This window comes from Pseudooceanicola sp. DL12, assembly GCF_056270665.1.
Genome location: NZ_CM149884.1, coordinates 422501 through 537843, shown reverse-complemented (window position 1 = coordinate 537843; position 115343 = coordinate 422501). Strand labels below are relative to the sequence as shown.

Annotated in this window: 90 protein-coding genes, 1 tRNA gene, 2 rRNA genes and 1 pseudogene (2 of these 94 running past the window's edge); 28 read left to right on the top strand and 66 right to left on the bottom strand. The window is 65.2% G+C overall.

The features are described from left to right. From AC0WR5_RS02500 to AC0WR5_RS02460, 9 genes are all read right to left on the bottom strand, one after another. On the bottom strand, nucleotides 1-3625 hold the 5' portion of the coding sequence (locus AC0WR5_RS02500; protein WP_475866625.1) for an amino acid adenylation domain-containing protein. It extends 320 nt beyond the left edge of the window; only the first 3625 of its 3945 coding nucleotides appear in the window; it begins with the start codon at nucleotides 3623-3625; the stop codon falls past the left edge of the window. Continuing rightward, entirely contained in the window at nucleotides 3625-3873 is a 249-nt protein-coding gene (locus AC0WR5_RS02495; protein ID WP_475866623.1) for a phosphopantetheine-binding protein, read from the bottom strand. The genes AC0WR5_RS02500 and AC0WR5_RS02495 overlap by 1 nt, the downstream gene beginning before the upstream one ends. Continuing rightward, a complete protein-coding gene (locus AC0WR5_RS02490) occupies nucleotides 3870-5540 on the bottom strand; it encodes a (2,3-dihydroxybenzoyl)adenylate synthase (protein WP_475866621.1) in 1671 nt (556 codons plus the stop codon). The genes AC0WR5_RS02495 and AC0WR5_RS02490 overlap by 4 nt, the downstream gene beginning before the upstream one ends. Before the next feature lie 55 nt (nucleotides 5541-5595). Continuing rightward, nucleotides 5596-7002, bottom strand: a complete 1407-nt coding sequence (locus AC0WR5_RS02485; protein ID WP_475866619.1) for a YncE family protein — start codon at nucleotides 7000-7002, stop codon at nucleotides 5596-5598. Between the two features lie 216 nt (nucleotides 7003-7218). Continuing rightward, a complete protein-coding gene (locus AC0WR5_RS02480) occupies nucleotides 7219-8193 on the bottom strand; it encodes an alpha/beta hydrolase (protein WP_475866617.1) in 975 nt (324 codons plus the stop codon). Beyond that, nucleotides 8190-9167 carry a TRAP transporter substrate-binding protein gene (locus AC0WR5_RS02475; RefSeq protein ID WP_475866616.1) on the bottom strand — a complete coding sequence of 326 codons (978 nt, stop codon included), beginning with the start codon at nucleotides 9165-9167 and terminating at the stop codon, nucleotides 8190-8192. The genes AC0WR5_RS02480 and AC0WR5_RS02475 overlap by 4 nt, the downstream gene beginning before the upstream one ends. Nucleotides 9168-9192: 25 nt before the next feature. Next, entirely contained in the window at nucleotides 9193-10473 is a 1281-nt protein-coding gene (locus tag AC0WR5_RS02470) for a TRAP transporter large permease (RefSeq protein WP_475866614.1), read from the bottom strand. Beyond that, the gene (locus AC0WR5_RS02465) at nucleotides 10470-11033 is read right to left on the bottom strand and encodes a TRAP transporter small permease (protein WP_475866612.1); all 564 of its coding nucleotides are present in this window, start codon (nucleotides 11031-11033) and stop codon (nucleotides 10470-10472) included. Before AC0WR5_RS02465 ends, AC0WR5_RS02470 begins: the two co-directional genes overlap by 4 nt. Nucleotides 11034-11205: 172 nt before the next feature. After that, nucleotides 11206-11754 carry a VOC family protein gene (locus tag AC0WR5_RS02460; protein ID WP_475866610.1) on the bottom strand — a complete coding sequence of 183 codons (549 nt, stop codon included), beginning with the start codon at nucleotides 11752-11754 and terminating at the stop codon, nucleotides 11206-11208. Between the two features lie 116 nt (nucleotides 11755-11870). Between AC0WR5_RS02460 and AC0WR5_RS02455 the strand changes: the two genes are divergently transcribed. Next, nucleotides 11871-12500 carry a TetR/AcrR family transcriptional regulator gene (locus AC0WR5_RS02455; RefSeq protein ID WP_475866608.1) on the top strand — a complete coding sequence of 210 codons (630 nt, stop codon included), beginning with the start codon at nucleotides 11871-11873 and terminating at the stop codon, nucleotides 12498-12500. Between the two features lie 60 nt (nucleotides 12501-12560). On the opposite strand, the gene AC0WR5_RS02450 is transcribed toward AC0WR5_RS02455, so the two are convergent. The 4 genes from AC0WR5_RS02450 to AC0WR5_RS02435 form a co-directional block, all read right to left on the bottom strand. After that, nucleotides 12561-13493, bottom strand: coding sequence for a putative B6 ABC transporter permease subunit 1 (locus tag AC0WR5_RS02450; protein ID WP_475866606.1), 933 nt, complete (start codon nucleotides 13491-13493; stop codon nucleotides 12561-12563). Nucleotide 13494: 1 nt separating this feature from the next. Beyond that, a complete protein-coding gene (locus AC0WR5_RS02445) occupies nucleotides 13495-14580 on the bottom strand; it encodes a putative B6 ABC transporter permease subunit 2 (RefSeq protein ID WP_475866604.1) in 1086 nt (361 codons plus the stop codon). Continuing rightward, a complete protein-coding gene (locus AC0WR5_RS02440) occupies nucleotides 14577-16160 on the bottom strand; it encodes a putative B6 ABC transporter ATP-binding protein (protein ID WP_475866602.1) in 1584 nt (527 codons plus the stop codon). The genes AC0WR5_RS02445 and AC0WR5_RS02440 overlap by 4 nt, the downstream gene beginning before the upstream one ends. A 76-nt stretch (nucleotides 16161-16236) precedes the next feature. Continuing rightward, nucleotides 16237-17271 carry a putative B6 ABC transporter substrate-binding protein gene (locus tag AC0WR5_RS02435; protein WP_475866600.1) on the bottom strand — a complete coding sequence of 345 codons (1035 nt, stop codon included), beginning with the start codon at nucleotides 17269-17271 and terminating at the stop codon, nucleotides 16237-16239. A gap of 112 nt (nucleotides 17272-17383) precedes the next feature. On the opposite strand from AC0WR5_RS02435, the gene AC0WR5_RS02430 reads away from it, so the two are divergent. The 8 genes from AC0WR5_RS02430 to AC0WR5_RS02395 all read left to right on the top strand — a co-directional run bounded on the left by AC0WR5_RS02430 (nucleotide 17384) and on the right by AC0WR5_RS02395 (nucleotide 25855). Beyond that, nucleotides 17384-17857, top strand: a complete 474-nt coding sequence (locus tag AC0WR5_RS02430) for a hypothetical protein (protein WP_475866598.1) — start codon at nucleotides 17384-17386, stop codon at nucleotides 17855-17857. 579 nt (nucleotides 17858-18436) lie between these two features. Beyond that, on the top strand, nucleotides 18437-19930 hold the full coding sequence (locus tag AC0WR5_RS02425; protein ID WP_475866596.1) for a 4-hydroxyphenylacetate 3-hydroxylase N-terminal domain-containing protein: 1494 nt from the start codon (nucleotides 18437-18439) through the stop codon (nucleotides 19928-19930). Nucleotides 19931-20013: 83 nt separating this feature from the next. Beyond that, nucleotides 20014-20415, top strand: a complete 402-nt coding sequence (locus AC0WR5_RS02420) for an ester cyclase (protein ID WP_475866595.1) — start codon at nucleotides 20014-20016, stop codon at nucleotides 20413-20415. Between the two features lie 4 nt (nucleotides 20416-20419). Further along, the gene (locus AC0WR5_RS02415; protein WP_475866593.1) at nucleotides 20420-21871 is read left to right on the top strand and encodes an amidase; all 1452 of its coding nucleotides are present in this window, start codon (nucleotides 20420-20422) and stop codon (nucleotides 21869-21871) included. Continuing rightward, nucleotides 21868-23166 carry an amidase gene (locus AC0WR5_RS02410; RefSeq protein WP_475866591.1) on the top strand — a complete coding sequence of 433 codons (1299 nt, stop codon included), beginning with the start codon at nucleotides 21868-21870 and terminating at the stop codon, nucleotides 23164-23166. The genes AC0WR5_RS02415 and AC0WR5_RS02410 overlap by 4 nt, the downstream gene beginning before the upstream one ends. Then, nucleotides 23163-24269, top strand: coding sequence for an AbrB family transcriptional regulator (locus AC0WR5_RS02405; RefSeq protein ID WP_475866590.1), 1107 nt, complete (start codon nucleotides 23163-23165; stop codon nucleotides 24267-24269). Before AC0WR5_RS02410 ends, AC0WR5_RS02405 begins: the two co-directional genes overlap by 4 nt. Before the next feature lie 2 nt (nucleotides 24270-24271). Then, nucleotides 24272-24790: a flavin reductase family protein gene (locus AC0WR5_RS02400; RefSeq protein WP_475866588.1), complete on the top strand. Its 519-nt coding sequence runs from the start codon at nucleotides 24272-24274 to the stop codon at nucleotides 24788-24790. A gap of 30 nt (nucleotides 24791-24820) precedes the next feature. After that, nucleotides 24821-25855, top strand: a complete 1035-nt coding sequence (locus AC0WR5_RS02395; RefSeq protein ID WP_475866586.1) for a 2,5-dihydroxypyridine 5,6-dioxygenase NicX family protein — start codon at nucleotides 24821-24823, stop codon at nucleotides 25853-25855. 85 nt (nucleotides 25856-25940) lie between these two features. On the opposite strand, the gene ppaT is transcribed toward AC0WR5_RS02395, so the two are convergent. Continuing rightward, nucleotides 25941-27125 carry a pyridoxamine--pyruvate transaminase gene (ppaT, locus tag AC0WR5_RS02390; RefSeq protein ID WP_475866584.1) on the bottom strand — a complete coding sequence of 395 codons (1185 nt, stop codon included), beginning with the start codon at nucleotides 27123-27125 and terminating at the stop codon, nucleotides 25941-25943. 376 nt (nucleotides 27126-27501) lie between these two features. On the opposite strand from ppaT, the gene AC0WR5_RS02385 reads away from it, so the two are divergent. Together AC0WR5_RS02385 and AC0WR5_RS02380 are read left to right on the top strand one after the other, a co-directional pair. Continuing rightward, on the top strand, nucleotides 27502-28236 hold the full coding sequence (locus AC0WR5_RS02385) for a FadR/GntR family transcriptional regulator (protein WP_475866583.1): 735 nt from the start codon (nucleotides 27502-27504) through the stop codon (nucleotides 28234-28236). 9 nt (nucleotides 28237-28245) lie between these two features. Further along, a complete protein-coding gene (locus AC0WR5_RS02380) occupies nucleotides 28246-29790 on the top strand; it encodes a GMC family oxidoreductase (protein WP_475866581.1) in 1545 nt (514 codons plus the stop codon). On the opposite strand, the gene AC0WR5_RS02375 is transcribed toward AC0WR5_RS02380, so the two are convergent. From AC0WR5_RS02375 to AC0WR5_RS02365, 3 genes are all read right to left on the bottom strand, one after another. After that, nucleotides 29787-30932: a lytic murein transglycosylase gene (locus tag AC0WR5_RS02375; RefSeq protein ID WP_475866579.1), complete on the bottom strand. Its 1146-nt coding sequence runs from the start codon at nucleotides 30930-30932 to the stop codon at nucleotides 29787-29789. The two genes, AC0WR5_RS02380 and AC0WR5_RS02375, sit on opposite strands and share 4 nt — an antisense overlap. A gap of 98 nt (nucleotides 30933-31030) precedes the next feature. Then, nucleotides 31031-34462, bottom strand: a complete 3432-nt coding sequence (locus AC0WR5_RS02370; RefSeq protein WP_475866578.1) for an AAA family ATPase — start codon at nucleotides 34460-34462, stop codon at nucleotides 31031-31033. Next, complete coding sequence (locus AC0WR5_RS02365; RefSeq protein WP_475866576.1) at nucleotides 34462-35697, bottom strand: metallophosphoesterase family protein; 1236 nt, start codon at nucleotides 35695-35697, stop codon at nucleotides 34462-34464. The genes AC0WR5_RS02370 and AC0WR5_RS02365 overlap by 1 nt, the downstream gene beginning before the upstream one ends. Nucleotides 35698-35887: 190 nt before the next feature. Here AC0WR5_RS02365 and AC0WR5_RS02360 point away from each other — a divergent pair, with 190 nt between their 5' ends. From AC0WR5_RS02360 to AC0WR5_RS02335, 6 genes are all read left to right on the top strand, one after another. Beyond that, entirely contained in the window at nucleotides 35888-36790 is a 903-nt protein-coding gene (locus AC0WR5_RS02360; protein WP_475866574.1) for a LysR family transcriptional regulator, read from the top strand. Between the two features lie 134 nt (nucleotides 36791-36924). Beyond that, nucleotides 36925-37941, top strand: a complete 1017-nt coding sequence (locus tag AC0WR5_RS02355) for a cupin domain-containing protein (RefSeq protein ID WP_475866573.1) — start codon at nucleotides 36925-36927, stop codon at nucleotides 37939-37941. After that, complete coding sequence (locus tag AC0WR5_RS02350) at nucleotides 37938-38909, top strand: alpha/beta fold hydrolase (RefSeq protein ID WP_475866571.1); 972 nt, start codon at nucleotides 37938-37940, stop codon at nucleotides 38907-38909. The genes AC0WR5_RS02355 and AC0WR5_RS02350 overlap by 4 nt, the downstream gene beginning before the upstream one ends. A 352-nt stretch (nucleotides 38910-39261) precedes the next feature. Next, nucleotides 39262-40551 carry a flavin-containing monooxygenase gene (locus tag AC0WR5_RS02345; RefSeq protein WP_475866569.1) on the top strand — a complete coding sequence of 430 codons (1290 nt, stop codon included), beginning with the start codon at nucleotides 39262-39264 and terminating at the stop codon, nucleotides 40549-40551. 69 nt (nucleotides 40552-40620) lie between these two features. Beyond that, nucleotides 40621-41034 (top strand): RidA family protein, encoded by a 414-nt coding sequence (locus tag AC0WR5_RS02340; RefSeq protein WP_475866567.1) that lies wholly within the window; start codon nucleotides 40621-40623, stop codon nucleotides 41032-41034. 4 nt (nucleotides 41035-41038) lie between these two features. Continuing rightward, nucleotides 41039-41713 (top strand): DUF1028 domain-containing protein, encoded by a 675-nt coding sequence (locus tag AC0WR5_RS02335; RefSeq protein ID WP_475866565.1) that lies wholly within the window; start codon nucleotides 41039-41041, stop codon nucleotides 41711-41713. Between the two features lie 63 nt (nucleotides 41714-41776). Here AC0WR5_RS02335 and AC0WR5_RS02330 read toward each other — a convergent pair whose 3' ends face one another. The 7 genes from AC0WR5_RS02330 to AC0WR5_RS02300 all read right to left on the bottom strand — a co-directional run bounded on the left by AC0WR5_RS02330 (nucleotide 41777) and on the right by AC0WR5_RS02300 (nucleotide 51498). Next, nucleotides 41777-42706 (bottom strand): nucleoside hydrolase, encoded by a 930-nt coding sequence (locus AC0WR5_RS02330; RefSeq protein WP_475866564.1) that lies wholly within the window; start codon nucleotides 42704-42706, stop codon nucleotides 41777-41779. After that, complete coding sequence (locus tag AC0WR5_RS02325) at nucleotides 42703-43779, bottom strand: ABC transporter ATP-binding protein (RefSeq protein WP_475866562.1); 1077 nt, start codon at nucleotides 43777-43779, stop codon at nucleotides 42703-42705. The genes AC0WR5_RS02330 and AC0WR5_RS02325 overlap by 4 nt, the downstream gene beginning before the upstream one ends. Nucleotides 43780-43841: 62 nt before the next feature. Then, nucleotides 43842-45605, bottom strand: coding sequence for an ABC transporter permease subunit (locus AC0WR5_RS02320; protein WP_475866560.1), 1764 nt, complete (start codon nucleotides 45603-45605; stop codon nucleotides 43842-43844). Nucleotides 45606-45717: 112 nt separating this feature from the next. Beyond that, nucleotides 45718-46800, bottom strand: a complete 1083-nt coding sequence (locus tag AC0WR5_RS02315; RefSeq protein WP_475866558.1) for an ABC transporter substrate-binding protein — start codon at nucleotides 46798-46800, stop codon at nucleotides 45718-45720. 116 nt (nucleotides 46801-46916) lie between these two features. Then, nucleotides 46917-48074: an acetylornithine deacetylase gene (argE, locus tag AC0WR5_RS02310; RefSeq protein ID WP_475866557.1), complete on the bottom strand. Its 1158-nt coding sequence runs from the start codon at nucleotides 48072-48074 to the stop codon at nucleotides 46917-46919. Then, nucleotides 48071-50410 (bottom strand): glycoside hydrolase family 3 C-terminal domain-containing protein, encoded by a 2340-nt coding sequence (locus AC0WR5_RS02305; RefSeq protein ID WP_475866556.1) that lies wholly within the window; start codon nucleotides 50408-50410, stop codon nucleotides 48071-48073. Before AC0WR5_RS02305 ends, argE begins: the two co-directional genes overlap by 4 nt. Before the next feature lie 140 nt (nucleotides 50411-50550). Continuing rightward, nucleotides 50551-51498, bottom strand: a complete 948-nt coding sequence (locus tag AC0WR5_RS02300) for a LysR family transcriptional regulator (RefSeq protein ID WP_475866554.1) — start codon at nucleotides 51496-51498, stop codon at nucleotides 50551-50553. A gap of 291 nt (nucleotides 51499-51789) precedes the next feature. Between AC0WR5_RS02300 and AC0WR5_RS02295 the strand changes: the two are divergent. Then, a pseudogene (locus AC0WR5_RS02295) lies at nucleotides 51790-52686 on the top strand (LysR family transcriptional regulator). 67 nt (nucleotides 52687-52753) lie between these two features. Here the strand turns inward: AC0WR5_RS02295 and AC0WR5_RS02290 are convergent. The 6 genes from AC0WR5_RS02290 to AC0WR5_RS02265 all read right to left on the bottom strand — a co-directional run bounded on the left by AC0WR5_RS02290 (nucleotide 52754) and on the right by AC0WR5_RS02265 (nucleotide 59964). Further along, on the bottom strand, nucleotides 52754-54193 hold the full coding sequence (locus AC0WR5_RS02290) for a c-type cytochrome (RefSeq protein WP_475866552.1): 1440 nt from the start codon (nucleotides 54191-54193) through the stop codon (nucleotides 52754-52756). A gap of 1 nt (nucleotide 54194) precedes the next feature. Beyond that, nucleotides 54195-55784 (bottom strand): GMC family oxidoreductase, encoded by a 1590-nt coding sequence (locus tag AC0WR5_RS02285; protein ID WP_475866551.1) that lies wholly within the window; start codon nucleotides 55782-55784, stop codon nucleotides 54195-54197. A 53-nt stretch (nucleotides 55785-55837) separates the two neighbouring features. Continuing rightward, a complete protein-coding gene (locus AC0WR5_RS02280) occupies nucleotides 55838-56359 on the bottom strand; it encodes a sugar dehydrogenase complex small subunit (protein WP_475868868.1) in 522 nt (173 codons plus the stop codon). A 272-nt stretch (nucleotides 56360-56631) separates the two neighbouring features. Beyond that, a complete protein-coding gene (locus AC0WR5_RS02275) occupies nucleotides 56632-57615 on the bottom strand; it encodes a LacI family DNA-binding transcriptional regulator (RefSeq protein WP_475866549.1) in 984 nt (327 codons plus the stop codon). Between the two features lie 209 nt (nucleotides 57616-57824). Further along, nucleotides 57825-59006, bottom strand: a complete 1182-nt coding sequence (locus AC0WR5_RS02270; protein ID WP_475866547.1) for an iron-containing alcohol dehydrogenase — start codon at nucleotides 59004-59006, stop codon at nucleotides 57825-57827. A 316-nt stretch (nucleotides 59007-59322) separates the two neighbouring features. Then, on the bottom strand, nucleotides 59323-59964 hold the full coding sequence (locus tag AC0WR5_RS02265; RefSeq protein WP_475866545.1) for a LysE family translocator: 642 nt from the start codon (nucleotides 59962-59964) through the stop codon (nucleotides 59323-59325). Between the two features lie 129 nt (nucleotides 59965-60093). On the opposite strand from AC0WR5_RS02265, the gene AC0WR5_RS02260 reads away from it, so the two are divergent. After that, entirely contained in the window at nucleotides 60094-61086 is a 993-nt protein-coding gene (locus tag AC0WR5_RS02260) for a DMT family transporter (protein WP_475866543.1), read from the top strand. On the opposite strand, the gene AC0WR5_RS02255 is transcribed toward AC0WR5_RS02260, so the two are convergent. The 6 genes from AC0WR5_RS02255 to AC0WR5_RS02230 all read right to left on the bottom strand — a co-directional run bounded on the left by AC0WR5_RS02255 (nucleotide 60995) and on the right by AC0WR5_RS02230 (nucleotide 69175). Then, complete coding sequence (locus AC0WR5_RS02255; protein ID WP_475866542.1) at nucleotides 60995-63976, bottom strand: hypothetical protein; 2982 nt, start codon at nucleotides 63974-63976, stop codon at nucleotides 60995-60997. The genes AC0WR5_RS02260 and AC0WR5_RS02255 overlap by 92 nt on opposite strands. A 161-nt stretch (nucleotides 63977-64137) precedes the next feature. Then, complete coding sequence (locus AC0WR5_RS02250) at nucleotides 64138-65103, bottom strand: MYG1 family protein (RefSeq protein WP_475866541.1); 966 nt, start codon at nucleotides 65101-65103, stop codon at nucleotides 64138-64140. 100 nt (nucleotides 65104-65203) lie between these two features. Beyond that, entirely contained in the window at nucleotides 65204-66046 is an 843-nt protein-coding gene (locus AC0WR5_RS02245) for a glycoside hydrolase family 25 protein (protein ID WP_475866539.1), read from the bottom strand. 217 nt (nucleotides 66047-66263) lie between these two features. Beyond that, on the bottom strand, nucleotides 66264-66842 hold the full coding sequence (locus AC0WR5_RS02240) for a DUF1190 domain-containing protein (RefSeq protein WP_475866537.1): 579 nt from the start codon (nucleotides 66840-66842) through the stop codon (nucleotides 66264-66266). 12 nt (nucleotides 66843-66854) lie between these two features. After that, nucleotides 66855-68018, bottom strand: coding sequence for a glutathionylspermidine synthase family protein (locus AC0WR5_RS02235; RefSeq protein WP_475866535.1), 1164 nt, complete (start codon nucleotides 68016-68018; stop codon nucleotides 66855-66857). Nucleotides 68019-68170: 152 nt separating this feature from the next. Then, nucleotides 68171-69175, bottom strand: a complete 1005-nt coding sequence (locus tag AC0WR5_RS02230) for a 1-aminocyclopropane-1-carboxylate deaminase/D-cysteine desulfhydrase (RefSeq protein ID WP_475866534.1) — start codon at nucleotides 69173-69175, stop codon at nucleotides 68171-68173. Nucleotides 69176-69359: 184 nt separating this feature from the next. Here AC0WR5_RS02230 and AC0WR5_RS02225 point away from each other — a divergent pair, with 184 nt between their 5' ends. From AC0WR5_RS02225 to AC0WR5_RS02215, 3 genes are read left to right on the top strand one after another with little or no spacing between them, the layout of a single operon-like run. Next, the gene (locus AC0WR5_RS02225) at nucleotides 69360-71204 is read left to right on the top strand and encodes an ABC transporter ATP-binding protein (RefSeq protein WP_475866532.1); all 1845 of its coding nucleotides are present in this window, start codon (nucleotides 69360-69362) and stop codon (nucleotides 71202-71204) included. 11 nt (nucleotides 71205-71215) lie between these two features. Next, a complete protein-coding gene (locus tag AC0WR5_RS02220; protein ID WP_475866530.1) occupies nucleotides 71216-71917 on the top strand; it encodes an SDR family NAD(P)-dependent oxidoreductase in 702 nt (233 codons plus the stop codon). A gap of 1 nt (nucleotide 71918) precedes the next feature. Beyond that, nucleotides 71919-73292 carry an NAD(P)/FAD-dependent oxidoreductase gene (locus AC0WR5_RS02215; RefSeq protein ID WP_475866528.1) on the top strand — a complete coding sequence of 458 codons (1374 nt, stop codon included), beginning with the start codon at nucleotides 71919-71921 and terminating at the stop codon, nucleotides 73290-73292. 13 nt (nucleotides 73293-73305) lie between these two features. Here AC0WR5_RS02215 and AC0WR5_RS02210 read toward each other — a convergent pair whose 3' ends face one another. The 6 genes from AC0WR5_RS02210 to AC0WR5_RS02185 are packed head-to-tail and all read right to left on the bottom strand — an operon-like array spanning nucleotide 73306 to nucleotide 79706. Continuing rightward, nucleotides 73306-74127 (bottom strand): sulfurtransferase, encoded by an 822-nt coding sequence (locus tag AC0WR5_RS02210; RefSeq protein WP_475866526.1) that lies wholly within the window; start codon nucleotides 74125-74127, stop codon nucleotides 73306-73308. 17 nt (nucleotides 74128-74144) lie between these two features. Next, nucleotides 74145-75113, bottom strand: a complete 969-nt coding sequence (locus tag AC0WR5_RS02205; protein WP_475866524.1) for a hypothetical protein — start codon at nucleotides 75111-75113, stop codon at nucleotides 74145-74147. Beyond that, nucleotides 75110-76447: a M20 family metallopeptidase gene (locus AC0WR5_RS02200; protein WP_475866522.1), complete on the bottom strand. Its 1338-nt coding sequence runs from the start codon at nucleotides 76445-76447 to the stop codon at nucleotides 75110-75112. The genes AC0WR5_RS02205 and AC0WR5_RS02200 overlap by 4 nt, the downstream gene beginning before the upstream one ends. A 10-nt stretch (nucleotides 76448-76457) precedes the next feature. Further along, the gene (locus tag AC0WR5_RS02195; protein ID WP_475866520.1) at nucleotides 76458-77378 is read right to left on the bottom strand and encodes an ABC transporter permease; all 921 of its coding nucleotides are present in this window, start codon (nucleotides 77376-77378) and stop codon (nucleotides 76458-76460) included. 2 nt (nucleotides 77379-77380) lie between these two features. Next, the gene (locus tag AC0WR5_RS02190; RefSeq protein WP_475866519.1) at nucleotides 77381-78214 is read right to left on the bottom strand and encodes an ABC transporter permease; all 834 of its coding nucleotides are present in this window, start codon (nucleotides 78212-78214) and stop codon (nucleotides 77381-77383) included. Between the two features lie 4 nt (nucleotides 78215-78218). Next, nucleotides 78219-79706: an ABC transporter substrate-binding protein gene (locus AC0WR5_RS02185; protein ID WP_475866517.1), complete on the bottom strand. Its 1488-nt coding sequence runs from the start codon at nucleotides 79704-79706 to the stop codon at nucleotides 78219-78221. A gap of 158 nt (nucleotides 79707-79864) precedes the next feature. Here AC0WR5_RS02185 and AC0WR5_RS02180 point away from each other — a divergent pair, with 158 nt between their 5' ends. Then, nucleotides 79865-80551 carry a GntR family transcriptional regulator gene (locus AC0WR5_RS02180; RefSeq protein WP_475868866.1) on the top strand — a complete coding sequence of 229 codons (687 nt, stop codon included), beginning with the start codon at nucleotides 79865-79867 and terminating at the stop codon, nucleotides 80549-80551. Here the strand turns inward: AC0WR5_RS02180 and AC0WR5_RS02175 are convergent. The 3 genes from AC0WR5_RS02175 to AC0WR5_RS02165 are packed head-to-tail and all read right to left on the bottom strand — an operon-like array spanning nucleotide 80548 to nucleotide 85002. After that, nucleotides 80548-81330: an IclR family transcriptional regulator gene (locus AC0WR5_RS02175; protein WP_475866516.1), complete on the bottom strand. Its 783-nt coding sequence runs from the start codon at nucleotides 81328-81330 to the stop codon at nucleotides 80548-80550. The genes AC0WR5_RS02180 and AC0WR5_RS02175 overlap by 4 nt on opposite strands. Nucleotides 81331-81343: 13 nt before the next feature. Then, nucleotides 81344-82951 (bottom strand): hydantoinase B/oxoprolinase family protein, encoded by a 1608-nt coding sequence (locus AC0WR5_RS02170; protein ID WP_475866514.1) that lies wholly within the window; start codon nucleotides 82949-82951, stop codon nucleotides 81344-81346. Further along, complete coding sequence (locus tag AC0WR5_RS02165) at nucleotides 82951-85002, bottom strand: hydantoinase/oxoprolinase family protein (RefSeq protein ID WP_475866512.1); 2052 nt, start codon at nucleotides 85000-85002, stop codon at nucleotides 82951-82953. The genes AC0WR5_RS02170 and AC0WR5_RS02165 overlap by 1 nt, the downstream gene beginning before the upstream one ends. Before the next feature lie 245 nt (nucleotides 85003-85247). On the opposite strand from AC0WR5_RS02165, the gene AC0WR5_RS02160 reads away from it, so the two are divergent. Beyond that, nucleotides 85248-87308 (top strand): ATP-dependent helicase, encoded by a 2061-nt coding sequence (locus AC0WR5_RS02160; protein WP_475866510.1) that lies wholly within the window; start codon nucleotides 85248-85250, stop codon nucleotides 87306-87308. Here AC0WR5_RS02160 and AC0WR5_RS02155 read toward each other — a convergent pair. After that, nucleotides 87305-88210 (bottom strand): LysR family transcriptional regulator, encoded by a 906-nt coding sequence (locus AC0WR5_RS02155; RefSeq protein ID WP_475866508.1) that lies wholly within the window; start codon nucleotides 88208-88210, stop codon nucleotides 87305-87307. The two genes, AC0WR5_RS02160 and AC0WR5_RS02155, sit on opposite strands and share 4 nt — an antisense overlap. A gap of 116 nt (nucleotides 88211-88326) precedes the next feature. Between AC0WR5_RS02155 and AC0WR5_RS02150 the strand changes: the two genes are divergently transcribed. Continuing rightward, nucleotides 88327-89946 carry a GMC family oxidoreductase gene (locus AC0WR5_RS02150; protein WP_475868864.1) on the top strand — a complete coding sequence of 540 codons (1620 nt, stop codon included), beginning with the start codon at nucleotides 88327-88329 and terminating at the stop codon, nucleotides 89944-89946. 89 nt (nucleotides 89947-90035) lie between these two features. Here the strand turns inward: AC0WR5_RS02150 and dctP are convergent, their stop codons facing one another. The 3 genes from dctP to AC0WR5_RS02135 are packed head-to-tail and all read right to left on the bottom strand — an operon-like array spanning nucleotide 90036 to nucleotide 93011. Next, nucleotides 90036-91133, bottom strand: coding sequence for a TRAP transporter substrate-binding protein DctP (gene dctP / locus AC0WR5_RS02145; protein WP_475866507.1), 1098 nt, complete (start codon nucleotides 91131-91133; stop codon nucleotides 90036-90038). Nucleotides 91134-91174: 41 nt separating this feature from the next. Continuing rightward, nucleotides 91175-92506: a TRAP transporter large permease gene (locus tag AC0WR5_RS02140; RefSeq protein ID WP_475866506.1), complete on the bottom strand. Its 1332-nt coding sequence runs from the start codon at nucleotides 92504-92506 to the stop codon at nucleotides 91175-91177. Next, nucleotides 92496-93011, bottom strand: a complete 516-nt coding sequence (locus AC0WR5_RS02135) for a TRAP transporter small permease subunit (protein ID WP_475866504.1) — start codon at nucleotides 93009-93011, stop codon at nucleotides 92496-92498. The genes AC0WR5_RS02140 and AC0WR5_RS02135 overlap by 11 nt, the downstream gene beginning before the upstream one ends. Nucleotides 93012-93660: 649 nt before the next feature. Between AC0WR5_RS02135 and AC0WR5_RS02130 the strand changes: the two genes are divergently transcribed. Then, nucleotides 93661-94056: a hypothetical protein gene (locus AC0WR5_RS02130; protein WP_475866502.1), complete on the top strand. Its 396-nt coding sequence runs from the start codon at nucleotides 93661-93663 to the stop codon at nucleotides 94054-94056. Between the two features lie 145 nt (nucleotides 94057-94201). Then, nucleotides 94202-94822, top strand: coding sequence for a phosphoribosyltransferase family protein (locus tag AC0WR5_RS02125; protein WP_475866500.1), 621 nt, complete (start codon nucleotides 94202-94204; stop codon nucleotides 94820-94822). 3 nt (nucleotides 94823-94825) lie between these two features. On the opposite strand, the gene mprF is transcribed toward AC0WR5_RS02125, so the two are convergent. From mprF to AC0WR5_RS02060, 13 genes are all read right to left on the bottom strand, one after another. Further along, on the bottom strand, nucleotides 94826-97450 hold the full coding sequence (mprF, locus tag AC0WR5_RS02120; protein WP_475866498.1) for a bifunctional lysylphosphatidylglycerol flippase/synthetase MprF: 2625 nt from the start codon (nucleotides 97448-97450) through the stop codon (nucleotides 94826-94828). A gap of 80 nt (nucleotides 97451-97530) precedes the next feature. Then, on the bottom strand, nucleotides 97531-98223 hold the full coding sequence (locus AC0WR5_RS02115) for a cytochrome b/b6 domain-containing protein (protein ID WP_475866496.1): 693 nt from the start codon (nucleotides 98221-98223) through the stop codon (nucleotides 97531-97533). A 91-nt stretch (nucleotides 98224-98314) separates the two neighbouring features. Next, the gene (locus AC0WR5_RS02110) at nucleotides 98315-99682 is read right to left on the bottom strand and encodes a sensor histidine kinase (protein WP_475866495.1); all 1368 of its coding nucleotides are present in this window, start codon (nucleotides 99680-99682) and stop codon (nucleotides 98315-98317) included. Further along, on the bottom strand, nucleotides 99679-100350 hold the full coding sequence (locus tag AC0WR5_RS02105; RefSeq protein WP_475866493.1) for a winged helix-turn-helix domain-containing protein: 672 nt from the start codon (nucleotides 100348-100350) through the stop codon (nucleotides 99679-99681). Before AC0WR5_RS02105 ends, AC0WR5_RS02110 begins: the two co-directional genes overlap by 4 nt. Before the next feature lie 94 nt (nucleotides 100351-100444). After that, nucleotides 100445-100789, bottom strand: a complete 345-nt coding sequence (locus AC0WR5_RS02100) for a PepSY domain-containing protein (RefSeq protein ID WP_475866491.1) — start codon at nucleotides 100787-100789, stop codon at nucleotides 100445-100447. A gap of 129 nt (nucleotides 100790-100918) precedes the next feature. Further along, on the bottom strand, nucleotides 100919-101782 hold the full coding sequence (locus AC0WR5_RS02095; RefSeq protein WP_475866489.1) for an AraC family transcriptional regulator: 864 nt from the start codon (nucleotides 101780-101782) through the stop codon (nucleotides 100919-100921). 92 nt (nucleotides 101783-101874) lie between these two features. Further along, entirely contained in the window at nucleotides 101875-103311 is a 1437-nt protein-coding gene (locus AC0WR5_RS02090) for an amidase (protein ID WP_475866487.1), read from the bottom strand. 1 nt (nucleotide 103312) lies between these two features. Beyond that, a complete protein-coding gene (locus AC0WR5_RS02085; protein ID WP_475866485.1) occupies nucleotides 103313-103945 on the bottom strand; it encodes an FMN-binding negative transcriptional regulator in 633 nt (210 codons plus the stop codon). After that, complete coding sequence (locus AC0WR5_RS02080; RefSeq protein WP_475866483.1) at nucleotides 103945-104922, bottom strand: alpha/beta hydrolase; 978 nt, start codon at nucleotides 104920-104922, stop codon at nucleotides 103945-103947. Before AC0WR5_RS02080 ends, AC0WR5_RS02085 begins: the two co-directional genes overlap by 1 nt. A gap of 24 nt (nucleotides 104923-104946) precedes the next feature. Continuing rightward, nucleotides 104947-106575: an ABC transporter ATP-binding protein gene (locus tag AC0WR5_RS02075; RefSeq protein WP_475866482.1), complete on the bottom strand. Its 1629-nt coding sequence runs from the start codon at nucleotides 106573-106575 to the stop codon at nucleotides 104947-104949. Further along, entirely contained in the window at nucleotides 106572-107402 is an 831-nt protein-coding gene (locus tag AC0WR5_RS02070) for an ABC transporter permease (protein ID WP_475866480.1), read from the bottom strand. The genes AC0WR5_RS02075 and AC0WR5_RS02070 overlap by 4 nt, the downstream gene beginning before the upstream one ends. A gap of 7 nt (nucleotides 107403-107409) precedes the next feature. Further along, nucleotides 107410-108387: an ABC transporter permease gene (locus AC0WR5_RS02065; protein WP_475866478.1), complete on the bottom strand. Its 978-nt coding sequence runs from the start codon at nucleotides 108385-108387 to the stop codon at nucleotides 107410-107412. After that, nucleotides 108387-109988 carry an ABC transporter substrate-binding protein gene (locus tag AC0WR5_RS02060; RefSeq protein WP_475866477.1) on the bottom strand — a complete coding sequence of 534 codons (1602 nt, stop codon included), beginning with the start codon at nucleotides 109986-109988 and terminating at the stop codon, nucleotides 108387-108389. The genes AC0WR5_RS02065 and AC0WR5_RS02060 overlap by 1 nt, the downstream gene beginning before the upstream one ends. A 320-nt stretch (nucleotides 109989-110308) precedes the next feature. On the opposite strand from AC0WR5_RS02060, the gene AC0WR5_RS02055 reads away from it, so the two are divergent. Then, nucleotides 110309-111232 carry a 2-hydroxyacid dehydrogenase gene (locus tag AC0WR5_RS02055; RefSeq protein WP_475866475.1) on the top strand — a complete coding sequence of 308 codons (924 nt, stop codon included), beginning with the start codon at nucleotides 110309-110311 and terminating at the stop codon, nucleotides 111230-111232. Between the two features lie 69 nt (nucleotides 111233-111301). Here the strand turns inward: AC0WR5_RS02055 and AC0WR5_RS02050 are convergent. From AC0WR5_RS02050 to AC0WR5_RS02035, 4 genes are all read right to left on the bottom strand, one after another. Then, nucleotides 111302-111378, bottom strand: a tRNA-Met gene (locus AC0WR5_RS02050). 215 nt (nucleotides 111379-111593) lie between these two features. Next, the gene (locus tag AC0WR5_RS02045; protein WP_475866473.1) at nucleotides 111594-112478 is read right to left on the bottom strand and encodes a glycosyltransferase family 2 protein; all 885 of its coding nucleotides are present in this window, start codon (nucleotides 112476-112478) and stop codon (nucleotides 111594-111596) included. Between the two features lie 148 nt (nucleotides 112479-112626). Next, nucleotides 112627-112741: ribosomal RNA gene (rrf, locus tag AC0WR5_RS02040) — 5S ribosomal RNA — on the bottom strand. A gap of 111 nt (nucleotides 112742-112852) precedes the next feature. Next, nucleotides 112853-115343: ribosomal RNA gene (locus AC0WR5_RS02035) — 23S ribosomal RNA — on the bottom strand; it runs 337 nt beyond the window's last position.

The window sequence follows — 115343 nt, the reverse complement described above, 5'->3', positions numbered from 1 at the left end:
GATGGCCCAAGGGATGACCAGCCTGGCGCAGGAAGGCGAGGATCTCGGCACGGCTGACCAACTCGGGATGGGCATCGGGATCATGCCCGGCAATGGCCAGCAGGGCGCGGATGGCCTCGGTCTCGTCGGGTTCCGGCTCGTCGCGCCAGCATTGCGAGGGATAGGCATCGAGCAGCACCAGCTTGCCCACCTCGCGGCCACGGGCCTCGGCCTCGGCGGCGACGGCATGGGCGATGATGCCGCCCAGCGACCAGCCCAGCAGCTGCAGCGGCCCCTCCGGAGCCATGGCCTCGATCCGGTCGCAGTAGTCGCGGGCCAGGGCCGCCAGGTCGTCGGGCAGCGGCGCCGCGGGATCGAGAAGCGGCGATTGCACCCCGATGACCTGCCAGTCGGGCAGCGCCCGCGCCAGCGCCCGGTAGCACCAGGAGATGCCGCCCGCCGGGTGGACGGCAAAGAGCAGCGGCCCGCTCCCCTCCGGCGAGAGGCGCACCATCGGCCCCAGGCCGTCGTCGTGGCAGGCCTCGGCGTCGATGCGGCGGGCAAGATCCTGCAGCACCGGCGCCTCGAAAAGCGTGCCGAGCCCCGGGTCGCGGCCGATCTCCTCCTCGATCGCCAGGGTCAGGCGCACGGCCATCAGGCTGTCGCCGCCGGCGGCGAAGAAATCGGTATCGGGGGCGGCGGGCGTGCCCAGCAGCTCGGAGAAGAGCCGTCCCAGCATCTGCTCGGTGCCGGGCTGCAGGCGGCGCGCGGGGGCGCCCGCATGCAGCGCGGGCGCCGGCAGCGCCTTGCGGTCGAGCTTGCCGCTGGGGTTCAGCGGGAAGGCCTCGAGCGGGACAATGGCGGCGGGCATCATCATCGCCGGCAGCCGGTGCGCAACGGCACCCCGGATCTGCTCGGGCGTGGCCCCTTCCCGCGGCACCACGTAGGCCACGAGGCGCGCCTGCCCCGAGGGATCGGGCGGCGCCAGCACGGCGACCTGCCGGATCAGCCCGGAGGCCTCGAAGGCGGCCTCGACCTCGCCCAGCTCGATCCGCACGCCGCGGATCTTGACCTGGTGATCGGCGCGGCCGGAATAGGTGATCGTGCCATCGGGGGCTGCCACGGCCAGATCGCCGGTGTCGTACATCCGCGCGCCGGGGTGGAAGGGATCGGGCGGGAAGCGCTCTGCCGTCAGCTCGGGCTGGCCCAGGTAGCCCCGCGCGAGCTGACGCCCGGCGAGGAAGAGCCGCCCGTTGACGCCGTCGGGCACCGGGCGGCCGCGCGGATCGAGCAGGTAGCAGCGGGTGTTCCAGACCGGCAGGCCGATGGGAACCGAGGCCCCCGGCTCCTGCCCGGTAGCCTCCTGGAAGGTGACGTCCACCGCGGCCTCGGTCGGCCCGTAGAGATTGTGCAGCCGGCCGGTGATCCGGTCATGGAACTGCCGGGCCAGTGCCGTGGGCAGGGCCTCGCCGCTGGCAAAGACCTTTGGAATCTCAAGACCTTCGGAGGCGGGCGCAGCCAGAAAGAGCGCCAGCATCGAGGGCACGAAATGCAGCGTGGTGATGGCGTGCTCGCGGATCAGCGCCGCCAGCGCGGAAGGGTCGCGATGCGCCTCGGGCGGGGCGACGACAAGCGTGGCGCCCGAGAGGAACGGCAGGAAGAATTCCCAGACCGAGACATCGAAGGTGGCCGGCGTCTTCTGCAGGATGCGGTCGCCGGGGCCGAAGCCGTAGGCCTCCTGCATCCAGAGCAGGCGGTTCACGATGGCGCGGTGTTCGATGACCACGCCCTTGGGTCGGCCGGTGGAGCCGGAGGTGAAGAGGACATAGGCGGGATCATCGGGCGCGGGCGCCTGCGGCTCGGCCTCGGGGCCGGTCGCCCATTGCGCGGGCGCCAGCACGGGCACTGCCCCGGCGGCCTCGAAATCCTCACGGGCCAGGATCAGCTTCGGCGCGGCGCGCTCGAGCATGTCGGCACGGCGGTCGGAATGATCATCCGGGTCGAGCGGCACATAGGCGGCGCCGGCGCGGATGACCGCCTGCAGCGCCACGATCAGCTCGGTCGAGCGGGGCAGCGCCACGGCGACCACGTCGCCCGGCCCGATCCCCCGCCCGGCCAGGCGGCGGGCAAGGCCCGCGCTGCGGGTATCGAGATCGGCATAGCTGAGGCGCTCGTCGCCGAAGACCAGCGCCTCGGCCTCGGGCGTCGCGGCGATCTGCGCGCGGGTCAGATCGACCAGCGTGGTTTCGGGCACCGGGTGATCGGTGGCGTTGCGGGTACTGACATGGGCCGTCAGTTCCGCTGGCGTGAGCGTGGGCACATCGGCGAGGCGTTCCGCCGACAGCGCCGCGGCAAGAAACGCCGCCAGCCGCGCCGCATGGCCCCGGGTGGTGTCCGCGTCATAGAGGTTGGTGTTGCTGTCGGCCTGCACCAGCAGCCCCTTCTGCCCGTCGCCGCGGAAACAGAAGGTGAGATCGTCGACGGAGCCGGCGCCGAGGATCTGAAGCTCGGTCGAGAGCCCCTCCATGGCGGGCGTGGCGTCGAAGGGCAGCACGTTGACCAGCGGCCCGTGCAGCCGGCGCCCGGCCCCGATGCGGCCCATCTCGCGGCGCAGTTCCTCGCCGCGATAGCGGCCGTTGCGGCGGATCTGCGCCATGCGGGCGGCCGCGCCCGCCAGCCAGTCGTCGAGCGGCGCATCCTCGTCCACGGACAGGCGCAGCGGCAGCACGTTGACCAGGGTGCAGGGCACCCGGGCGGCCTTTGTCCCCATGCGGTTCATCAGCGGCAGGCCCAACACGGTTTCGCCCTGGTCCTCTCCCTCGATCAGCTGAGGCGTGCACCGGGCGACATAGGCCCCGGTCAGCGCGGTCAGCACGTCGGGCCAGGCAATGCGCAGCCGGGCAGAGAGATCATGCAGCCGCGTCCGCGCGGCCGGATCCAGCGGCACCTCGGCACGGTGGAACCAATGGGCCGAAACCGCCTCGCCCTGGGCCAGCCCCTCGACCGGGCCGAGGCCGGAGAGTTCCTCGCGCCAGAAGGCCAGCTCCTTTTCCGGTTTCGGACCGGAGAGGAATTTCTGCTCGGCCTCGATGGCCTGGGCATAGGGCGGGAAGCCGGGGCCCGGCGCGCGGCCGGTTACGGCGGCATTGTAGAGCTCGGCAATGCGGTTGGTGATCAGCACCATGGCATAGCCGTCGGCGGCCAGGTGGTGGATCCGTTCGGAGAGGATGTGACGGTCCGCGGCCAGTTTCCACAGGGTGAAACCGGCGATCGGCCCCGCCCGCAGGTCGGCGGGCTGCCGTGCTTCGGCCAGGATGGCGGCGCGGGCCGCGGCCTCGGGATCGGACGCATCGGAAAGGTCGCGCAGCTCCAGCGCGGGGGCACCGCCCGGCTCCATCCATTGCACCGGGCCGCAGTCTGTCTCGGCAAAGCGGAGCGAGAGGCATTCGGCCTCGGCGCCCACGTGATCGACGGCCCGGGCCAGGGCCGCCACGTCGAGCGGCCCCACCATGGTCAGGGCCTGGCCGGTCATGAAGACCGGGCTGCCCATGTCGCGCCGCTGGGCGTACCAGATGCCCTGCTGGGCTTCGCAGAGGGCCAGGGCCCCTGCCGGGCCTCCCTCGGGGCGGGGCCGAACCGTCAGCATCAGGCGCCCTGCGCCTCTTTGGCGATGGCCCACCAGTCTTCCAGCGTCTCCGCCTCCATGAAGCGCGAGAAATCGAGACCCTCGATCACCTCGCCCCATTTCATCAGCAGGTTCATCACCTGGATGGAATCGAGGCCCAGGTCGACAAGGCTCTCTTGCGGTTCGACCTCTGCCACCGGGATGCCGATCGCCTCGGCGATATCGGCACGCATCTGGTCATGGGACAGGGCAAGTGCTTCCTGGGTCATGTGTTTTCCGTTTCGCTCTTCGGTTGGTCGGTGTCCGCCGCCGCCTCGGCGGCCTCTGCAGCCAGCACGTCTTCGCGCAGCTGGGCACGCAGGTGACGGCGCGAGATCTTGCCCACGGCGGTGATGCCGAAGCCTTCGACAAAGCGGATCTCGTCGGGGATCTTGAAGGCGGCGATCTGTCGGGCGCGCATGAACTTGCGGATGTCGACGGCGCGGGGGCTCTCGCCCTCCTTCGGCTTGATGAAGGCACAGATGCGTTCGCCGAGATGCGCATCGGGGATCGAGACCACCACGGCATCGAAGACCGCGGGATGGGCCAGCAGGTGATCCTCGACCTCCTCGGCGCTGATCTTCTCGCCGGCGCGGTTGATGTGGTCGCCTGCCCGGCCCTGCACGGTCAGGTAGCCGTCGGAGCGGCGGATCGCGATGTCGCCGGGGCGGTAGAAGCCACCCTCGAAGCTGCGGGCATTGGCCGCCGGTTCGTCGTGGTAATTGTTGATCGTGTAGGGCCCGCGCACGAGGATATGGCCCGGAGTGCCATCGGGCACCGGATTTCCCGCATCATCGAGCAGCAGCACCTCGTCATCGGGGCTGATCGGGCGGCCCTGGGTGGTGACGATGGTTTCCTCGTCATCATCGAGGCGGGTATAGTTCACCAGCCCCTCGGCCATGCCGAAGACCTGCTGCAGGGTGCAGCCCAGCACCGGCTTCACCCGGCGCGCGCTCTCGGGCAGGAACTTGGCCCCGCCCACCTGCAGCACCTCGAGGCTCGGCAGCTCGGGCTTTGTCCGCTCGGCCGCGTCCAGCCAGAGCAGCGCCAGCGGCGGCACGAGGGCGGTGATGGTCACCCCCTCCTTCGCGATCAGCGGGAAGGCCGCGTCGGGCACCGGCGACTGGCCCAGAACCACGGTCGAACCGGCATAGAAGGCGCCATAGGTGCCCGGGCTCGACATGGTGAAATTATGGCCCACGGGCAGCACGGCGAGAAAGACGCTCTCGGGCGTCAGGCCGCAGATCCGGGCGCTCTCGCGCAGGGTATAGATATAGTCGTCGTGGGTGCGGGGGATCAGCTTGGACAGGCCGGTGGACCCGCCGGAGATCTGCAGGAAGGCCACCGACTGCGGATCGGGATCGGCTGGCAGCGTCGAAGGATCGCCGTCGACATCGGCCATCGCGAGGAAGGGGCCCGGCTCGCCCGCCACGATCACCCGTTCGAGGCCCGGCAAGACGCCCTGAAGCTCCTGCGCCAGCTCGCGATAGTCGAAGCGCTCCAGCCGGTCGGGAATGATCAGCGTGCCGGCCTCGGAGCGGGTCAGCAGGTGCTCGATCTCGGTGCGGCGATGGGCCGGCAGCGCATAGACCGGGATCATGCCGGCAGCAAAGAGGCCGAAGGCGGCAATGAAGAACTCGGGCGTGTTGCCCAGCTGGATCAGGGCGCGGTCGCCCGGCTTCAGACCCAGCGCCAGCAGGCCGGCGCCAAAGCGGCGGGCGCGTTCGTTCAGCTCGGCATAGGTGATGCGGGTGTCGCCATGCACCAGCGCGGTGCGGTCGCCGAAGCGCTCGGCGCGTTCGCGCATCAGGGCGGGAAAGGTCTCTCCCCTCCAGTAGCCGCGTTCCTTGTAGCGGGCGGCCAGGTCCTCGGGCCAGGTCTGGGAAAGCTCTTTCATGGGGTGCCCTCTTGAATTGGGTCCGGCCGCGACCCGCGCCGCGGCCGGAGGTGTTTCACTTGGCCGGAACCACGTGGGTCAGACGATCACCGGTGGCATCGTCGGGGCCCATGGACTTGTTGACGACATAGACGCCGCCCTGCCCGTCCGCGATCAGGTGGTTCGGGAAGGACCCGATGGCAAGGTTCGCCACCACGTTGCCCTCGGGGTCGGTCACCACCAGGGTGCCCGAGGCGCGGACGGCGGTATAGGCCAGGCCGCTTTCCGGATCGACGGCGATGTTCAGCGGGTTGGCCCCCACCGGCACCGATTTCAGCAGCGCGCCGCTCTCGGCATCCAGGATCGACAGGCTGTCGCTGCCCTGGCCGGCCGTGTAGATCAGGTTGCGCGCCGGATCATAGGCCACGCCGATGGTGTTCGCGGAGCCCGGCACCGGGTAGACGGCGACCTGTTCGTCGGTGGTGGTATCGACCACGGCCACCTCGTCGCTCGTCAGGCTGGCCACGACCAGGCGGTTGTCCTCGGGATCGGCCGACATGCTGGCGGTGCCGAACTCGGCCCGACGCTTGCCCGACTGAAGCTCGATCACGCCGGTCTGCTTCAGGTCGTCGGCATCGAAGACGTAGATCTCGGGGGTGAAGGTCGAGCTGACATAGGCCTTGCCGTTGACCAGCGTCACGTCGCGCGGATGGCTGACGGTATCCACCGGGAACTGCTTGATCAGGCTGAGGTCATCGGTGCTGTAGACGGCCACGGTGTTCTGCCGGGTGTTGGTGACCCAGACCTGCCCGCGGCCCTCGTCGACGCCCACGCCGTAGACGGCAAAGACGCCACCGTCACGGTCGCCGACATCGGGCGCCTCCTGCGGCGTGACCGAGGCCAGCACCTCCAGAGTCTCCGGGTCGACCTTCATCAGGGTGCTCTCGGAGACCGGCGGGCGCCCCACGGCGGAGGTGACGAAGAGCGCGCCCATCTTCGGAGCCTCGGCCACCTGGTAGAGGCCCGAGGCAAGGTGGTTGGCCTTCAGCGTGAAGTTCTCGGTGCCGATCTCTCCCAGCTCGGGCGAGACCTTGACGTCGATCAGGCTCACGGCGGGGGGATCCTGGAATTCCGCCACGACGGGATAGGTGCCGGTGGCGGCATTCGCGGGAATCTGCACGGTTGCCGAGAAATCGCCCTTGTCGTCGGCGACGAAAGGCTGCCCGCCGTTCAGCGCGGTGCCGGCCTGGCGCAGCATCACCTTCTGTCCCGGCAGCATCCCGCTGCCCGCGATGGTGACGGTGCCGCCGGGCACGATCGGCGCCCGGTCCGGCCCGCTGGCCATGACCCGGCCGTTGAAGCTGCCCAGTTCGGTAAAGGGCGCGGTCTGCGCCTGTGCCGCACCCGCGAGCGCCAATGCCCCCACAAGCGCGGTCGCCATCATCCATCCGTGCCGGCTGACCCGTCCCTCGGAAATCCTCATCCACTCCGCCTTTCGCTGCTTCGGGGCGCGCGGCCCCGTCTGTTCATGAGCCTTGTCCGCTGCAGCGTGGCTGTGGCTGGTCGTCCGGGGGCCGGACGGGCGGGGCCAAGGCATACCCCGCCTGCGCTGAACCGGGCGCCGAAAGTGGCGGGCGGTTCGTCCTTACCGAGAGGCTTAATAATCCTGATAAGGACAGTCAACTATTTGAGAGCCCCCTCAGCGATCACGTTCGGATGAGATCTCGGACAGGGTCTTTTGCAACGAGCGCCCAAAGGTCTCGCCATGGGAAAGACCATCGAAAACCGTTATATTTCCGGTATTTCCGGCCGCTTTCAGGGCGGCCTCCAGCTCAGGCAGGGCCTCGGGGGGCATCGCGGCGCGGCCGGGCGACGGTGGGCGGTCGGCGGGTTTCCCCGCTCCATCTGGCGCCCCCTGATCGCCGGGCCGCGGCCCCGGCCCACCGCCGCGACGGTGCTCGTTGCTGCCCCGCTCGATATCCAGCACGGCCGCCGGCCGCGCGCCCCCGGCCAGCGCCGCCATCAGGCCATAGAAGTACCGCCCCTCGTCCCACCAGAGCGAGGGGCTGGCGGCCACGAAATGGCTGAAGGGCTGATCGCCCTGCTCCATCGCGGCCTGCAGCACGAAGAGCCCGCCGTAGGAATGCCCCCAGAGCCAGCGCCGCGCCGGATCGATGGGCGCCAGGGCCTCGGCCCGGGGCAGGATCTGCGTCACCACCCGCTGATAGAAGGGCGCGAAACCGCCCGCGGGCCGGCCGCGGCCATCCTGCTGCGCCGCGTCGGCGAGCGGCGGCGTGTAATCGCGCGAGCGTTCGGCGCCGGCAAAGCGCTGGTCGCTGTCATAGCCGATGGCCACGATCACCGGGCGCTCGCCCGGCAGCGCCGCGAGCACCTGCTCGGTCAGCCGCTCCACCACGGCCTTGCCGTCGAGCGCATAGAGCACCGGGAACCCGGAGGCGGGTGCCGGCCCCTTCGGCACCAGTACGGTGACCAGATAGGGCGTGGGGATGTCGCCCTCTGGCGCCGGCAGGGTGAACTGCTGCGCGTCGTAGATGTCGGATCCACTGTCGAGGATCCCCCGGTGCAGCGGTGCGCCCGAGGGCTGGGCGAATGCGCCCCCTGCGCCCAGCGCGATCAGGGCCGCGGTGCCGGCCAGCAGCGCGCGCCGCCTCATTGGCCCTGGTGCGCGGCGGAATCCGCTGCGGCCTCTTCCTCGAGCTGCGCCAGCATCGGCGCCTTTTCGCGCCAGTCGCTGTACCATTGCTCGATCGCCGGCCCGAACCAGTCGCGGCCCACGGTCACCACCGGCACGTCGGTGCCCTGCAGCTCGTCGAGATACTTCGCGTCGATCTCGCCGTAGAGGCCGACCATCTCGTCCACCTTCTCGGAGAAGACCCGCTCGACCACGGCGCGGTCCTCCTCGCTCATGCCCTGCCACTTGCGGCCCGAGGCCACGGCGGCCATGGGGAACATCATGTGGTTGGAATTGATGATCACGCCCGCGTTGCGCCAGTAGCCCGAGTTCCAGGTGCCCTCGTGGTCGATCTGCATGCCGTCGATCTGACCGTTGGCAAAGGCATCGTAGAGCGCCGGCAAGGGCATCGGCGTGGGCGCCGCCCCGAGATCCGACCAGAAGTCCATCGAGGAGGCCATGGGCACGGTGCGGATCTTCTGCCCCTTCAGCGCCGCGGCATCGGTCGCGTCATCGGCCAGCACGATCTGGCGGAAGCCGGCCATGCCCCAGGCCAGGCCCTTCAGCCCGAACTGGCTCATCCCGTCCAGCAGCTCATGCGCGGTCTTGCCGTTCAGCAGTCGCTGCGCCTGGGCGTGATCGCGGGCCAGGTAGGGCGCCTGGAAGATGCCGTAATCGGGGTTGCGGTTGGCAAACTCGCCCGCCGTCAGCATGGCGAAATCAATGGCGCCGGTCTGCAGTTGCTGCAGCATCTGCGCCTCGTTGCCGAGCTGGCCCGAGGGAAAGACCAGGATGTTCACCCGGCCGTCGGTCTCGTCCTTGATCTCTGCCGCCATCTCCTGGGCGGTCTTGGTCCACTGGTGCGGCGGCGGCGTGATCAGGCCCAGCCGGTAATCGGCGGCCTGGGCCGCGGTTCCGATCATCAGCGCGGCCAGCGCTAGGGCGATACGTTTCATGGATCTCACTCCCTGTCGTAGGAAATCATTGCGATAGATGGCCCAGCCAGGTGGTCAGCCCGGGCCAGAGGCAGAGCGCCGCCAGCACCAGCGCCACGCCGCCCAGGTAGGGCAGCAGCAGCCGGGCCAGGCGCTCGGCCGGCACGTCGTTCAGCATCGAGGCGGTAAAGAGGCCCGAGCCCACGGGCGGCGTCAGCAACCCCGCGGCCAGGTTGAGGCAGGCGATCAGGCCGAATTGCAGAGGGTCGATGCCGTAGTGGTCGGTCGCCACCGGCAGCAGAACCGGCACCACCAGGATCAGCGCCGGCAGCGGATCGGTGACCATGCCCATCAGCAGCAGCAGCAGGTTCAGCATCAGCAGGAAGACCAGCGGGTTGTCGGTGACCCCGGCCATCCAGGCCGCCACGGTGGCGGGCAGGTTCTCCCAGGCGGCGACCCAGGCATAGAGGCCCGCCGCGGCGATCAGGAAGAGGATCGAGGCGCTGGAAATCGCCGTGCTCTTCAGGGCCGGCCAGAGATCTGCCAGCGAGAGCTCCCGGTACACCCAGCGGCCGATGATCACCACCGCCAGCGCGGCCACCACGCCCGCCTCGGTCGGGGTGGCGATGCCGCCCAGGATCGCCGCGATCATCGCCGCGGGCACGGCCAGGGCCGGCAGGGCCTCGGCCAGGGTGCGGGCGGGTGAACTTACGTGCACGTCACTTACCTTCCCCGTGGGGAAGTCGTGCCGCCGTGCCAGCCCCCAGGTGATGCCCATGAAGACGAGGAGCAGGATCAGCCCCGGCAGCAGGCCCGCCATGAAGAGGTCTCCGATCGGCAGCTGGGCGATGACGCCGAAGACGATCAGCATCATCGAGGGCGGCACCACAGGCGCCAGCAGGCCGCCCGCCGCGGTGATCGCGGCGGCCATGTCGCGGCGATACCCGGCGCGCTCCATTTCCGGCACCGCGAGGCGCGACATAAGGGTGATCTGCGCCACGGTCGAGCCGAGCACCGCCGCCATCATCGCATTGGCCAGCAGGTTGACCTGGGCCAGCCCGCCGCGCACGCCGCCCACGGCCAGGGCCGCGAGGGCGATCAGCCGGCGGCCGGCGCCCGAGGCATTCATCACCTCGCCCAGGAAGATGAAGACCGGCAGCGCCAGAAGGCCATAGCTCTCGACGCCGCCGAAGAGTTGCTGCGGCGCCGAAAGCAGCAGCACGAAATTGCCCGAGAGCAGGATCTGAAGCACGGCGGCAAAGGCCATGGCAAAGGCGATGGGCAGGCCCAGCACGATCATCACGGCAAAGCAGAGCAGGCTGATCATGGGGCGCCTCCCCCGCGGAGAAGCTGCACCAGTCGCGCAAGGATGTGGAAGAGGCAGCCGGCGCAGAAGGGGATCAGCACCAGCCAGGCCCAGAACTTGGGAACGCCGAGCGTCACCGTCGGCTCCTGGTAGATGAAGTTGAAGGTGGCCTGCGACAGCGCCTGTGCCGAGCCGTAGCGGATCAGACCGACCGGATCGAACCAGGCCCAGAGCATCACGGCAAACCCGGCCAGCCCCGCCAGCAGGATGAGCTGAACCGCGACCTGCACCATCTGCGCGCCTCGGGCGGGAAGCCTGGTGACCAACAGGTCGACCGCGATGTGACGCCGCCGGGCCAGCGCCGCCGAGGCCCCGAAGAAGCCCGCGCAGCACATCATCAGTACTGCAAGCTCGTCCGACCAGAGCAGCGGATGCCCGAGGGTGCGGAACGCCGCGCCTGCCAGCAGCAGGACGAACACCCCGCCCAGCAGCACCGCGGCAAGACCGGTCTCGTAGCGGGCCAGGGCATCATCCGCGCGTGTCAAAGGGCCGGGGGCCTGCGCCAAGGAGGGCTGTGCCATGCGTCTGTCCGAATTCCTGTCGCAATTCACCGCGGCAGGGGAGAATGCGCGCGGTCACCGTATCGGGATCAATGGCCCGCGCCGGTGTGCGGCGGACCATAGTGATGCGGCCTGCCTTTGCAAGGAGATTTCCGACTAAAATAGTCAAGCACTTGTGAGGGGCGGATTTCCGCTAGGATTTGCGCCCCGGCAGCGGGCGCATCGCCTCGGCCATCGACCCGCCCTGCCCTCCGGATTGATCGCCGGTCGCCTGCTTCCAGGCCTGGCTGAAGCGCCGATAGGCCCCAAGGGAGGGAATGCGCGGAATATGCGCCAGCTCCCAGTGGAACCCGTTCAGCGGATCATCGAAGAACACGGCGTAATAGCCCGGCGCATAGAGCGGGTACTCTGCCGGTGCCTCGGTGACGGTCAGCCCTTCCGGCAGCAGGAAGTCGTCGTGGAACCTGTCGATTTCCCGCCTGTTGCGGGCCCAGAGAGCGATGTGGTGCAGGCCCACCGGCCGGGCATCGTGATCCATCGCCGCGCCCGATTTCGCCGGCTGGATACCGATGTAGGAATGCGGCACCGGAAAGCGCGCCATGTAGTAGGTGGAGTGATAGCCGATATCCATCGTCCAGAAGCTCTTGTAGCCGAGCCAGCCGAACATCCGGTCATAGAAGGCCACGGAACGGTCGTAGTCCAGCACCGAAAATTCCACGTGATTGATCCCGCGCCAGCGCATTCTTCCCCTCCTGTCCGTTGATACGCCCCCGGAGTGGCAGAAATCAGACCAGCGGTCTATAGAAAATTTAGACCACTGGTTTACAGGCGGCGAGCCGCAGGATAATGGCTGTTGTCATGCGCAAGACAGACGAGACACCCCGCGACCGCCTGATGGCCCTGCCCCCCGAGCGGCAGGCGGTGCTGCTGGACCCGGCAGAGACGGAATTCGCCGACAAGGGCTTTCAGGGGGCCTCGCTGAACGCGATCCTGGCGGCCGCCGGTATGAGCAAGGGACAGGCCTATTACTATATTTCGGACAAGGCCGAGCTCTATCGCGCCGTGATCGAACGCGCGTTGGAGCGTCTGATGACCCGCGCGGCGCCAGAGGCCTTTGCCCCGCGGGATGCAGAGACCTTCTGGGCCCAGATCGAGGCGATCTTTGCCCGGGTCAGCCAGGTGCTGTCTCAGGATGCGCGACTGGCCGACCTTGCCCGGCGGATACACGACGGGCCCGCCGAGAGCGCCGCGCTTGCGGCCCCGCTCGGCGCCATGCGACAGCGTATGGATCAGGCGATTTCCCTTGGGCAGGCGCTTGGCGCGATCCGGACCGACATCCCCCGACCACTGCTCTCCGACATGCTCTTTGCCGCGGCGCGGGCCCTCGACCAGTGGTTTGCGTCGCATTGGACCGAGCTCTCGCCGGAGGAGGCCCTGCGGCTGAACCGCGACGGGCTCGGAATGCTGCGGCGCATGGTGGCGCCCTAGGTGCCAAATGCCAAAGGCCCCCGCCGGTGGCGGAGGCCCCTTTCTTGCCCATGGTGCGTGTCAGCGTTCGCCGCGCACGTAGGCCGCGCCCAGCGCCGAGGGCAGCTTTGCGTTCCGGCCCGCGATCAGCAGAACCATCATCACCACCGCATAGGGCAGCATCTGCACCACATCCGTTGGAATATCGACACCCGCAACCTGCAGCGCCGTGGCCGCCGACAGGCAGGCCCCGAAGAGCAGCGCCCCGAGCAGCACCCAGAGCGGACGCCCGCGCGCCAGCATCGCCAGGACGATGCCGATGAAGCCGTTGCCATGGGTCATGAAGGGCACGAAGACCCCCGCCGCGACGATCGACATGAAGGCCCCGCCGAGGCCGACGAGCGCGCCGCAGCCCAGCACCGCCAGGGTGCGGATGGCCAGAACGCTTTCGCCCGCGGTATCGAGCGCCGCCGGCTTGTCGCCCGCCGCCTGGATCGCCAGCCCGAGATGGGTGCGGCGATAGAGCCAGACGAAGAAGGGCACCAGCAGGATGGCGAGATAGACCACCGGCTCGCGATCAAAGAGCGCCGGGCCGAGGATCGGGATGTCTGCCAGGCCGGGAATACGCCAGGTAGGCACCTGCGGCAGGCGCGGATAGAGGCGGCTGAACTGGACATAGTGCAGCAGCGCCGTGGCGCCCTCTGCCCCCAGCGTCAGCGCGATCCCGATGACGATCTGATTCAGGCCGAGCCGCACGCAGAAGATCACCATGAGCGCCGCCACGGCCATGCCGCCGAGCACGCCACCCAGGAATCCGAGGCCGATGCTCTCGCTGGCCCAGGCGGCCCAGAATCCGGCATAGGCCCCGGTCAGCATCATCCCCTCGATGCCCACGTTCAGCACGCCGGCCTTTTCGGAGAGCTGTTCGCCGAGGCCGGCCAGCAGCAGCGGGATGCCCGCCGATATGGCGCCGACGAAGAGGGCGATCAGGAAGGTATCGGTAAAGAGCGACATGTCAGGCTCCTGCCCTTTGGCGCCGGCGGGCGCTCAGGTATTCGGTCAGCCCCAGCACGATCAGCAGGATCGCCACCGTGACGAGGGTGAAGTAGTTCGGCACCCCCATGCGCCGGGCCGCGCTCTCGGAGCCGATCGACATGATCGAGAAGAGCGCCACGAAGGCGATGGAGGCAAAGCCGTTGAACCGCGCCAGGAAGACCAGCGGCACGATGGAAAGCGAATAGGCCGGGTTCCAGTCTGCCCGTACGTTGCCGTATTGGCCAAGGATCGCCACCCCGCCCGAGAGGCCGCCGAGACCGGCCGACAGGGCAAAGACCGCGACCGTGAGGGCGGGCACAGCAAGGCCAGCGTGCACGGCGGCGCCGGGGTTGGCCCCCACCACGCGCAGGCGCAGCCCGAAGGCGGTGCGTGTCATCACGAAATGCACGATCAGGATGGCGGCCAGGCCGATGATCAGCCCGCTCGAGATCGTGGTGTTGCCCAGCGTCGGCAGGCGGTCCTCCACGGGCAGGGTGCGGGTCTGGGGCACGGTTGTGTTCGGGTCGAAGTAGACCAGCTTGACCAGCACGCTGGCAAAGGAGATGCCGAGGAAGTTCATCATCAGCGTGGTGATGATCTCGTTCACCCCCTGGTAGGCGCGCAGCACCGCCGGGATCAGCCCCCAGACCGCCCCGAAGACGAAGGAGACACCGAGCCCCGCGACCAGGGCCAGGACCACGGGCATGTGCGGCACCATCAGCGGCGTCCAGGCGGCGGCAAAGACCGCGCCCATCAGGAACTGCGCGTCGCCGCCCAGGTTCCAGATACCGGCCCGAAAGGCCACGATCAGGCTGGCCGCGATCAGCAGGAGCGGCCCCATGCGCGTCAGCGTGGCCTGCACGCCGGTGGGCGAAAGCAACCCGCGCCCGAAGACATAGCCGTAATAGTCGAAGGGATTGACCTTCATCATCAGCAGGATGAGGCCCGAGAGCACCAGCGCGATGATGACCGGCCCGACGCTCATCAGCACGACGGTCGCCAGCTCCTTCAGGCGGCCTCCGCTGTCGTCCCCGGGGCCGAGGTCTGCCATGGATCCAGCACTCATTTGCTCACTCCGCTCATCAGTTCCCCGATCCGCGTCCGCGCATCGGCATCATTCGCCACGATTCCCGCCACGCGGCCCTGGTCCATCACCACCACGCGGTGGCTCAGCTCCAGGATCTCGTCCAGCTCGGTCGAGATCAGCAGCACCGCGGCACCGCCCTCTGCCGTCTCGCGGATCCGCGCCCGGGTGGCCGAGATATTGGCAAGGTCGAGGCCATAGGTCGGCTTGTTGAAGATCACCGCCCGGGCGTTGCCGGTCAGTTCCCGCGCCAGAAGCACCTTCTGGATGTTGCCGCCGGAGAGCTTGCCGGTGGGCGTCTCGATCGAGGGGGTGCGGATGTCGAATTCGCGCACCTTGGTGCGCGCGTTCTCGGCGATGGCCGCGGGCCGTTCAAGACCGCCCGACCAGTAGGGCGCCTCGCCGATCTGCTTCAGCAACAGGTTGATGGAGACGGGAAAGGCCCCCACGGTGCCCTCGCCCAACCGGTCGTCGCTGACATAACGCAGCCCGCGTGCGCGGCGCTGGCCGATGCTGAGCCCGTCGATGAACTGACCATCGAGGCGGATCCGCCCGTCGCTGAGCGGCGCCTGGCCCGCCAGCGCCTCGGCAAGCTGTTTCTGGCCGTTGCCGTCGATGCCGGCGATGCCAAGGATCTCTCCGGGCCAGACCTTGAAGTCGATGTTCTCCAGCGGCACGTGCGCCTCGGCGGCATAGAGCGCCTGCACTTCGAGCACCGGGGCGGCGGCCTTGTCCACCGTGGAGGGATCAGGGCGCGCCACCTCGGCCTTGGTCATGTCGGAGGTGCCGAACATAAGGCGCACCACCTCGGCCGTGGCCTCCTGCGGCGCCATGGCGCTGAGGGCCTCGGGGGCGATGCCGCCCACCTTCTTGCCCAGCCGCAGCACCGAGATCCGGTCACCATAGGCCACGGCCTCGTTCAGCTTGTGGGTGATGAAGACGACTGCAACGCCGGAGGCCGCAAGGCGCTGCATCAGCTCGCCCAGACGCGCGGCATCGCGGGGCGTCAGCATTGCGGTCGCCTCGTCGAGGATCAGGAAGCGCGCGCCGCGCATCAGGGCGCGGACGATCTCGGCCTGCTGGCGTTCGCCCAGCGACAGGTCGCTGGTCACCGCCATCGGGTGGATCTTCACGCCGATGCGTTCGGCCACCTCGGCCATCTCGGCGGCGGTACCTTCGCGGTCGGGGCGCCGGAACCAGCCGCGCCCCAGGGTGGCATTTTCGACCAGCGTCAGGCTGGGCACCAGCATCGAGTGCTGGAACACGGTGCTGATCCCGATCTCGAGCGCCTCGGCGGGCGAACCCACGGGGCGGGGCGCCCCGTCGATCAGGATGCGGCCGTCATCGGGCTGTTGCAGCCCGGAAAGCATGGAAACCAGCGTCGATTTGCCGGCACCGTTTTCGCCCAGCAGCACGTGCACCTCGCCGGCATGGAATTCCATGTCGATGGAATCATTGGCGATGATCCCGGGGTAGCGCTTGGTCACACCCTCCAGCCGCACGAGCGGCGTGCCGCTCCGGGCCGGCTGCGCGGCGGTGGGAAATTGCTGTCCGTCCGGCATGTCGGACCTCCGGAAGTATTGGGAAATGCGGGCCCCGGCAGGGCCCGCATGTCTGTCGTCGGAAACCTCTGCAGCCTCAGCCGCCGGTCACCAGGTCGTGCACGGATTGCGCATCGAACTTGGGCTCGACGACGATATCGCCGGCGATGATCTGATCCTTGACCGCCATCACTTCATCCCAGACGTCGTCGGGGATCTGCGGAGTCTTCAGCAGGGCGACGGAGCCGTCCTCCAGCTTGATGCCGTAGTTGTGGGTGCCGAACTTGTCCGCCTTGATGTCCTCGATCATCTCTTCATAGACCGGGGCCAGGTTCCAGAGCACCGAGCTGAGCAGGTAACCCTTGTCGATGGGGCTCTTGTCGCCGATCACGTCGATGAAGAGCACCTTGCCGCCATCGGCGGCCGGGGTGGTTTCCACCGCCTGCAGCATACCGAAGGACGAGCCGTTGCCCTGGCCAAAGATGATGTCGGCGCCCGAGGCGATGAGCGACTCGGTTACGCGCTTGCCGCCGGCGGCGTCGGAATAGGCAGCCGGGCCGATCACCGCGTAACGCACGGTGATATCGGGATTGGTGGCATGAACGCCCTCGGCAAAGCCGGCGGATTGCGAGTTCCAGCTGGGCGGCTCGCCCGAGGTGACGATGCCGACGGTGCCCGAACGGGTCATCTTGGCGGCCAGCACACCGGCCAGGTAGGCGCCCTCGTGCCCGGAGGAGGTATAGTCGGCCACGGCGCCTTCCTTCAGCGAATCCGGGCTGTCGGTGATGGCCACCTTCACGCCGGTCTCGGCGCCGATTTCCGGGGCCGCGGTGTTATAGCCGCTGGCATGGGCGATGATCAGGCCGGGGTTTTCCTCCGACAGTTCGCGCAGTGTCGGGCGCACGTCGCCATAGCCGAGGTTCTCGGCCACGATCACGTCGACACCCTCGGCCTCGCCGGCCGCCTTGGCGCCGTCGATGCCCTGCTGGTTCCAGCCGAAGTCGGTGCCCGCTTCCGGCGTCAGGATGGCGATGGCCGAGATGTCCTCGGCCACGGCCGGCAGGCCCAGCGCGACGGAAAGTGCCGCGGCAGAGACCATTCGGGTCAGTTTTCCATTCCAGGTTTTTTTCATCTTTGTCTCCCTGTGTTGACATTCAGCTCGTTTGGTTTTCGTTTCTCGAGCTTGCGGCCCCCGCCCAACCGGCGATGCCCGCATTTCTTTCCGCATTCAGACGAGGCTTGCCGTGTCCGCACTCCCCATCCGTTCCGCCCTGGCCCTTTGCGCCGCCCTTGCCCTTGCCACCCCGGCCCTGTCGCAGGAGGCCCATGCACCGGCACCGAAACGTGGCACCGAGGGGCTGGTCGAGCTGCCCTTCGAGGTCGAGAACACCGGCACGGTGCCGCTGACCTGCGAGGTGAAGCTGGCGCATTGGTATTCCTTCGAGATCGGCACGGCCGCCTTCGGCGTCACGCTTTCCTCGACGTTCTGGTCCAACCCCGAAACCGGAGAGGTCTTCCTGCTGAACCCCGTGCAGGACCAGATGCCGGTCGAACGGGTCTGGTGCGGGGCCGAAGGGCACAGCTGGGACACCCGTTTCGAGATGCCGCTGAAACGCCTGGCGGGCACCGACGAGATGCCGATGCAATACCGCTGCGATACCGAACCGGCAGATTCGGTGCCGGACGCGGTCGAGAAGACGGCCTGCACGGCCTTCTGACCCCCCGCGATCCGCCCCTCGAAACGCCCCGCAACCCCGGCCCATTCGGTCGGGGTTTTGCTTTGGGATGGCAGGGGGCAGGGCCGCATGGTCTTCTCCGTTCGCACCTCTCCCGCGCACGGACGGCAGCCTCCTGCCGCCCGCGTTGTCCGCGGGGTGTCCTTTGTGATTTGCAATGGTCGAGGGGGCTTCAACCAATCGCTGCGAGTCAAACCATATCCAGCCCAAATGGTCCGTCAACACATCTCAACCGTTTAAATGGTTGAACATGCACTTCTTGCGCACAAAACCGGAAAACGCCCTGACTTTGTGCGATCACCCGTCCAAATTGCGTTTTATCTACACTTTTTCCGCAATTAAGGAATGTTGAGCACCCGTCACATCTGTGCAGCGCGCAAATTTCAGGCCTTGAGAAACAGAATCCAACCACAACCATTCTTTTTGGTTGCAATAATACGGTCGGCAACCATAGCCTCGACTCGTACCAGGTTGCGCCCCGCTTGCGGGCTGCATACCGAGAAGAAGAGCGCGCGGAGCCGCGCCTTCGCTCCACCGACAGGGAAGTTTCAGGAGACCCCAATGACTGTGCAAGAAACCACGCCGGACGCCGTGAAACCGGCACATCGCCTGAAGACAGGCGCCGAGTTCAAGGCCTCTCTCGACGATGGTCGCCAGATCTGGATCGGCGGCAAGAAGCTCGACAAGGTCACCGACGAGCCGGCCCTTGCCGCAGGTGTCGAGCTGATCGCCGAGATGTTCGACGACCAGTTCAAGCCCGAGTTCGCCGAGGCCACCACATATACCGATCCCGCCAGCGGAGAGGTGGTCAGCCGCGCCTGGCAGCTGCCCAAGACCCCGCAGGAACTCTCTGATCGCCGCAAGATGATCGAGTACACCAGCCTGAAGACCGCCGGCACCTTCGGCCGTCCGCCGGACCTGTCGCCTGCCATCGTGGCGGGCCTGATGGCCTACCAGGATGTCTTCAAGGAAAAGAAATCCATGATCGACGGCTGCGATCCGGATTTCGCCGAAAACATCGAAGCCTACATGGATTTCGGCCGCAACAACAACCTGACCGCCTCCGAGAGCCTTGCCGGCCCGCAGACCGACCGCTCGAACCCCAAGGCCGCCGAAATGGCCTTTCTCCGGGTGACCAAGGCGGAGAAGGACGGCATCTACGTCTCCGGCGCCAAGACTGTGGGCTCGATCGCCGCCCAGGCCAACGACATCTTCTTCACCAACCTCGGCGGCCTAACCACCACCCCGCCCGAGGCCTGCGTCTGGGGTGCCGTGCCGATCAACGCCAACGGCATCAAGATGATCTCGCGCGAGATGGTCAGCCAGCCGGGCAGTGACAAGTTCGACCACCCGGTGTCGTCCATGGGCGAAGAGGCCGACCAGTTCATCATCTTCGACAACGTCTTTGTCCCCAAGGAAAAGATCTTCAACCTCGGCGACCCGGACGGCATGTCCTGGTATGGCCGCGTCACGGTGTTTGCCCACTGGCACGTCCTGACCCGCATGGCCGTCAAGGCCGAGCTTTTCGTCGGCGCCGGCCACATGGTGCTGGACGTCCTGGGCACAGGCAAGATCCCCGCCGTGCAGCAGATGTTGGGCGAGCTGATCCAGTATGCCCAGACCCTGCGCGCCTTCGTCGTCGCGGCCGAGGCCAAGGCGACGACGCTGCCCTCGGGCGTGATGACCCCGGATGTGTCCATGCTGACGGCCGGGCGCCTCTACTCGATCGAGGAATACCCCCGCATCATCCACACCCTGCAGGAAATGTGCGGCCAGGGCCTTGTCATGCGCTTCGGCAAGGATGCCTTCGAGAACCCCGACATCGGCCATTACCTGAACGACCTGCTGCCGGGCCATGGCGTTTCCGCCATGCAGAAGGAACTGCTGATGAACTTCATCTGGGACATGACCAGCGGCTCGCTCGCCGGCCGCGTGGCCCTCTTCGAGAACGTCAACTCCTCGCCCGCGCCGCGCCTGCGCGCCCGTCTCTTCGACGAGGTCAAGCGCGAGGCCTTCGTCGATCAGGTCAAGACCATCGCCGGAATGGACTGGTAACCAGGTCCTTTGCCCGTGCCGCCCCGCCGGCGGCACGGGCCCACCCTGCCTTTCAATACCCGACGCCCGGACATTTTCCCGACATGCTGGATCACCCGCTCCTGGAGGCGTTCTACGCCGCCTACAATGGTCACGACGCCACCGCCGCCGCGGCCCTCTATCACGCCGATGGCTGGCACGAGGAAATTGCGATGAGCAGCCGCCGCGACGGCACCGAAGACCTGGCCAGCGGCCTGGCCGGGCTGTTCCGGATGCTGCCCGACGTGACCTTTGAAACCGGGCGCACGATCCGGTCCGCCGACTGGCTTGCCGTCGATTACCGCATGACGGGTACCTTCACGCCGCGCGGGAGAGAGGGCGAGCCCCCTGCCCCCGCGCGCCACATCGCGCTCGACGGGTTGCACCTGTTCAAGATCCGCGGAGACCGGATCGAAGGCACGCGCGACTACTGGGACAAGGGCGCGTTTCTCGCCCAGATCGGCTGACATCATGATTACAGAATACGATACGCTGGACGCCACGGGCCTTGCCGACCTTGTACGCCGCAGGGAGGTGACGCCGGCCGAGGTCTTCGAGACCGCCATGGACCGCATCACCCGGCACGAGCCCGCGCTCAATACAATCGTGCATCGTCATTTCGACCTGGCCGAGGCGGACATCGAACGCGGCCTGCCCGAGGGCCCCTTTACCGGCGTGCCCTTTCTGATCAAGAACACCGGCATCGCCGTGGCCGGCATGGAGCTTGCCACCGGCTGCCGGCTGTTCAAGGGCGTGACCGATACGGCAGACAGCACCATTGCAGCCCGGTACCGTCGCGCCGGGCTGGTCATGCTGGGCAAGTCCAACACCCCCGAATTCGCGCTGAGCTTCGCCACCGAGCCGCGCGAATACGGCCCGACACGCAACCCCTGGAACCTCGAGCACGGCCCGGGTGGCTCTTCGGGCGGCTCTGCCGCTGCCGTGGCCGCGGGCCTCGTGCCCTTTGCGAATTCCTCCGACGGCGCCGGTTCCACCCGCCTGCCCGCCAGCCACACCGGCCTTTTCGGCTTCAAGCCAAGCCGCATGCGCAATCCCCTCGGCCCTGTGGTGGCCGAGGGGATTGCCGGCATGTCCACGCCCCATGCCCTGACACGTTCCGTGAGGGACAGCGCCGCGTTGCTCGACGTGACCTCCGGTGCAGATCTGGGCGATCCGTGGGCGGCACCCGCGCAGACCGAGAGCTTCCTCGCCTCGGTCGCGCGTGATCCCGCACCGCTGCGCATCGGCATGACGCTGAATTCCCCCCTGGGCACGAAGGTCGATCCGGAGATCCGCGCCCGCTGTGTCGAAGCCGCGCGCCTGGTGGAAAGCCTCGGCCATCACGTCGAGGAGATCGACAATGCCGGCTACGACGCCCATGCACTCAAGACCGCGTGGCGGGTAATTCCCGGCGTCAACGTCGCAACCGCCGTGCGCGCCCGTGGCGCCGCCCTTGGCCTGACCGATCCGGCGGCCGAACTGGAGCCGGTCAACGAGGCCTGGATCCGCGAGGGTATGGGCCTGACCGGAATGGACTATCTGGCCTCGGTCAACCAGCTGCACCGCACGTCCCGCGACATGGGCCGGTTCTTTGCCCGCTACGATATCTTGCTAACCCCCGGCAGTGGCGAACTGCCGCCCCGGATCGGCGAGATGTCGAGTGCGAGTGGCAATAGCCCGACCGATCTCGATGCCTTTTATGACCGGTTCTGGAGCCATAGCCCCTTTACCTGCGTGTTCAATTCCTCCGGATGCCCTGCGATGAACCTGCCCTTCGGGCTGTCTGAAGGCGGATTGCCCATCGGGGTGCATTTCGGCGCCGGCTTCGGGCAGGACAACCTGCTGTTCTCGCTTGCCGGCCAGATCGAACGCGCAGCCCCCTGGGCGCATCGCCGCCCCAGCCTGACAGAGATCGCCGCATGACCAAAGACATCCTCTCCCTCGACGCCTGCACACTGACCGCAGAGGTCCGCGCCGGCGCCCTGAGCCATCGCGCCGTGACCGAGGCCTATCTCGAGCGCATCGCCGAGAAGGAGCCAACGGTCGGTGCCTATGTGTTTCACGATCCCGCCATGGTCCGTGCGGCTGCCGATGCCCGCGACGCGGCAGGCGACACCGGGCCGTTGGCAGGGCTGCCCGTCGGCATCAAGGATGTCATCGACACCTGCGACATGCCCACCGGATACGGCTCTGCCGCATATGGCGCGGCACAACCCGTCTGGGACGCCCCCTGCGTGACGCAAACCAAGCTTGCGGGCGGCATGATCATGGGCAAGACGGTCTCGACCGAATTCGCCATGGCCAGCCCCGGCAAGACCCGCAACCCCTGGAACCCGGCACATACCCCCGGCGGCTCCTCCTCCGGCTCCTGCGCCGCAGTGGCCGCCGGCATGGCCCTGATGGGCTTCGGCACCCAGACCGCCGGCTCCATCATCCGACCCGCGTCCTTTTGCGGTGTGGTCGGCTACAAGCCGAGTTTCGGGCTGCTCGAACCTGCCGAGGTGAAGGTGCTGGCGCATTCGCTGGACACGCTTGGCCTGATCACCCGGACCGTTGGCGATGCCGCCCTTATTGCCTCGGTACTGGGCGGCCGCCCGAACCTGGCACTGAACGGCCAACCCGACGCCGCGCCACGGATCGGCTTCTTCCGGACGCCGCCCTTTGATGCGGCAGATGCAACGACCGAAGCCGCGCTTGAGCACGCCATCGCGCGGCTGACCGCGGCCGGTGCCCGCATTACCGAGATCACCCCGCCGGAGGACTTCATCAGCACCCATGCGCTTCATGCCGCAGTCATGGGCTGGGAGGTCTCTCGCGCGCTGTCGCACGAAAGGCTGATCCTGGGCAACAGGCTGACACCGGTCACGCAGGACTTCCTTGCCGAAAAGGCAAAGGTCACCGTCGAGGAATACGACGCCGCCCTGCGTGCCCTGCCCGGAATACGCCGCGCCCTCGCCGCGGCGATGGAGGATGTCGACGTCCTGCTGGCTCCAGCCGCCCCCGGCACCGCACCTGAGGGGCTGGCCAGCACCGGCTCGCCCGAGTTCAACACGCCCTGGACCCTGCTGCACATGCCGGCGCTCTCGGTGCCGGCGATCATGACAGGCGGCCTGCCCGTGGGCGTGCAGGTCATCGGTCGCGTCGGACAGGATGCCGAGACGCTTGCCGCGGCAGCCTGGATCGAGGCACAGCTGGACGCTCCGAAAGGCCTTGCATGACCGCCGCGCCGCGCCTTGACCTGACCCGCACCGAAGGCGTGCGGGGCGCCCTGCAATGGGCGGCGATGCTGGGCACGGCGGCGGCCCTGGCACTGGTTCTCACCGTCATCCATTTTCCGGCAGCCCCGCTGCTGGGCGCCATGATCGCCGGGATCGCCTTTGGCGCCGGCGGCAGCCCGCTGCGCGTGCCGCGCCCGATCTACATACTCGCCCAGGGCTGTGCCGGGGTCTTCATCGCCACGGCCATGACCCCTGCCATCCTCGTCGACATGATCCGGGACTGGCCGCTTCTGCTGCTGATGACGGTCCTGACCCTGGCCGCGGCCTTTGCCATCGGATGGGCGATGAACAGACGAACCGGCATCGACCGTGACGTGGCGATCTATGGCAGCCTGCCCGGCATGTCCGGCGCCATGGTGGTCATCGCCACCGAGCGTGGCGCAGATGCCCGGGTTGTGGCGCTGATGCAATACGTCCGCCTTGCCGGCGTGATCGTCTCCGTCTCGATACTGGCCAGCCTGCTGCCCTCGACCCCGGGACAGGAGGTCATCATGCGCGAGGTCACGCCCTTCTCCTCTGTCGTGGCCCTCGCCATCGCGGCGAGCTCACTTCTGGCGGCCCGCCTGAGGATGGTGCCCGCCGCCGGCATGCTCATCCCGATGATCATCGGCGCGGTGATCGAGGCCGGCGGCTTCATGCACCTGGCGATGCCCGCTACGATCCTCTTCGTCACCTTCGGCGTTATCGGCCTCGAGGTTGGTCTGAAGTTCACCCGCGACGTGCTGGGCAAGGTGATGCGACTGGTGCCGGCAGTTCTGCTCTCGACCATGGCCCTGATCGGCATCAGCGCCATCTTCGGCGTGATGCTTTCGACCGCGACCGACCTCGACCTCAAGACCGCGTTGCTGGCCACCGCACCGGGCAGCATCGAGACCGTTGCCCTCGTGGCGATTTCCACCAATGCCAACGTGGCCGCCGTACTGGCCTTCCAGACGGTGCGGATGTTCACCGTCGTCCTCTTCGGCCCCCTGATCGTCGACCGCCTTGGCCGGCTGCCGATCTGGAACGGCGCGGCCTCCTCCCCCTTGTCCTCCAGGAGATGAGCATGACCATGCCCATGATCTTTCCCCGACCGGAAACCGTAGACGGCCTGAAGACGGCGATGCGCCATTTCGCCTCTGGCGTCACCGTGATCACCGCAGGCCGGGGCAGCGCGCGACGCGGGCTGACGGCAACGGCGTTTTCCTCGGTCACGATGGAACCGCCGACCGTGCTGGTTTGCGTCAACCGCAACGGCGAGAGCCACGCCGCGATCGAGGACGCTGGCCACTTCTGCGTCAATATCCTCTGCGACGCCTCGCAGGACGTCGCGGCGAGCTTTGCCGGGATGACGGGACGGACCGGCGCGGACCAGTTCGAAAGCTTTGAATGGATCGAAACGCGCGTCGGCGCGCCGGCCTATGCTTTCGCCCTCGCCCATATCGCCTGCACCCTCGAAGAGTCCGTGGTCGCAGGCAGCCATTCGATCTTCATCGGCCGGGTCGAGGAGGTCGCCGTCGATCCCGACCGCAGGCCGCTGCTGCATTACAACCGGGGCTTTCACCAGCTGGGCGCCCGAAAGTGACCGATTTCCCTGAAAAGGAGCAAGAGAACCATGGCCATCAGTGACGCGGACTTCATCCTCGCGTGGAAGGACGTGCTGGAACAATGCCAGGTCAAGGCCGGCGACCAGGTCGCCATCCTGACCTCGGATGACAGCAATCCCCAGATCGTCAACTGCGCCCGCATCGCCACGGGCCTGATCGGGGGCGTGCTGACCGTCATCTCGATGCCGCCGATCAACGGCGAGAAGGCCCTGTCGCGCGACAAGTCTGGCTATGTCGGCAAGACGCCCCTGGCCTTCAACACCGTCGCGATGAAGGCGCTGGAAGGCGCCGACATGATCATCGACACCATGCAGCTGCTGTTTTCGCCCGAGCAGGAGGAAATCCTGAAGAAGGGTGCCAAGATGCTGCTGGCCGTCGAGCCGCCGGAAACGATGATGCGCATGATGCCGACGCAGGACTTCAAGGCCCGGGTCCATGCCGCGAATGCCTTCATGGAACCTGCCCGCGAGATGACCGTCACCTCGGCGGCCGGAACCGATTTCCGCTGCGCCCTGGGGCAGTACCCGGTGCTGATGCAATACGGCCTGGCCGACGAACCCGGCCGCTGGGACCACTGGCCGAGCTGCATGATTGCCCGCTGGCCCGATGAAGGCAGCTGCGAGGGCACCATCGTCATCGACGAGGGCGACATCCTTTTGCCCTTCAAGCGCTACGCCACCGAGAAGGTCACGCTGACCATCGAGAAGGGCTGGGTGAAAAAGGTCGAAGGCGGCGTGACGGCGGAGTACATCCGCGCTTTCATGGACAGTTTCGATGATCCCGACGCCTATGCCATGGCGCATGTGGGCTGGGGCCTCGATCCGCGCGCGCACTGGACCACGATGGGCCTCTATGACCGCGAGGCCGCGCTCTTCATGGATGCGCGCTGTTTCGAGGGGAACTTCCTGTTCTCGACCGGCCCGAACACCGAGGCCGGCGGCAGCCGCGACACGCCCTGCCACCTGGACATCCCGCTGCGCGGCTGCTCGCTGTCGCTGGATGGCATGCCGATGACCCGGGACGGAAAGATCGTGCATGAGTGAAGGTGGCACGGCCTCCGGAGAGAAAAGGGGCGGCCCCGTCGGGCCGCCCGTTCCTGTCCGGGGCGCCTTGCGCAAGGGGGGCTGTTCAGCCCTGGATCACCCTGTTCGCGGCCGTCACGCCGGCGCCGATGTCGAAGGTCCTGCCCGTCAAGCTGCTCATCGCCCCGCCCAGGGCCGTCAGCGCAAGAACCGTATAGAGCGGATAGGCCGTGGGCCCCATGTGCCCGATGCGTACCAGCTTGTTGAATGTCTCGGACTTGCCCGAGGAAATCACGACCCCGTAGTCCTGTTTCATGCGATCACGCAGCAGGGTCTCATCGACCCCTTCCGGCAGTTTGACGGCCGTGCAGGTAGGCGAGGCAAAGCGCTCTTGCGCGGCCCAGAGCTCCAGTCCCATGGCAAGCACACCCGCCCGCATGGCCTCTGCCGTTTTCGCATGACGCGCCCAGACGGCCTCGGGCGTTTCGGAAAGGTATCGGTCGAGCCCGGCATCCAGGGCATTTATCTCGGCCACAGAGGGCGTGAAGGGGAAGGGCTCGCCGGCCTTCCAGGCATTCTTCCAATCGAGGATCGACAGGATCGACGCGCGGGGCGCGGCAGAATTTGCCTCCATTTTCGCCCAGGCACGGTCGGACACGGCGAGGATCGACAGCGCCGGCGGACACCCCAGGCACTTGTTCGGCCCGGTGACCAGAAGATCGGCCCCGATTGCCTCGATATCGATACCGATACCCGCCCAGGACGACACCGCATCCACGACGAAGAGCGCGCCATGCGCCCGGACCACCGCGCCGATCTCTGCGATGGGATTGATCGTGCCCGAGGGCGTATCGTGATGGCACACGGCCACGACCGCGGTTTCAGGATGATCCGCCAGGAAGCTGCGCACGGTCTCGGGATCGATTACGCTGTCGTAATCCACGCGGATCTCGTGGAAGCTGCCCGCGCGGGGTTTCAGCCATTCCCCGTATCCGGCGCCGTAGACGCCGGACGCAAGGTTCAGGACCGTATCGCTGGGCGCCACAACAGAATGCGCTGCCGCCTCGAGCCCGAGCACCGGCTCTCCCTGCAGGATCACCGGCACGGTGGAGATGCGCAGGGCCTTCTGCAACTTGCCGACAACGGCCTCGTAGTGCGCCTGGAAGGCGGGGTCGTAGTCGTAGAGCACCGGCTTGCCGATCGCCGAGAGCACCTCGGGATAGCAGTTCACCGGTCCGGTGGTCAGCGTGAAAAGGGCGGGAGCCTCGACGGCGGCGATGCTGTCTTTCATCTGTCTAGTCCTGTTGGATCTGATCGTGGTTCGGCCCGGTGCCAGTGGGGGCCCTGCGGGGCATATCCCTGTGCACGCGAAGGCGAGCACGCCCCGAGCATTGACCAAAGCCAACCACAGCCCAACCGGTGTCGCAACCAATATGTCACCAATTTTGACTTTTTGGTTGCATCAAAATGTCATATCTCTCAGACTCAACTGAAACTTGAGGCAGAAGGCCCGGGACGTCGCAACCGAAGCCCCGGACCATGCATGAGCGGAAGCCCCGGGCATCGACCGCAAACCGACCGGATGATCCGCCGGCGCGGGCCCGCCATGCAAGAGCCGACCGAAGCGCGGGCGGCGGACTGCCAGCGCAGGGAGAGACGAGGTAGGAATGAGTGATCAAGAGCATGCACCGGATGCCGGGACGGGTTCCGCAGCAGAGCAAGCCACGGGACGCGGACACGACAACAAGCTGGATGCCGTTCTGACGCATCTGCGGCAGCTGCTGTCGGAAAGCCCGCAGATCCCGCCGGAGCGCACGCTCTCGGAACAGCTCGACGTGTCACGTCACACGCTGCGCAAGGCATTGAAGGTCCTGCGCAGCTCGGGCGAACTGGAGCCTGCCAAGAGCGGCAGGCGCGCCTCGAGCGACAAGGCGTCGCCCAGCGCGCGGCTTGTGCAGTCGACCAATCCGCTGGAAGTCATGGAAATGCGCCTGATGATCGAGCCCTCGCTGGCCCGCCTCGCCGCCCTGCGCGCCTCTCCGGACGAGATTGCGCGCATCCTGCAGACCTCCAGCTCTCCGGCGGGCATGTCGCCCAGCCAGGCCGACCAGGAATTTCACCGGGCCGTGGCTGCGGGGTCCAGGAACTCGCTCGCCTCCGAGCTGCACATCCTGCTGCACCGCGTTCAGAACGACGCCCGCCTGCGGTTCACGGACAGTGACAGCGACAGCAATACGACCGGCGAACGCGTGCGAGAACGCGACTCCGAACACAGCAAGATCGCCGAGGCGATTGCCGAGCGAAATCCCGACCGCGCCGAACAGGCAATGTACGACCACCTCGAACGGACCCAGCGCAAGCTGACCGGGCGGTTGGGCTCCAGATCCACAGACGCAGCATGAAGAAGTGACATGACCGATATTCTGATCCTCGGCGCCGGCTCTGCCGGATGCATCCTCGCCGCCCGCCTTTCGCAGGACCCGACCTGCAACGTGACCATGGTAGAGGCCGGCACCACGCCGACGGACCCGGATATCGCAAAGCCCGCCATGTGGCCCTTCATCCAGGGCCGCGACTACGACTGGGACTTCGTGACCGAACCCCAGCCCGGCACCGCGGGACGCAGGCATCACTGGGCCCGCGGCAAGGCGCTCGGCGGATCGAGCAACCTGCATGCCATGGCCCACGTGCGCGGCCATCCGCAAGATTACGATGAATGGGCTCGGCTGACCGGCTCTACCCGATGGTCCTATGAAGGGCTGCTGCCCTTCTTTCGCATGACAGAGGCCTGCTCCACCGGTGCAGACGACCTGCACGGCGGCAGTGGCCCGATGCCCGTTCTGCTGCCCGACGCGCAGAGCCATCCGCTGGTCAAGGATTACATCCGCGGCTGGACCGAGCTCCGCATGCCGCGCCTGCGCGACCACAATGGCCGCGAGGTTATTGGCACGGCGCCGAACTCGCTGATGATCCGTGGCGGCAAGCGCGTCAGCGTGGCCGATGCCTGGCTGACCCACGAGGTGCTGTCACGGCCCAACCTTACGCTTTGTGACAATACGGTGGTGCACCGCCTTGTCGTCGAAGGCACCCGGATCGCCGGGGCCGAGGTGACGCGCAACGGACAGGACCAGAAAATGCTGGCTGACCGGGTGATCCTGTCGCTCGGCGCGATCGGCAGCCCGCTGCTGCTGATGCGGTCCGGTTTCGGCGATCCTGAAATCCTGAAGGCCGCCGGCGTGGAATGCCGCCTGTCGCGCCCCGAAATGGGCCGCAACCTGCACGACCACCTGCTGGGCGCCGGCAATGTCTACCGCTCTTCGCGCCCGGTGGCGCCGTCGCAGCTGCAACTGTCGGAATCGTTGAGTTACCAGGCTGCGGACCCGACCCAAACCACGGGCAAGCCGGACATCGTCGTGGGCTGCGTGGTGGGTCCCAGTGCGGCGGAGGGGCTGAACACCCCCGAGCCGGGCGAGGCCTTCACCTTCCTCTTCGGCGTGACCCACCCCACCAGCCGCGGCGCACTGCACATCACCGGCCCCGGGATCTCGGACCGGCCGGTGATCGATCCGAAATACCTGCAGACCGACCATGACCGCCGGATGTTCCGCGTCGCGCTCGAGCGCGCGCGCGCCATCGGCCGCAGCGACGCTCTGTCCGGCTGGATCGCCGAGGAGGTCCTGCCGGGCCCAGATGTTTCCAGCGAGGCCGACATGGACGATTTCATCGCCCGCTGCGTGATCACGCACCATCATCCCGTGGCCACCTGCCGCATGGGGGCCGACGAGGGCGCGATCACGGACGCCGACCTCAAGATGAACGGTGTCGACAACCTCTGGATCGTCGACAGCTCGGTCATCCCGGCTATCACCTGCGGCCCTGTGCACGCGGCCGTCATGGCGATCGCCGAAAGCTTCGCCGATGGCTTTGGCGGCGCCGAGGCCGCCACTGCAGCCTAGAGGCTGCGCAACAGCGCGAGCGACGGCTGCCCGCTGGGCGTCTGTCCATTCGCTGCCTGATACGCACGGATCGCCTCTTCGGTCTTCCTGCCGATCACGCCATCCGCACCGCCCGTGTCATAGCCACGGGCGGTAAGGCGCTTTTGAAGGGCGATCCGGTCATCCTTGGTCATCCCGTTGGCATCCGGGGGAAAATTGCCCTTGAGCGGCCCGGCGCCGGCGATACGGTCCGCCAGGTGCCCGACGCCGATCGCGTAAAGATCCGAATTGTTGTAGCGCTTGATGGCACGGAAATTGCCGGTAACCGCGAATTGCGGCCCCCAGGCCTGGGGCTGGATGATGGTACCGGAGGGAGCGCCATTGCCCACCTCTCCGCCCCATTTCACACCACGGGTCCAGCCGCTTCGGGACAGGTAGGCCGCGGTCGAGGCAAGTGCATCCGTCGGGTCTGACGACCAGATGTCGCGACGGCCGTCCCCGGTATAGTCGACGGCGAAGGCCAGGTAGGACGTCGGAATGAACTGGGTGTGTCCCATGGCACCAGCCCAGCTGCCCGTCATTCCGCCCGGCGTAACGTCGCCGCTCTGAAGGATCTTCAACGCCGCCACGAGCTGCTTCTCGAAGAAGCTGCCACGCCGGCCGTCATATGCCAGCGTGGAGGTGGCAGAGACCACGGGCACCTCGCCCCGTCGTTCACCGAAGAAGCTCTCCAATCCCCAGATCGCCGCAATGATCTCGGCATCGACGCCGTAGTGGTTCTCGAGGTCCCGCAGCGTCCCACGGTGGCGGGCAAAGGCGGCCCGCCCCTTCGAGACACGCTCGTCGGAGGCCGCGATGGACAGGTAATCTTCCAGGGTGCGCGAGCTTTCCGGCTGGTTGCGGTCGCGAGTCACCACGCCGGGCAGATACCCGGAAGAGCGGAAGGCTGCGTTCAGCGTGGATTGCGAAATACCCTGACCTGCCGCGCGGTCGCGGAAGGACAGCACCCAGGCATCGTAGCGGGGATTCGCTACCGGTTTCAGGTCATTCGGCAGCCCCGAGCTGCCAGCCGGACGCCCCGGCGTCGTGGCTGCACCGCTGCAGGCTCCGAGCCAGAGCGCACCCGCGCCCAATGTAAAGATTCGTCGGTTGATCACTGCCATTCTGCTGCCTCCCCGTTTTCGGTTTGCCACCCAGAGTAATGCAACTTCGTGACAGCGCAATGCGCCTCTCGGGCCGGCGGCGGCCCCCTGCCGTACGCTCAGCTTATTTCATGCACCGTCGGGGGCACGTCACAGACCCGTTGTGCGATTTCAACGACGTGCCGATGGTGGGTGAGATAGATCGCCTGCCCGGTGCGGCCGATCTGCTCCATCACACGGCAGGCCGCCGAGGTACGCTCCTCGTCAAAAGTCTCGAAGATATCATCGCAGAAGAAGGGCAGCCGCGTTCCTTGCGTCACCAGCTGTTCATGTGCGGCGGCCCGCAGCGCCAGATAGAGCTGGAACCGCGTGCCCTTCGACATTTCCGAGGCCCGCTTTGCCGCGCCGGAGGCATCCAGCGCCAGCAACACTTCGCCCTCCCCCTCTGGCTGGCTGGTCAGCCCAGTATAGGCGCCCTGCGTCAGCATGGTGAAACTGCGTTCGGTCGCCTGCATCATGTCGCTGCGGTGACTGTCGCGATACCGACGGATTGCAGCCTCGGCCAGTTTCAGGCCAAGAGAGAGTTCGAGATGCTCGAGGGCTGCCTCGCGCATTTCCAGCTCAAGCGTTGTTTTCTTTTGCGACAACAGCGCAATATCTGCATCCCCGGTCACCTGGCTCAGGGCCTGAGCGGCAGAGACCCGTGCCTCGGTGGCACGGGTCAGATCCCCCTCCGCCCGTTCGACCTCCTCCGACAAAGTCTGAGCCTCGGCAGTGAGCGTGGCCGGATCCGCACCGTCGAGGAGGCTTCGCGCAGCAGCAAGATCACTCACCGCCAGGTCCGCCAGCACGCTACGCACCAGATCGGCACGGCTCGACCGTGCGGCGATCACAGCCTGCGCCCTGCGCGAGCGCTGCCGCAGCGCCTCTATACCCTGCCCGCCATCATCTGCACTTCCCGGCAAGAGGTTGGCCATGACGCGGACCTCGGACGCTATCTCCTTCAGGCGATTGCCCACCGACTGCTGCCGAGCCTGCATGTCTGCAAGGCCCCGTCTGATCTCCTCGGACCGCAGGCGCGCCGCGTCGGCCTTGCGCGCCAGAGATTGAAGTGCGGCAAAGACATCTGCCGGATTACCTGAAACCTCGCCCCCATGCGCGCGTGCAAGCTCGTTAACCAGCCTGCCAAATTGCGCCTGATCCGCCTCCATGGCGGTGACGCGCCGTGCCGCTTCGGCCCAGTGACCATGTTGCTCGCGCAGGTCGCGCAAGGGGGCTAGCGACGCCAGCAGCGTGGCCGGAGCAACATCTGGCAAGAACTCCGCAACGAGGGCTCTCCACCCCTCTCGCAAGGACGTTTCGGCCTGCCGGAGCTGATCGAGCCGCGCCTGCCGGCGCTTCTGTTCCTGTTCCAGGGCCTCCCTGGCCCGGCGTGCATTCTCCTTTTGCAGGGCAGCCTGCTGCTCCTGTTCCGCAAACTCGCGCGCGCGCTTGAGCGCGGCATCGAACTGGGAGAATTGCAGGTCCATGACCGGGGCAAGCTCTGCCAGCAGGGCATCTGCCTGCAAGAGCGTGAGGCGGTTCTGCTCCCGCACGCGGGTCAGTTCCCGTTCGCGTTGCTGTGCGGTCTCGGCCAGTACGAGCCAGTCGCACCACGCCTTGGGCGGAAACGGCACCGGAAGACCAAGGAAGGCGGCATGCCCGTCGACCGTCGCGCGGCACTCGGCAAGGGCCTTCCCGAGGTCTTCGACCTCCCGCTCGGCAACCTTCAGACGCGCCTCGGCCTCGGCGCGGGCCAGCTCGACCTGCCGCAGGCGTCCCAGCTCTGCAGCCTGAGCGAGCCGCGTATCTGAAACGCGGTCATGCCGATGCATTGCCTCGCCAAAACGGACGGCAGTGCTCTCGGAAAGCTGCTCGAGATGATCCCGCCACAGGGCATCGCGACTTGCCTTCAGCTCGGCCGCTTCACTGTCCGGCACGATGCCGCTTGCCTCGGCAAGCGTTTCGGCCTCAGCCCTGCGTACCGCAAGCTCCTCTCGATGTTTCGCGAGCAGACGTTCATTTTCCGAAAGCCGGAGAGCGAGGTTCTCGTGCTCTGCGTTCAGAGCCCGTGCCTGATCCGTGGTTTGCGGGCACACCGGCAAGGTCGCGAACTGTCGGGTGCCGCGCGCCAACGCCTCGAGTGCCACAGCGAAATCGCTTTCCGCATGCTCGATCGACTGTCTGGCGCGGGCATGCGCCGGGGCAAGACGATCGACGTCGTGACGTGCAAGGACTGTCGCCACCGAAGAGCCGGCAGGAGCCGCGCAGGTCTCGTCCGAGCCGCGTTCCTGCAGCCTCCCATCAAGCTCGGAAAGATCCTGCTGCGATGCGCGGACATCTCCTTCGGCCCGCCGTAGCATTTCGCGGGCCTCCTCCAGTTGTGACAACTGTGCCGGCGAGAGAACCAGCGTTGCAACATCCTTCGACGAAGACACTCCGAGGTCATCCGCCGCACGGCGCATGAGTGTGGAAGCCTCAGCCATGCGTCCGCGCCGCCGGTCGAGGTCCAGGCCCGCGGTGACGTTGCGGCTGTGCAGGTCTTCCAGGGCCGCTAGGTGCTCCGCCAGATCGAGATGGGACTGCGCCGGGGTGATGGCCTTCAGCAGCTCTTCCTGCTCGGCGATCTTGGCGGACAGGCTCTCTTGCCGGTCGCGCAGTGTCGTTTCCTCGGCAAGCAGCGGCACCAGTGTTTCCGGGTCGAAATCCAGGCGGTCCGGAAAGGAGTCAAAAGGAGCGATTTCAGCATCAAGAGTTTCGATCTCGGTCAGAACTGGCAAAGCCCTTTGTCGGGCACCGATAATGGCCATGCGCGTCCGCAGTTCCGTCAGGGCACTCCGGGCTTCCGCTTCCCGCTCTCGGGCATCATTTAAGGACTTGCGCAGGCTGCGCCAGGCACTCGCAGAGACGTCAAGCTCGCGAATTTCGCGATCGACCTGCGCCAGGTCACGCTTCAGCTCGGCCATGCGTGTTTTGCTTGCACGTTTCCGCCAGAGCGCATCGGCCTCTGACCGGGCGACGTCCAGCACACTGGTCAGATCGGTAACACCCGCGGCGGCAGAAAACAGCAACCGGCCCAGATCGCCGCCGGCGTGGGCAATTTCCTCGCCTCCGCGTTCGATTGTGTCATCGTCGAGGCAAAGCAAATTGCGATAATCTTCCTCCGACAGTCCGGCAAGATGACCGGCAAGAGCGGCCTCCGGCACAGCCATGCCCGCATCATCGACCAGTGAGCCATTGCGCGTAGGAAGGCGGGTCAGCCGGCGCGAGGTATCATCGAATTCGAGCAGCCCCGAGACACGCAGATTGCTGCGCTGGTGCTTGAAGGCATAGGGCTCCTGATGGCGGAACCCATAGAAGAGGCGAAGCACCGCCTCCATCGTTGTCGTCTTGCCCGCTTCGTTCCGTCCGTAGACGATGTGAAAATCCGGTGTGGTACCTGCAACCCCGAAATCGAAATGGCGGTCGGTGAAACGGCCGAAACGATGAAGATCAAGTTCGCGGAGACGCATCAGTTTTTCGCCCCTTTCATCCGCGCCAGCATGCGTTCAGCACCGGCTTCGGCAAGCGCCTCGGCGAGCATCCGAGCCTGCCCTTCATACGGCATGAGTTCGGCGCGAAGGCCTGGTGGAAGGTCGGCCAGAACCGCTTCCATATCGGCCATGGCCTCTGCTTCGTAACCAGGCTCATGGCGAATTTTCTGCATGATCTCCGCCAATTCCTCGACAGCACCAGAGCCCTGTTCGCTCTCCTTCGGGGCAGCGAGATCAAGAACCAGCTTGTCGAGCCACAGGTTGCCCATTTCTCGCGCGATGGTCGCAATCTGTTCAGACCAGAGGGCACGATCTCTCAGGATCTGCCAATGGCGCGCGGGCGTGCCGATCAAGGTCAGGCGCAGCACGCCGACGGGCGCCTGCAACCCGTCGGACAGGTCGCGGAAATGCTCACGGACCGCGCGCCGGATCGCGTCATCCGTTTCGAGCGGAGTTACGTCGAGTGTCGCGACCGAGAACTCCACCGAGGCCGTTGGCACTTCCTGCACCGAGATCGTCCCCTCCGACAGCATGAGGAGCGAGGCCGATTTGGCCCCCGCCTCGCCGATATCGCGCCCCTGTGGCATACCGGGCATGACGATCCATGGCGCATCGGAATGCACCTGCCGCCGGTGAATGTGACCCAGAGCCCAATAGTCAAAGCCCATCTCTGCAAGCTGGGCCACGGAGCACGGCGCATAGACGTCGTGCCCCGCCGCGCCTGCGAGCGAGGTATGCAACATCGCGATGTTGGTCGCACCGGGTTCCGGCGCGGAAAACCGGGGCAGAAGGCTCTCGCTGGCGTGACGGCCCGAGAAACTGACACCATGGATCCAGACACCGTCCCGAAGCTGGACCTTGCCACCGCGACCGTCAAAGACATGGACGTTGGACGGCATCTCGACCTGACCGGAGACCGGGTTTTCGGCATCATGGTTTCCGCGAATGTAAAACACGCGGATCCCCTCCAAGTTCAGGCGATCCAGCTCTGCAGTCAGATAGGCGCCCGTCCGGGCGCTGCGCTCGGCACCGTCGAACAGATCCCCTGCGATCAGCACCGCGGCAACCTCTTCCTCCAGCGCGACATCCACGATCCGCCGGAGCGCCGCACGGGTCGCAACCTCGACGACCGCATGCAGGTCCGGATCGCGTGCCGCAAGGGACCGAAGCGGAGAATCGAGGTGTACATCAGCCGTATGCAGGATCTTGATCACGCGCGTTCCCGTTCGATTTGCCCTGCCTTGTTCTGCACGCTTTGCGGGGGGAAAGGCAAATTTTCCGGACGTCGCCAAGGCAACCTTCGCATTTCGCGCCTCTCCTGCGGACGCTCGCCGCATTGCACCGCCCCAGCACAGGGTGCAGCATGGGGCGATCCGTCTCCCAGCCGTCTCTCCGGAGCCTCCAATGCGCTTTCGCCGTCTCGATCTGAACCTCCTTGTCGCGCTCGAGGCCCTGCTCGACGAGAGCAGTGTTACGGGCGCTGCACGGCGCCTCAACCTCAGCCAGGCGGCCACCAGCAATGCCCTGGCCCGACTTCGCGAGCATTTCCAGGATGATCTTCTGGTGCGCGTCGGCCGCCAAATGGTGCGCACCGATCGCGGGCGCCTCCTGCATGGCGAAGTGAGCGACATCCTGCGCCGGATCGACGCGCGCCTGCTGACCCGGGACGAATTTGACCCTTCGGCCCAGGATCGGCGGATCACCATCATGGCAGCGGAGGCCATGTCGCTCGGCTTTCTGGCAGAGGTCGGTCGGAAGGTTGCCGAACTGGCACCCAAGCTTGAGCTGGCCATACGCCCTCTCGGCAGCAATCCCCAGGCACAGCTCGACCGGGCGGAGATCGACCTTCTGGCAATTCCGCTGCAATACGCAAGCAGGGAACATCCGAAGGCGACGCTCAGCACCGAACCCTTTGTCGTGATCTGCTGGAAAGAGGCCGCCATCGCCCGTTCCCCGATGGATGCTGACACCTATATTGCGGCTGATCATGTCCTTCTCGAACTCGGGCCGGACCGCAAGACACCTGTCGACCGCATCCTGATCGAACAGGTGCATGGGCCCCTCAGCGGCAGCATCACCGTCTCAGGGCATTCCGCCGTTCCCTGGCATATCCTGGGCACCGAGCGCCTCGGCACCCTGCCGCGACAGACGGCGCTTCAGTTTTCAGAGGTTCTGCCACTGAAAGTACGCCCGCTGCCCTTCGACATCCCGGAAAACCAGCTAGTGCTGCAATGGGGGCGACATGCGGATGGCGATGCAGGAATTCGTTGGCTCCGTGACCTTGTCCTCGGCCTGAGCCCCTCATGAATGCCGAAGCCAACTTGGATCAAACATTCACCAAACTGATTGACATGTCCGGGAACAATCAATTTCCGCATCTTCAGCATCTGGACGATAGTGCTCCCTGAAACGGCCATTCGGCCAAGACTGGAAGAGAAAATATGCGTTTCAATGAATTGCCAGGTGCACCTGCCCCCTACGGTATCCGCGCCGCGATGGGCCCTCGCCACCTGCTGGGCGGCATGGTCGTGTCCACGTACGCCACCGGGGCGGAAACCAGCGGAAACTTTGGCCTGTCCATGCTCACGGGCGGCCGCGACGCCGGGCTGCCGATGATCCGGCATGCGGACAGCCACATGGCCCTGCAGGTTCTGGAAGGTGAGGTCGAACTGTACATGGAAGGCGCCTGCTGGCGGATGACCGGGGGCGACTATGCCTCCGTGCCGCCCGGAACGCCTTACGGTCTGAGGATGACGCGCCTGCGCAACCGGGCGATGTTCTTTCACACCGGCGCCGAGGCCTGCGCACTCGCCCCGACCCTTGGCACCCCTTACGAAGGCTACGTGCAGCCCGAGCAGGATCCCGGCACATGGACGGACCTGATGGCTTTGACAGTCGATGGATGCGACACCGAGGTTCTGGGCGCCCTTCCAGAGGATGCAGAGGTGCGTGCTCCTCTGCAAGACATGCCCGAGGCACCCGTTCCTTATGTGCTCGAGGCCGGATGCGGCACGCATCTGGTGGTCGCCGATCAGCTTTTCACCTTCTCGGGTGCAAACGCACAGACGGACAACCGCTTCCTCACCCTGCTGACAGAGGGACCGGAGGGACCGATGATTCCGCCGCACAAGCACCTCAAGCACGACGAGACCTTCTTTTGCGGTGCCGGGCGCATTCGCATGAAGGCCGGAGACGAAACCCTCGAACTCGGACCGGGCGATTTCCTTTTCGTACCCCGGGGCACGCCGCATGCCTTCCAGTTTCTGGAACCCTACACCAAGATCATCGGCTGGCTCGTACCCGGCGTCTTCGAGGAGTTCTTCTATACCCTCGGTGATCCAACCGACATGACGGTCTATCCGCAGAACCCACCGGCGTTCCGCTTTGACCGCGTTCTGGCCAAGCTCGACCAGCTCGACATCGTGCCGCTCGGCAAGCCCGGCGAGGCCGGGGCATGAGTTCAGCGGAGACAGCGGAACTGCCGGTCGTGCGCCCCGGCGTGCGCCTCATGGCTGATCAGGTCTTCTCGAAGGTCGGAGGGCGGGACCGCCTGGCAGATGTCTACCTGCCCGCTGGCCCCGGCCCTCACCCGGCCGTCATCTTCCTGCACGGGGGCGGCTGGCGCTTCGGAGACCGGCGCCTGGCACCCGACCTGTCGCGGCATTTCGCGGAGAGTGGCTATGTCATGGTTTCGATCGACTATCGCCTCAGCAGCGAAGCGATCTTTCCCGCACCTGTCATCGACACCCTGACGGCCGTCCGGTGGCTGCGCAGCCATGCCCCTGACTATGGCGTGGACCCGGAGCGCATTGCCCTGATGGGATCTTCCGCCGGCGGGCACCTGGCGAGCCTCGCCAGCCTTGCACCCGATGAATTCCTGTCCGACGAATGGCCAGATGTGTCCTCGGCCGTTGCTGCGGTGATCGACGGCTATGGGCCGATCAACTTTGCCCGGATCGACGAGCAACGAGATCCTGACGCCCTGCCGGGCACGGACCCCGAGTCCGCCCATTTGCCGCCGCCGCGCCCCTTGACAGATCCCGAAGCCCTTGAATGCCTCTTTATCGGCGGCACCGTCGACAGCGTTCCGGAGGTCGTTGCAAGGGCCGATCCCAGCACCCGGGCCCGCGCTGATGCACCACCCTTCCTGATCCTGCATGGCGATTTCGACTCGGCGATCCCCTTTGCGCAAAGCAGCCTCCTGTTCGACGCGCTGAACACCGCCGGCGCCCGGGCCGAATTGATCTGCATTGCCGGCCTTGGCCACGGTTTTCTCAACCGGACCGACATGGACGATGCTGGGCCCCGCAAGATGACCTGCTGGATCAGTCAGGCAGATACCCCTAACACCTCCGCCCCGGTGCAGAGGACAGCACCGGTCTGGAAAACCATCCGCGACTTCCTGGACCTAACGATCGGCACCTGACGGAACCGGGACGGGTTTGGCCCAGATCCAACCGCGGCAAAGCCTCACGAGGTCATCACCTCCTTCGAATTCGAAAACCATCATGACGGGCGCGCGGTCGATAGGCCACGCGCCCTGATTTTTTTGCTGCCGTTTCAGGCAGGAATGTCATGCGTACCCCCGGCACCCGGCCGCACCGTTGCAGCTTCGCATCCCAAATGACTACCCTGATTACAGCCTCGGGACATTCATAGGGTCAGCCTAACCAATGCTGAATGAAATCATAATTTTCGCGAAGCCAGGCCTCCGCTAGACCAAGGTGAAACTTCCTCCGGAGAGTCAGCTTTGCCGGTGCGTCAGAAAGGATCCGCCTATGTCAGTTGAAAAAGTAGATACGCTCGTCGTGGGGGCCGGGCAGGCCGGGCTGGCCATGAGCGAGCATCTCGGCAAGGCTGGCGTGTCGCACCTCGTGCTGGAACGGGCACGCATCGCCGAGCGCTGGCGGAGCGAGCGCTGGGACTCTCTTGTTGCCAATGGCCCAGCTTGGCATGATCGTTTTCCGAACATGGAATTCAAGGCAGATCCCGACGCCTTCGTGGCCAAGGAAGACGTCGCCGATTACTTCGTGGATTATGCCAGGATGCTCGACGCACCGATCCGCACAGGTGTCGAGGTGACATCCGTTCTGCGCAACGAGGGCCGCCCCGGCTTTACCATCGAGACCTCTGAAGGCACGGTGGAGGCCATGAACGTGGTTGCCGCAACCGGTCCGTTCCAGACGCCGGCCATTCCGTCCGTCATCCCGGAAGACGCTGGCTTCGCGCAGATGCACTCCAGTGCCTATCGCAATCCCGCACAACTGGCAGACGGCGCGATCCTCGTCGTCGGCGCAGGTTCTTCGGGCGTGCAGATCGCCGACGAACTGAACCGCGCAGGGCGCAAGGTGTATCTTTCTGTCGGTCCGCACGACCGCCCTCCACGGAGCTATCGTGGCCGCGATTTCGTCTGGTGGCTGGGTGTTCTGGGCCTTTGGAACATGGAAACCCCGGCGCCCGGCACCGAGCACACGACCATCGCCGTCAGCGGGGCCCGTGGAGGCGAAACCATCGACTTCCGCCGCCTTGCGAACGAAGGCATCACCTTGCTCGGCCGGACCGAGAGCTTTGCCGGTGGCCATGTCACCCTTGCCGGCGACCTGACACGGAATATCGAAGGCGGCGACGAGAACTATCTTTCGCTCCTGCGGGCCGCGGATGCCTATGTGGCCGAAAATGGCCTGGACCTGCCCGAAGAGAAGGACGCGCATGTCATCGCCCCCGCACCCGAGTGCATGACAAATCCGATCCTGGATCTCGATCTGAAGGCCGCCGGCATCACCACGGTGATCTGGGCGACCGGCTTCGGCGCCGACTACGGCTGGCTGAAGGTCGACACCTTCGACGGCAACGGCCGCCCCCGTCACAAGCGCGGGATCTCGGAAGTGCCCGGCGTCTTCTTCCTCGGGCTGCCCTGGCAATCCCGCCGCGGGTCCAGCTTCATCTGGGGCTGCTGGCATGATGCCAAGCACATCGCCGACCAGATCGTGACCCAGGCGAAATACCTCGAATACAACGAGGCCGCACGGATCCGCAGCGCGAAGACTGAAGCACCGGTCGATGCCTGATCCAAAGCGACAGAACCAATCGGGCGGCCCCTCAAACGGGCCGCCCTTTGCGATAGAATGGAGGCCGAAATGGCACATACACGCATCCGCAAGTTCAACACCAAGGACACCTACCCCGAGCAGAACCTCGACAATGACCTGTGCCAGGCCGTCGTAGCACAGGGCAAGATGGTCTTTCTGCGCGGCCAATGCCCGCAAAACCTCGACGACGCCAAGAACATCGAGAGCCACGATCCCGTCGAACAGACCCACAAGGTCATGCAGAATATCAAGCAGCTGATGGAAGAGTGCGGCGGCGGGATGGAGCATGTCTGCCGCGTGCAGGTCTTTCTGACCGACGTGCGCAACCGCGAGGCCGTCTATCGGACCATGGGCGAGTACATCAAGGGCGTGCACCCTGTTTCCACCGGGCTTGTCGTCACCGCGCTCGCGCGCCCCGATTGGCTCGTCGAGATCGAGGCAACCGCTGTCATTCCGGAGTGATCGCATGACCTTTTCCCTCGTGGCCCGCTGCCCCGACACCGGCATGTTCGGCATGGCGATCGCCTCGTCCTCGCCTGCGGTGGCCGCGCGCTGTGCCTATGCGCGCGCCGGCGTGGGCGCGGTCAGCTCCCAAAACGTCACCGACCCGACGCTCGGCCCGCTTGCACTCGACCTGATGGAGTCCGGCGCTTCTGCTGTCGAAGCCATCGCAGAGGTCCAGAAGCGCGGCAAGTTCATCGAATACCGGCAGGTTCTCGCGGTCGACAAGGACGGCAATACCGCCATCCACTCCGGTCCAAATTCGCTCGGAATCTGGACACAGGCAGCGGGCGAGAATGTCGTTTCGGCAGGAAACCTGCTGGCCAATGCCGGCGTGCCCCGTGCCATAGTCGAAGGCTACCTGGCCACCACTGGCCATATCGGCGACAGACTGATTGCCGCCATGCGAGCCGGCCTTGCCGCGGGCGGTGAAGCGGGCCCGATACATTCAGCCGGCCTTCTGATCGTGGACAAGGTCGCCTGGCCGGTGGCAGAGCTGCGCTCGGACTGGACCGAGGGCAACCCGGTCAAAGAAATCGCCACGGCATGGGAGATCTACAAGCCTCAGCTCGAGGCCTATGTACAGCGTGCTCTCGACCCGCGCGAGGCGCCCTCCTATGGCGTGCCCGGAGACGAGTGAGCCACATCCGGAAAAGCAAGAGAGCCGGGCATTGCCCGGCTCTTTTCATGCGCTGACGATCTCTCAGAGGCGTGATTGCAACGTCGCTATGGACGACAGGAATAGCGCCTCGAAAGCCGGCTGATCGAGGCCCATGATCACGCGGGTGTTCGGGGCTCTCCCGCGCAGATGCTTCTCGCTTATCGCCGTGATGCACTGGCCAGCCGTATCGCCATCCTGCGTATCGATACTGACATGCGCTTCGACGGTTTTGAACAACTCCGGCTGCAAGAGCCAGGCAACGATGGCAGGATCATGGAGACAGGGGTCTGTATACCCCTTGAGCAGAGCGACCGTCGTGCTTCCTATGGGATCGCCCAATGCCCCGAGCGCAGCAATCGCCTCACGAGACAGGACAGCCTGCCGGGTCACATCGAGACCTGCCATCGTGATCGGAATACCGCTCTCGAAGACAATCGCGGCGGCATGGGGATCGACGTGGAAATTGAACTCGGCCCTTGGGGTCGTATTCCCGGGAACCTGCGCCGCGCCGCCCATCAGCGTGATCTCGGAAATCAGCGAAGCCAGCTCCGGGTCGAGAAGCAGAGCCATCGCCACGTTCGTCAGCGGCCCCGTCGCCAAAAGATGCAGCCTGCCACCAAGTGCGTGCGCATGGTCCACGATGGCTTGCGCCCCACTGGTCCCCTCGGGCCCGCGCGATGCGGGGGGCAGCCCGATGTCGCCAAGCCCGTCACCACCATGCACCGATGATGTCCGCCCCCGTGCCTTCATGATCGGGCGATGGGCCCCGGCATGGACAGGCACATCGTTCCGCCCCGCAAGGTCCAGCACGCGGCGCGCGTTGGGGCAGGTATGTTCAAGCCCAACATTTCCGGCGGCGCATGTGATCGCACGCAGATCAAAACGCTCGGGGTGGGCCAGCAGCCACAGGATCGCAATGGCGTCATCGACACCCGGATCGCAATCCAGGAGCACGGGAAGGGGAAAAGTCATTTTGCCTCGTCGTCAGGAACAAAGCGGGCACTGCCCTCGGCCCATCCGAAACGGATCGTCTCGCCGATCCGGGGATCGACGGTGGCAGGTGCACGCGTGACGATTTCAGAGCCACCGGCAGTCAGGATCACGCGAAGATCCGAGCCGGCATAGACTGTCTCGCTGACGACGCCCTCGTAGGCGCCCTCGCCAAGCGTGATGTCTTCGGGGCGGATCACCATCGCCCCCGCTGCGCCATCGCTCAGCCCGGCCGTCCCATGAGGGATAGGACCAAGGACCGTTTCGACGCAGTCGCCATTCACCTTGCCCTTCAGCAGGGTCGACTGACCGATGAAATCGGCCACGAACAGGCTGTTGGGTCGGGAGTAGATTGCGCGCGGCGTGTCGATCTGTGCGATCTTGCCGTTCGACATCAGGCAGATGCGATCAGACAGGGCCAAGGCCTCTTCCTGATCGTGGGTCACGAAGATGATCGTGGCACCGGTTTCGCGGTGGATCCGCTTGATTTCGATCTGCATGATCTCTCGCAGCTTGGCGTCGAGCGCGCCCAGCGGCTCGTCCATCAGGATGATGGAGGGATCATAAACCAGACAACGCGCCAGCGCTACACGCTGCTGCTGCCCCCCCGAGAGCTGTGTCGGGAAGCGATCAAGCGCGTGCCCCAGCCCCACGGTTTCCAGAACCCGCTCGACCTTCGGCGTGATCTCGGCCGCCGGCATACCACGCATTTTCAGGGGGAATGCCACGTTCTGTGCCACCGTCATATGCGGAAAGAGCGCATAGTTCTGGAATACGACACCGATGCCGCGCTTATTCACAGGCGCATGGGTCTGATCGACGCCTCCGATGAGAACCTGGCCTGCGCTTGGTTCGGTAAGGCCCGCGATAAGTTGCAGAAGGGTGGTCTTGCCGGACCCCGATGGCCCCAACAGCGTCAGAAGCTCGCCCTCGCGGACATCGAGATCGACATGGTCGAGCGCCACGGTCGGGCCATAGATCTTGGCCAGGCCACGCACCTGCAGTTTCATCTGGGCTTCACCGGCGGGAGCTGCCGGCTTAGGGCTCGTCGACATGACTGCGCCTCCTGTTTGGGTAAGTTCGGTCGGGCGAACGGTTTTCATGTTTGTATCTCCCCTCAGCGCGGGCGGCTCTTTTCCGCAACGACGAAGAGCAAAGTTACCACGACCACCACGAAAACGGAGGCCGCAGCCAGGGTCGGCGTGATGCTGAGCAGGATATCGTCCCACATCTGCTTGGGCAGCGTCTGCTTGACGCCCGCGCCGACGAAGATGGCGATGGTCAGCTCTTCGAAAGAATGCAGGACCCCGAAAAGGAAAGCGGCGATTGCGCCCCCCTTAACCAGGGGCAGCAGGATCAGCCTGACCTGCTTCCAGCGCGTTGCGCCCATGGTCGCGGCGGCCTGCATCAGCCGCCAGTCGACGCTTCGGAAGGTTGTCAGCAGGATGACGAAGACGATAGGCAAGGCTGTCAGGGTATGGCCCAAAACGATGCCGAGGTTCGTGGCGATCAGTCCGACTTTCGCAAAGACGTAGAAAAGCGCCACCGCAATGACGATGTTCGGAACAATCATTGGCAGCAGGAAGGCCAGGAAGATCAGGCTCGTCGTCTTCTTGTGACTCCGCGCCAGGCCATAGGCCGCCAGCGATGCGATCAGCGTGGCCAGCACGCCGGCCGAAACCGCGATGACTGCCGAACGGATCGTGGCCCCCGTCCATTGAGCCGAGGTCAGGTAGGTATGGAACCACTTGAGCGAGAAGGAGGTTGGCGGAAACTCGAGAAAGCTGGACCCGGAGAAGGCCATCGGCGGGAATGCCAGGACCGGAACGATTAGCAGGAAGAGGATGATCCAGACGAAAATGGTCAATGCGCCAGAGCCTGCCCGCTGTGGGATGAGGCGGGCAAGAGCGTCGGTGACGGCCGCGCCCACATTGATGATGGCGTTGCCGAACCGGGCCGACAGGCGGTCGGGGCGATGGGTCGCCCCACCCTCTCCCGAGACAGCGGACATCCCGAAAATGCGGTCGTAGATGGCGATGGTAATCAGGGTCACGATCAGCAGCAGGCTGGCGAGAGCCCCGGCAAGGCGCATGTTGAAGAGTTTTTGCACCTGCGTGATCAGCATCTGGCCGATCACCGTTTCACGCGGCGAGCCGAGCAGCGCGGGGGTGATGAAGAAGCCGAGCCCCATGACGAAGATCAACAGCCCGGCGGCCGTCACCCCCGGCATCGAGAGCGGCAGGAAAATGCGCCAGAAGGCCTGACCCCGGCTTGCCCCCATGGTCTGGGCGGCGGGCCGCAGCCGCGGATCGATTGTCAGCATCGTCGGCAACATCGTCAGGATTGCGATGGGCAGCATCGCGTGTGCCATGCCGAAGATCACCGCGCCACGGCCATAAAGCAGATCGATCCCGCCTTCGTATCCCATGCCCGACAGGATCTGCGCCACGATCCCCTTGCGGGCCAGAAGCACGATCCAAGCAAAGTTCTTCAGCAGCGGGCTGACCCAGAACGGCAGCAGCACGAGCCACATGGCCAGGCGTCGGCGATGCGGGCTCATCCCCGCCAGCCAGACCGCCACGGGATAGCCCGCCAGCAGGCAGACAAGCGTGACCTCGAAGGAGATCACAAAGGTATTGATGAGCGTCTTTACATAGACTCCGGCCGAGAACATCTGACGGTAGACCGACAGGTCGAAGGTTCCGGTGGACGGGTCGCGGAAGGACAGCAGGATCAGCGCCCCGGCCGGAATGACCAGCAGCAGAGCGAGATAGACCAGCCCCGGTGCCGACAGCCAGATCGTATCAGGCCGGGCAAGGCGGCGCCGGGTAGAGGCGGTGGCGGGATGCGCGGCAGATGTGGCGGCAGAGGTGTCAGTCATTCAAATCTCGGTTCGCGTGAGGAGCATTTCCCGTCGGCTGAAGCTCTTCGAGGCCCCTGGCGTCCGGGTCAGGTTGGGAGGGCAGTCGGAACTGCCCTCCCTGATGGATCGGTCAGCTCAGGATCCACTGTTCGAAACGCTCGGTCAGCGCGTCCTGGTTCTCTGCCCAGTAGCCGGCGCCAAGCAGGGCCAGCCCGCTGATATGCTCCGGCGTGGTGGGCAGGACATTGGCCAGAGCCGGGTCAATGTAGTCATAGGCTTTCATGTTGGTCGGGCCGCAGGCCAGGAATTCCGTGTACGCCGCCTGACGCTGTGCATCGAGGCACCACTTCACGAACTCACGGGCAAGTTCCGGCTTGTCTGTGTTGCCCGCAATGGTCCAGCCATCGATGTTGTAGAGACCACCGTTCCAGACCAGCTCCAGCGGGGCGCCGGCGTTGATCGCGGTCTGGGCCCGGGTCGACCATGCCGAGGTCAGATCGACTTCGCCGTTCTGCATCGTTTGCGTATTCTGCGCCCCAGAGGTCCACCACAGGTCGATATGATCCTTGATCTTGTCGAGGCTGGCGAATGCGCGATCGACGTCCAGCGGATAGATCTGATCGAGCGGCACGCCGTCCGCCAGCAGGGCCATCTCCATGGTCGTTACCGGGCTGCGCCACAGGCCACGACGGCCCTTGAACTTCTCGACATCCCAGAAATCGGGCCAGCTCTGCGGGCCGTTCTCGCCAAAGGTATCCTTGCGATAGGCCATCGCCAGAGCATAGATCGCCACACCGACAAAGTCGTCCTGGATGGTATTCGGCGTGAAATCTTCGGGATTATCTACCTCGATGTTCATCGGCAGCATGTACTGGTCACCGAACTGACGCAGGCGCAGCACGTGCTCGGGGGTCATCAGTGCCACGTCGAACAGCTTGGTATCGGTATCGACGGCCATCTTGTACTGCGGGATCGGGTCCGGCTCATTGGTGTTGGTCTGGATCGTGACACCGGTCGCCTCGGTGAAGCTGTCGTAAAAGCCCGCCTTGAAACCTTCATAGAAGGAACCGCCCATATCGCGAACGGTCAGCGTTTCGCCTGCAAAGACACGGGTTCCCTTCAGGATGGCTGGAGCGGCCAGCGCGATGCCGAGACCGGTCGACGACTTGATGAAGCTGCGGCGGGAGAGCGCCGTTTTCTTGCCCTGTTGCATGGATTTCCTCATTATGTGTGGACGGTATGCATAATTCGTTGGATCGCGCTTCGGATAAATTATGATTTTCCGCTACGCGGCTTTGTCTTTTCTTAAGAAGCCTTGGTTGGATCCCTTCAGCGGGCCTTGCAAAACCGCGCCACGACGACTTCAAGCATGTCGTTGCACTGGGTCAGTTGCTCTGCCTCGATGAACTCGTCAGGCTGGTGCCCCTGGGCCATGTCGCCCGGGCCACAGACCACCACCGGCACTCCGAGCTGCTCCGCGAAAAGCCCTCCTTCGGTGCCGAAGCTCAGCCAGCACGGCCCGGTCGATTCGGGTAAACAGCCCGAGAATGCCTTGAGCGCGGCATTTTCCGGATCCGCCGTGAGCCCCGGATAGGCCAAGGTCTCTGTCAGCCTTATGCCGGCTTGGGGAAACACCTGCTTCGCCTCGTCAGACAGTTCAGCGGCCAACGCTCGGATACGGGCGTCGAGATCGGCGTGGTCCTCACTCGCCGGGAACCGGGTTTCAAAGACCAGTTCCGCGGTCGACGGCACGACATTCACAGCTGTCCCGCCGCGTAGGATCCCGGCATGAACCGTGGCCCAAGGCACGGAATAGCCATCCTCACGCGCTCCGTTTTCCTGCAACTCGTCCTGCAGCTTGCGCAGCCCCATGATCATGTCCGTCGCCAGGTGAAGCGCGTTCAACGCCAATGGGGCCTCGGCCGAATGACGCGCCACGCCGCTGCAATCGGCTCGATAGCCGATCTTTCCCTTGTGGCCCAAACCGATCTGCATGCTCGTCGGCTCTCCCACGACGACGAGCTCGGGTGCCATGCGCCGGACCGCCATTTCGCTCAGCATGGGACGAGCGCCGACACAACCGATTTCCTCGTCGTAGGACAGGGCGATCCACAATGGAGAGGTCAACGCCTCGGTGTCGAGGTCTTCGACCATGGCCATGACACAGGCCACGAAACCTTTCATGTCGGTACTGCCGCGACCGTAGATCCGACTGCCCTTCTGCGTCATCTCGAAGGCCGGCACACTCCAGGTCTGTCCAGCCACGGGCACGACGTCCAAATGGGCGGAGAGCATCAGACCGCCATCCCCTTCGGGCCCGAAACGCGCCAGAAGCGCGGCCTTTTGCCCCGATGCATCGGGAAAAGTCTCGCAGTGCGCACCTTTGGCAACCATCGCCGCGCGCAGCTCCTCCACCAGGGCCAGATTGCCGTCGGCACTGACGGTCGGGTGGGCGATCAGCCGCGCAAGCCAGTCCAGGTGGGTCACAGCGCCGCCTCCGCCGCATCCATGGCCGCGTTGATTTCGGCAATCACGGCCGCAGCTTGCTCCTCGGTGATCGAAATCCGCAGGCGTCGCTCAAGGGTCGTGAAGATCCCGAAGAACGAATTTTCGCAGTGCACCAGTGCGCGTTCCGCGCTCTCTTCCGGGATGGCGCAGCGCTCGGCCAGGTAACGGCGCAGGATTGCACGGGCATGAGGGTTGGGCAGGACATAGGCCGGCTGCGTATCATAGGCCACACGCCGCCATGGCAGCATCGAAGGCTTCAGCTTCAGCGGGGCGTCCAGGCGGATATCCCGGGACGATGCGCCGACCAGCAGACGAACCGCCTCGTCCTCCAGCACCCAGCGCCCATAGACCGGATTCCAGACCGCCAAGTCATGCCCTGCGATACCGATCGTAACCCGCCGGCTCTCTCCCGGAGCCAGCATGGTCTTCTCGAAGCCTTTCAGCTCGATCGGGCTGCGCGACAGCTGCACGCCCTTACCTGCAAGGTAGACCTGGCTGATCTCGGCCCCCGCGACATCACCGGTATTGGTGACGGTAAAGGAGACCTCGAGCGTCTCCTCGAGCCCGACCTCAGCCACGGAAAGGCTCAGGTCGGAATAGGCAAAGCGCGTGTAGCTCAGCCCGTGACCAAAGGGAAACAAGGGCTCCATGCGCCGCGCGGCATAGCCGCGATAGCCCACGTGAATCCCCTCGGAATAGACGTGGCGCCCAAGTTCGCCGGGGTAGGACAGATGGCCAGGTACGTCTTCGAGCTTCTGCGGGAATGTCACCGACAGCTTGCCCGAGGGCACGACCTTGCCGCTGATCAGGTCTGCCACCGCGCCGCCCATGGCCTGGCCGGAGTAGAAGCTGACAAGTACCGCGTCCACCTCCTCGATCCAGGGCATTTCAACCGCATCCGGGCAGGCCACGGCCACCGCCACCGGGCGGCCCGTCGCCGCCAGGGCGGAAATCATATCGTCCTGTCCGGGCCCCAGGGCCAGTGTCGTCCGATCAGATCCCTCGCCGTCATAGGCGCCTTCGGTCGAAACGAAGGCCAGCACCACGTCCGCAGTCGCGGCCAGGGCGAGTGTCTCCGCGTCGGCCTCCATGCGGTGCAGGATCTCGACCGCCGGCAGGGCTTCGGCGAGGGCTTCGAGAGGGGCGTCGACCATCGTGGGGATCGTCGTGGCACAGCCGGAGCCCTGGATCACCGGCGTTTCGGCATCCCGCCCGACCACAAGCAGGCGCTTCGCATCCTGCCGCACCGGCAACGCACCCTCGTTCCTGACCAGGACCATCGACGCTGCTGCCATGGCACGGGCCCGGGCGTGGTGTGCCACATGATCGACCGGGGCCGCGGGCTCTTCCGCACCGGCGCGCGCCTTTGCTATCAGGTCGAGCATACGATGACACGACCGATCCACGACCTCGTCCGGCAGGCTGCCGGCCTCCAGTGCTGCCAGCAGCTCGGACTTGCGGCGCGGGCTCTCCGGCATGTCCAGATCGCCACCGGCCAGCAGCGACGCCGGTCGGTCCTTGATGCCGTGCCAGTCGGATACGACAACTCCCGCATAGCCCCAATCGCCGCGAAGCACCTCGTCCAGAAGCCAGGGATCCTGCGAGGTCTGCACCCCGTTCAACCGGTTGTAGGAGGACATCACAGTCCAGGGCTGCGCCGCCTTAACCGCGATCTCAAAGCCCTTCAGGTAGATCTCGCGAAGCGCCCGTTCCTCGACGACGCTGTCCATGCTGGTACGCTCGATCTCCGAGTTGTTGCAGGCAAAGTGCTTCAGCGAGGTCCCGACGCCCTGCGCCTGGATCCCGGTGATGACGGAGGCCGAGAGATGGCCCGTGAGGAAAGGATCCTCGGAATAATATTCATAGGACCTGCCGGCCAGAGGCGTGCGACGGATGTTGATGCCCGGCCCGAGCAGGATCTGCACGCCCATGTCGCGACATTCCCGGCCCAGCAACTGGCCCAGCTCTTCCATCAGCCCGATGTCCCAGCTGTTTCCCATGGCCGACCCGTTGGGGAAGCAGGTCGCTGCCTTCATCTCGCCCCAGGCCACGGCAATGTCGCTGGCCCTCTGGCCGACCACGTTAAGAAAGGCGTCGAGATCCTCGCCGCCCTTTTCGTCGCCGTCGATCTGAGGGATGGAATATCGCACTCCGTAGGTACCATCGGTCATCACGACCGGGGGGATGCCGAAGCGTTCAAGCGCTGCCGTCTTCCACATGCCGAACCCCGACAGCAGATCGGTTTTCTCCTGCAGGGTCAGTTGATCCACGATCTCGGCATGAGATAGGGTCTCGGTCATTTTGCTATCGGGCAAGGGAGCTCTCCGGGGGCACGCCGCGTGGCAGACGCGGACAAACGTAAAATCGGCCGCAGTTTCTCAGACCGTCGGACAAAGCGGAAATATGATGTTGCGATCCGCTGATTAGGCTCAGCCGAACCAGGAAGCCGATGGGTTCAGGAAACCCGCTTCGCCACCATGTCCGGCGCTTCCATGCCGGGCACATAGCTGTTCGAAATCAACGAGGCACAGTGCTCCATGAAGGTACTGACCAGCCGCGTCGGGCTCTGCCGGGCCACGCGCAGCAGCCCGAGCGACATCGGCATCTGGTCTCCCGCGATGCGCAGCTTGACCACATCGCGACCGTCCAAGGCAGTGGAACTGCGCGGGCGCACGTTCGCGATCGTATAGCCGAAATGGTTTGCCACCATGGTGCGGATCACGTCCTGCTGCTGCAGCCTGGCCGTGACCTTCGGCGTCAGCCCGGCGCGCGCAAACAGCCCCATGAAGTAATCGCGTGACAGCGGCAGATCGAGCAGGATCAGGTCCTTCTCGGCCAACTCCTCCAGAGTAACGGCACTTTGTCCTGCCAACGGATCGGTTTGCGCCACCATGGCATAGGGCGGCAATTCGGCGAGCGGCGTAAACTCGAACCCCTCTGGAACCTGCAGGTCATAGCTCAGCGCGACATCAAGCTCGGCCCGCTCCAACTTGGACAAGAGTATTTCCTGGTCCGCCACTTCGGGCAGCACCCTGACCCTCGGATGATCAGCCGTGAAACTGTGGGCCACCTGGGGCAGCACCATCGGGGCAAATGTCACCAGGCAGCCCAGCGACAATGTCCCCTGTACGACCTCCGTTGCCTCCGACGCCGTCAGGTAGAGGCGCTGTGCAGAGTCGATCAGCTGTTTCGCCTCGGCCAAAAGCTCCCTTCCGACCGGCGTCAGGGACAGTCCCTGCGCATGACGGCGCAGGAACAACTGCGCCCCAAGTTCGGCCTCGAGCTGGGAGATCGCCGTCGAAATCGAGGGCTGGGAAATGTTGATCCGCTCCGAGGCAAGGGTGATCGAGCCGCTTTCGGCCGTTGCGATGAAATACTCGATCTGTCGCAGGGTAAAACGCATCGATCTCTCACTTGCACGGTGGTGACACAGGCCACCCGGACCAGCACCTGGACGGCCCCGCAACCCTCCCGGCACATAGCCCTGCGCTGTCGCTGTGTAAACGTCTGCGCCCAATTTGGTTGACAAATCCGCGTTCGGAAGGACGCCGGGCATGCTTCTCTTGCATGCCCGGAAGTTACAGCCAGCAGCCAACGGATCAGCGATTTCTGCCATTTTTCCCGAAAGGAACGGCGACGAATTCCGAATAATGACATAGCCTTGCTTCAGACAATTCGGAATGGACGAACAGGCATGGACCGTATCGACAGACTGACCCTCTTTTCCCGCATCGTCGAGGGCGGCAGCTTCGTACGTGCCGCGCGCGACCTCGGCGTGGCACGCTCCACCGCCACCGAGGCCATTCGCGCCCTGGAAGAAGAGACAGGCACACGGTTGCTGGTCCGCACCACCCGCCATGTGTCGACCACCCCGGAGGGCGAGGACTTCTATGCCAGCGCGCAGCAGCTGCTTGCCGCCTTCCAGGAAGCGCACGATAGCCTGCGATCGGGAACACCACGCGGCCGCCTGCGCATTGATGCCCCGGGACTTCTGACGCGAAGCTTTCTCACGCCGAACCTGCCGGCCTTTCTCGACCGCTACCCGGAGCTGTCCGTGCAGCTGGGGCAGACGGATCGCTACGTCGACCTCGTCCGTGAGGGCATCGACTGCGTGCTGCGCGCGGGCGAGCCCGACGACAGCAGCCTCATGATGCGCCGTGTCACCACCCTGCCCGAGATCACCTGCGCCAGCCCCGCCTATCTTGCCGCACATGGTACACCGGCCAGGCTGCAGGACCTGCCCGGGCACCAGATGGTGGGCTTCGTCTCCTCGCGCACCTGAGAGGCACTGGCGCTGGAATTCACAAGCGCTGCAGGCACCGAGAGCATCCGGCTGCCGGCCCGCGTGATGACCGACAATTCCGACACCGCGGCCGACCTCGCCCTGCGCGGCCTCGGCCTGATCCAGGCCCCACGCTACCGCTTTGCCGACAGCCTGCGCACCGGTGCCCTGGTCGAGGTCCTGCCGGATATGCCTCCCCCGCCCATGCCGCTCAACGCGATCTACCCGGGCAACCGGCGGATGTCGCGGCGCCTAGATGTCTTCCTCGGCTGGGTCGAGGAGATCTTCGCAGCCTCCGCGCCCGGCTGATCCGCACATGAAAAAGCACCCGCGACAAAAGCCGCGGGTGCCTCGGGATCCTGCGGGATCGCTTGGATCAGGCCGCCTTGCGACGCGACCGTGCAATCAGCCAGCCGATGATCAGCAGAACCACCAGCCCCGCCACGACAAAGCCGACGATGGCCAGAAGCTTGGCGTTCTTGATCAGGAAAGCCGGCTCGCCCCCGGTCCGGATGCTGTTCACATCCGCTCCGCTCAGACCGGCATCGCCCTTGCCGAACGTGGCGGTCACGTAGTTGGCCACCGCCGCGATCTGGTCGTTGTTCAGGCTGGTGTGGATCACCTGGTGATCGGCGGAAAAGGCCGGCATGACCGCCTTGCCGTCGGCACCTTCACGATGGATCCCGTCGACCATCGCCATGACCAGGTTCTGCGGCGTCTCCGCGCCCACGGCCGTGTTCTGCGTCAGCGAGGGGAAGTAGCCGTCCAGCGACCCGTCCCCGTCAATGCCGTGGCAGGCCGCGCAGTTCACGTTGTAGAGCAACGCACCATCGGTCGTGGCCGTGTCGATATGAGCCGGAGTGTCGCTCGCGGTCGGGCTGCTCTCGAAGGAGGTCCAGTCCACCGGCTGCGCCTCGGTCACCGAGTAGTCGGGCGTGGTCTGCCCCTTCACCCGGATCGCCGGCACCGTCTTCAGGTAGGCCGCAATCGCGTGGGCATCCTCCTCGGTCAGGAAGCGGAAGCTGTTCTCGACGGCATCCGCCATCGGACCACCGGCTTGTGCCTTGTCGGTGGCGTGACCGTCACGCAGGTAGGACACGATATCCGCGTCGTCCCAGCCGCCGATGCCGCTTACCTTGTCCGAGGTGATGTTCGGCGCGAACCAGCCATCGACCGTTCCCCCGCCCAGGTACTGGCCGCTGTCCTCGGCCATCAACGCATTGCGCGGCGTATGGCAAGTGGAGCAGTGCGCCAGGCCATTGGCCAGGTACTTGCCGCGGTTCTGCTCGTCGGTCAGATCGGGATCCGGCGTAAAGGGCTTGCCATGGGCAAACAGCAGGTTCCAGGCCGCCATGGTGCCCGGCATGTTGAACGGAAACTCGAGTTCCGTCTTCTGTGCCGGCGCCGCATCGACCGGCTCGACCTTGTCCATGAAGTAGGCATAGAGCGCCTTCATGTCCTCGTCGGTAACCGTCGCATAGGCGGTATATGGCATCGCCGGATAGAGGTGCGTGCCGTCCGGCCGCACGCCCTTGCGCACGGCACGGGCGAATTCCTCTTCGGTCCAGTCACCGATCCCGAACTCCTTGGAGGGCGAGATGTTCGACGAATAGATCGTGCCCATCGGCATATGGAAGGCATAGCCGCCGCCGAATTCGGCCCCGTCGCTGGTGGTGTGACAGGCCGCGCAGTCACCCGCGCGGGCGATGTACTCTCCGCGGGTGACCAGGTCGTCGTCCTGCGCAAATGCCGCGCTGCTTGCCGTGGTCAGCGCCAGTCCGAGCACCGCGCCGAGATGTTTTGCCGAAAGCGTCATGTCACACCTCCTTCGCGATAATGTCGGCGGACCGGATGCCAAGCGCCACGGCCGTCAGGGTGGGATTGACCACGCCGGCGGCCGGGATGACCCCCACCGATGCGATGAACAGGTTCTCGTGGTCGAAGGTACGGCCCTCGTGGTTCACGACGGAATCGCTGGCGTCTGCGCCCATGATCATCGTGCCCATCAGGTGGTCGTGGTTCTCGAAGCCGCTGATGCTCAGGATCTCGCCGTTCATCTTCTCGGCGATATCGCGGTACATGCCGCGGGCACGTACGGCGCCGGCCTTCACGTAATCGTCGACGTCGAAGTGGATCTTCAGCCCCGGCATGCCGATGCTGTCGGTCCAGTCCTTGTTCGGGACCAGGCGGTTGGCCGGATCGGGCAGCTGTTCGAAGAAGCTGTAGATGTACATCCAGCGGCTGGCGTCATCCTTGATCTTGGCATCAAGCTCAGCCCCCATCAGGCCACTTTCGATCGCGGCACGCGCCATGTCGACCGTGGCGTTGGGGTTGGCCAGCGCCGACTTGTTGGCCGAGAACTCGGACCGGAACGGACCGTCGCGCCAGTCCATGATCGTCGCCTGCTGCACCGGGCCGCGGCCCGACCACATGGTATCGCCCGCCAGGAAGCTCATCGAGATCCCGATGTGGTCCATCATGTTGCGCCCGACCATGTCGGAGGAGTTGGCCACGTCGTTCATCAAGAGCAGCTTGGCGGTCTCGAAACTGTGCGCCGCGATCACGTAGACCTTGGCGGTCAGCGTGTGCTCTTCCTTCTCCGGGGTCAGGTAGCTGATCGAGGTGATCTTGTTGCCTTCGCCGGTCGTGATCTTGTGCACCACGGCTTCCGTGATCAGCTGGACACCGGCGCGCTGACATTTGTCGGCGTGGATCGAGCCGTTGTAGAGCGTACCGATCGGGCAGACCTGGTCACAGTTGTTGTTGCCCTGGCAGGCCGGGCGGCCGTCATAGGGCTTGTGCGTCCGAACGGTGGGCTCACGTACGATCTTGTAGCCGGAAGGCTCGAGGGCTTCCTTCATCGCCGTCGAGCTGTAGACCCAACCCTCGGCATCTACCGGATAGGGCTTGGAGCGCGGCGGATAGGCTTCGCCGGGGTGCGTGCCCGACTGGTCCTCGGTGTCCGAACCGGCGATGCCCAGCTCGTATTCCGCCTTGGTATAATAGGGCTCCAGATCCTCATAGGTCATGGGCCAGTCGCGGCCCTTGCCATAAAGCGTCTGCAGCTTGAAGTCGTTCGGGATATAGCGCCAGGTGGCACCGCCCCAGTGCCAGGTGGTGCCGCCGACGAGCTTAAGCATCCCCGGCATCATGTCGAAGGAGCCGGTATTCTGGATATAGCCTTCCTGATAGGAGGTCGGTGCCCAGGGATTGTTGGGATAAGGGTCGTTGTGGTCGTAGTGGCGACCGGAATTCCGGAAATTCTCCAGCAGCTTCCAGCGCGGCACACTCGGGCCGGCTTCCAGGAGGATGACAGATTTTCCTTGCTTGGCGAGTTCGTAGGCCGTGTTCGATCCGACGACCCCCGAGCCCACGACGATCACGTCTGCGTCGTATTCTTGAGCCATGTTCTTGTCCTTGGTTGATATTGTCCGAGACAATTCTTTCCGGGGAAGTCGGATCAGGTGTTGTCGGGAAGCGCGGTCCAGTAGCCGGTGCCCCAGCGCGAATAGCTGGGAATGGGCGTATAGGCCGAGGTCACCTGATAGCTCAGGGCCTGCGAGAAGGTGACGAACTGCACGTTGTCATGGGCAGCATGCGCTTTCGGCTCACCGGTGTAGCCCAGGTAGACGGCCTTCAGCAGCTTCTTCGCGGTCTCCTGAAGCGGCCCTTCGAAACCGGCGGCGGCGCCCAGGGCGGTTGCGTCGGCGATATCGTTGGAGGCGATGAAATCCGCGAGAGCCGCGAAGTCATCCGCAAAGTTCTCTTCGGTAATTTCGAGAGCGCTCCCAGCGCGTGCGGCAAGGGCCGGGTCCACGTCCTTGCCAGCCAAGAGGCTGATCACGGAGGTGAGTTGATTGTTCATGCTGCTATCTGCCGCAAAAGCGGCCGAGACATTCCCAAGCCCTGCGGCGGCACCGGCGAGGATGGTCGTGCCAATCAGAAAATGTCTTCTTGTCAGCACTTTACTGTCAGAAATCATGGGGCGATCGGCGGTCACACCCCGACGGCTTCTCGGTCTCATGGCGAGTGGCTCCTGGTATTGCGGGGCCGGCAATTGGGAAGCGTGCCGGGCCAATAGATTTGCGTACAGCGGTACACATGGCGTCTTTCTGACGCAGGCCAAGACGATAGACAATAGGAAAAGTCAACCAAATTGGGAGCGATCCCAATGACTGTGTCCGGCTCGCTATTGAGCCCGCCGCGGCCACGCACACCCGGCGGAGGAATGATGACTTTGATTTACTTGTATTTTCAGGAGGCGGCCGCGGCAGAGGATCCGCGGACCATCAGCTCGACCGGGACCGTGCGCTTGAGGTCACCTTCACGGTTGGAAAGGATCGCGAGCGCGAGTTCGGTCGTGAAACGCCCGAAGAGGACCGAGGACTGGCGGACCGAGCTCAGGGAGATGGTTTCGCTGCCCGAATCAATCGCGTCGTCGAACCCGACGACCGAGACATCCTCGGGCACCCGGTAGCCGAGGTGCAGCAGACGGCTCATGGCGCCCATGGCAATGCGGTCGCTGGCGGCGAAGATCGCCGTGGGCCGCACCCGGCGGGCCATCAGGGCATCGGCGCCCACCTGCCCGCCATCGAGGTCGAACCAGCCACGATGGATCACCGGCTCCAGCCCGGCCTCCTCCATCGCCTGCCGGTAGCCCTCGGCGCGGCCACCGGCGCCGGCGCCGTCGCCACCGGAGATGTGGGCGATATGGCGGTGCCCGAGGGCGATCAGGTGCTCGGTGGCCAGGCGCGCGCCGCGGATGTCGTCGCCCACCACACAGCGGATCCCGAGCGCGGTCACGTCCTCGCCGATGTAGACGCAGGGCATGTGGCGGTTGATCTCGACCAGGTGCTTCTGATCCTTGGGCGAGCCGATCAGCACGACCGCCGCCACCCGGTGCCGCGACAGCACCTCGATCCGGTCATAGGTCACCTCGAGCCCGGCGCGGCCGAGGTTGATCACCGGATCCAGGCCCTCGGCCAACAGGGCGTCCGAGATCTCGGAGGCCATCATCATGTGGTAGGGGTTCATCGGCTCGCCGATCACCACGCCGATGCCGGTGGCGCGGCCGCTGGCCAGCTGACGCGCGGCGACATTGACTTGATAGCCGAGCTCGTCCGCCTTGGCCTGCACCCGGGCGCGAACATCTTCCCGCACACCGGGATCGCCGCGCAGGGCCCGGGAGGTCTGGGAGCGCGAGACCCCCGCGGCGGCAGCCACATCGCTCAGGGTCACGTAATCTCGTTTCATCGCGCTCAGCCGCCTTCCCTCACCTCCGCGCGCTTCCCTCCGGCGGAGCAGATGGCCCCGCGCGGGCTCCTCGGGTCGGGAAACGGCCTCTGCCACCGGTATCGTGAATATGACGCGACTGTGCAAGGCCGCGGGCCGAAAGCCCCCCCTGCCCTTGCGAAAGGAGGAAGCGCCGTCCCTCTCCACGGGGAAGGTCACCAGGCCTCGGTATAGAGGCGCAGGGCGCAGGCCTCGGTCACCTCGACCGGATTGTTGATCAGCAGGCGGGTCTGCAGCATGGCGTCGCGCGCCAGCAGTGGCAGATCCTCCCGTGGCACCTCGACATCGCGCAGATGGCGCGGCGCACCGGAGCGATCCATCAGATCCTCCATCATCGTGACGAAGGCCCCGGCGCGGGCCGCGGCCCCCTTGCCACGCCCGGGAGCGGAGATGACCCCGGCAAGCTCGGCGTAGAGCGGCGCGGCGGCGGCCATGTTGAACCGCAGCACGGGGCCCAGCATCAGCGCATTGGTCAGCCCATGCGGCAGGTGATAATGCCCGCCAAGCGGATAGGCGAGCGCATGCACCGCCGCCACCGGGCTGTTGGCAAAGGCCTGACCGGCCAGGTTGGCGCCGAGCAGCATGGCCTCTCGCGCGGCACGGTCGCCGGGCTGTTCGCAGGCCGGGATCAGGGCAGAGGACAGGAGCCGCAGCGCCTCTCTTGCGAGGGCATCGGACATCGGGTTCTTGCGGTGCCGGCCGGTATAGGCCTCGATCGCGTGCACCATGGCATCGATGCCGGTTGCGGCGGTCTGCCGGGACGGCAGGCGCAGGGTCAGCTCGGCATCGAGCAGCACCCTGTCGGCAAAGAGCTGCGGCGCGACGATGCCCATCTTGGTGGGCTCTCCCTCGGGCGTCGTGGTGGTGAGGATGGTGATATTCGTGGCCTCTGAGCCGGTGCCGGCCGTGGTGGGCACCTGGATCAGCGGCAGGCGCGGCCCCGCGACCTTGCCGATCCCGTAAAGGGCCGAGAGCGGCTGATCCGAGCAGAGCATGACCGCCGCGAGTTTGGCGATATCCATGGAGGAGCCGCCGCCCAGCCCCATGACGAGGTTGCAGCCCGCTTCGCGCGCCTCTTCGACACAGGCGACAAGCACCTCTTCCGGCGGATCGGCCACGACCTCGTCGAAAAGGGTGAGGGCAAAGCCACTTCCCCGCAGGGATGCCAGCGCCCGGTCGAGCACGCCGGATTCGACGAGGAAGCGATCAGTGACGATCAGCAGACGCCGCGCCGCGGTCCAGCCGGAGAGCAGCTCTCCCAGCCGCCGGGCCGCGCCCCACTCCACTAGCATGGCGCCCGGCGCCTCGAAGGAAAACGGCCTGAGCCCTTCTATCATTGTCCCTCCCCCGGGCCGCGGCCCAAACCTGTTGATGCCGCGGCACCGGCCCGGGGAGGATGGCAGGCACTGCGGGGTGTGCGCCGGACGGCGCCGTGGAACCTGGCCGGGTTGCGCCGCCCGAGAGGTGGATCAACCCGGATCCGGAGGCGATGATAGCAGAAAGGGTGTGGCGGGATAGGGGTGCACAACCGGAACCTTCCCCGCGGGGAAGGTTTTACGCCCCAAATTTGAATTAACCTGTTGTTTATTAATTTAAAAATACCATTATTTCATGGACTTTTCAAATTATGAAGACGGCGCCCTTTACCATCTGTCAGCTTCTGCGGGCCACTGCCGTGGCGGCCTCTCCGAGGATCAGCACCCCGGCGGCGCCGATGAACCCCGCCGCCCAGCGGTTGAGCCGGACCAGCGCGGAGGACTGGCCGAACATCCGCCGCGCGCGATGGGCGAGAAAGGCATAGGGCACCAGCGTGACGAGCAGCACCAGAACGGTGGCCAGGCAGAGCATCAGCCATTGCGTCACCCCGATGCCGCCGAGATCGACCACCGTGGGCAGAAGCGCCATGTAGAAGATGATGGATTTCGGATTGCCGAGAGTCAGGGTGAAGCCGGCCAGGGTGGTGGCGATCAGCCCGCGCTGGCCGCCACCTTCGAGCCGGACCACTGCGGGCCCGGCGCGCCAGAGCCGGATCGCCAGGTAGATCAGGTAGACCCCGCCCAGCACCTTGATGGCCAGCAGCGCGCCGGCGAACAGCTCGGCCAGGGCGGCGAGGCCGGCCACCGCGAGGGTGAGATAGACCAGATCCCCCAGCACCATCCCGAGCACGAATGCAGCCGCGGGCCGCATGCCGCCGGCCAGCGCCTGCCCCACCAGGGCGGTGACACCGGGGCCGGGGATCGCCGCGGCGATCCCGAGGGCAAGGGCGTAGGTGAGCAAAGAGGGCAGAAAATCCATCGTGGGGATCCAGTTGGGACAGCGCCGAGAATGGCAGGTTCTGCCCTGACGCGGAAGGGTGGGCGTGTTCCCAATGTGGCGCCCCGGAGTTAGGGTGATGCGGCGACGACGGCCGGGAGGAGAGACGGCATGGAGGCGGAGCAGAGGCCCGGAGGGGGATCCGCGGCGACCAACCTGATGTTGCTGGTGCTGGCCTCGGGGTGCTGGGCCGGGGGCTACCTGTTCATCGCCTGGGCCGATGCGGCGCTGAGCCCGCTGCAGGTGACCGCCGGGCAGACCTTGCTGGGCGCGCTGGCGGTGGGGCTGTTCGCGGTGCTGACGAAACGGCCGCTCCGGGCGACGCTGCGCAGGCGGCCCTGGCTGCCGCTGGTCACGGCGTTGACGGCGGTGGCGCTGCCGAACCTGAGCACCAGCATTGCCGAGGAAAAGGTGCCGGCGGCCATGGCCGCGCTGGTGGGCACCACGGTGCCGATCCTGACGATGCTGCTGGCGATCTTCGTGACGCGGCAGGAGCGCTATTCCCATCGCCGGGCGCTCGGGGTGCTGGTGGCGCTGGCCGGCATGGCGGTCTTTGTCGGGCTTGAGGCGCTGACGGCGGAGCGCGCCGAGCTGACCCATGTTGCGATCATGATGTCGGGGGGCGCGGTCTTTGCGGTGAACGGCATCCTGATGTCGGTGGCGGGCCGCGACCTGGACACGCCCTCGCTGACCTTCTGGCTGCTGCTGGTGGCGGGCATCGTGCTCTCGGGATGGGCGCTTGCGGCGGAGGGGCTGCCGGCCTGGCCCGGGGGGCGGGCCATGGCCTCGCTGGCGGCCTCGGGGCTGATCAGCACCGGGCTTGCCTTCCTGGCCTACTTCACCCTGATCGACCGGGCGGGGCCGGGGTTTGCCTCGAGCTATGCCTACCTGGTGCCGCCGCTGGGCTTTCTGCTGGGCGTGGCCTTTGCCGGGGAGGCGGTGACCCCGGGGCATCTGGCCGGGATCGCCCTGACGCTGGCCGGGCTCTGGCTGATCTCGGCGCGCGGGGCGACTAGTCGGCCGCCGGCACCGGGACCATCTGCGTCGCCGCCACCTGCAGCTTCCAGTCCTGCGCCTGGGTCCCGTCGAGGTTCAGGCGGCTGACGATGAAGGCGAGGCGGTCGCGGTCGCTGCCCTTCGCGGTGCAGAAGCGATCCTGCAGGAAGAAGGGCGGCGTGGCCTGATAGTAGAGCCGCACGCGGATCTGCGCCGGGGTGCCGGTGATCTCGGCGAGCGGCACCGCGTAGGTCAGGCTGTCGCGCCCGGGCGAGGTACCGCCGGCGGCGATGGTGTAATCCGGATCGTCGCCCACGGCGGTAAAGCCCGCGTCCTCGGCCATGTCGGCACCGGCCCCGAGCGCCTGGGCGATCTCGATCCGCTCTGCCACCGGCAGGTAGCCCTGCGGCGGCAGGCGGTTGTCCTTCACCTCGGCGCAGATCGACAGGAAGGAGGTCGTCAGCTGCCCCTCGGGCGTGGCGTCATGGCCGCAGACCGCGCCACTGGCCGGCGGGGTGGAGACGAGCTCCTGGTAGATCTGGGCCTGGCCCTGGGCGGTGATGGTCTGGAAATGCGGCTGATGCAGGCGCTTCTCCGGTTCGATCCGGGCGCTGCAATCGGGGGTCCACCATTCCTCGCCGGTGATCGGCGTGCCGCTGCCGTCGACGATGCGGCCGAGGCTGTCGGTGGCGCCGCTCGACCAGATCACGGCGCCCAGCGGGTCGAGCACCTCGAAGCTGACGAACATGCGGCGGAAGCCCACGCCGGAGGGCAGCTTGTGCCCGACGAGGTTCTGCACGGTGACCTCGGCGCTGAGGGTATCGGCACTGCGGGTGACCTTGCCCAGGGCGAGCCTGGCCGTGGAGGTGCTGGCCTGATCGAGCATCGCCTGCTCGGTGGCGATCAGCGGATCCACCCCCAGCGAGACCAGCATCGGATCCTGGGTTCGGATGCCCAGCACCTCGGGGAACTGCTGGGCCATCTTGATCAGGAAGACGTTCAGCCCGACCAGCACGTGGCGCGAGAAGCCCTCGCGCAGCGGCAGGTCGATCAGATCGGCGGCGCGGGCGAAATCCGCCTGCGGGAAATTGCTCCGCTCCTGGATCGAGGCGATCTTGCTCGTGACCTTGTTGCCGGCGGCATCGCTGTCGGGCAGGTGGCACCCCTGGCAGGAGGTCCATTGCGCCCCCTGGCCATGGGGCAGCGCATCGCCCTCGGGCGTGCTGCCGGTGCGGAAGTCGCTGAAGGCCCATTCGGGATAGGTCAGCTGTTCGTAGACATGGCCCAGCACCTTGCCATCCTGCAGCACGGGCAAGTGCACGGTGTGACAGGAGCCGCACATCTCGGAGCTGGAGATCGTGGTGTTATGCTGTGGCATCAGGCCGAGGGCAGCCTGCATCGGGGTTGTCCGAACGTCTTTGAAAGGCCCGAAGACCGCATCCGCCGCGCCCACCGGGAAGGAGCCGGTAAAGGTACGGGCAAAGCCGGTGGCATCGGGATTGAGGAAATCCTGACGCTTGAGCACGCAGGCATTGGCCGGGTCATCTGCGGTCGCGGAAATGGTGAGGTCCATGCGGTGACAGGCGAGGCAGGAGATGCCGTCGCGTGCCAGCGCCCCGAACCCCGCGCCCTCGGGATGGCTGACCTGGGTGGCATCGACCATCTCGCGGGTGAAGGTGCCGCAGGCCCGCCCGTTTACCACGTTGTCGATGCCGAACTGCCGCTGCCCCATGATGCCGTGACAGCCGAGGCAGGTGTCCTGGACCACGTCGGACATGTCTGGATGGAAGGTTTCGGTCTCGCTGGAGAGCTGGGCGAAGAAGATCGGATCGCGCCCGGCAAGCCCCATCGGCGAGCTGCGCCAGGTGCCATAGGGGGACGTGTTCCAAAGCAGGCCGGCGTTTTCGCCCATGGCCGGGCGGGTCATGTCGAACTGCAGGCCGGTGCTGCCCGCGTCGTGACAGCCGATGCACTGATCCGAGGTCAGGTACATGGCGTGATCATCGGGCACACCGGCAGGCATCCAGACGTTATCGTATGTTTGCGAGGGCATCATGATCGACAGATCTCCCCATTCCGGCACCTCGATCCCCTGCAGCCAAGCCTCGGTCGCGGCGGCAAGCCCCGCCATCAGCGGCTGACCGATCTCGTCGGCGTCATCCCCGGGCATGGTGACGACGCGGTGGTGCGGCGTGACCGGGTTCGGCAGGTCGAAATGCTGTGACAGGAACGTCAGCGGCGCGCCCGGCTCGCCCTCGAGGTTGGCGACATCGGCAAAGGTGAAATTCTCGCGTGCGGAGGCGTGACAGTTCAGGCAGTACTGACCAAAGCCCATGTAGGGCAGACGGTTGCTGGCATTGCTGGCGGGATAGTCGGGATCCCAGCCGCTCCAGCCGAACCAGCCCCAGAACCAGCCGTCCTGCGACACTTCGGGCGCGCGTACCATGACCGCCGCACCGGAACTGGGCAGGAGCTTCGTGACATCGACCGCGGCGCATTTCGCCGCCGGAGAAGGGTACATTTCCTTAATCATGATGGCGCCGGCAGGCACCGCGGACAGATCGCCGCTGTCGCCCTTGGTGGCGGCGCCGCGATTCTGGCGGATCCAACCGGCCATCTCGGGCGAATACCAGATCACCACCGGGGAATGGGTGCCGAAATCCTTGCCCAGCCATTCGCCCCCATCCAGGCGTGCGGTGAAGGGGCCGGTATCGCGCACCGACTTGTCGGCAATCCAGCCGGCCGCGCGGTCGCGGTGACAGAAGTTTCGCAGGAAGACGCCCAGCTGCGTCTCGTACTCCTCGAGCGGCAGGGCGCCGGGATTGCGGATAGTCTCCAGCATGTCGTGGCACATCTGCGGGTCGGTGGGCAGCAGGGGCGCCGGCTGTTCCGCCGGACAGCTCTGCGACAGCGCCTGATGGGCCGGGAGAGCAAGGGAGAGCGCCAGCGACAGGAGCATGGCGGGCGTGCGGAGCGGGCGAAACAAGAGGGGCATCATGTGACCTTGCTGGCTGACGGCGACGCAAGGAGAAGCGGACAAGGCCGAATCTTCCCCAATGTCACTATCCGCTCACAAGGTCGTGAATACAACCATTCCGTGTAGCATGGATACCCCGGCGTACTGTCGGAGGCGCCGCGACAGGCGCCCCCGAAACGCGGTCAGGCCCCGGTTTGAGGTGCGGCTTCCGCCGCTTCCACGGGCATGTTGCGCAGGGCTTCCTCGACCGCCAGGCGCGCCATTTCCATGATCGCCTCGCGGGTCTTCGCGGCGGCGATGAAGAGCCCCTTGTGGCAGAAGGTGGCGCCGGGCACGCCGCTGACCTCCTCGAGCGCGGCACCGGTCAGCCCGCCCCAGGCGGCGGGCAGGTCAGCCCGCTGGGCAAAACCCTCGTCGTGCAGGCGGATGCCGCCGATGGTCCAGCCATCGTCGCGCGGGGTGACCACGAAGAGCAGGTGATCGGCTCCGGCCTTTACCACTGCGGGGCGGAAGGGCATGCCCATGGGCAGCACCAGAATGCGGCCGTCGCCGGCGTCCGCGATGGCGGTTTCCACCAGGACCTCGGCGCGCAGCTTGGCGGCGCTACGGGCGACGCGGGCCTCGACGAAGTTGCGGGCGATGGTGATCGCGGTGTCGAAGGCACGGCGCTCGGCGGCGGGGTCCTTCTCGTCGAAGACGGGTTTCAGCGATTCGATCAGCCCCGGCAGGGTGAGCGAGGAGAGCGGGCCGGCCTCGGAGAGGCTGACGGCGCCGTTGTCGACCTGGTCGACGGGCAGGACGAAGCCGCGGTCGAAGGAGGCATGGACCTTGTCCAGGTGTTCCTCGGGGACGCCGCTGGCACGCAGGTAGTCATGGCCGAAGTGCTTCCAGATCAGCCCGAAGGAGCTGTAGGGATTGCCGTCCTCGCGCTCGGGCGCGCCACGCTGATGGTGATCGAATATGGCTGCCTCGGGATCGTAGGCACCGCCGACGTCGTAGATCACGCGATCCTCGCCGGGGGTCAGCCAATCGGCATCGCGGCTGCGGACGATCTCGGCCTCGGGGAAGAGACGGGTGAGGATGACGCTCGAGAGCACCTCGTCGGCGTGGAAACCGCCGGAATGGGTGACGAGATAGCGAGGGGACATGGGCAGGGTACCGTTCATTGGAGGCGAGGTTGCGCCCCCACTAGGATGATCCGCCCGGACAGGCAAGCAATGCCCCCTGTTCCGTGGCGTATCGGCGGGCCTAGCGCTGCATCCGCTGGAGGTACCAGCTCTGCCATTGCCCCGGCGAGCCGCCGAAGGCGTTCAGGTCGACCTTGCCCTTGACCCCCGGCACCACGCCGGTGCCGCTGTACTGCCAGAAGCTCCAGCGTTCGTCGGGGTAGCGCTCGGAGGGATGCGCGGTGACCGATCGCAGCCAGAAATCATAGCCGCCGAGGGTACCCAGGCCGTTCTCGGCGTAGAAATCCGGCGTGGTGTAGATCACCGGGCGGGTGCCGTAGTGACGTTCGATCATGCTGGCGAACTGCCGGATGTCGGCGCGCACCTGGTCGGCGGGCGGGCGCAGGCGGCAGGTGCGCGAGGTATGGTTCCATTCCATGTCGAGCACCGGCGGCAGGTCCCCTACCCTCTTGGGCACATTGTCGATGAACCACTCGGCCTGTTCGCGGGCGGTGCGGCAGAAGTAGTAGAAGTGATAGGCGCCGACGGGCATGCCGGCCGCACGCGCCGCGGGCATGTTCCGGGACAGACCCGGATCAAGATAATCGCCGCCCTCGGTGGCCTTGAGCCAGGCAAAGCTGATGCCGGCCGAGCGCGCCCGGAACCAGTCGATCTCGCCCTGGTAGCGCGAGGCGTCGATGCCATGCACCTCGTAGCGGGCCGGTGAGAGCCATTCCCATTCATGCGGCTTGGTATCGCCGAACTGCCGCGGGATGCCCCTTGCGCGGTAATCCGCGGCCTCGAGCGTGCCGGGCGAGTGCATCTTGCCGACCTTGGTGTGCCCGCCGCCGCCACAGGCGGCCAGCAGCATGGTGCAGGCCAGCCCGAGGGCCATGGCCGCACGCCTCACGTTGCGTTCCTTCATCAGATCCCGCCTCCCTGCCTCGAAATTTCAACGCAACTGGCCGGATCCTTGGCCGCGGATGAAACCACAGGTGGATCCTGTTGCCGTCACGAACTGCTCTTGGCGGAATCTTGCCTTGCAAAGGCCTTTCTGCCAAGGGCCGAGATGCGGATCGGCAGCTGGCCGCCCAAGTTTCCGGCGCCGGGGCGGTGCCGGTCAGCTTTCGTGCAGGGGCGCGTCAGCCACCGTAGCCACGCAGCCCGCCGGAAGAACCGAAGCCCCCGCGCGAAGCCAGGGTGGCCGGGGTCAGGGGCGCCTTGCCCATGGTGGTTGGGGGCTTGCGGAACTGGCTCTCGCTCAGCTTGGCGCGGCCCGAGTTGCCGGAATAGGCTGCGGTGCCGGCGGCGTTGGTATAGCTGCCGTTGGCGGTGCGATAGAGCGGCTGCGCCGCGGCATAGCCCCCGCGCCCGCCCATCATGTTGCCGATCAGGTAGCCCATCATCAGCGGCATGAAGATGCTGCCCGACCCGGTGCCGGCCACCTGCTGTTCGTTGCCGCAGGCGCCCTCGCCGTGTTCCTGCTCGCAGAGTTGCAGGCTGTCGTAGCGCGGGGCGGATTCCACGTGCAGCTCCTGCGCCTCGAAGAAGGCGTCCTGACATTCCGCATCGGTGACGAGGCCCTGGCTCTGCGCCGCGGCCTTGCAGCTCGCCAGGTCGGGGAAGGCCTGGGCATCGACCTGCTCTTCCTTGCAGCCTGCCAGCGCAAAGGAAGCGGCCCCGAGAATGCTGATCGCGACGGTCCTGGAACGTTTTCTCATGTGGCGGGCCTCCTATCCCCTGATGAAATGCGGCTTGAACCGCGACAGATCCTGAGTGATCCGCGAGCGGTCCTCGCGCAGGCCCATGCCGACACAGCGCTCTCCCACGATCCAGGCGCCGATCACCGGGCGGAACCCGTCCATTACGGGCAGCGCATGGTATTGCTGCACGATATGGGGATGCATGGCGTAACTGTCATCGGGCGAGGCCTCGATGACCTGCCCGTTTTCGGAAATTGTGACCGACGCGCCCTCTCGCGAGAACAGCGGCTTGCGCACCAAGCGCTCCGGCAGGGCGTCGGGCGCCTCGCCCTCGAACCAGGCCGGCAGCAGGTTCGGATGGCCTTCGAACATCTGCCAGAGCACCGGCAGGATGCCCTTGTTCGAGAGCAGCGCCTTCCAGGCGGGCTCGATCATCTGCACCTGCGCCGTGGCGATATGCGCCGCGTATTCGTCCTGGAAGAGATCCTCCCAGGGGTAGAGCTTGAAAAGCATGCCGATCACCCGGCTCTCGTCATCGAGGAATTGCCCCTCGGTGCTCAGCCCGATCTGCTCGAGGTCGCAGTAATGCGCACCCATGCCGGCCTCGCGCGCGGCCCAGCCGAGCATCTCGACAGTGGCGTAATCCTCGGGCTGACCGCCGACGGCGGTAAAGTGGATCTCGGTGTCGGGAAGGAAGAGCTCTGCAAAGCGCTCGACCAGGGCTTCGTGGATGCCGTTGAACTGATCGTCGCCCGCCTGCAGCTCGCCGTATTGCATCTGCCCTTCCAGCCAGAGCCACTGGAAGGAGGCGCTCTCGTAAAGCGAGGTCGGGGTATCGGCGTTGTATTCCAGCAGCTTGGCAGGCCCCTGCCCGTCATAGGCCAGGTCGAAGCGGCCATAGAGCTCGGGATCGGCGCGGCGCCAGCTGTCGCGGACGAGATCGCGGTGCGCCTCCGGGATCGCCAGTCGCGCCATCAGTTCTTCGCTGTCGACGATACGGGCCACGGCCTCGCGGCACATGGCGTGCAACTCGGTCGAGGGATCCTCGATGCGGGTCTCCACCTCCTCCAGCGTGAAACGGTAAGCCGAGGTCTCGTCCCAATAGGGTTCGCCATGCATGTCGGCAAAGGTAAAGCCAAGCTCTTCGGCCTCTGCGCGCCAGCCCGGCCGCTCGGGCATTGCGATCTTTTCCATGGGGCCCTCCCGGCCGTCCGCTCTCGGCGCCTGCCATACAGGCTGCGGCCTGCGAAGACCATCGCAACCGGCATCCCAGATGCGAAACGGGCGCAGGCATTTCTGCCCGCGCCCGCCCCGAGGTCTCGCCTTGCGAGATCCGCTCCGAAAGATCAGACTTCGCGATCTTCCGTCAATTCCGTGTTGAACGGGAAGAGTGCCGGGGTGCCCCCGCAGTGCACGAAGAGCACGTCCGAGCCCTGCGGGATCACGCCATTCTCGACCGAGCCGATGATGCCTGCCACGGCCTTGCCGGTGTAGACGGGATCAAGGAACACGCCTTCGGTGCGGGCGACGCGCTTGATCGTGGCATTGCCGGCCTCGGAGGGAATGGAATAACCGGGGCCGACATAGTCGTTCTCGATCAGGATGTCCTCGGGGGTGAAGCGCTGTTCCAGCCCCAGCAGCTCGGCGGCATCGTTGGCCATGACCGAAATCCGCTCGTTGAAGGGCACGGCAGTGCCGGTCACGGCGATGCCCATTACCTTGGTGTCCGGCCACCAGATGGAACAGCCGACGGTCAGCCCGGCCAGAGTGCCGCCGGAGCCGACGGGCGCGCAGATGAAATCGGGCGCCTTGCGGCCGGCGTCCTTGTATTGGTCGGCAAGTTCGCGCACTGCGTTGACATAGCCCATGGCACCCAGCGCCGAGGCGCCGCCGAGCGGAATGATATAGGCCTTTTCGCCGCGGGCCTCGGCCTCGTCGGCGCGTTTCTGCATCTGGGGGCCGACCTGCTCGAAATAGGCATCGGGGTCGAGGAAATCGACCTGAGCCCCCAGAAGGTGGTCCAGCAACAGGTTGCCCTGCAGCACCTCGGGGCTGTCGCCGCGCAGCACCAGGATCGGCTTCATGCCGAATTTCCGGGCGGCGGCCGCAGTCATGCGGGCGTGGTTCGACTGATGGCCGCCGGTGGTGATCACCACCTTGACGCCCTGGTTGACGGCCTCCGCCATCAGGAACTCAAGCTTGCGCACCTTGTTGCCGCCGCCACCGAAGCCGGTGAAATCGTCGCGCTTCATCGACAGCGAAATGCCCAGCTCCTTGCTCAGCGTGTCCAGCGCCTCGACGGGCGTGCCCAGGAAACCGAGGGAAAGGCGGGGAATATCGTCAAGTTGCATGATCTGTCCTGTCTTTGAATGCACAGGGGCCTGCGACGGCAATTTTACCTTGCACGGCCCGAAATCACCGGTAGAATATATGATATATTATGAATGGCAAGCATGCTCTCTGCAGCCCGGCCTCTCGTCAAGTTCCTGCGCCGGGCCTATGCTGTCATCATGGCCACCAACCGGGATGCCACGCATGAGCGAACCAGTCTTTTCCGTCACCGATCTCGAAGTCAGCTTTCGCGGCCGATCCGGCTGGAAGCCCGTCGTTCATGACGTGTCCTTCGACATCCATGCCGGGGAGACCCTCGCCCTGGTGGGAGAGAGCGGCTCAGGCAAGAGTGTCAGCTCGCTGGCCTCGATGCGCCTGCTCGACGCGGAGAGCAGCCGCATCGGCGGCAGCATCCGCCTGCAGGGCCGCGACCTGCTGAGCCTGTCCGACGCCGAGATGCGGCGGGTTCGCGGCAACGACATGGCGATGATCTTCCAGGAACCGATGACCTCGCTGAACCCCTCGCTGAAGATCGGCGAGCAGCTCTCGGAGGTGCTGATTGCGCACCAGGGCATGTCGAAATCCGATGCGCTGGCCGAATCCGTCCGACTGCTCGAGCGTGTCCGGATCCCCTCGGCCAGGCAGCGGCTCGGGGAATACCCGCACCAGTCCTCAGGCGGCATGCGGCAGCGCTTCATGATCGCCATGGCCCTGGCCTGCCGGCCCAAGCTGCTGATCGCGGACGAACCGACCACAGCCCTCGACGTGACCATCCAGGCGCAGATCCTGGAGTTGATCAAGGTGCTGCAGGCCGAGGAGGACATGGCCGTTCTCTTCATCACCCATGACATGGGCGTGGTGGCAGAGATCGCCGACCGCACCGTGGTAATGTACAAGGGGCGCGCGGTGGAAACCGGCGCCACCGAGGAGATCTTTGCCAATCCGCAGCAGGCCTATACCCGTGCGCTGCTCTCGGCGGTGCCGCACCTCGGCTCGATGCAGGGCACGGTGGAGCCCGCGCGCTTTCCGTTGATCGATGTCGAGACCGGAATGCCGGTCGAGGCGCGCCCGGTGGCCGATACGGTGCGCAAGGACGAGGCGCCGCTGCTCCAGGTGCGTGATCTGACCACCCGCTACGACATTTCCGGCGGCTTCCTGGGCCGTGTCTCGGGGCGGGTGCATGCGGTCGAGGGCATCAGTTTCGACATCCGCGCCGGCGAGACGCTGGCCCTGGTGGGCGAAAGCGGTTGCGGCAAATCCTCGGCCGGGCGCTCGATCCTGGGGCTGACGCCGGCCCAGGGCGGTTCGGTTAAACTGGCCGGAGAGGAACTTCTCGGGTTGTCGCGGTCGCAGATGCGGCCGCACCGCAGAAAGGTGCAGATGATCTTCCAGGATCCCTTTGCCAGCCTCGACCCGCGCCGCCGCGTCGGGGACGCCATCGCCGAGCCGATGCTGACCCACAACGTGGCGCCGCGCTCCGAGGTACCCGACCGCGTGGCGGAACTGCTCAAGCGCGTCGGCCTGCAACCCGACATGGCCAAGCGCTATCCCAACGAGTTTTCCGGTGGCCAGCGACAGCGCCTCTGCATTGCGCGGGCGCTCGGCATGACGCCAAAGCTGCTGGTGGCGGACGAGGCGGTCTCCGCGCTCGACGTCTCGATCAAGGCACAGGTGATCAACCTGATGCTGGACCTCCAGGAGGACTTTGGCCTGTCCTATCTGTTCATCAGCCACGACATGGCCGTGGTCGAGCGCATGAGCCACCGCATCGGCGTGATGTACCTGGGCGAGATCGTCGAGATTGGCCCCCGCGCCGCGATCTTCGAGAACCCGCAGCATCCCTATACCCGGCGGCTGATGTCCGCTGTGCCGCTGCCCGATCCGTCGCGCCGCGGGCTGCGCCGGGGACTTGACGTGAAAGAGCTGAAGAGCCCGGTCAAGCCTGCGGGATACGAACCGCCACGCCGGGACTGGCGTACCGTCAGTCCCGGTCACATGGTGCAGGTCCCGGGCCCCGAATGGGACGCCGAAACCGCCCTCGCCAGCTGAAAGGAACAGACATGTCGGCACCCGTTGCAATGATTTCCGGCGCCAGCCGGGGGATCGGCGCGGCCATCGCGCAGGAGCTTCACGCCAACGGCTGGGCGGTCAGCCTGGGCCTGAGAGACCCGGCGAAGAGCCCCCTGCCGGCCGGCGAAGGCGTCATGATCAGCCATTTCGATGCCCTGGATCCGCAAAGCGAGCTGGACTGGGTAGCGGCCACGGCCGAACGCTTCGGCAGGCTCGATGGCCTTGTGCAGAATGCCGGCATCCTGATCCAGAAGTCCGTTCTGGAGGCCACCGACGACGAGTTCGACCAGATCTTCGGCGTCAACGTCAAGTCACCCTTCCGGGTGGCCCGCGCAGCCTGGCCGCTGCTTGCGGGCGGCGAAGAGGGGCCGGGCCGGATCGTGACCATCGCCTCGCTCTCCGGCAAGCGCGTCAAATCGGCACATTCCGGCCTCTATTCCATGAGCAAGTTCGCCGTTGTGGGCCTCGCCCATGCGCTGCGCCAAGCGGGCAAGGAAAGTGGCGTGCGCTCTACCGCGATCTGCCCGAGCTTCGTGGCCACCGAGATGGCTGCAGGCGCCTCGGCAACGCCGGCCGAAGACCTGACGCAACCACAAGACATCGGGCGTATCGTCAGGCTTGTACTGGAGCTGCCCTCCTCTGCCAGCATCGCCGAGATCCCGGTACATTGGACCGTAGAGGATTGCTTCTGAAATGAGCACCATTGCCGAGAGCCGGGCCGCAAACCGGGGTCCGGCCCCGCTGGAAGTTGCCGACAGCCCGGCCGCCCTGCCCGCTCGCGTCGACGTGGCGATCGTGGGGGCCGGCATCATCGGCGCCTCCACCGCTCTCGATCTTGCACGCGCCGGCCATTCCGTCGCGCTGTTTGAAAAGGGGATCGTCGGCGGCGAACAATCCAGCCGCAACTGGGGCTGGGTGCGCGTGGCCGGGCGTGACCTGCGCGAGCTGCCGCTTGCGCTTTCCGCCAAGACCCTCTGGCGGGAGCTGGCCGCCGAATTCGGACCCGAGCTGGGCTATCGAGAATGCGGCATAATCTATGCACAGCGCAGCGAGGCCCAGGCCGAGCGGCATCAGGACTGGGCCGCAAGGGCACATGATCTCGACATCGACGCCCGGCTGATCGGACCGCAGGAGCTGGCGAGCCTCGCTCCAGGCCTGCACCGTGACGTGCAGGGTGCGCTCTACCTGCCGAGGGACGGACATGCGGAACCCCAGGCCGCCACCTCGCTGATCGCACGCGCCGCGATCGCCGCGGGCGCGCACCTGCGGCAAGGTTGCGCGGTGCTCGAGGTTGAAACGAGCGGTGGCCGCGTCTCGGGCCTTCAGACAGAGGCGGGACCTGTCGAAGCCTCGACCGTGATCGTTGCCGGTGGTGCCTGGAGCAGCCCCCTGCTGCGCGGCGCAGGCGTGCGCCTGCCGCAGCTCAAGGTCCTCTCGTCGGCCTATCGGACGGAGCCCCTCTCCGAGGTGGCCACGGCCGCCTTTGCGCCCGCGATGTCGTTCGGGGATTTCGCCATACGCCACCGTCTTGATCAGGGCGTGACCCTGGCCAGTTCCTCCAGCGCGGTTTCGCAGATCGTGCCCGACAGCTTTCGCCACGCGGTGGCCTTCCTGCCCGGCCTGCGCAGCATGGCCAGCGGGATGAAACTGCGTCTGGGCGAAATGTCCCGCAGGGAACTTGGCTGGGAATTCAGCCGCAAGAGGTTTCACCAGAGCCTGAAATCGGAACGTATCCTGGATCCGACACCGGACATGCGCGCCCTTTCTCAGGTGGATCACGCAGTGGCAAGGGCCCTGCCCGATCTCGCGAGCCTGGGCCGAGCACAGGCCTGGGGCGGCATGATCGATGTGCTGCCGGATGTCATACCGGTGATTTCACAGGTCGAGAGCCGGCCCGGGTTGATCATCGGCACCGGCTTCTCTGGTCATGGCTTTGGCATAGGGCCCGCGGCCGGGCGCCTGCTCGCCGAGCTGGCGCGCGGTGCGACGCCCCACGTGGATCCGTCGGAATTGCGCTTTTCGCGTTTTTCCGACGGCACCAAGATCCACATGCAATCCTGGCTGTGAGGTGCGGCCCCGCTTAGGTGGCGGGGCCGGTTTCCAGAGGCAGCTCGGGGTGGCCGGCCCATTCGTGCCAGGACCCCACGTAGATCCTTACCTTGTCGAAACCGGCAAGCCGCAGTCCGTAGAGCGCGGTCGCAGCCCGGGCGCCACGGTGGCAATAGGTTACGACCTCATGGTCGGGATCGACACCGGCGGCCAGCACCGCGCTGCGGATCTCCTCTGCCGGGCGGTATTTCCCGTCGCGCAGCATGTCCTCGTAGAACATGAAATGGGCCCCCGGCACGCGCCCTGCCCGGGCGCAGCAATCATGCTTGAAACTGCCGTCGAACTCGCTCGGCCGCCGCACGTCGAAAATGTCCATGTCCGCGCCTGCGTGCAGAACCGCCTCGCGCGTGGCCGCCATTTGCGGGGCAAAACCATCCGGTGGCGTATCTTCGGAATGCGTGATCGCGAAGGTCTCGCCGGTGCCCGGCAGCACGTCGCCGCCAGCAACCTTCCATGCGGCGAGACCGCCATCGAGGATCAGACCGCCGGGCAGGCCCAAGAGCTCCTGGAACCACAGCCCGCGCGGAGAGCGCATGCCGGTTTCCTCTTCGAACCAGACAATCGTGCTTGCCTCGGTCAGGCCAGCCGCGGTGAAGGCCTTCCAGGCGCCGGCAGCCATGCCCGCATAGCCTTCGTCGGTGCTGTCGGGAACGAAGTAGTCGTAGACGTTCATGAAGATCGCCCCGGGAATCGTTCCCTCGCGATAGGCGGGCTCCAGCCGCGTGTCGACCACGACGAGGCCCTCCTCGCCGATACGTGCCCGCAGTTCCTGCGCCGTGATGAGGATGCTCATGACTGTCCTTTCGTCCTTCAGAGGCTCAGCCCCAGGCCCATTTCCTGCGCGCGACGCATCAGCCGCGCGGCCAGTGCGATGTCGAAGATATTCAGCCCGAAGCTTGAGAAATAGATCGAGGCGCCGGCCTCCGGGCGCCAGCCGTCCAGCAGGATTGCCGGCAGATCGGCGGCCACGCGGTCCGGCGCGAAGCGGCCCGCCCGGTACATCTGGAACAGGCTCTTGGCGCTGGTTTCGGCAAAGGCGCCCCAGAGGTCGCAGGTGACGTGATCGAAGGCTTCGATGGCGTCGAAGGAGACCTCGTGGAAGCCGATCTGCAGCACCAGCTGCCCTGGCCAGATCGCATCGTCGAAGAGCACCGGCTGAGGCGCCGAGGTGCAGGCGAGAACCGCCTGCGCGGCCCGTGCGGCATCGCCGGCACTTGCGTGATGCACCACCTGCAGCGCCTCCGGCAGTTTCAGCCCAGCCACGTCGGGCAAGGAGGTACCCGAGCGGGACCACAGATGCAGCTCACGCAAGCCGGGAAACAAGGCCAGGCACATCGCCAGGTGCATCCGGGCCTGCGCCCCGCTGCCCAGGATTGCCACCCGCCGAACATCGGGGCAGAAAGCCCGCATGACCGCCCCCGATACGGCCGCCGTGCGGACCCGCGTCAACATCGCGGAGTCGGCGATGCCCATGGGCAGACCCGTTGTCAGATCATCAAGCACGGTGCGGGACGTGATTGCCTCGCCGCCTTCGGGCGCCTCGGGGCGATGGACCGTCCACTTGATCCCGGCCGCCGCGAAACGCCCGTCGACACGGGCCGGCAAGCCGTAGCCCTTTGCGCGCGGATCCTCGCCCAAGGGCAGCACGCTCTCCGCGACCATCTCGGCCGCTCCGCTGCGTAGCAGGGCAATCGCGTCATGCACATCGGCCAGCGCCGCGTCCCAGTCCATGGCACCCGCGCGTATCAGGTCCTTTGCGGTCAGGTAGATCCCGGTCATGTCGCCATCTCCCTGAGCCAGATATCCACCGAACGGATGAAGCGGCCAAACCCCTCCACCGTCAGGAATTCGTCGATGCCGTGGGCATTGCCGCCCCGCCCCGCGCCACCGATCAGGAAGCTCTCCGCATGGGGCGCGAAGGCATGGCCGGGGGCAGACCCGATGGCCCAGGGCCAGACCTGCGGCGCCTCGGACGTTTGCCCATAAGCGCTGAGCAATGCCGTGGCGCCGGCACTCGCCAGCGGGAAGCGCACCCCATGCGAGATCGCGCCCTGCTCCAGGCTTACGCCTGCCAGCGCCGGATCCGAGGCAATCTCCCGGCGGAAGGCATCGAGGTAACTCTCCGGGCTCAGCCCCGGCGGCGTCCGGAGATCAAAGATTGCCTCGGCCCCGGGTGGGATCACCGCACTGCTGCCGCAAGGCTCTGTGCGGATCGAGGAGATATTCACCGATGCCGTCCGCAGGACACGGCGCAAGAGCGCCTCGGCGTCCCCCGCAACCGCATAGCGCTCGGTCGTCCGGAAGCGCAGCTCCGCGGCCGGATCGAAGCCCTGGGCCAGGGTCGCGACAAGCGCCAGGGCCTCTGCATCGAGCTCGATTTCATCGAGCTTGCCGGTCGCGCCGCCTCCGAAACGCGCAAGCGCATCCACGAGCACACGGGCCGGGTTCGCGATCCAGGGCGCGTTGCTGGAATGAATGGCAGTTTGCGGGCCGCCCCATGCACCGCCCCGCACGGAGATCCGCCCCTTGGCCATACCGGAAAAACCGAGATAGACGCGCGGTGCGCCGCCGCCATATTCGCACAATGACGGGAAGAGCCCGCCACGGCAGGCCGGCAGGGGACAATCCGGCGCCGCAAGATAGGCCCTCATGCCAGGCGAGCCGATTTCTTCCTCGCCGTCGATCAGGATTTCCACGTTGACACCGAGCTGCTCCCTGCGCTGCAGGTCGCGTAGCGCGATCAGCATGCCGGCCAGCGGGCCCTTGTTGTTCTCGGCACCACGCGCCACGAAGACATCGCCGATGCCCTCCATGGTGCTGAAGCCGCCCTGCCAGGGATCGACACGCCACCCCTCAGCCGAGGCCGGCATGACGTCGTACATGTTGTAGAGGATCACGGTCTGGGCCGCGCCGACGTCAAGTCTGGCATGGATCACCGGCGGTCTCGCATAGGGGCCGCGCCCGGCAGGTGCGATGATCTCTGCGCCAAGCACACGGGCCAGCCAGCCCAGCAGGTCGTCGACCTGCATCGCGATCCCCTCGGCATTGCCGTCATGGGACGGGATGGCGCACCAGCGCGCCGTCAGGGCAAGGGCATCATCCAGGGCTGTCACGGCTGGCTCCTTACAGGCGGATACGCGGGTTCAGCCACATATAGGCCACATCGACGAGGAAGTTCGCCACCACGAATACCGCCGCCGAAAAGAGAACGACCGCCTGCACGACCGGGAAGTCGCGGTTCTGGATCGCTTCGACCGCAAGTCGCCCGATACCGGGCCAGGCAAAGATGATCTCGGTCACCAGTGCGCCGCCCAGCAGCGAGGCCAGGTACATGCCCTGCAGCGTGATCACCGGGATCATCGCGTTGCGCAGGCCGTGACGCACCACGATACGCCATTCCGTCAGGCCCTTGGCCCGCGCCGTGCGGATGTAGTTCTCTCCCAGCACGTCGATCAGGCTGGACCGGACAAGCCGGGTGATCGCCGAGAGATAATAGGCCCCGAGGGCGAGCGACGGCATGATCAGCTGTTGCCAGCTGCCATAGCCGCTGGACGGCAGCCAACGCAGGTTCAGCGAGAAGGTGATGATCAGCACCAGCGACAGCCAGAAAACCGGCACTGCCTGCCCGAGGAGAGAGATGACACGGATCACGAAATCGATCGGACGATCCTTGCGAACTGCGGCAATGGCCCCCAGCAGAAAGCCCAGAAGCGAGGACCACACCAGGGCCGAGAGCGCCAGCAGCGCAGTGGCGCCGATGCGTTCCCAAAGCAGATCCATCGCGGGGCGCTGATAGCGCAGCGAGTCGCCGAAGTCGCCGTGCAACGCATTGCCGAGGAAGCGGCCGTACTGCACGATGATCGGATCGTTGAAGCCCATGGCCTCGCGGAAATTGGCGATCTCCTCGGCGGAGGAATCCGGGGCCATCATCAGCGTTGCGGGGTCCCCCGTCAAGAAGAGGGCAAAGAAGACCAGCGCCGAGACGCCAAGCATCACGATCAGGCCCTGCACGAAACGGGAGAGGAGGAAATTGAAACCCTTCATCGTCAGGATACCTTGCTTTCCGCCCGGCGAACGAGCCAGTCGCCCAGCAGGTTGCAGCCGATCACCAGCATGCCGATGATGATCCCGGGATAGAGGACGAGCCAGTTCGCGATCAAGATGAAGGCGCGGCCCTCACCGATCAGATTGCCCAGCGTCGGCGTGGGTGGTTGCACGCCCAGTCCGAGAAAGCCGACGGAGGCCTCCAGGATGATCAGACGCGGCAGATCGAGGGTAAGAAGAACTGTCTGAGGGCCGATGATGTTGGGCAGCACGTGACGAAAGATGATGCCCATGTCCGACAGGCCAATGGCCCTTGAGGCATCGATGTATTCAAGTTCGCGCACTTCCAGCGTTCGCCCGCGGGCGACCCGGGCAAAGATGGCCCAGCCTGTCAGGCCCATGATGACGATCAGGTTGGTCATACTGGGGCCGAGAACGGCCACGAAGAGCAGGATCAAAAGAATGAAGGGCACGGCAAGCTGAATATCGACCAGCCGCATCAACACCGCATCCACCCAGCCGCCGTAGTACCCGGCGATCATCCCGAGCGCCGTCCCGATGACGACGGAGATGGCCGCGGCCAGCAGGACGACCCCGAAGGAAATCATCGTGCCGAGGCCCAGCCGGGCGAGCAGATCCCGCCCGAGCTGGTCTGTTCCCAGCGGATGAAGCGTACCGTTCACCACGCTCATAGGAGGTTTGAACGTTGCCGTGATGTCCCCCCTGACCGGATCGAGCGGCCATAGAAGGGGCACCAGGATACAGAACAGGACGGCCCCGACCAGGAAGAGGATTGCCAGGGCCGCGTCTTCGTTACCGCGCAAACGTCCAAGCAAGGGATCAGTCCCGCGTGATCTCGAAGACCGGGATCCGGGCATCCGGACGGCCTTCAAAGTGCACATCGGGGGCTTTGCCCATCAGCTTGTCCTCCTGGTAGAGCGTGATCAGCGGCACCTGTTCCGTTGCCAGGTCCTGGATCTTGTACAGGATTTCCTCGCGGGCGTCCGGGTCAACCGTCGATCGGCTTTCGTCCAGCAGCGCATCCAGCTCGGGGATGTCGGCACCGGAGTATGGTTCGCCGGATTTCATGATCGCGTAGATCGCCGCATCCGCGTCGAGGGTCTGGGTCGAGCCCCAGCCCAGCATGTAGATCGGGCCTTCAAAGGGCACGTTCTGGGTGTAGACCGACCATTCCATGACTTCCTGGTTCACGTTCAGGCCGATGTCCTCGAATTCCTGCGCGATGAATTGCGCCACTTCGGCGTTTTTCATGTAGCGGAATGACGACTGCATGGTGATGTCGAACCCGTCGGGATAGCCTGCCTCGGCAAGCAGCTGCTTTGCCAGTTCCGGATCGTAGGTCGGAACCGGAACGTCCTTGTAGCCGAAGTCGGCCGCGCCGACCTGTGTGCCTTTCGGCGTGGCCAGACCCTGCAGCAGGTTCGCCGTGATGCTTTCGCGGTCGATGGCGTGATCAAGCGCCTGACGCACCTTGACGTTGTCCAGCGGCGCCTTGTCCATGCGCAGGCCGAGATAGATCGTCAGGCCACCGTTCTTGACCTGCACGAGGTCGGCATCCGGCGATTGCTGCAGCAGCGGAACCAGGTCCACCGGCACGTCCTCGATCAGGTCGACCTCGCCGGTCATCAGCGCGGTGATCCGGGCGGTGCTGTCGGGGATCGGGCGCCAGGTGACAGTCTTGATCTCCGGCGCGCCGCGCCAGTAGTCCTCGTTGGCTTCCATCGTCACGCGCTCGTCGGGCACGAAGTCGACGAACTTGTAGGCGCCTGTGCCAACGGGGTGGCTGGCAAAGTAGTCGCGGCCATGTTCCTCGATGTACTTCGGCGGAACGATATAGGTGGGATAGCGGCTCATTCGGGTCGGCAGCAGGGGATCCGGGCCGTCGGTCTTGATACGAACGGTCAGTGGATCGACCACCTCGACGCTTTCGATGGTACGGATGTAGGAGATCGTCGGCGCGTTGTTGTCGGGGTTCAGAACGCGGTCGATCGAGAATTTCACGGCTTCTGCGTCGAAGGGCTCGCCGTCGTGGAAGGTCACGCCGTCACGCAGCTTGAATTCCCAGGTAGTGTCGTCCACGGCCGTCCATTCGGTGGCCAGGCCAGGCACCAGATTCATGTCGTCGTCGCGCATCACCAGCGTGTCGAAGATATTGTCGACGATGGTGGCCGCTTCGCGGAGGAAGCCGGGGTCCATCGCATTGGTCGAGGCGGCACGACCGATCACGAGGGTCTCTTCCTGAGCGTGGACGACCGTCGCCGGCAGCGCCAGCGCAAGGCTGAAGGCGAGGGCGGAAATTGTCTTCATGGGGGTTCTCCTGCTGGAAATCATGAGCCCTGACCGGGCCTCTTCAGGGGTGTCCTTCACTACGGGACCTACGTCACAATATATCATATATTATGTCTTCACAAGATGCTCCGCCCGGCTAAAAGGTGTTAAGAAATTGCGAGGAGATTCTGGTGAGCATGAAAGCATTCAACGCCGCGCCGCGTAAAAGCCTTGTTTCGCACGTCGAACAACAGCTTCGGGATGCCCTGATCGAGGGCCGCCTGGAACCCGGCACCCGTCTTGTCACCAAGGAACTTGCCGATTCTCTGGGCATCAGCATTACTCCAGCGCGCGAGGCGCTCGTCCGTTTCGCGGCATCGGGGGTACTGACCGCCGAACCCGCAAGCTCTTTCCGTGTACCATACATGACCGAAGAGCGCGTTCGCGAACTCGGCGCCATTCGCAAGCGCGTGGAAGGTCTCGCAACGGAGACCGCGGCGCAGAAGATCACCTCGGTCCAGATCGACGATCTCGAACGGCGCGTGGCGGCCTATGTCGACGCCAAGATCACGCGAGATCCGCACGAGGCGCTGAAGGAGAACAAGGAGCTTCGCTTTGCGCTCTACAGTGCCGCCGACATGCCCACACTGCTGCAACTGATCGAAACGCTCTGGCTGCGCGCCGGCCCCGGTTTCAACTACATCTTCCCGGATCCCGGCTCTCGCGGCGCCAGCCCTACCGAACATGCGAATTACGCGGCCTTGATCGGAGCCTTGCGCCGCCGCGACTCGCTGGCTGCCGGCGAAGCCATCGGCAAGGCCATAGACGATGGCTCCGATCGCGTGATCGCCGCTCTGCGTGCCCGCGAGGCCAAGAGCGCCTAGGCCCTGCCGGGGACGCTCAGCAACTCGCGCATGTGCCGGCTCAGGCTGGCGCGAATGTCGCTTTGGGTTGCGGGCGATATGCTCCGTCCCGGTGCAAGAACCGAAATGGCCAGATCCCCGCCCCGCAGGCCACGCGCCATGGCGGGTACTGCCAGGCTGCTCACCTCTGTATGACCGGAGCGCCGCGACACAAGCGCCCAGCCATGATGCAGGTAGGCATCCAGCTCGGCACGCACGCCCTCCTCGGTCAGCCCCCATTCAGCGAAACGCGGGGCGGTATGAGACAGGATGCGGTCGCGGCTGTCCGCATCCATCTGTCCCAGCATCACGATACCGCCAACGCCCACGCCCAACGGCAGGCGGCCGCCAACCCCGTCGAACATGGCCGGCACGGTCGCGAACCCACTTTGCCAGTCGAGGCAGACCGTGTCGAAGCCGGCCCGCGCCATCAGATAGGTCGCAAGGCCGGTTTCGGCCGCCACCTCGATAAGCACCGGACGAAACAGGGCAACGCATTCGCTGACCCGCCGCGCCCGTCCAGCCATCGCGGGGATCGCGGGACCGAGGTGATAATTGCCCCGCCGCCCTGCCTGGGCGACGAGGCCGAATTCGGCAAGTGCGGTCACCGCGCGATGCACCGATGTCCGGCCATCGCCAAGCGCCTCGGAAAGGCCGGTGAGGCTCAGGCCATCGGCATCCGCCTCGCCGAGCGCCACGAGAATTCGTGCCGCCCGTGCCGCATTGGAGGATGACTTGCTGCCCGAGCCGTTCTCTGACACTGCGCGTTCCTTCTCAGCGCGCCGGGGTCCGCCCCGCGCGCGCATCCAGTTCCCTCAGCGCCGCTGGGCGCCCTTCCGGTGCACCATAGCCGCCGGCACCGGGGGTGATCACCTCGAAAATATCACCCCTGCGCAGATCGGCAGCACCGGAGAGATCGATCGCCCGGGGATCACCATTGATCAGGAAGGCGCCGCTCTTGCCCGGCATGCCACCGGCAAGGCCCCAGGCCCGCGAACTCAGGCGCGAGCCCATGATCTGGACCCGGCAGTCGCTCTCGGCTCGATAGACCCTATGTACGCCCATGCCACCAAGGTAGGTGCCGTCGCCGCCACTGTCGCCAGCAAGCTCGTAGCGCAGCAGGGTGATGGGATACTCGTTCTCCAACGCCTCCAGAGGAAGGTTCGACGTGTTCGTCATGTGCACCTGCACCGCGTCGAGGCCATCCTTCCCGGCCCGGGCGCCGGAACCGCCGGCGATGGTCTCGAGGTAGACCCACAGGCTGCCGTCGGCGCGCGTCCCGTTGAAGCTCGCCACGTGGACAGAACCACAGCTGGCCCCGGTCAACCGCTCCGGTACCACCTGAGCCAGGGCACCATGCACGAGGTCGACCACCCGCTGGCACGCACTGATGCGGCCATCCACGGCGGCAGGATGCGCACAGTTCAGCAGCGTGCCGGTCTCGGCCTCTACCGTCAGCGGCCGTGCAAGGCCGGCGTTCGGCAGGATCGTCGGGTCGATCACGGCCTTCACTGCGTAATAGACCGTAGCCAGCAAGCCGGTGTAGATCACGTTAAGCCCGGCGCGCACCTGCGGCGGACTGTCGAACCGCAGGGTCATCGCGTCGCCTGCCACGGTCAACTCCACCGACAGATCCATTTGCCCGTCGAGGCTCTCGCTCTCGTAGACATCGGCAAAGCGGTAGGTCCCGTCGGGAATGGCCGCGATTCCGGCACGCATCTTGCGCTCCGCGTAATCCATCAGCGCCGCCCCGGCGGCCAGAACGACATCGGTGCCGAACTTGGCACATAGCGCCTGCATCCGGATCACCCCAAGGCGGTTCGCCGCCATCTGCGCCCGCAGGTCGGAAACACGCTCTCCCGGCACTTGGCAGTTCAGCAGGAAGAGGCGCATGACCTCCTCCTGGCGTTCTCCGCCACGATAGAGCCGCACCGGAGGGATGCGCAGGCCTTCCTGGTAGATATGGGCATGGCCACGATCGGCAAAATCCGAGTGGTGCGCGGTGTTGATCGCCCAGCCGATCAGCCGCCCCCCTTCAAGGATCGGTTCGGCCATCACGATGTCGGGCAGATGCGTGCCGCCCCCGGCATAGGGATCGTTGCCGATGAACACGTCGCCCGGTTGCAGGCTCTCTGCCGGATAGGCCTCCAGGACCTTGGGCACGAATTGCAGGAAGCTACCGAGGTGCATCGGGATATGTTCGGCCTGGCACAGGATCGCGCCAGTCGCATCGCAGAGCGCCGTCGAGCAGTCGCGTCGCTCCTTGATGTTGGTCGAATAGCTGGCGCGTACCAGCGCCTCGCCCATCTCGTCTACGGCCGAGGCAAAGGCACTGCCGATGACCTCGACGGTGACGGGGTTCAGATCGGTCTCTTTTGTCATCACAGGCGCTCCAGGATGAGGGTCTTGTAGCTGTCCACGCGCGCGGTCATGTCCGGCGGCAGGACCGTGGTGGTATCCATCTGGTCGATGATCGCGGGTCCCGTGATCACGTTGCCCGGCTGCAGCAGGTCCCGATCATAGATCGGAGTTTCCACGAAGCCGCCTGCCTCGCGCATCCAGACCTCGCGGCTGCCGGACTGCGCGGCGCTGGCATCCGGCCCGGCATCGGGGAAGGCAGAGAGCCTGGCCTTTGGCACCTGCCCGGCTGCCGACAGGCGATAGGTCACCATCTGGATCGGCTCGCCCTCGGCCACGAAACCATAGAGCCGCTGATGATGCGCCAGGAAGCCCTCGCGCAGCGCCTCGAAGCTTTCCGCCGTGATCGGGCCCTCGGGCAGATCGGTGGCGATCTCGTAGTTCTGGCCCGCATAACGCAAATCTACGACCGCGCTCAGCTGCCGCGCCTCGGGCGCGATGCCCTCGTGCGCAAACCAGGCCTCGGCCTGGGCGCGCAGCCCGTCGAAGATCGCGGCAACATCGCTCGCCGGCGCCTCTTCGAGCAACATGATCTGAGTGGCACTGTAATCGGTGCGCAGATCGGTCATCAGCAGGCCCAGCGCGCAGAGAACGCCAGGCGTGCGCGGAATGATGATACGGTCCATCTCCAACTCGCGGGCAAGCCGCGCCGCATGTACCGGCCCGGCGCCGCCAAAGGCCACCATGGCATAGTCGCGCGGGTCATGACCGCGCTGCACGCTGATCAGCCGGATCGCCTTGGCCGTATTGGCCGTCACGATGTCGAGGATCCCGTCCGCGGTCTCCATCACGCCCATGCCCAGCCTGTCGGCCAGCCGCCGCACCGCCGCTTCGGCCAGGCCACGGTCGATGGGCATGCGCCCGTTCAGCAGGGCCACGGGGTTCTGCGTCTGCAGAACCACGTTTGCATCTGTCACCGTCGGCTCGTCGTTGCCGAGGCCATAGCAGGCAGGCCCCGGGTTGGCGCCGGCGCTGCGCGGCCCCACCTTCAGCAGACCGCCGTTGTCGACATAGGCGATGGAACCGCCCCCCGCCCCCACGGTGTGGATATCCAGCATCGGCGTCTTCAGCGGATAGCCATGCACCTCGGCCTCGCTCACCATCCGGCAGGTGCCGTCGCTCAGCAAGGCCACGTCCGAACTCGTGCCGCCCATGTCGAAGGTAATCAGGTTGCCGATCCCCGTCATGGCGCCGATGGCCTGCGCCGCGACCACGCCTGTCGAGGGGCCCGACAGCACCGTGCGCACCGGCATCTCTGCCGCCACATCAAAGCCCGTTACCCCACCGTTCGATTGCGTCAGCTGCGGCGCAACCGGCAGGCCGGCATTGCTCAGCTTGCCCTTGAGCGCATGGACGTAGCCACGCATTACCGGCCCGAGATAGGCGTTGACCACCGTGGTCGACAGGCGTTCGTACTCGCGAAACTCCGGCGCCACCTCGTGCGAAAGGGCCAGGAAAGCCCCGGGAAATTCCTCGCGCACAATCTCACCCGCACGTTTCTCGTGCTCGGACGACAGGAAGGAATAAAGGAAGCAGACAGCGATCGCCTTCACGCCTTCGGCTTTCAGCTCGCGTACTGCGGCACGCACGGCCATCTCGTCCAGCGGCACTTCCACGCTACCGTCCCGGCGCAGCCGTTCCGGCACCCCGATGCGCAACTCTCGGCTCACCAGCTCCTGGGGCTTGTCGGCCTGCAGGTCGTAGAGGTCGGGGCGTTTCTGCCGCGCGATAGCCAGCAGATCGCGGAAACCTTCCGTCGTGATCAGCCCGGTCTTTACACCGCGCAGCTGGATCAGCGCATTGGTGGCCACGGTCGTGCCATGTCCGAAGAAGCCCACGTCTCCCGGGGCTGCGCCCACCTGCGCGATCCCCTCTTCGAAGGCCTGCGCGATCCCTTGCGACGGATCTGCCGGCGTCGAGCTGACCTTCCAGATCACGACCTCGCCGTCGTCCTCGTTGAACAGGCACACGTCCGTAAATGTGCCCCCGGAATCCACGCCGATCCGCCATGCCATGTGATGTTCCTCATGTGCTCAGGTCTTTTGTTGCCCGATGTGGTGGCGCCTGAACTGTGCAAAGTCAAAATTTGATCCATTAAGTGGATCTAAATTTAAATCATTTTCCTATATTGAGAACAGTTAAGTCAATCGCATGGCGCCGGCTCGATTTCCGGAAAGAAGTTCCCCTTATGTTCCAGTCGCGCTAATCTGGGCGAAAAGAAGAGTCTCACACCACGGGCAGGACAGGCATCGGGCCAAATATGAAACAGGCGATAACGCCCCGGGCGGGCTATCTCGACAAGCTGAACGACAACCAGCGCGCCGCAGCGGAGTATGGCATCGACGGCAGCGACCTGCCCCCGCCGCTGCTGGTGGTCGCGGGCGCCGGCTCGGGCAAGACCAGCACTCTCGCGCACCGGGTCGCCCACCTGCTCGTCAATGGCGCCGATCCACAACGCATCCTGCTGATGACCTTCTCCCGCCGTGCCGCCACCGAGCTGACCCGTCGGGTCGAGCGCATCACCGCCCAGGCCATGGGCAACGGAATCGCCGCCGAGGCCCTTGGCTGGTCCGGCACCTTCCACGGCATCGGTGCCCGTATCCTGCGCGAGAATGCCCACTCCATCGGGCTGCACCCGGATTTCTCGATCCATGACCGGGAAGACAGCGCCGACCTGATGAACCTTTGCCGGCATGCCCTCGGCCTATCGCAGACCGACAGCCGCTTTCCCGCCAAGGGCACCTGCCTCTCGATCTATTCCCGCACCGTCAATTCCGAGGCGCCCCTGGCCGAGGTCCTTCGCGATCACTACCCTTGGTGCGCCGGCTGGGAGGCCGAGCTGCGCCGGCTTTTCGGCGCTTATGTCGCCGCCAAGCAGGCGCAGAACGTGCTCGACTACGACGATCTGCTGCTGGCCTGGTTCCAGGTCATGTCGGATGCCGAATTTGCCGCCCATATCGCAGCCGCCTGGGATTACGTGCTGATAGACGAGTACCAGGACACAAACCGCCTGCAGGCCCGCATCCTTCTGGCGCTGTGCCCCGATGGCCGTGGCCTTACCGTGGTGGGCGATGATGCCCAGTCGATCTATGCCTTCCGCGCCGCCACCGTACGCAACATCCTCGATTTCCCGGACCAGTTCTCGCCCGCCGCCGATGTCATCACCCTCGACCGAAACTATCGGTCCACCCAAACGATCCTCGAGGCAGCCAACGCCGTCATCGGTCTCGCCCGCGAGCGTTACTCGAAGGATCTGTGGACCGAGCGCACCTCTGCCGCGAAACCCCGGCTTGTCACCTTCGACACCGAGGCAGATCAGGCCCGCCATATCACCGACCGCATCCTCGAGGACCGAGAGACGGGCATCCGTCTCAAGGATCAGGCGGTTCTGTTCCGTACATCAAGTCACTCTGCCCAGCTGGAAGCCGAGTTGACCCGGCGCAACGTGCCCTACGTGAAGTTCGGAGGGCTCAAGTTCCTCGACAGCGCCCATGTGAAGGATCTGCTCTCCTTCCTGCGCCTCGGCCGCAACCCGCGCGACCGGGTCGCCGGCTTCCGCGTGCTTCAGCTGATCCCCGGGATCGGACCAAAGGCAGCCGGGCGCATTCTCGACGCACTCGATCTCGCGCCTGATCCCCTTGCTGCCCTGCCAGATATCGCCCCGCCCCCGCGCGCCGGCGCCGACTGGCCCGATTTCGTGGCCGCGCTTTCAGCCAGCACCGGTTGGCCCGGGGCGCTTTCGCAGGCCCGGGCCTGGTACGATCCCCACCTGGAACGGATGCACGAGGATGCAGAGGCCCGCCGCGCAGATCTACTTCAGCTAGAACAGATCGCGGCGACCTACCCTTCCGCAGAGGCTTTCCTCACCGAGCTCACTCTGGATCCCCCCGATGCCACCAGCTGCCAGGCCGGCGTGCCGCTCAAGGACGAGGACTACCTGATCCTCTCAACAATCCATTCCGCCAAAGGTCAGGAGTGGAAATCGGTCTTCCTGCTCAATGCCGTCGATGGCTGCATGCCCTCGGACCTGGGCACCGGCAGCTCGGCCGAGATCGAGGAAGAGCGCCGCCTGCTCTACGTCGCAATGACCAGGGCAAAAGACCACCTGACCATAGGCCTGCCGCTGCGGTTCTACGTCACCCAGCAAGCGCGCAACGGCGATCGCCACATCTATGCGATGCGCACCCGTTTCATCCCGAGAGAGATCCTGGATCGTTTCGAGACACAGCACTGGTCGCCCCTCCGCGCCCCAGGCCAGGCCACGGCCACCCCACCTGCGCCCATCAACGTGGCCGCTCGAATGCGGCAAATGTGGGGCTAGCGCCCCTCCGGCGCAAAACGGAACTCCGAAGCGCGCGCCTGGGTCTCGTCACGGATGAAGTCCGCCACCCGACGGATCCGGGCCAAGTTCCGATCCTCCTCGGCAAAGAGCAGCCAGTAGGTGCGGATGAAGGCGATCTCCTCCGGCAAAACAGGGATCAGGCCTCGTCCCCGTGTCATGAAACAGGGCAGCACGCCCAGCCCCGTACCGGCCAGCACCGCGTCACGCTGTGCCTGGACAGTGGCCGCGCGATAAGGCGTGCGAAGACCGGTCGTGATCTGTCTGTTGAAATCCAATTCTTCGGAGAAGAGTAACTCGTCGATATAGCCGACAAAGGGATAGGCCCTCAGCGCCTCGGGCCCCTCCGGTTCGGCGCCATCGAGCAGCGACGGCGCACCGTAGAGGCGCAGATCGTAGTCCATCAGCCGCTGCATCACCAAACGCCCGGTCTGCGGTCTGTCGAGACTGATCGCGATGTCCACGTCGCGGTTCCACAGCTTGTGCGCGGCAGGCAACGGGATCAGCTCGATCTCCAGCCCTGGCTCCGCCGCCATAAGCCCTGGCAGGAGCCGTGCCAGGAATGCCGAGCCAAAGCCGTCGGGCGCCCCGATCCGTACCCGTCCGGTCAGCTCTCCAGGCCGTTGCAGCAGGTCCAGAATGGCCTTGGCACGGCCCTCCATCTCCTCGGCCAGCGGCATCAGAGCCACACCGGCAGCGGTAGGACTCGCCCCCGCATCTCCCGGCTCAAAGAGCCGCCCGCCCAGCACCGCCTCAAGCCGTGCCAGCCGCCGTGCCACGGTGGTGTGACTCACCCCCATGCGACGCGCCGCCTGCGTCATCCGCCCCGTCCGCGCCACCTCGAGGAAGGCACGTACGTCGCTCCAGTGGAACTGCTGGTCCATCTTCCCTCCGACTGAACGAATTTGTGCAACGGGAGTGCGAAATCGTTCATTCCTGATCCTGCCCCGGAGGCCCTACCATGGGCAAGTCCCATGAGGAGCGGGACAAGGGAGGAAAGATGCAGGACTACGGAACCTACGATTACGTCATCGTTGGCGCAGGCAGCGCCGGCTGCGTGCTCGCCAATCGCCTCAGCGAGGATCGCGACACCCGCGTCCTGCTGCTCGAGGCCGGCAAGCGCGACAACTACCACTGGATCCATATCCCCGTCGGCTATCTCTACTGCATTGGCAATCCGCGCACCGACTGGGGCTACAAGACCGCCCCCTGCGAGGGGCTGAACGGACGCAGCCTGCTTTATCCGCGCGGCAAGGTGCTTGGCGGCTGCTCCTCGATCAACGGCATGCTCTACCTGCGAGGTCAGGCCGCCGATTACGACGGCTGGCGGCAGATGGGCCTTGCAGGCTGGGGCTGGGACGACGTGCTGCCCTATTTTCGCAAATCCGAGGACTACTTCTCCGGCGCGGACGACGCACATGGCGCGGGCGGCGAATGGCGTGTCGAGGAACAGCGCCTGCATTGGGAAATCCTTGATGCCTGGAAGCAGGCCGCCGTGGCCGCCGGCATCCCCGAGACCGATGATTTCAATCGCGGCGACAATTTCGGTGTCGGCTACTTCAAGGTCAACCAGCGCAAGGGCTGGCGCTGGAGCACGGCCAAGGGGTTCCTGCGTCCAGCGATGGAACGCTCGAACCTCACCGTCATGACCGAGGCCCAGGCCGAACGTTTAACCTTCGAGGGCACCCGCGCGACCGGCGTGTTGATCCGTCGCGAGGGCCAAACCGGAACTGTCACCGCCCGGCGCGAGGTGGTGCTTTCCACCGGTGCCATCGGAACGCCGCAACTTCTTCAGATTTCGGGTATCGGCCCCGGCGATCTGCTGCAGCAGAATGGCATCACGGTGCGCGCCGACATGCCCGGCGTCGGCGGCAACCTGCAGGATCACCTGCAGATTCGCTGTGCCTACAAGGTTACGGGCGCCCTGACGCTCAACACAATGGCCGCGACAATGTTCGGCAAGGCAAAGATCGGTCTGGAATACGCGCTGAAACGCTCTGGCCCCATGTCCATGGCCCCGAGCCAGCTCGGGGCATTCGCCTATTCCTCACCAGATGTCGCCACGCCCGATCTTGAGTATCATGTCCAGCCGGTCACGCTCGATGCCTTTGGAGAGGCCCCGCATACCTTTCCTGCGATCACCGCCAGCGTCTGCAACCTGCGTCCCGAGAGCCGTGGGCACGTGCGCATCATCTCGCCCGATCCCCATGCGCACCCCGAGATCCAGCCAAACTACCTCTCGACCGAGGGTGACAGGCTCACCGCGGCACGGGCGATTCGCCTGACCCGGCTGATCATGGAGCAATCCCCCATTGCGCAATTCGCCCCGGAAGAGTTCAAGCCCGGCCCCGCCTTTCAGACCGACGCAGAGCTTGCCGAAGGCGCCGGCCTTGCCGGTTCCACCATCTTCCATCCCGTCGGAACCGCACGCATGGGCCGCGATCCGGGCGCCGTCGTGGACGAACGCTGCCGGGTGCTCGGTATCGAGGGACTGCGCATCGCCGATGCTTCGGTCATGCCCGCGATCCCTTCGGGCAACACCAATTCCCCCACGATCATGATCGCGGAGAAGGCGGCTGACATGATCCGGGAAGACGCGCGTCAGCCCGCCCTGGCCTGAGCCGCTCCTCCCTCCGTGGCTCTCCCCCCGACACGGAAAAGCCCCGCCGGAACACTCCGGCGGGGCTCTTTTTCATGCAGGCGTCAGAATCACTCCGAGGCGCAGGCCCGGATCTTCTCGATGTCCGGGGTCGGCGGCGTGCGGCCCAGATTGTAGGGCGCCGAGGCATCGCGCCAGCTGGAGTAGTTCTGAATGTACTCGATCTGGCTCAGGTAGACCTGTGCAGAGGTCGGGCTCTCGCAGGCGACTTCCTCGATCGTGGCAATCGCGGCAGTCTGGATTTCGTCAAGCAGTGCGTCGTCATAGCGGATGATCTCCACACCGGCGTCCTGGAACTTGCCGTACGCGTCCGTGGCTTCCTTTTCCGTGAAGGCCAGGGACCACAGCAGCGTGGCATCCGCCGCGATCTTCAGCTTGTTCTGCACTTCCGGAGAGAGCGCATCCCAGCTGTCCTTGTTGATCATCACGCCGAAGATCGAGGCCGACTGGTGCCAGCCCGGGGTCGACCAGTAGTCGGTCACCTGCTGGAAGCCGCCGGACCAGTCGACGTTCGGGGTCGAGAACTCCGCGCCGTCGATCACGCCGCGTTCCAGCGACTGGTAGATCTCGCCACCTGCCATCGACACCTGGTTGCCGCCCAGCTTCTCGAGCAGACGCCCCTGTTCCAGGCCCGACAGGCGCAAGCGTTTGCCGGCGAGGTCTTCCTTGGTGCGGATCGGCTCGCGGGTATGGAAGCCGGATTCGTTGTTGGTCACGCCATAGGGCAGGTAGACCATGCCGAAACGGCCATAGACATCGTTGTAAATGTCCTCGCCGCCCCAGCCCTTGATCCAGTTCAGGTAATCGACGGCGTTGAACATGCTGACCGTGGTGGCCAGAGGCGAGAAGGCCGGATCACGGCCTGCCCAGTAGCCGGGCCAATCACCACCAGCCTGGATCGTGCCGCTCTCGACTGCACCGAAAACCTCGCCCGCAGGTACCAGCGAACCGCCCTCGTAGAAGTCGATGTTCAGTTCGTCGCCCACCAGCGCATTCGCGGTTTCCACGAAATGCTGGTCGATCTTGATCAGGTCCAGCGACGAAGGCCAGGTGGTGGTCATCGTCCAGGTGTCCTGCGCCACCGCGGGCAGGGCGCCAAGCGTCAGCACCGTCGCCAGCGCGGTGCCCTTCATCATGTTGCGTTTCATGGTTACTCCTCCATTTTCACGAAAAACAAGTTTGGGAATTGTCAGCCTCCGCTGCCACCATAGAGCGACTGCGGAAGCCAGGTGACCAGCCCGGGGAAGATGCCCAGGGCAATGCACATCACGATGATCAGGCCGATGAAGGGCAGCACGCCCAGCACGATCTGTCCGGTCGTAACCTCCTTTGGCGCAATAGCCCTCATGTAGAATAGGGCATATCCGAAAGGAGGCGTCAGGAAAGACGACTGCAGCACCACGGCCATCAAGACCACGAACCAGAGCTTGTCCACGCCGAGTTCCGCCACCACCGGAAGGAAGATCGGGAAGGATAGCAGCACGATGCCGGTCCAGTCGAGAAAGGCCCCGAGGATGAAGACGATGAACATCATCGTGGTGATCAGCATCCAGGGTTCCATCTCCAGCCCGCGCAGCAGCGCCTGGGTGGCCCGCAAACCGCCGGTGATGTTGAACACGCCGGTAAAGGCCGTGGCCCCCACGACAATGAACAGGATCATGGCCGAGGTCCGTGCCGTCTCGATCAGCGCCGAATAGATCGTCGGCAAGTGGAACCGCCCGCGGGCGATCACGATCAGCAACGACAGCAACACCCCGATCGCCGAGGCCTCCGTCGCCGTGGCGATACCTGCCAGCAGCGAGCCCAGGATGCCCAGGATCAGAACCAGCGGGGGCAGCGCCTCGATCAGCAGCATTTTCAGCAACTGGCCGCGCGGGATCCGTTCCTCTGCCTGCACCGAGGGAGCCAGGTCCGGACGGAAAACCGCCACGAAGAAGACGTAGACACCGTAGCTCAGCCCAAGCACCACGCCCGGGATCATCGAACCGGCAAAGAGTTCGCCCACTGACAGGCCCGAGTAGCTCGACATCAGGATCAACATGATCGAGGGCGGGATCAGCACGCCAAGACAGCCCGAGGCGGCGATAACACCCGTGGTCAGCGCCGGGCTGTAGCCGTACTGCAGCATCGGGCGCAGGGCCATCAGCCCCATCACGGTGATCGAGGCCCCGATGATCCCGGTTGTAGCCGCCAGCAGGATCGAAATGAAGACCACGGCCAGCGCCAGGCCACCCCGCACCGGGCTCATGAGCAGCCGCAGGGTCTCGAACATTCGGTCCGTCACCCCGGAATCCGACAGGAACCTCGCCATCAGCACGAAAAGCGGGATCGCGATCAGGGTGTAATTGTCCAGCACCTCGCCGAAGATGCGGTTGATGACGATGCCCAGCACCATCGGCTTGCCAGCCAGCAGCGCACCGAGCACGGCGGTTCCGCCCAGCACGAAAGACAGCGGGTGGCCCATGAACAGGCCGATGACAAGCATGCCGAACATGGCAAGCGCAACGGTTTCACCCGACATAGGCGCGCTCCTCCTTGTTCAGGACCAGCTTGATGAACTCCGCCACGCCCTGCGCCAGTAGCAGGCATGCGCCCACGAACATCGCCATCTTCAGAGGATAGACAGGCAGCTGCACCGAGCCATAGGTCGTCTCTCCCTGTTGCCAGGAGCGCAACGCGAATTCCCAGGACCGGGTCGCAAAGACCCAGGTGAACGGGAAAAAGAAGATGACATAGCCCAGACCTTCGGTGATGCGACGCCCGAGAGGTGGCAGCGCGTTCAGCAACAGGTCCACCCGCACATGTGCGCTATGCTTGAGCGCATAGCCGCCCAGCATGATGAAGTAGAACCCGAAGAGCTGCTTGGTTACGTCGAAGCCCCAGCGCGTGGGGCTGTTGAAGACGTAACGCATGGTCACGTCATAAATGATGATCAACGCGAAGAGGGCCGCCACCACGGCCACGACGCGTCCGACCCACTCGTTCACGCCGTCGACCACGGCCAGAACTGAATCGACTGCTTTCACTCTGCTTCCTTTCTGTCTCGCCTCGGAGACGCCCCCGGAACGGGCGCCTGATTGCCACGACGGATCTTGGCAAACCGCGGGCCCGCCTGATGGCGGGACAGATCGGAACCGGGGACCTCGGGCGAGACCGCAGGACGCGGTTCAGCCGATCGTCTTCCCTCCGTCAGCTCTCTGCGCACGGGCCCATGCAGGGACGCGTGACATCACGCGTGACTGTACGGGCGAGGACCCGGCCATGGGGCCGTTTCCCGACGCAAAGATGACTGATGGGCCTCCTCCCACGGTCCGCTCCCCCTCCCAAGGAAATGAACGTCTGTTCACCATCGTAAAGGAAGCTCTCTCATAGCGTCAACAATCAGAAACCACTTTATTGTTAGTTGCGTATTTCTACGTATGCCCGAGAGCGCGCCCTCCAACTCTCCCTCAGACCACCTCAGGGAAACCGCATTGAGGGGCGGCTTTTGCCCCCTCCACCGGATGGTTTTCCTCCGATGTCCCAGCGCGGACAATCCGCCCTGCGAATCGGCAGGCTAGAGCGGGCAGCCCCCATGGTTCGGCTCCGATCCGCTGCCCGATGAAGTGTCCAAATGGCTTGCCATGAGCGGCTGCGCTGGCAACAGTGTGATGGCCCCATCAGAGGATCCCCGCGATGACCGATCAGACAATCCGTCCCGCCCCCTTCCGCCGCCTTCACTCCACATTCTCCGTTGCCGTGATCGGCGCCCTCGCTCTCGCGGGCTGCGTCGAGGCAACCGGCACCCCGGCGCCCCAGCCTCAGATCCAGCCCCCCGCCCCGGCAGTGCCGCCGACAGTCACGACATCCTCCACCTCCGACCTGCCACTCTTCGGGGCCGGCTTTCGCAGCCCCGGCGACACCTGCCGCAGGGTCGGCGAAAGCGACTACACCAACCAGTTCCTCGACGATTCCGCGGATCTTGTCGGCTGCCCCCTCGACGTGAACCTGGATCTTTTTGCCTCGCAAACCGGAGGCAACGAGGTCGCGCGCCATCAGGGCTATGTCCTATACCGCGTGCCCCGCCGCTGACCGGGGCACGGTGGTCTCGCCCTTGCGCGTACTCGTCTCGGCCCCCTCGTCTTGGCGGGTGCCCGTGCCGGTGCTACATCCGGATCCGGCGCCGCGCGGCCTGTGCGGCACAGACCGTTCCCTTATCCTCCCCAAGGACCTTTCCATGACCGAAGAGACCGCCCGCCAGACCTGGCACGTGGATGTCGAGGGCTTTCCGCTCGACCTGCCCATCGTGCCGATCAATCCCGACTTTGCCATTTCCCTGATGATGGTGATCGACCTCGGCGTGAAATTCGGCGCACATGTCGGCGCGCACCTGGCCCGCAAGATTGCCCCTTTCAAACCCGACATCATTGTCGGCCCGGCCACCCTGGGCATTCCCGTCGCCATAGAGGTAACCCGCGCCCTCGGTCTTGATCGCTATGTCGTGCTGCAGAAGTCCCCCAAACTGCACCTGGCCGATGCATTGGTGCAATCTCTCACCTCGATCACCTCGAAGGGCGAACAGCGCATCCTGCTCGACCGCGCCGCGATCCCTCTGATCGAGGGCAAGCGCGTCGTAGTGGTCGATGATGTCGTGGCTTCAGGCTCCAGCCTGATGGGAGCACTGGATCTCGTGCGCCAGGCCGGCGGCAATGTCGTGGGCACCGGGGTGATCCTGACCGAGGCTCAGGACTGGCGCGAAACGCTGGGCGAGGACGCCGAAACGCTTGTCTCCCTCGCCCATATTCCCCAGTTCCGCCCCGACGCCGATGGCATCTGGCAGCCGATTCCCGGCAGCTGAGCCTCAGTGCTCGACCGCGGGCACACTTTCCGAAACTGCCTCCGGAACAACGACCGGTGTGCCCTTCGGCCGCGAACTGCCGATCAGGGTCACCAGGTCCCGTGCCGCCGCGACGAGGTTCACGCGCGGCGGCACCGCCACGTATACCGGTTCCCAGCGCGGGTCGAACTTGCTCTTGAAGCTGCGCAGCCCCTCGAAATTGTAGAATTGCCCGCCGTGGCGATAGATAAAGGCACCCAGGTGGGTGCTGAGCCGGGCGCCCTTGCGCGCGTCCAGTCCCGAGAGCGGCGCATTGCCAAGGCTGAACTCCTTCAGCCCCTCCGCCTTGTAGTGCAGCAACAGCTCGGTAAAGAGAAACTCCATCACGCCCGCAGGCGCGTCGTCGAGGTGCCGCATCAGGTCAAGCGCTCCACGCTCCCGACAGGCCGTCACCCAGAGATTGGCAAAGGCCACGATCCGGCCCTCGTGACGGATCACCGCGATCGGTGTCCGGTTCAGATAGGCCGGATCGAAGGCTCCGACCGAAAACCCCTTTTCACTGCCGGCCTTGGCACTCAGCCAGGCATCGGAAATCAGGCGCAATTCGGCCAGCAGCGGCCCCGCGTGGGGCGGTTGCAGCATTTCCATGCTCAGCCCGTCGCGCAGAGCCCGATTGTGCGTTGTCCGCAGACGCTTGCGGGCACTGCCTTCGAGGCTGAACTGCTGCAGGTCAACCACCGCTTCCTCGCCCAGTTTGTGCAGTACCAGGCCCATGTCGATCCATACCGGGGCGCTCTCGCCGGAAACGGCATAGAAGACCGGGCGCGCATTCGCGGCATAGGCGGCATCGTGAAACTCCCAAGCCAGCGCCGATGTCTCTGCGGGATCGCCCACGGGATCATGCAGGGCAACCCAGCTGCGCCCCTGCCCACGGTACATCAGGAAACTCCGCCCGCTCGGCGAGAAAAGCAAGGCCTTGTCCCCCGTCAGCGCCACGACAGCCTCGGGCGCCGGCTGCCCCGCCACGATCGCCGCGGCACGCTCAAGCGCCTCGACATCGGGCATCTGCTCGCTCAGGCGCGCCGGCCGCAGGGCATAGCGCAACAGCAGAAGGGCGATCACCACCAGCGCTACCAGTGTGGCGCGCAGGGCCCGCGGCGCCGTCTTGTCGGCCGCGAATTGCCACCACAGTTCCGTGCTGTAGGGTGTTGCCTTGTGCACGAAGAACAGCACGGCCATCAGAGTGCCCGCCATGCACAGGATCATCAGGCTCCACTGCAGGCTCAGCACGCCGCGCGTGAGCCGCGTGGCACGATAGAACTCTCGACGCGCCGGCAGCAGCACCAGCATCGCTGCCAGCAGTATGGCCGCTCGATCATAGTCGACACCATGGGCCAGGCTCGCCGCGGCACCGGCCCCCAGCGCGGCCATGGCCAGCCACCAAGCTCCCTCCAGCCGCCGCAGAAGTCCATGCGCAATCACCAAGAGGCAGGCGCCCAGCGCACTCGACAGGAGCGCTCCGCTCTCCAGGAACCCAAGGGGCAGGATCAGCTCCAGCTCTTCCGACAGGCCGGGGCTCGGCGGGATCAGCGAGGCGATCATCATGATCGCCCCGGAGAGGAAGACCATCGCGGCCATGGCAACGGGGATAAGGGCACTGACCGCGCGATAGACCGGTGTCATCACGCTCAACATCTTGTCGCCGGTCAACCGCAGCCGCAGCTCGGCCACCGCCATCAGCACCAGCGCCAAGCCGAAAGGCACGAGGTAGTAGATCATCCGGTAGAGCAGCAGCCCTGCTGCCGCTTCGCCGACCGAAACGTCATCCGGCAGCGCCGCGATGATGATGGTCTCGAAGACGCCGATTCCCCCCGGCACGTGCGAGATCACCCCAGCCATGACGGCCACGGCGAAAACCGGCAGGAATGCCGCGAAGTTGACGCCGTCGGAGGGCAGCAACAGGTAGAGAGTCGCGGCCGAGAACAACGTCTCCGTGGCTGAAAAGACGAATTGTCCGGCCATCAGGCCCGGCGTCGGCGCCATGATCGTGACACCGCGCACAGTCACCAGCGGCCCGCGCCGCATCCCAATCCCGGCGAGAACCGCGAGCATGATCGTGATCAGTCCGATGGCGATCCAGCGGATCAGGGACGGCGACCAGGAGAGCATCGCCCCGAGGGCGTGAGGATGCCAGGCCAATGCCCCGAGACCGATCAGCGTGGCACCGACCCCGAAGGCCACGGACCCGAAGACGGAAATCCCCGCGATATCCAGTGCCGAGAGGCCCAGCGCCGAATAGATACGATAGCGCACGGCCCCGCCGGTAACCGGCCCCGCGCCCACGGTATTGCCTATGGCATAGCCAAGGAAACCGCCCGTCGCAACCACGCGCAGCGGCAATACCTTGCCGATGTAGCGGAGCGCCGACCAGTCATAGCCGATCAGGGCGGCAAAACCGCCCACTGTGCAGAGCAGGGCAAGGCCGATGGTGCTGTCCGGGGTCGCGCGGACGGTTGCCATCACGTCCGAGAAATGTACTGGCGCTAGAAGACGGTAAAGCGCCCAGCTGCCCAGACCGAACATGAAAAGGATCACCGCGTAGGGCAGCCAGTGCCGTACCCGCGCTTTCACCTCTTCGAAATTCACCATTCCGCTGTCCTTCCCCCAATCGGGGCCGCCCCGCAACTGCAGCCGCCCCGATTTTCTCTCTCACATAAAGGATATGCCAATCAATCCTTTGCCGCACGTCCGGTCAGCGACCACATGCGGCGCAGGTCGAAATCCGTCATCAGGTGAGCCAGCCCCCCCATGCTGGCGTGCCCGATCAGGTAGACCCAAACCAGCGCTCCGAGGGTTTCGTGCAGTTCGATCGCGGACCGCGCCAGTGCCGGGGCGCTGGCGATCAGCACATAGAAGACCGTGCCGCTTGCGGCCATGACCGCGATCACCAACAGGCCCAGGCCGTGGACGGCAGAGGCCATCGCGGCCTCGTCCTCCACACCACCCTGACGGTGCGGCAGACGCCCTTGGCGAAGGGCCCGGCCATGCCGCAGAACGTCTCGCCAGAGTGCCGTCAGCCGCCGCCTCGACAGCCAGGGCAGCAGCGCTCCCAGAGCAGTGCCGCGACGACGCACCAACGTCCAGGCCCAGAACAGCAACACGACGGCAAAGGAGGCAAGACCCACGGCCTCGTGCAGATCGAAGAGCGAATTGCCTGGCTGCGCCGTCCGCGGTGGCATCATGCCCAGCGATGCGCCGAGCTGGATCATGACCGCCAGGGCCAACATACCGTGCAGAAGCCGGGTCGTCGCCCCGTGAGGAGATGCCCCGGAGCTGCCATCGTGGCGCGATGCGGAAGATTGGGAAGAGATGGCTGTGGCAGTGGTCGCGCGCCCTTTGGCGCCGGTAGGGACACTGGTCATGGCTGATGGTTTCCTCGAAAGCAGGCCACAGGATCATGGCCCCTTCCATCTGCATCCCACGCCTCGTCCTAGCCTGACCGGAAGGTTACGGTTATGCAATCTCACCGGAATTCAGGCCGAGAGAGGGATCGGGAAAGGCAATCGTCACGCACAGCCCCGAGACCTCGGGCGCGGCCCCGAGACCGTCCTGCAACGTCAGCCGGGCTCCATGCAGATCCGCGATGGCCTTGACCATCGCCAGTCCAAGCCACGACCCCGGTGTGCTCCGGCTCGTCTCGAGCCGAACCAGCCGGCGCAGCACATCCTCGCGCCGCGTCTCGGGAATGCCCGGGCCGGCATCGGCCAGGCTCAGCTCCCGTCCCGCCAAGCGTATCTGGATCGGCGCCCCCGGTGCGTGGCGCAGCGCATTCTCCAGCAGGTTCGCAATAAGCCGCGACAGCAGGTGTCGGTCACCGACGACCGGCGGCGCCCCCTCGGCAATCTCGCAGGTTAGCGTTGCACCGCTTTCCTCCACTGCCGGGGCATATATTTCCGCCATGTCCGACAACAGGGAGGTCAGATCAACCAGGCCGAACCCCTCACGCCCCTGCCCGCCTTCCAGCTGCGCGATCTGCAAGAGCGACTGGAAGGTACCGATGATCAGTGCCGTTTCACCCTGGACCGCTTCCAGTTCCGCACGGGCGTTTCCGGACAGCTCCGCCTCGCTCAGCCGCTCGAGGCGCACCGCAACCCGCTGGATCGGGGTCTTCAGATCATGGGCAATGTCCGATCCGATCTGGCGCAAGGCCTCGGTCGCGGCCTCTTGCGCCTCGGCCATTCGGTCAATGTCGCGCCCGATGTCCCCCAGGTCGGTGGCGGGATGAGGGCCCCCGACGCGCGCACCCAGGTTCCCGCCCGCCAGCGCATGCAGCGCCTCGCGGATCCGGCCGACACGTGCGGCCGTACGGCGCACTGCGATCCAGCCGATCCCCGAGGTCAGCAGCAAAGCAGGAATGAAACTGAACAGCAGGATGGCAAGGAAGATCTCGTTCAGCTCCGCCAGGCTCTCGCGACTGACAAGAACTGTCACCTCTCCATCCGTCAGCCTGCCCTTCTCGACAAGGTAACTCTCGGCCACATCGTCGTGCAGGCCCGTCCGGTGCCCGTACACAGGCCCCTCCTCCAGATCCTCGCGCGGAAAATTGGCCACGGTTTCGCCGTCGGAGGTCACCCTCAGTAGCAGGTGTTCCGTATCTGCAGCCTCGATGATTTCCTGGGCCCGTTCCAGCCGGTCGTCCGCCTCGTCGATGGCCTGCAGCTCGTCGATCACCTGCTCCGCGCGCGCTTCGAGATCATCGGACAGCGTCCGCCGCATCAGGCCATAGGCCGTGCCCAACCCCATCGCGAGAAAGATCGAAAAGACCGCGATCAGGACGAGCGTCAGCCGCAGTGGCGTGGAGTGGATGCACCGGAGGATCATTCCGCGACCCGATAGCCCGCCCCGCGCACCGTCTCGATCAATGCACTGTGGAAAGGCTTGTCGACCTTGGCACGCAACCGGCTCATGTGGCTCTCCACCACGTTGGTCTGCGGATCGAAATGGATATCCCATACGCTTTCCAGCAACATCGTTCGGGTCTGCACCCTGCCCTTGCGGCGCAACAGGTGCTCAAGCAGGGCGAACTCCCGCGGCTGCAGGTCGATCACCCTGCCGCTGCGGGTGACCCTGCGGGCCAGCAGATCCATCTCGAGGTCCTTCACGCGAAGTACCGTAGGCGCCTCGGTGGGCGGGGGGCGGCGCGCCAGAGCGTTCAGCCGCGCAGAGAGCTCGCCGAAGGCGAAGGGTTTCACGAGATAGTCATCGGCTCCCGCATTCAGCCCGTCGATCCGGTCCTCGACCCCGTCGAGCGATGTCAGAAGCAGGACAGGCACCGGGCGTTTCGAGGCACGAAGGGTGCGCAGGATCGCCATGCCGTCCACCCCGGGCACCATCCGGTCGAGCACCATCACGTCGTAGTGCCCGGCCATCGCCTGCACGAGCCCGTCACGCCCGTCGGAAAACAGGTCCACCACGTGTCCCTCCGCGCGCAGCCCGGTGGCTACGTAATCAGCAGTTGTCGGGTCGTCTTCGATCACCAGTATGTGCATCGATGTATTTCCGTTCCGCCTGTGCCCCGGGCCGGACGACATGCCTGCCGCCGGCCCGGGATCACTCACGTCATAGCGGGATCAGGGGCGCCTGTCAGTCGTCCCAGTCATCACGCTCCTGTTCGATCATCTCGGCGCTGCCATCCTCCGGACGCACAAACCAGGTCTGCACCCAGCCATCCTCGGCGGCGACCTCGACCTCGTAACCCCAGCTCCGGCTGCGATCGCGACGATCCCATTCCGCGGCGAGCGCCAGCCCTCCGGATTGCGCCTCGGCGGCGGCAATGGCCTGGCCGAGGCTCATCGCACTGGCCTGCTGGGCCTGCACTTCGGAGGAATGGTCGGTCATGGTCACATTCGTCGTGGCCCAGGCCGTGCCGGCCAGTCCGCAGCTCAGGGTCAGGGGCAGCAGTACGATACGTGTCAGCATGCGTTGCATGGGTCTCTCCTTGGTCATGTTCGGCGCGGGCGCAACGGCCCGCCGCATGACACCTATCTGGAGGGTCAGTCCTGCAACCGCCTGACCGGCGGATTGATTATCCGTAATGTTCCGTCGCTATCGCCCGGCCTAAACCGCCCGCCGCAAGGGCCGGGCCGCAAAATCAGAGGGGATTCGCCCGATCCGACGCCGGAACATCGCGGTAAAGGCCGAGGGGCTGCCATAGCCCAGGTCGGCGGCCACATTGGCCACCGGCTCGCCGCGCGACAGGCGACCGACCGCCGAGAGGATCAGCGCCTGCTGCACCCACTCGAGAAAGGTCATGTCCAGCTCCTTTTTGAAGAGCCGCGTCATCGTTCGGCAGGACATGTTGCCAAGCCGCGCCAGTTCTTCCTTGCTGTTGCCGATCGTGGGCTCTCGGATGATCGCATCGCAGACCCGGCGCAGCCGCGGATCCTCTGGCATCGGGATCGATGTGGGCAACCGCCGGCAGGTGGCTATCTCTTCGTGCAGCAACAGCAAAAGCGCATCGTGCAGAGGCCCCTCCTCGCGCTTCAGCTGTTGGGCGATCACCCGTTTCAGCAGCGGCGACAGGATGTCCGAGCCCTGGAACACGCAGAAATCATCCGGCAGCCCGGCCAGGAAATCCGGCCCTGAATAGGCGCTCAGCATGCAGATCTCTCCATAGGCGGTGGCCATGTGCATCTGGTGCGCCGGCATCCAGATCGCGTGGCCTGCTGGCACAACAAAGGACGAACGCTCGGTCACGATCGTCATCATGCCGGCCTCGACATAGGTCACCTGCCCCTGATCGTGGCAGTGATAGCTCGACCGGAACCCATCACTGTAGACGGACTCTATGGCAAAGAATTCCTCGCGATCATGGGTCAGGCGGCTGACCATAGAACATGTCTGCTCGATGGCATCGGTGTAGTAGCGGTGTGATCCATGTGCCGAGAGAAGCCCCTTCGGCAAGACAGAGCGTTGTTCCATCGTCAGCACTCCCGGGCGCGTCACGCGCCGCCCCGTCCCAAGGCTAGCCGCGGTCCCGGCACCGGGCAAGCGTTGCGGGGACCGCAGGGGTATCATTTGCCGCCGACCGCCTGCGCCGTGCTCACCGGATCTACGGGCAGGATCTCTCCGATGGCACGCTCCAGCACTTTCGCCGCCTCCAGCAGCCGCGCGTCGCCATAGCGTCCGGCCAGCAACTGCACGCCAACCGGCTTGCCCGGCGTGGTGCCCACCGGCACCGACAGGCCCGGCAGGCCCAGCGTCGGCGTGCCCGACATCGGCGCGCAGATGCGGTTGAACCAGTCGGGATCCGCCCCCTCCGAAACGTCGTAGTCGTTCACCATCGGTTTTGCCCAGGTGACGCCCGTCAGAACCACCGGGTAATCCTCCATGAACAACTGCCATTCCCGCAGCATGCTGGACCGTTCGGCATAGGCCGCAAGGAAATCATCGCGATCGCTCAGATCGGGAACCCCGTCCAGGATCAGTTCCAGTGCACGCTTCATCTTCCAGTCGCCATTTGCGATCATCAACTTGGCAAGTCCGCCGCGCATCTCGTTGCCCAGAACCAGCTGCCAGAACTGCATCGCCTTCCAGAGAGAGGGCGGCGCGGCCTCGACCACCTCGTAGCCGGCATCCGAGAGCATCTCGCCCGCCAGCCGGATCGCATCGCGCACCTCCGGATCCACCTGTGCCTCGTCGGTCTCGGCCAGCATGGCCACTTTGCACGGCCGGTGGGCGATCCCGTCAAAGAGGCCAAAGCTCGGCGTCTGCCAGATGTCTCGAACATCGGGCCGGGTCAGCACCTGCATCGCCAGCAGGATGTCGTCTACCGTCCGCGCCAGCGGCCCCTGCACCGAGGACATCTGAGAGACAATCCGCCGCTCCGGCTGGCTCGGGCTGGTGGCCGGCACCAGGCCCGAAGTCGGCCGCAGCCCGTAGATGCCATTGCAATAGGCCGGATAGCGCACCGACCCGCCGATGTCGTTACCGTGCCCCATGGCACCGATCCCCGCCGCCGTGGCCGAACCGGCCCCACCGGAGGAGCCCCCGGGCGTCAGCGCCGGGTCATGGGCATTCAGCGTCATCCCGTGCAGGTCGTTGCTGGTGAAGGCGCGCATGGAATAGCAGGGCGTATTCGTGCGCCCGATGATCACCGCACCGCTCTCGCGCAGGTTCTTCACCACCGAGCTGTCGTGCTCGGCGATCAGGTCCTTGTAGGCGACCACACCGTTGGTGGTGGCCCGGCCCTGGTAGTCCACGTTGATCTTCACCGTCACCGGCACCCCGTGCAGCGGGCCCAGGGGGCCGGTCTTGCGCAGTGTGGCATCGGCGGCCCTGGCGGCCTCCATCGCCTGCTCCGGCAGCGGATCGACAACCGCGTTGATCCCTCCGTTCACCGCCTCCATGCGAGCGAGGGCGCTTTCCGTCGCCTCCACGCTGCTGATCTTGCCGCTTGCGATACCCGCGGCCAACTCACTCGCACTCCACTGCCAAAGCTCGGTCTTCAACTTACTTCTCCTCTTCGCTGGTCGCGGCCAGCCGCGCCATGAAACAGGCGGTCTCCCGCCCCTCGGGCCGTTCCTCGAGGGCGGCGCGCACGCCGTCCCTGTCCGCTTCGCTCTTGTCCTGATTGAACTTCAGCTTGCCCTCCAGACCGGTGATCTCGATCTGCAGGCCGACAATGGCGCGCAGGCGCGGCACTGTCATCTCTTCGGGCATGTTTTCGAACCGCCAGTCACCATCCCCTGTGTCATATGTGCCGATGGTCCTGCCCAGCAGCGCGCGTAACGCCTCGGGATCACGTTCAAGGGTCACCCGCCCGCGAGCATGGATCGCGCCGTAATTCCACGTCGGATAGGTCAGCTGATTGTCGTACCAGTTGACGCTGACAAAGGCATGCGGCCCCTGGAAGATCACCAGAACCTCGCGATCCTCCAGCGCCTGCCACTGCGGATTGTTGCGCGCGATATGGCTATGCAGCACACCCAGGCCGGCCGCCCCGCCCTCCGAGAGCAGAAAAGGCAGATGCGTCGCCATCGGCGTGCCCGCATCGCAGGAGACGAGCGTGGCAAAGCTCCACTCGCGCATCAGCCTGTGCAACAGCGCCAGGTCCTCCTCTACATAGGCCTGCGGCGTGTACATCAGCCGATCCTCTCGATCAGCCAGTCGGCGGTGTCGTGGATTGCCTGCCGGGCGATCTCGGCGATCGACATCGCCTCGAGGAAGGAATGCACCGTGCCCTTGTAGATGTTCGCGGTCACCTCCACCCCCGCGTCTTCCAGCGCATCGCGCCAGCGCAGGTTGTCGTCATAGAGAACATCGCAGTCAGTGATGATCATCAGCGCCTGCGGCAGCCCCGCCTTGCTCTCTGCCTGCAGCGGACTGGCCCAGGGGTGCAGCATGTCGTCGGGCGTGTTGATGTAGTTCATCATGAACCAGACCATCATGTGCGTCGTCAGCAGGTAGTGCCCGCCCCCGAACTTCGCCACGGACTCCTTCGCCAGCCCCAGGTCATAGGAGCCGTAGTTCAGGATCGTGCCCTTGGGCAGCCACTTGCCCTCGTCGCGGCGCTTGATGCAGAGGCCCGTCGTCAGATTGGCGCCGGCGCTGTCGCCGCCCATGGCCAGACGCGCCGGGTCAAAGCCGATGGTCTCGGCGTTTTCAGCCAGCCAGTCCAGCACATCGTCCAGCTCCTCTATGGGCTGTGGAAACTTGGCCTCCGGGCTTCGGGTGTAGTCCACGCCGATCACCGTCATCTTTGCGGCCTCGGCATATTCGCGCATCAGCCGGTCATGGGTGTCGATGCTGAAGAGCGTCCAGCCGCCGCCGGGCAGATAGAGGAAGGCGCCGTCGCACTTGATCCCCTCAGGGCGATAGATCCGCATCCGCAGATCGCCATGCCGCGTCGGGATCGCGCCCTCCTCGGTCTGCGCCATGATCGGGCCGCCCTCGTACCACTGCCGCCGCGCCTCGAGCGCCACCTGCCGCGCTTCCGGCGGAGAGAGGCTCTCGCGCACGGGATACTTGGCGCCTTCCGCCATCATCCGCTTCACGAATTCCGCGATCTCTGGATCGAGGATATCCATCGGATCATAGGCGGACTTGAATTCGAGTGTCATTGGCTGGCTCCTGTGGTCTTGCCGTCAGAATTGCGCCGGCGCGGCATCGGCACGCCCGGCAAAGAACGCCCGCCCCGGCACGGCCTCGAGCAGCCGCCGGGTATAGGCGTCGCGCGGCGCATCGAAGAGCGCCGCCGCATCGTTCTGTTCCACGATCCGGCCCGTCTGCATCACGATGATCCGGTCCGCGATCTCGCGCGCCACGCGCAGGTCATGGGTGATAAACAGCATCGACAGCCCCATCTCGGCCTTCAGCTCTGCCAGCAGGTCCAGCACCTGCGCCTGCACGCTGACATCAAGGGCAGAGACCGCCTCGTCGGCGATGATCATCTCGGGGCCCATGGCGAGCGCCCGGGCAATGCAGATCCGCTGCCGCTGCCCGCCCGAGAACTCGTGCGGGAAGCGCCTGAAGGCCTGCTCCCCGAGACCCACGCGATCGAGCCAGCGGATCGCTTCCGTCTTCGCCTCGCCACGCGGCGTGCCAAAGGCCATCGGCCCGCGGATGATGCTCTCGCCGATCTGCAACCGCGGATCGAGGCTGGCATAGGGATCCTGAAAGACGATCTGTGCCCGCTTGCGGAAATCGCGCAGCGCCGCGCGGTCCATGTCGCGCACCTTTTCGCCCCGCCACAGGATTGCCCCGTCATCGGGCTCGATCAGCCTCAGCACCATCCGTGCAAGCGTCGACTTGCCCGAGCCGCTCTCTCCCACGATGGCCAGGGTGTCTCCCTCGTGCAGCACACAGTTGATGTCGCTGGCCGCCACCACCCGGCGCGGCGGGCCGAAGAAGCCCTGCCGCGTCACGAATTCCTTGTTCAGCGCCTTGATCTCCAGCAGCGGCTTGCGCGCTTCGCCGCCATGGCGCAGGGCCCCGCGCCCCGGCACCGCTTCCAGCAGCATGCGGGTATAATCCTGCGCCGGGCGCTGAAGGACGTCTTCCGCAGGACCCTGCTCCATGATCTGGCCCTGTCGCAGCACCACCACCTTGTCGGCGATGTCAGCCACCACACCGATGTCATGGGTGATGAAGAGCACGCCCATGCCACGCTCGCGCTGCAGCCTCTTGATCAGGTCCAGGATCTGCCGCTGGGTGGTCACGTCGAGCGCCGTCGTCGGCTCGTCCGCGATCAGCAGGCGCGGGTTGTTCGACAGAGCCATGGCGATCATCACCCGCTGCCGCTGCCCGCCCGAGAGCTGGAAGGGAAAGCTCTGCCGCAGCCGCGCCGGATCCGGCAGGCCCACCTGCGCAAACAGCTCCTCAACCCGCGCCGCCACGCTGCCCTCTTCGGCGCCACCATGGGCGCGAATGGCCTCGGCCACCTGTTCACCCACCTTCTTCAGCGGGTTCAGCGCGGTCAGCGGCTCTTGGAAGATCATCGCGATCTCGCCACCGCGCAGCGCCTTCATCCGCGCCGGTTTCATCCTGATCAGGTCATCCTCACCAAAGCGCAACGCACCGCCATCGGCCGCCACCTTGGGTGGCAGCAGGCCCAGGATCGCATGGGCAATCATCGACTTGCCCGATCCGCTTTCGCCCACGAGACAGACGATTTCGTTCTCGTTGATCGTGAAATTCACGCCCTCCACCGCATAGGCACGATCCGCGCCCTCGGGCAGGGCAATCGACAGGTTCTCGATGCTCAGCAATGTCATGCGCGGGAAATCCTCGGGTTCAGCGCGTCGTTCAGGGCCTCGCCCACCAGGTTGATGGCAACGACGGTGATCAGAATGGCCAGGCCGGGAAAAACGCTCATCCACCAGGCTTGGCGGATGACGGTACGCCCCGCCCCCACCATGAAACCCCAGCTCATGTGGTTCGGATCGCCCAGCCCCATGAAGCTCAGCGCCGCCTCGATCAGGATGGCCGAGGCCACGGTCAGGCTGCCGGTCACGATGATCGGCGAAATGGCATTTGGCAACACGTGCCGGGTCAGCACCGCAGAGGCGCTCAACCCCTGGCACCGTGCGGCCGAGATGAATTCGCGTTGAGAGATGCTCTTCACCTGCGCCCGCGTCAGCCGTGCCAGCGGCGGCCAGCTGACCAGCCCGATCGCGATGATGATCGAGGTCAGGCTGGGCGTCATCACCGCCACCAGCAGGATGGCCAGAACAAAGTTCGGGATGGTCTGGAAGATCTCTGTTACCCGCACCAGGCTCAGTTCGGTCAGCCCGCCGGCAAAGCCCGCCACGGCACCGATGGTCACCCCGATCAGCAGCGCTGCGAGGGTCGAGGCAATCCCGATCAGAAGCGAAACGCGCGCGCCATGCATGATGCCCGATGCGATATCGCGCCCGAGCGTGTCGGTGCCCAGCCACATGCCGTTCTCGCCAGGGTGCGAAAACGGCAGCCCGGCCATGTCCCAGGGCGAGGTCGGAAAGACCACGCCGGCCAGCAGTGCCGCCAGCACCACGATCGACAGAAGGATCGTCCCCATCAGCCCCGCCGGGCGGGTGATGAATGTCTTGAAGGTCTTGTTCATGCCGTCCTCACTTCACGGCCAGCCGCGGATCGACCAGCCTGTGGATCAGGTCGGTCAACAGGTTCACCACGATCACCAGGATCGACAGGATCAGGAAGATGCCGAGCAGCACCGGATAGTCCCGCGTCGTCACCGCATCGAAGGTCAGCCGGCCAAGACCCGGCCAGGCAAAGACCGTTTCCACCACCACGGCACCGCCGATCAGTGCGCCCACCTGCAGCCCGGCAAAGGTGATCACCGGCAGGGCCGCGTTGCGCAGCATGTGCCCGCGCAGGATCTGCCCCTCGCTCAGCCCCTTGGCGCGCGCGGTCTTCACATGGTCCTCGGCCGCCACCTCGATCAGCGAGGAACGCATCAGCCGGGTGTAGACGGCCATGTAGATCGCCGCGAGCGTCACCGCCGGCAGGATCAGGTGCCTGAACACGTCCCAGCAGTATTCCCAGAAGCCGAAACTCGCAGCCCGCATCGAGGCGAAACCGTAGGCCGGCAGCCAGTCGAGCCAGATCGAGAAAACCAGGATCAGCATCAGCCCGAGCCAAAAGACCGGTGTGGCGTAGAGTACCAGTGCCACGAGAGAGATCGACAGATCGGTCCATGTGCCATGCCTTCGCCCGGCTATGGCGCCAAAGAAGACTCCCCCGAAGAGCGACAGGAAGAAGGCCGAGAGCGTCAGCAGCAATGTCGGCCCCAGGCGCTCCTGGATCAGCGAGGCAACCGAGCGCCGCTGCCGGAAGGAGTAGCCCAGGTCGAGCGTCGCGACCTTGCCCAGATAGGTGCCCAGCTGCACCAGATAGGGCTGATCCAGCCCGTATTCGGCGCGCACCTCGGCCAGGAATTTCTCGTCCGTCGAGCCCGATTGCCCCGCCATCACGGCGGCGGGGTCACCGGGTGCCGCACGGACCAGCATGAAGTTGATGGTGGCGATGACGAAGATCGCAAAAACGATCCCCGCCACCTTCATCACGATACGGCGTGCAGTTTCCATCAGGCGTAGTGTGCCGGCCCGAACGTGCCGTTCACCCCTGTTGCCGTGACGATCAGATCCGACAGACGGCTGTCATAGAGCGTCGGATACTGGTTCTCCGTGGCCCAGAGCACCGGCAGTTCGTCCACCAGGATCTCCTGCACCTTGGTATAGAGCTCCTGCCGCTCCTCTTCGGATGTGGCCACGGCGGCCTGCGCAAAGAGCTCGTCGACCTCGGGGTTGGAATAGCCCTCTGTGTTGGAGAAGAGCACGCCCTGGCGGATATTGGAGCTGATGTAGGTCCGCGCCACGCCAAGCGCCGGGTCCCCGAACTGGTAGAGCATGTTGGTGGTGCAGTCATAGTCCCAGTCGGCCACGGCCTTGCCCCAACCGGCAACATCGGTCGACACCAGGTTTATGTTGATGCCGCCTGCTGCCATCGCCTGGCGGAAATATTCCGCCATCCGCTGCCAGGTCTCGCCATAGGGCGCGATGGTGAAATTCAGCGTGACGCGATTGCCGTCGCCGTCCTTTTCCAGGCCCATCTCGTCGAGCAGCGCATTGGCCTTTTCGACGTCGAAATCATAGGTCGGCAGGTCCGGCTCAAAGAACTTGGTCGTCGAGGCGATGGGCCCCGTGGCGGGCTTCGCCAAGTTGAACATGATGCGTTCTACGATGAAATCCTTGTCGATCAGGTGCATCATCGCCTTGCGGAAACGCTTGTCGTCCATAGGCGGCTTTCGCAGGTTCAGTTCGAACCACATCACCGGGCTGTAGAACTCGTACCCCGAGGTCGTCAGGGTCAGGTTGGGCATCGCGGCCAGCCGCTCGACGTCAAAGGTCTCGATATCGCCCCAGGACGCCAGCTGGGCCTCCCCGGTTTCCATCGCGACCGAGCGCGACGCGCCGTCGGGAATGACCTGGAAGAAGATCTCGGTCAGGCTCGGCTGCCCTTCGATATAATAGTCCTCGTTTGCGATGAGGTGGATGTAGCTGCCCCGCATCCATTCGTTGTACTTGAACGGTCCCGTGCCGATGGGCGTGTCGTTGGCGGGATTGTTGCGGTAATCGGTGCCCTCGTAGAGGTGCGCCGGAACGATAGGAGCAGAGGTCGCCTCGAAGCTCAGCAGGAAGGGCGCAAAGGGCTCTTTCAGCGTGAAGACCACGGTGTAGTCATCCGGCGCCTCGATGCTCTCGCAGCGTTCGAAGGCCGCTCGTGCGCGCGGGTGCACCTCCTTCAGGATATCCGAGCAGGAGAAGACAACGTCATGGGCGGTGAAGGGCTCGCCGTCATGCCAGACCGCATTCTCGACCAGCTGGAACGTGTAGGTCAGCCCGTCCTCGGAAATCTCCCAGCTCGCAGCCAGCTGCGGCACCGCGTTCAGGTCGGTGTCATAGCTCAGCAGCCCCTCGAATATCTTTGTAGCCACCACGCCGGTGGGCGATTGCTGATTCAGCGCCAGAATCAGCGTCGGCGGTTCCGGCTGGATGATCGAGACAAGGCCGCCCTCCCCGTCCTGGGCATAGGCCGCACCGTCATTGAAGAGCCCGCCCAATGCGCCCATCGCCGGCAAAGCCGCGCCGGAGGCAAAGAGCATCTTGTTGAAATCGCGTCTTTTCATACTTCCTCTCCTGTTGTTGTCGCGCCCTTTTCGGGCCCGGCACCCTTTGCGGGCGTCCTTTTCGGATCGTGCCGGTTCAGGGGGGGCTCTCTGGCTACCCCCGATCCCAACCGGATACGGGGGATGATACGCGCCGATTTCGGCCTCATCCCCGCGATTGGGACATGTGATGACGCCAAGCGGACATCGGCATAGCCCCGCCATCCTCCCGTGGCCGGTTCGCGATGACAGACAGCCCAGCGGCGACAGGCCCCGCGCCGGGATGCCGTAAAAATGGCCGCAACCCCCATGATGAAGTGACTCGGAACTGGAGAATGCGAATGCGGCTGGCCCTGATGAATCGCGACGGCGGTCTGGAATTCCTGCTGGAACGCCTGGCCGAGGTCCTGCCCGATGCCGAGGTTTCAATCTGGCCCGATCCTGCCGCCGAGCAGGCCGAGGTCGCGATCTGCTGGAACCCGGAACATGGCGACCTTGCCACCATGCCGAACCTGCGTCTGGTCCACTCGATAGGCGCCGGTGTCGACAATCTCCTGGCGGACCCCTCGCTGCCCGACGTTCCCGTCGCCCGCATCCGAGACGACGATCTCGCTGTCGCCATGGCCGAATATTGTCACTGGGGCACGCTCTGGTTCCAGCGCGGCTTCGACCGCATCGTAGGAAATGCCCGCAACCGCGTCTGGGAGCGTTTCGGACAGCGCGCCGCGCGCGACTGCGTTGTCGGCATCCTCGGCCTGGGCACCATCGGGCAGGTGGTCGCCGCGCGGCTGTCACAGGCGGGCTATCCGGTACACGGCTGGTCGCGCGGCCCGAGAGAGCTGTCCGACATCACCTGTCATCACGGGGCCGAGGGGCTCAACGCCGTTCTTGCCGCCTCCGACGTTCTGATCTGCCTTCTGCCTCTGACCCCCGAGACCCGTGGCCTGCTGAACGGCGATACCCTCTCCCGCCTGCCCAAGGGGGCCGGACTGATCCTCACCAGCCGCGGCGAGCATCTCGTGCCGCAAGATCTGCTCGCGCTGATCGACAGTGGCCACCTGCGCGGGGCCATCCTCGATGTCTTCGCCAGCGAGCCGCTTGCCACCGAGGACCCGCTCTGGAACGAACCGCGCGTGCTGATCACCCCGCACATGGCCGCCCTTACAAAGCCCCGCCGTATCGCCGAGCAGATCGCCGACAACGTCCGACGCCTCGACACGGGCAAACCGCTCGAGAACCTGGTAGACCGCAACAAGGGATATTGAAGGCTGAAGCAACGTCGGGCCAAAACGAAAAACCCCGCCGTAACGGCGGGGTTTTCTCGGTGATAGATTTGGTTGCGGGGGTAGGATTTGAACCTACGACCTTCAGGTTATGAGCCTGACGAGCTACCGGGCTGCTCCACCCCGCGACACTTGCCCTATCGAGCGGAGTCACGATGTAACGCCAAGCCGAAGCAGGCGCAAGGGGCTGATCGGGGATATTTCACAAAAAATATATATCCCCTAGGTGACCCTAAATTTTATACGTAACATCATTGGCTTGCCTCCGCTCACTGCTTCGTGATCCGCCGCCCGTTTTCGCCACCTTGCCCGCCCACCGCAGCCTCGCGGGAATCGCCTGGCCTCAGACGATTCCCGCAAACCGCTCATCGATACGATAGAGCCGCCGGAACCTCTGCTTGGGCTCCCGGATCCGATACCAGCCGCGCCGCACCGCCCCGTTGTCATTCAGCGAACGAACCAGTGTTTCGCAATCCTGGTCCAGGTCGCGAATGCCCCGGGGACGCAGGTCATCGACCAGCTTGTCCGACTTGGAATGGTTCCCAACCCAGTTGACCCGGGTAGACGCCCCCTCGGTCCTCTCCGCCAGCTCCTCCGCATAAGCCTGCTTGGCATCGGACCGCGACATCATCTCCCCTTCGTTGGCAAAGGGCAGATGGAAAAGATAAAGGTGCTCTGGAATTGCTGAAGGCTTCCGGCACCAGTGCTGGCCCGCGCTCAGCTTGACCGGCGCGTGCAACATCGCGGGCTTGCAGTAGGGCCTCGCGCAGACCGCATGGCGTCGCTGCGACAGGATAGGCCGCGCAGGATCGAATGCGTCCTCCACGTCGAAGTTGGGATGCACCTCGAGGCCAAGGCAGGTGGTCGCGGCCAGCCCGCTCTTGCGGCACTCTGCGGCGAATTCCCCAAGCCCCTGCCCCAGCGTCGGATCCACAACGATAAATTCATCGACATCCGTTACCAGAACCGTCTCGTAGGACTGCAGCAGCAGCGCGGAAATACCGTTGAAGAACTCTGCCTTCAGCACCGAGAAATCCTCGGGCAGGCCCAGGCGAGGGATCACGTAGATCGTGCAGCCCTCCGCGAGCGCCCTCGACCGCGGATCATCGCCATGCAGCACGACAAAGAGGTTTTCTCTCCCCATCGCCGCGCCATAGTAGGCGACCCATTTTTCCAGGAACCAATGATCCCGGTAGACGAAAGTGATTGCGGCAAGGTCGCGCTTCAAGGCTGTCGGCTCCGATGGATCGTTCGCTGCATGCGCAGTATCACGATCATTCCGGTCAAATATCCAGCGCTTAATAAATCAAAAAACCCCGCGACCAATTTGGCTGCGGGGTTTTTATTATTTGTCATCGTTGTCGGATTTTTACTAGGTCTGGCGGCGACTTACTCTCCCACGTCTTGAGACGCAGTACCATCAGCGCGACGGCACTTAACGGCTGGGTTCGGGATGGGACCAGGTGTTTTGCTCGTGCTATGACCACCAGACCGAGTAAAAATCCGACGAGAGATACCGATCATGTTGTCCATGATTTAGTTGATACACTGTTATGTGTGTATGCTTTTGATTTGGTAGGAGATTTCTGTCTACTACTGGATCAAATCAAGCCTATCGGGCCATTAGTACCGGTCAACTGAATGCATTGCTGCACTTACATCTCCGGCCTATCGACGTGGTGGTCTACCACGGCCCTCAGGGATACCTTGTTTTGAGGGGGGCTTCCCGCTTAGATGCCTTCAGCGGTTATCCTGTCCGAACATAGCTACCCAGCACTGCCGTTGGCACGACAACTGGTCCACCAGTGGTTCGTTCACCCCGGTCCTCTCGTACTAGGGGCAACTCCTCTCAAGTATCCTACACCCACGGCAGATAGGGACCGAACTGTCTCACGACGTTCTAAACCCAGCTCACGTACCTCTTTAAACGGCGAACAGCCGTACCCTTGGGACCTGCTCCAGCCCCAGGATGAGATGAGCCGACATCGAGGTGCCAAACACTGCCGTCGATATGGACTCTTGGGCAGTATCAGCCTGTTATCCCCGGCGTACCTTTTATCCGTTGAGCGATGGCCCTTCCACTCGGGACCACCGGATCACTATGGCCGTCTTTCGACTCTGCTCGACTTGTCAGTCTCGCAGTCAGGCTGGCTTCTGCCATTGCACTCAACGAGCGATTTCCGACCGCTCTGAGCCAACCTTCGCGCGCCTCCGTTACGCTTTAGGAGGCGACCGCCCCAGTCAAACTACCCGCCACACAGGGTCCCGGCACCGGATAACGGTGCGCGGTTAGACATCAAGCAGAACAAGGGTGGTATCTCAAGGGAGACTCCACAGGAACTGGCGTCCCTGCTTCGAAGTCTACCACCTATCCTGCACATGTTCGGCCTAATGCCAGTGTGAAGCTGTAGTAAAGGTGCACGGGGTCTTTCCGTCTAACCGCGGGAAGCCTGCATCTTGACAGGCAATTCAATTTCGCTGAGTCGATGTTGGAGACAGCGGGGAAGTCGTTACGCCATTCGTGCAGGTCGGAACTTACCCGACAAGGAATTTCGCTACCTTAGGACCGTTATAGTTACGGCCGCCGTTTACCTGGGCTTCAATTCGGAGCTTGCACCCCTCCTTTTAACCTTCAGGCACCGGGCAGGCGTCAGACCCTATACGTCGTCTTGCGACTTCGCAGAGCCCTGTGTTTTTAGTAAACAGTCGCCACCCCCTGGTTTGTGCCCCCGGCTCCAAGTTGCCTTGGAACCGGGCCTCCTTCTCGCGAACTTACGGAGGTATTTTGCCGAGTTCCTTCAACATCGTTCTCTCAAGCGCCTTGGTATTCTCTACCAGTCCACCTGTGTCGGTTTAGGGTACGATCTCATGTAGGGCTATTTCCAGGAACCTCTAAGCGGCCCACCCAATCCGATAAGGGTGAACAACCTTCGAGATCCGTCACGTCCTACTGGCTCAGGAATATTAACCTGATTCCCATCGACTACGCCTTTCGGCCTCGCCTTAGGGGTCGGCTTACCCTGCTCAGATTAGCTTTAAGCAGGAACCCTTGGACTTTCGGCGAGAGTGTCTCTCACACTCTTTGTCGCTACTCATGTCATCATTCTCGCTAGTGATCTCTCCACCGGATGGCTCACGCCCCGGCTTCACAGAAAGCTCCTTGCGTCCAATCCTTCCGAAGAAGGTAAGGACGCATGGAGCTATGTCACACTACGCTCCGCTACCATATGCTATGCATATCCTCAGCTTCGGCTCATGGCTTGAGCCCCGTTACATCTTCGCCGCAGGACGTCTTGATTAGACCAGTGAGCTGTTACGCTATCTTTAAAGGATGGCTGCTTCTAAGCCAACCTCCTGGTTGTTTTGGACATCCCACCTGCTTTCCCACTTAGCCATGAATTGGGGGCCTTAGCTGGAGGTCAGGGTTGTTTCCCTCTCCACTACGGACGTTAGCATCCGCAGTGTGTCTGCCATCTAGTACTCCCGGGTATTCGGAGTTTGGTTAGGATCAGTAAGCCTGTGGGGCCCCATTACCCATCCAGTGCTCTACCCCCCGGGGTATTCGGATGACGCTCTACCTAAATAGATTTCGCGGAGAACCAGCTATCTCCGAGTTTGATTGGCCTTTCACCCCTAGGCACAACTCATCCCGACCTTTTTCAACAGGTGTGGGTTCGGACCTCCAGTAAGTGTTACCTTACCTTCATCCTGGTCATGCCTAGATCACTCGGTTTCGGGTCTGATCCCACGAACTCGACGCCCTATTAAGACTCGCTTTCGCTGCGCCTACACCTATCGGCTTAAGCTTGCTCGTGAGACCAAGTCGATGACCCATTATACAAAAGGTACGCTGTCAGGCCGCAAGGGCCCTCCAACTGATTGTAGGCGTTCGGTTTCAGGTACTGTTTCACTCCCCTCGTCGGGGTGCTTTTCACCTTTCCCTCACGGTACTGGTTCGCTATCGGTCAGTAAGGAGTACTTAGCCTTCGAGGGTGGTCCCCCGATCTTCAGACAGGATTTCACGTGTCCCGCCCTACTTAATACGTCCTGTCATGCTTCATATACGGGACTGTCACCCACTATGGTTGGCCTT

Coding starts and splice junctions, on each gene's coding strand:
- AC0WR5_RS02495 (WP_475866623.1), bottom strand. CDS start 3,873: ATGACCCAGGAAGCACTTGCCCTGTCCCATGACCAGATGCGTGCCGAT.
- AC0WR5_RS02490 (WP_475866621.1), bottom strand. CDS start 5,540: ATGAAAGAGCTTTCCCAGACCTGGCCCGAGGACCTGGCCGCCCGCTAC.
- AC0WR5_RS02485 (WP_475866619.1), bottom strand. CDS start 7,002: ATGAGGATTTCCGAGGGACGGGTCAGCCGGCACGGATGGATGATGGCG.
- AC0WR5_RS02480 (WP_475866617.1), bottom strand. CDS start 8,193: ATGAGGCGGCGCGCGCTGCTGGCCGGCACCGCGGCCCTGATCGCGCTG.
- AC0WR5_RS02475 (WP_475866616.1), bottom strand. CDS start 9,167: ATGAAACGTATCGCCCTAGCGCTGGCCGCGCTGATGATCGGAACCGCG.
- AC0WR5_RS02470 (WP_475866614.1), bottom strand. CDS start 10,473: ATGATCAGCCTGCTCTGCTTTGCCGTGATGATCGTGCTGGGCCTGCCC.
- AC0WR5_RS02465 (WP_475866612.1), bottom strand. CDS start 11,033: ATGGCACAGCCCTCCTTGGCGCAGGCCCCCGGCCCTTTGACACGCGCG.
- AC0WR5_RS02460 (WP_475866610.1), bottom strand. CDS start 11,754: ATGCGCTGGCGCGGGATCAATCACGTGGAATTTTCGGTGCTGGACTAC.
- AC0WR5_RS02455 (WP_475866608.1), top strand. CDS start 11,871: ATGCGCAAGACAGACGAGACACCCCGCGACCGCCTGATGGCCCTGCCC.
- AC0WR5_RS02450 (WP_475866606.1), bottom strand. CDS start 13,493: ATGTCGCTCTTTACCGATACCTTCCTGATCGCCCTCTTCGTCGGCGCC.
- AC0WR5_RS02445 (WP_475866604.1), bottom strand. CDS start 14,580: ATGAGTGCTGGATCCATGGCAGACCTCGGCCCCGGGGACGACAGCGGA.
- AC0WR5_RS02440 (WP_475866602.1), bottom strand. CDS start 16,160: ATGCCGGACGGACAGCAATTTCCCACCGCCGCGCAGCCGGCCCGGAGC.
- AC0WR5_RS02435 (WP_475866600.1), bottom strand. CDS start 17,271: ATGAAAAAAACCTGGAATGGAAAACTGACCCGAATGGTCTCTGCCGCG.
- AC0WR5_RS02425 (WP_475866596.1), top strand. CDS start 18,437: ATGACTGTGCAAGAAACCACGCCGGACGCCGTGAAACCGGCACATCGC.
- AC0WR5_RS02420 (WP_475866595.1), top strand. CDS start 20,014: ATGCTGGATCACCCGCTCCTGGAGGCGTTCTACGCCGCCTACAATGGT.
- AC0WR5_RS02415 (WP_475866593.1), top strand. CDS start 20,420: ATGATTACAGAATACGATACGCTGGACGCCACGGGCCTTGCCGACCTT.
- AC0WR5_RS02410 (WP_475866591.1), top strand. CDS start 21,868: ATGACCAAAGACATCCTCTCCCTCGACGCCTGCACACTGACCGCAGAG.
- AC0WR5_RS02405 (WP_475866590.1), top strand. CDS start 23,163: ATGACCGCCGCGCCGCGCCTTGACCTGACCCGCACCGAAGGCGTGCGG.
- AC0WR5_RS02400 (WP_475866588.1), top strand. CDS start 24,272: ATGACCATGCCCATGATCTTTCCCCGACCGGAAACCGTAGACGGCCTG.
- AC0WR5_RS02395 (WP_475866586.1), top strand. CDS start 24,821: ATGGCCATCAGTGACGCGGACTTCATCCTCGCGTGGAAGGACGTGCTG.
- ppaT (WP_475866584.1), bottom strand. CDS start 27,125: ATGAAAGACAGCATCGCCGCCGTCGAGGCTCCCGCCCTTTTCACGCTG.
- AC0WR5_RS02385 (WP_475866583.1), top strand. CDS start 27,502: ATGAGTGATCAAGAGCATGCACCGGATGCCGGGACGGGTTCCGCAGCA.
- AC0WR5_RS02380 (WP_475866581.1), top strand. CDS start 28,246: ATGACCGATATTCTGATCCTCGGCGCCGGCTCTGCCGGATGCATCCTC.
- AC0WR5_RS02375 (WP_475866579.1), bottom strand. CDS start 30,932: ATGGCAGTGATCAACCGACGAATCTTTACATTGGGCGCGGGTGCGCTC.
- AC0WR5_RS02370 (WP_475866578.1), bottom strand. CDS start 34,462: ATGCGTCTCCGCGAACTTGATCTTCATCGTTTCGGCCGTTTCACCGAC.
- AC0WR5_RS02360 (WP_475866574.1), top strand. CDS start 35,888: ATGCGCTTTCGCCGTCTCGATCTGAACCTCCTTGTCGCGCTCGAGGCC.
- AC0WR5_RS02355 (WP_475866573.1), top strand. CDS start 36,925: ATGCGTTTCAATGAATTGCCAGGTGCACCTGCCCCCTACGGTATCCGC.
- AC0WR5_RS02350 (WP_475866571.1), top strand. CDS start 37,938: ATGAGTTCAGCGGAGACAGCGGAACTGCCGGTCGTGCGCCCCGGCGTG.
- AC0WR5_RS02345 (WP_475866569.1), top strand. CDS start 39,262: ATGTCAGTTGAAAAAGTAGATACGCTCGTCGTGGGGGCCGGGCAGGCC.
- AC0WR5_RS02340 (WP_475866567.1), top strand. CDS start 40,621: ATGGCACATACACGCATCCGCAAGTTCAACACCAAGGACACCTACCCC.
- AC0WR5_RS02335 (WP_475866565.1), top strand. CDS start 41,039: ATGACCTTTTCCCTCGTGGCCCGCTGCCCCGACACCGGCATGTTCGGC.
- AC0WR5_RS02330 (WP_475866564.1), bottom strand. CDS start 42,706: ATGACTTTTCCCCTTCCCGTGCTCCTGGATTGCGATCCGGGTGTCGAT.
- AC0WR5_RS02325 (WP_475866562.1), bottom strand. CDS start 43,779: ATGTCGACGAGCCCTAAGCCGGCAGCTCCCGCCGGTGAAGCCCAGATG.
- AC0WR5_RS02320 (WP_475866560.1), bottom strand. CDS start 45,605: ATGACTGACACCTCTGCCGCCACATCTGCCGCGCATCCCGCCACCGCC.
- AC0WR5_RS02315 (WP_475866558.1), bottom strand. CDS start 46,800: ATGCAACAGGGCAAGAAAACGGCGCTCTCCCGCCGCAGCTTCATCAAG.
- AC0WR5_RS02300 (WP_475866554.1), bottom strand. CDS start 51,498: ATGCGTTTTACCCTGCGACAGATCGAGTATTTCATCGCAACGGCCGAA.
- AC0WR5_RS02290 (WP_475866552.1), bottom strand. CDS start 54,193: ATGACGCTTTCGGCAAAACATCTCGGCGCGGTGCTCGGACTGGCGCTG.
- AC0WR5_RS02285 (WP_475866551.1), bottom strand. CDS start 55,784: ATGGCTCAAGAATACGACGCAGACGTGATCGTCGTGGGCTCGGGGGTC.
- AC0WR5_RS02280 (WP_475868868.1), bottom strand. CDS start 56,359: ATGATTTCTGACAGTAAAGTGCTGACAAGAAGACATTTTCTGATTGGC.
- AC0WR5_RS02270 (WP_475866547.1), bottom strand. CDS start 59,006: ATGATAGAAGGGCTCAGGCCGTTTTCCTTCGAGGCGCCGGGCGCCATG.
- AC0WR5_RS02265 (WP_475866545.1), bottom strand. CDS start 59,964: ATGGATTTTCTGCCCTCTTTGCTCACCTACGCCCTTGCCCTCGGGATC.
- AC0WR5_RS02260 (WP_475866543.1), top strand. CDS start 60,094: ATGGAGGCGGAGCAGAGGCCCGGAGGGGGATCCGCGGCGACCAACCTG.
- AC0WR5_RS02255 (WP_475866542.1), bottom strand. CDS start 63,976: ATGATGCCCCTCTTGTTTCGCCCGCTCCGCACGCCCGCCATGCTCCTG.
- AC0WR5_RS02250 (WP_475866541.1), bottom strand. CDS start 65,103: ATGTCCCCTCGCTATCTCGTCACCCATTCCGGCGGTTTCCACGCCGAC.
- AC0WR5_RS02245 (WP_475866539.1), bottom strand. CDS start 66,046: ATGAAGGAACGCAACGTGAGGCGTGCGGCCATGGCCCTCGGGCTGGCC.
- AC0WR5_RS02240 (WP_475866537.1), bottom strand. CDS start 66,842: ATGAGAAAACGTTCCAGGACCGTCGCGATCAGCATTCTCGGGGCCGCT.
- AC0WR5_RS02235 (WP_475866535.1), bottom strand. CDS start 68,018: ATGGAAAAGATCGCAATGCCCGAGCGGCCGGGCTGGCGCGCAGAGGCC.
- AC0WR5_RS02230 (WP_475866534.1), bottom strand. CDS start 69,175: ATGCAACTTGACGATATTCCCCGCCTTTCCCTCGGTTTCCTGGGCACG.
- AC0WR5_RS02225 (WP_475866532.1), top strand. CDS start 69,360: ATGAGCGAACCAGTCTTTTCCGTCACCGATCTCGAAGTCAGCTTTCGC.
- AC0WR5_RS02220 (WP_475866530.1), top strand. CDS start 71,216: ATGTCGGCACCCGTTGCAATGATTTCCGGCGCCAGCCGGGGGATCGGC.
- AC0WR5_RS02215 (WP_475866528.1), top strand. CDS start 71,919: ATGAGCACCATTGCCGAGAGCCGGGCCGCAAACCGGGGTCCGGCCCCG.
- AC0WR5_RS02210 (WP_475866526.1), bottom strand. CDS start 74,127: ATGAGCATCCTCATCACGGCGCAGGAACTGCGGGCACGTATCGGCGAG.
- AC0WR5_RS02205 (WP_475866524.1), bottom strand. CDS start 75,113: ATGACCGGGATCTACCTGACCGCAAAGGACCTGATACGCGCGGGTGCC.
- AC0WR5_RS02195 (WP_475866520.1), bottom strand. CDS start 77,378: ATGAAGGGTTTCAATTTCCTCCTCTCCCGTTTCGTGCAGGGCCTGATC.
- AC0WR5_RS02185 (WP_475866517.1), bottom strand. CDS start 79,706: ATGAAGACAATTTCCGCCCTCGCCTTCAGCCTTGCGCTGGCGCTGCCG.
- AC0WR5_RS02180 (WP_475868866.1), top strand. CDS start 79,865: ATGAAAGCATTCAACGCCGCGCCGCGTAAAAGCCTTGTTTCGCACGTC.
- AC0WR5_RS02170 (WP_475866514.1), bottom strand. CDS start 82,951: ATGACAAAAGAGACCGATCTGAACCCCGTCACCGTCGAGGTCATCGGC.
- AC0WR5_RS02165 (WP_475866512.1), bottom strand. CDS start 85,002: ATGGCATGGCGGATCGGCGTGGATTCCGGGGGCACATTTACGGACGTG.
- AC0WR5_RS02160 (WP_475866510.1), top strand. CDS start 85,248: ATGAAACAGGCGATAACGCCCCGGGCGGGCTATCTCGACAAGCTGAAC.
- AC0WR5_RS02155 (WP_475866508.1), bottom strand. CDS start 88,210: ATGGACCAGCAGTTCCACTGGAGCGACGTACGTGCCTTCCTCGAGGTG.
- AC0WR5_RS02150 (WP_475868864.1), top strand. CDS start 88,327: ATGCAGGACTACGGAACCTACGATTACGTCATCGTTGGCGCAGGCAGC.
- dctP (WP_475866507.1), bottom strand. CDS start 91,133: ATGAAACGCAACATGATGAAGGGCACCGCGCTGGCGACGGTGCTGACG.
- AC0WR5_RS02140 (WP_475866506.1), bottom strand. CDS start 92,506: ATGTCGGGTGAAACCGTTGCGCTTGCCATGTTCGGCATGCTTGTCATC.
- AC0WR5_RS02130 (WP_475866502.1), top strand. CDS start 93,661: ATGACCGATCAGACAATCCGTCCCGCCCCCTTCCGCCGCCTTCACTCC.
- AC0WR5_RS02125 (WP_475866500.1), top strand. CDS start 94,202: ATGACCGAAGAGACCGCCCGCCAGACCTGGCACGTGGATGTCGAGGGC.
- mprF (WP_475866498.1), bottom strand. CDS start 97,450: ATGGTGAATTTCGAAGAGGTGAAAGCGCGGGTACGGCACTGGCTGCCC.
- AC0WR5_RS02115 (WP_475866496.1), bottom strand. CDS start 98,223: ATGACCAGTGTCCCTACCGGCGCCAAAGGGCGCGCGACCACTGCCACA.
- AC0WR5_RS02110 (WP_475866495.1), bottom strand. CDS start 99,682: ATGATCCTCCGGTGCATCCACTCCACGCCACTGCGGCTGACGCTCGTC.
- AC0WR5_RS02105 (WP_475866493.1), bottom strand. CDS start 100,350: ATGCACATACTGGTGATCGAAGACGACCCGACAACTGCTGATTACGTA.
- AC0WR5_RS02100 (WP_475866491.1), bottom strand. CDS start 100,789: ATGCAACGCATGCTGACACGTATCGTACTGCTGCCCCTGACCCTGAGC.
- AC0WR5_RS02095 (WP_475866489.1), bottom strand. CDS start 101,782: ATGGAACAACGCTCTGTCTTGCCGAAGGGGCTTCTCTCGGCACATGGA.
- AC0WR5_RS02085 (WP_475866485.1), bottom strand. CDS start 103,945: ATGTACACGCCGCAGGCCTATGTAGAGGAGGACCTGGCGCTGTTGCAC.
- AC0WR5_RS02080 (WP_475866483.1), bottom strand. CDS start 104,922: ATGACACTCGAATTCAAGTCCGCCTATGATCCGATGGATATCCTCGAT.
- AC0WR5_RS02075 (WP_475866482.1), bottom strand. CDS start 106,575: ATGACATTGCTGAGCATCGAGAACCTGTCGATTGCCCTGCCCGAGGGC.
- AC0WR5_RS02070 (WP_475866480.1), bottom strand. CDS start 107,402: ATGAACAAGACCTTCAAGACATTCATCACCCGCCCGGCGGGGCTGATG.
- AC0WR5_RS02065 (WP_475866478.1), bottom strand. CDS start 108,387: ATGGAAACTGCACGCCGTATCGTGATGAAGGTGGCGGGGATCGTTTTT.
- AC0WR5_RS02060 (WP_475866477.1), bottom strand. CDS start 109,988: ATGAAAAGACGCGATTTCAACAAGATGCTCTTTGCCTCCGGCGCGGCT.
- AC0WR5_RS02055 (WP_475866475.1), top strand. CDS start 110,309: ATGCGGCTGGCCCTGATGAATCGCGACGGCGGTCTGGAATTCCTGCTG.